The organism is Streptomyces sp. MP131-18 (assembly GCF_001984575.1).
GTDB classification, from domain to species: Bacteria; Actinomycetota; Actinomycetes; order Streptomycetales; family Streptomycetaceae; genus Streptomyces; species Streptomyces johnsoniae.
Genome location: NZ_LZNS01000001.1, coordinates 2,609,258 through 2,711,949 on the forward strand (window position 1 = coordinate 2,609,258; position 102,692 = coordinate 2,711,949).

Genomic DNA, 102,692 nt, shown 5'->3' on the forward strand with positions numbered 1-102,692 from the left:
CCGTGAAAGGCCGGTCCTTCGTGCGTCAGTACACGGGCTTGTCCGGCTCGATCTGGTTGACCCAGCCGATGACCCCGCCGCCGACGTGCACGGCGTCGGCGAACCCGGCGTTCTTCAGCACGGCCAGCACTTCCGCGGAGCGGACACCCGTCTTGCAATGCAGGACGATCCGCCGGTCCTGCGGCAGATCGCTCAGCGCGCTGCCCATCAGAAACTCGTTTTTCGGGATCAGCCGCGCGCCGGGGATCGAGACGATCTCGTACTCGTTCGGCTCCCTGACGTCGATGATGTCGATCTTCTCCTCGCCGTCGATCCACTCCTTCAGCTGCGCCGGAGTGATCGTCGCCTCCTTCGCCGCCGCCTGCGCCTCGTCCGAGACGACGCCGCAGAACGCCTCGTAGTCGATCAGCTCGGTGACGGTCGGGTTGTCCCCGCAGATCGCGCAGTCCGGGTCCTTGCGGACCTTGACCTGCCGGTAGGTCATCTCCAGGGCGTCATAGATCATCAGCCGGCCGACCAGCGGGTCGCCGGTGCCGGTCAGCACCTTGATCGCCTCGGTGACCTGGATCGACCCGATGGACGCGCACAGCACGCCGAGCACGCCGCCCTCGGCGCAGGACGGCACCATGCCGGGCGGCGGCGGCTCCGGGTACAGGCAGCGGTAGCACGGTCCGTGCTCTGACCAGAAGACCGAAGCCTGGCCGTCGAAGCGGTAGATGGAGCCCCACACGTACGGCTTGCCGAGCAGCACGCACGCGTCGTTGACCAGGTAGCGCGTCGCGAAGTTGTCCGTGCCGTCGACAATCAGGTCGTACTGCGCGAACATCTCCATCACGTTGCCGGAGTCGAGCCGCTCCTCGTGCAGGATCACCTCGACGTACGGGTTGATGCCCTGGACCGTCTCCTTGGCGGAGAGCGCCTTGGACTTCCCGATGTCGGCCTGGCTGTGGATGATCTGCCGCTGGAGGTTGGACTCGTCGACCTCGTCGAACTCCACGATGCCCAGGGTGCCCACCCCGGCCGCGGCGAGGTACATGAGCGCGGGCGACCCCAGGCCGCCCGCGCCCACGCACAGCACCTTGGCGTTCTTCAGCCGCTTCTGCCCGGCCATCCCGACGTCCGGGATGATCAGGTGACGCGAATACCTGCGGACCTCGTCGACGGTGAGCTCGGCGGCCGGCTCTACCAGGGGTGGCAGCGACACGGTGACTCCGTAGGGTCATAGGGACAGTCGTTCTCGCTTCAACACTGCCACGAACGGTCCCATTCCGAGACACCTGTTCCACACTCCGGGCATCCCCGGCCGACGCGCCTTCCGCGAGGTCACATCCGGCAGGCGGCCTCCATCCAGATATCGGCGAGCGACTCCTCAAGACCGATCCTGGCCCGCCAGCCGAGCCGGTCCCGCGCCGTGCGCACATCGGCCTGCTGCCAGGCGCCGCAGCCGTCCGGATAGGGCAGGACCGGCGGGCCCTCGGCGTGCTGCCGCGGAATGGGCGGGCCCTCCAGCTCGTGCAGCGTGCCGCTGTACCCGGAGATCCGCGCCAGCGCGGACGCCGCCTCGCGCAGCCGCACCGCGTGCCCGGTGCCGATGTTGACCACGCCCTGCGCCGCCGAGAGCGTCGCCGCGTGCACCGCCCTGGCCACGTCGCGCACGTCGACGAAGTCACGCTGCACGGCCAGGCCGCCGAGCTTCAGCTCGCTGTCGCCGTGCTGCATCGCCCGCCGCAGCGAATCGGCCAGCCGGCCGAGCGGCGAACCGGCCGGGGTGCCCGGCCCCGTCGGCGAGAAGACGCGCAGCACGATGGCGTCCAGGCCGGAGCCGAGCACCAGCTCGGTCGCCGCCAGCTTGCTCACGCCGTACGGGCCGCCGGGCCGGGCGATGGCGTCCTCGGCGATCGAGGAGCCGTTCTGCGAGGGGCCGTACTCGGCGGCGCAGCCGAGGTGCACCAGGCGCGCGCGGCAGCCGCTCCGCCGCAGCGACTCGCACAGGGTCGCCGTGGCGACGGTGTTGTGCCTGGTCAGCTCGCTGGCCGTGCCGCGGATCGCCCCGGCGCAGTTGACCACGACGCCCGGGTGCACGGCATCGAGGAAGCGCGTCAGCGCCCCCGGGCTGCCGGTGGAGAGATCGAAACGGACGTCCGCGTCGTCGCCGCGGCCAAGCGCGGTGAGCTGGACCGCGGGATCGGCGAGCAGCCGGTCCGCCACGAACCGGCCCAGGTACCCGCCGGCGCCGAGCAGCAGCACCCTCATCGGACGGCCTCCCCGGTGGATGCGGCGGCGTTGCCGTGCAACTGTCGGGTCATCGGTTGTTGCTCCTTGTTCTTGCGTGTTCTGCGTGTGATCGGTTTCTCGGGGGAGGGAAGGGCGGTGGGGCGGCCGGGGCCGCCTCAGCGGTGCGCGGCCGGGCCGGTCAGCGCGCGCGCCGCATGAACGAGCAGCCCGGTGGCCGCCGCGCCGCAGGCCAGCGCGGGAACGGCGGCCACCCCGTGCGCGTCGGCCAGCGCCGCGACGGGACGGGCGAGCGCGTCACAGCCGGGCAGCCACGACGCACTGACCAGGGCGAGTGCCAGCCCCTCCACCGCCCCCGCGACGGCGAGGCCCACCGCGGCGGCGCGCCGGAAGCCGTGCCCGACCAGCAGCACGACGGCTCCGAGCAGCAGCCCGAGCGCCGCGGCGGCGCCGAAGGGGAAGGGGCCGAGCAGCAGCCGTACCAGGCCGAGCGCGGCCAGCAGGCCGGCCAGGTAGAGGCCGAGCGCGGCGGCGAGGAGCGCCCTGGCCCCGGCCGCGAAGCCGCGGACGCCGCGGCTGACGGCGAGCCGCCGCCGGCAGCGCCCGGCGAACCAGGCGCGGCACCACAGCGCGGGCGCCGCGGCGAGCGCGAGGGTGAGGGTGGCCGCTGCCGCCGCGTTCTCCTGCGGCTGCTGCCCGCCGGGCAGCAGCTCGGCCAGCAGGCCGTCCCCGGCCAGGGCGTGCGCGAGCGGCGGCAGCGCGAACGGGCCCGCGATACCGAGCGGTGACCGCCGGAACAGCACGAGCCACAGGGCGGCCAGCGTCGCGACGGCGAGGGCCGTCCGGCCCGCGCCGGCCCGCAGCCCCGTCGCGCACAGCGCGGCGGGCAGCAGCGCGAGCAGCAGGTCGACGACGCGGCGCAGGCGGCCGGTGCAGGGCCCGGGCGACGGGGCGAGCGGGCGGCAGGGGCGGGGCGTCGCGCGCGCGTACAGCTCCTCGGCAAGCGAGAAGACGTCGCGGTGGCGGAAGCGCGCGGCGGTCCTGTCGGTGACGCCCCTGGCTTCGAGTCCGGCCGCGATCTCCAGCGGGTCCACGGCACGTTCGCACAGCGTGCGGTGGTCGCGCAGGAGGGCGGGGAGAGGATCGGCGGAGGCCATCACACCCGCTCCCCCGGCCGGCCCGCGGCGGGTATCGGCTCCCTCGCCAGGCCCGCCGCAGCGCTCCGCGCGGTGCGGCCGAGCTCGCGGTAGATGGCGTCGAACGCGGCGACATTCCGCTCGACGGTGAACAGGTCGAGGGCGCGGGCCCGCGCCGCCGCGCCGAGGCGCGCACGCCGCGCCGGGTCGCGCAGCAGCGCGAGACAGGCGTCCGCCAGCGCCCGCCGGTCGCCGGGCGGCACCACGAGGCCGGTACCGCCGACGACCTCGGCCACCGCGCCCGCGTCCGCGGCGACGGTGGCGCGGGCGCAGAACATGGCCTCGATCAGCGGCAGCGGGAACCCGCTGTCCGCGCCGGGGAACACCACCACGCCGCCCGCGGCGTAGGCATCGGCGAGCGTGGGCACGTCGGCGCCGCCCACCTCCGTGAACGTGACGGGCCCGGCGGGGCCGGGGAAGAGGCGCGCGGCGAGCGCGCGGCAGCGGGCGAGGTAACCGGCGTCCGGCCGGCCGCGGGCCGGAGTGCCGACGATGCGCAGCCGCGCGGCCGGCTCCGCGGCGCGCACCGCGTGGAACGCGTGCAGCAGACCGGCGAGGCCCTTACCGGGACCGGCCCTGCCGACCCACACCAGAGCGGGGGGCGCGGACCCGCGCGCGGACCCGGCCTCGGCCGCGGCGCGGAACGGGCGCGCGTCCAGCCCGGGGTACACCGTGCGCAGCCGCGCCGGCTCGGCCCCGCACCGCTCCTGCCACCGGCGCGCGGTGGTGTCGCCCGGCGTGATCAGCGCGGCCCTGCGGTACGCCTCGCGGGCGAGCCGCACCTGGAAGGCGGCCAGCAGGGCGCGAACGGGGGCACCCGCGGCGGAGCGCGGCACCGCGTGCGCCGCCGCACTCGCCAGGTAGTGCTCGCGCAGCCGCACGCCGTACTCGGTGATCAGCAGCGGGGTGCCGTACCGGTGCCGGGCGATCAGGCCGGCCAGCGCGGCGGGCCCGGCGCCGACCGCGTGGCACAGCTCGCCCGCGCCGGGCCCTTCCGCCTCGTACCAGCCGAGTGACAGCGGGCGCAGGGCCCGCTCCAGCCGCTCGGCGACGGCGAGCAGATCGGCCACCCGTGCGCCGTGCACGGCCCGCGGCGCGCCGGGGGCGCGGCAGGCCGCCTCCAGCGCGCGGACGGCGTGCTCCGAGTAGAGCCACGTGCTGAGCCCGCCGTGTCGGGCGGCGAGGTCGGCGAGCCCGTAAAGACCCTCGGCGAAGCGGTCCGCCTGCCGCGCGGGCTGGGCCTCGCCCAGCGGCTGGTACCCGGGGCAGAGCGCCGCGACCAGCTCGGCGAAGCACTCGGCGAACCGCCGGGCCGGCGCCCGCGCCACGCGCGCCCACGCGCGCGGGGTGCCGGGCCAGGCGGCGATGCCCTGCGGCGGCCCCCACAGCGGTGCGGTGTGCACGCCGCGCACGTTGGCCGGGAGCGGGCGCCGCGGGCCGAGCTCCTGCTGCCTGCCGCGACTCAGCGCCAGAACCTCGAAGTCATGCTCCGGCAGGCCGTGCAGCAGCCGGTCGCACCAGGCGACCGACTCGCCCTGTGCATACGGGTACCCACCCTCTGTGAGCAAAGCGACGCGCACCGGCGCACCCCCTGTCTGGCATCTCCGTGTCGGAAAGACGGTATGTCTACATGTGCCTGACGCGGCGGACGGTTGTCCGCCACACCATCAGAAGGGGTGAATATTCGTGACTTTGTACCGAGTGGCGTCGTTACGGCGTGCCGGGCCCGGTCAGTTGTCCGGGTGCGGCCACGGATTGGGCCGGCAGGTCACGCCGTTCATCTCCAGGAACTTGGTCTGCTGCATCATCACCGGCGCGAGCGCGCCCTCGGCCGGGCACGTCACGTGCCCGTAGCCGAGCCGGTGCCCCACCTCGTGGTTGATCAGCATCTGGCGGTACCCGGCGATGTCGTCGCCGTAGGTCTCGGAACCCTGCGCCCAGCGCCAGGCGTTGATCATCACGCGCTCGGTGTTCGAGGAGTTGCAGGAGACGTTGTCCTCGGTGACGTCGAGGCCGGAGCGGGCACACCAGTCCGCCGTCGTGCCCGGACTCGCCAGGGTCACGATGAAGTCGTAGTCGCCCGCGGAGACCCGCGAGAAGGACCGCTCGCCGTCGTTGGTCCAGCCGCGGTCGTCGTTCAGTGTGCGGTGGACCGCCTCGGCGAACAGCTCGGGGTCGAGGCCGAGCCGGTCCTCGACGTCGACGCGGTACCGCAGTTGCGTCGTCGCCTCCGGCTCCACCGCCTCGGTCGTGCCCTCGACGGGCACCAGCTCGCCCGAGCCGGTCATCTCCGGGTCCAGCTCGAACATGGTGCTCAGCAGCTCGTCGTACGTCGGCTCCGGCGGCGTGCTCGGCTCCGCCGGCGTCTGCTCCGCCGCCTCGGGCGGCGTCGGAGTCCCGCCGTCGCGCAGCTCCTCGTTCCCGCCGGGCGCGGGCTGCGCCGCGTCGGACGCGTCGCTCACGCCCGCCTCGGGGTCGACCATGCGCACGGCCACCACCACGCCGAGCGCCGTCACCACCGCGGCGGCGCCGATGCCCGCCAGCGTGCGCCCCCAGCCGCCCTTCGCGCGCCGGTGCCCCGGGCTATCCCCGCGCACGGGCCCGCGCCTCGCCGGCTTGCCGTGGCGCCGGTGCGGCGGCGCGCCCTCCGGCTCCGCGCTCCGCTGTTCGGGGATGCGGTGTTCGAGGGGGCCCTCGTCGAAGGCATCGAGATACTCCTGGCGCGGTCCGGCGTTCTGAGGTACTGCGGCGGGGTCGCGGTGGTCCATGCAGCTCCCTAGCCGACGGGGGGCGCGGCGGTCTCGGCGAAGAAGTCCCGGAAGGCCACGGCCACTTCATCCGGGTACTCCATCATGGCCATGTGTCCGGCCTCCGGGAGCACCACCAGCCGGGAAAAGCCGAACGCCCGCCCCGCCCGCCGGGCCATCCGGAAGGACACCAGCCGGTCCCGCACACCGTAGACCAGCAGCGTCGGCGCCAGCACGCGCTCGGCCTGCCGCCACAGCGAATGCTGGCCGCCCAGCGTGTAGGCGTTGACCAGGCCGCGCGCCGAGCGGGTCAGCGAGTCCCAGAAGTACGGCAGCGACTGCCGCCGTTCCAGCTCGGCCTCCGCGGCGGCGAAGTCCTCCGGCGTGATCCGCGCCGGGTTCCCGTAGCACAGCCGCAGCACCTGACGGGCGCGCTGGCCCGCCGTCATCTCCCGGGTCATGCGGGGCATCAGCCGCGGCATCCCCGGCAGTCCGAGCAGCCCCGTCGGCAGGGCTGTGCGCTGCGGCGTCAGCTCGGGCAGCGCGGGCGAGACGAGGGTGAGCGTGCGGACCAGGTCGGGGCGCAGCGCCGCGACGCGCGTGGCCACGGCACCGCCGAGCGAATTACCGAAGAGGTGCACCGGCCCCCGGCCCCCGCGATCGGCCGAGTCAAGCAGCCGGATCACGGCCCTGGCGTGCCCGTACACGGAGTAGTCGCCGCTGTCGGGGGGCGGGGAAGCGCCGAAGCCCGGCAGGTCGACGGCTTCGCACTCGACCTCGCCGGCCAGCAGCTCCATCAGCGAGGACCAGTTGCGGGACGAACCGCCGAGACCGTGCACCAGCAGCGCGGGCTCGAGGCCGTCGCGCGTGGCGGCCCGGCGGCGGACCGCGAGCGTCATCCCGGGCAGGGACACCGTTCGCAGCGTCTCCCCGTCCCTGACCCCTGGCCAGCCCTCCGTCGCGGCAAGTGCCGCCTGGGCGCGCAGCTCCTCGGTGGTTGGCATGGGCGCCATAGTAGGAGCCCGCCGCGCCGCGTGGCACACGCCCCTCCGGGGGCCCGCGCGATTCGTGGGTTCGCCCTCCCGCGAAGTCGCCCCTAGGCTGGAATGACCCGCAGGACCACCTTGCCGACCACGAGGAGGTGGCGACTTGTCCCAGGACCCCAGGGACCCGGAGACGTTCGACGAATTCCTCGACGAGGAGCAGGAGGAGGGGCTCTTCGAGGAGGACCTGGAGGACGAGGCACCCGAGGCCGACGCCGCCGAGCAGCGGCTCGAGCTGCTGCGGCTCCGTGACACCCCGCTGACCGGGCGCGCCGCGGAGGGAGTGGACCCGGCGGACGCCGCCGAGCAGGCCAGGGCCGTCGACCCCGGCGACGACGAGTACCGCTGAGCGGAAATGTCCGCCGAGCAGGAATGTCCGCAGAGTGAAATCCTGCCCTCACGATGCACGCTCCGCGACTACTCGAACGTACGATGACGACACGGCGCGCGGCCAGGAATGCGCATCGCAGGGAACGATCACCGGGAGGCGGCGTGAGCGCCACTGAGCAGACCGAGGCGCGTCCGCGAGGTACCCGCCTGCCGCGCCGGGCCCGGCGCAACCAGCTGCTGGGCGCGGCCCAGGAGGTGTTCGTCGCGCAGGGTTACCACGCGGCGGCCATGGACGACATCGCGGACCGCGCAGGCGTCAGCAAGCCGGTGCTCTACCAGCACTTCCCCGGCAAGCTGGAGCTGTACCTCGCGCTGCTCGACCAGCACTGCGAGGCGCTGGTGCAGTCCATCCGCAAGGCACTGGCCGCCACCAGCGACAACAAGCAGCGGATCGCCGCCACGATGGACGCCTACTTCTCCTACGTGGAGCACGAGGGCGGCGCGTTCCGGCTGGTCTTCGAGTCCGACCTGACGAACGAGCCGTCGGTGCGCGAGCGCGTCGACCAGGTGGCGCTCGACTGCGCCAAGCTCGTCTGCCCGCTCATCGTCGAGGACACCGACCTGTCCGAGGAGCAGGCGATGCTGCTGGCCGTCAGCCTGTGCGGCATGGCCCAGATCACCGCCCGGCACTGGCTCAGCTCCGGCCAGCAGATCCCCGGCGACGTCGCGCGGACGCTGACCGCCGGCCTTGCCTGGCGCGGGATCGCCGGCTTCCCCATCCAGCACTGAGACGGGCACTGACCCGGCCTGTTCGCTCTGGGCGTGGCCGCCCGGGACGGGCCCGGCGAACGGCGCGGATAACCTGTGGTCAGTACGGCGCGGACCGTCGCGCACGTTTGGGACCAGCGGAGGGACAAGCCGTGGAAATCAAGATCGGCGTTCAGCACACACCGCGGGAGATCATTCTCGAGAGCGGGCAGTCCGCCGAAGAGGTCGAGAGCGCGGTCAGCACGGCGCTGTCCGGTTCCGGCCAACTGCTCAGCCTGGTCGACGAGCACGGCCGCAAGGTTCTGGTCCCGGCCGACCGGGTGGCCTACGTGGAAATCGGCCAGCCCACGCCGCGCCGGGTGGGCTTCGGCACGCTCTGACGGCGCTCTGACGGCGCAGTTCCCGCAGCGTGTGTGAGCGGCGGCCGGTGTACACCGGCCGCCGCTCACACACGCTGTCCCGCGGTCGGTGCGGCGCACTAGGGTGGAACGGCCGCCGAGGAGGGAGGAGGGCAGCCGCCGTGCCCGTCACCGGCATTCCGCGCAGCGGCCGGGGCCGCGCGCGCCGCGCCGTTCCCCCGCTGCCCCGGCTGCCACCGCTCGCCGGGCTCCCCCAGCAGCGGCTCGACGCCCTGCTGCTCACTGTCGCCGTCACCGGCGTCTCGCTCTCCGGACCGCTCATCGCGGCGACCGCCGCCCCCGCCCTCGCCATCGCCTTCTGGCGCAACGCCCTGGCCGCGGCCGCGCTCACGCCCGTCGTGCTGCTGCGCGGGCGGCTGCGCGCCGAGCTGTCCCGCCTCGACCGCCGAACGCTGCTGCTGTCGCTGGCCGCGGGCGCCGCGCTCGCCGCGCACTTCGGGCTCTGGCTGCCCAGCCTCCACCTCACCTCCGTGGCCTCGTCCGTCGCCCTGGTCACCACCACCCCCATCTGGACCACCCTGCTGCTGCGCCTCACCGGCCGGCGGCCGCCGGCCGCGGTCTGGGCCGGCTCCGCCGTGGCCGTCGCCGGCGTCGTCGTCCTCACCGGCGTCGACCTGGCCGTGTCGCCCGAGGCCCTGGCCGGGGACGCGCTCGCGCTCGGCGGCGGCATGGCAGCCGCCGTGTACGTGCTGATCGGCGCCGAGGTGCGGCGCACCACCAGCACCACCGGCTACACGTTCCTGTGCTACTCCACCACCGCCCTGCTGCTGCTCCTGGTCTGTCTCCTCGCGGGCAGCCCGCTCGGCGGCTACTCCGGGGAGACGTGGCTGAAGCTGCTCGCCCTCACCCTCGCCTCCCAGTTGCTCGGCCACTCCCTGATCAACCGCGTGGTGCGCGGCCTGGGCCCGTCGGTCACCTCCATCGCGCTGCTGCTGGAGACGCCGGGCGCCGCCCTCATCGCGGCCGTGTGGCTCGGCCAGCTGCCGCCGGCCGCCGCATACCCGGCCCTCGGCCTGATCGTGCTCGGCCTCGCCCTCGTGATCCGCGCGGAGCGCACATGAGTGCGGACGAGGTGCGGGAGCGTGTCGAACGGCGGCTGCGCGAGGCGGTCGGCCCGCCGGACGCACGCGCCGCGGTCACGTTCATCGGCACCGGGCGCATCGAGGTGCTGCGCATCCCCGACCCCGGGCAGGGGCTGGTGCGGTACGCCACCTCCGGCATGTCGGCGCTGCCGATGACCGACCCCACCGCCGCCGTCGCCGATCCCGACCGCGGCCCCCGCGCGGAGCTGCTGCTGACCCTGCGCGCGGGGCGCGCGCGGACCGACGCCGTGCACCGGGCGCTCGCCGTATTCGCCGCCTCGCCGCAGGTGGAGGGCGTGGTGCTGGCCGCGGGCGGCTCGCTCGACCTCGGGGAGCCGCTGTGGCCCGGCGCACCGTTCACCTCCGTCCTGGCGGGCGAGCCGGGCGCGGTGGTGCCCGAGCTGCCGCTGCCCCCGCCGCGCGATCCGGTCCGTTTCTTCCCGCTCCTGCCGATGACCCCGAACGAGGCCGCCTGGAAACGCGTCCACGGCGCCGCTGCGCTGGAGGAACGGTGGCTGCACCACGGCACGGACCTACGCGATCCGGCCCGCGCGGCGGTGCCCTTGGGCGAGTGACGGCGCTTGACGGACGGGCGGCGCGGAGGGACTGTTGTTCCCCATGAGGGGCGAACCCAGTTGCCCGAAATGCGGTGGGCGGGTGCGAGCGCCCGGCCTCTTCGCCGACTCGTGGCGGTGCGCCGCACACGGCCCGGTGCACCCGTTGCAGCCCATCATCCCCCCCAGCGTGAACGCCCTCACCGTCGTCGTCGGCCGGGCCGAGGTCCCGGTGTGGATGCCCTGGCCGCTTCCGGTCGGCTGGCTGTTCACCGGCGTGGCCTCCGCCGGTGACGACAGCGGAGGGGGGCGGGCCACCGCCGTCGCCTGCTCGGGCCCGGGACCGCTGGGCGGCCCGGGCGAACTGCTGCTGATCGCCGAGGAGCTGGGCGTCGGGCTCGGCGCAAGGTACGCCGGCATACCGGGCCCCGACCCGGGGCCGCGGCTGCGCGTCGCGGGGCCGCCGCAGGCCAAGGTCCTCGCGGCCGGGCGGCCTACGCCGCTGTGGCTCGTCGACGGCGCCCCGGAGGACCGCGCCGTCTTCGCAGGGGAGGCGATGGGGCGGTGGCTGTGGGCCGTCACCTGGCCCCAGGAGTCGGGACTGCTGCTGTACGACGAGCTGGTGCTCACCGATCTGCGCGACGCGGGCTCCGAGGTGGACCTCGTCCCCTGCGGCGCACTCTCCCCCCGGCTGCTCGGCTGAGGCGCCCTTGAGGGCTTTCCGCCGTTCGTGGCTATCCTGGCGGGGTGCTCATCGACCTGCACACCCACTCCACGGCCTCCGACGGCACCGACTCCCCCGCCGAGCTGGTCACCGCGGCGCGCGCCGCGGGGCTCGACGTCGTCGCCCTCACCGACCACGACACGGTCGCGGGCCACGCCGCGGCGGCGGAGGCGCTGCCGCCCGGGCTGACCCTGGTCACCGGCGCGGAGATCTCCTGCCGCCTCGACGGGGTGAGCCTGCATATGCTGGCCTACCTGTTCGACCCCACCGAGCCCGAACTGGCCAGGGAGCGCGACCTGTTGCGCGACGACCGCGTCCCGCGGGCCCGCGCGATCGTCGCCCGGCTGAACGAGCTGGGGGCGCCCGTGGCCTGGGAGCGCGTCCGCGAGCTCGCCCAGGGCGCGATCGGCCGGCCGCACATCGCCGCGGCCATGGTCGAGGCCGGGATCATCGAGGACGTGTCCGCCGCGTTCACCGCCGAGTGGATCGGCGACGGCGGCCGGGCCCACGTCGCCAAGCACGAGCTGGACGCCACCACCGCGATCGGCCTCATCCACGACGCGGGCGGCGTCGCCGTCTTCGCGCACCCGCTGGCCTGGCGGCGCGGACGCGTCGTCCCGGACGCCGCCATCGCGCAGCTCGCCGCGGCGGGTCTCGACGGTGTGGAGGTCGACCACATCGACCACGACGCCGCCACCCGCGACCGGCTGCGCGGCATGGCCGCCGACCTGGGCCTGCTGACCACCGGGTCGAGCGACTACCACGGCACCCGCAAAAGCTGCCGCCTCGGCGAGCACACGACGTCGCCCGAGGTCTACGCGGAGATCACCGAACGGGCAAAGGGCGCCCGCCCCCTGACGGCCGCGGGCTGATCGCGCCCCGCCGACCCGGCGCCGCGGACCTCACCGGGCGGGCGAAGCACACCCGTCCGCCGACGGCCGCGGGGCGGCCGCGGGCCGCTCGGTCGCGGGCGGGGACGTGTCCTTCCAGAAGTCGAGCAGGGCCGCGGCGGTCTCGACGGGACGTTCCGCGTTCGGCGAGTGCTCCGCGCCGCGGATCACCGTGCGGCGCGCGCTCAGCCGGTGCGCCATCCGGTCGAGCAGCGGCACCGGCCACGCGCCGTCCCGCTCGCCCGAAAGCACGTGAACGGGCAGTCCGGCCGCGGCGAGCCGCGCCACGCGGTCCGGCTCGTACCGCAGCGTGCGGCCGGTGGCGAGCAGCTGGTCGGGCACGTTGGCCAGCCAGCGGCGGTGCAGGAACGCGCCGACGTCGCCCGGCTCCACCCCGCGGTAGCACACCTGCCACACGCGGCCCGCGCCCAGCACGGGAAGGCCCACGCGCAGCGCCCGCGCCCGCCACCGCTGGCGGCGGGCGACGCGGCCGGGGCCCGAGGCGATGAGGGTCAGGGAGGCGAACGGCGAGGGCCGCCCCGCGGCCAGGGCGCGCAGTACCGCACCGCGCGAGATCAGCCCGCCCAACGAGTGCCCCACCAGGTGCACGGGACCGGCGCCCAGCGCATCGGCCTGCGCGAGCACGTCCTCCGCGAGCGCCCCGAGCCCGTAGTCCTTGCGCCCCGGCGTGCCCGCCGTCTCGTACTGCCCGCGCCCGTCCACGGCGACCGAGCGGTACCCGGCGGCGGCCAGCGGCTCGAGCAGCGCGATGAAGTCTTCCTTGCTGCCGGTGTACCCGGGCACCAGCAGGACCGTTCCGGCCGGCTCCCCGGCGGGAACGGCATCGAGCACGGCGAACTCGCCGCGCCGGGTGGCGAGGCGGTGGGCCCGCACTCCGGTCGGGGGCACACAGAACGGGGGTCTGCTCACAGCTTCGACAGTAACCCGGACGGGCAAGCCGGTCACCGGGCGCCGCACGGCCCCGCGCAGCGCCCCGGGCCACCGTTGGTGCTCCGGCCCGGACGCGGTGCGCAGGGTCTGTCCCCTCAGGACTCCTCGGTGGGCCGGTCCGTCCGGCCCGCGCGGGTCCTGCGACGCCGGCGGCGCGGGGTGCGCGATGCGGCGGACGCCGCCTCGTCGTGCCCCTCGGCGGGCGCGGCCTGCGGCTCGGCCTGCCGCGGCGCCGCCTCCGCGACGCCCCCGCTCTCCCCGGTCTCCCCCGTCTCCCCGGGAGCCACCGGGGCCCCGCCGCGCGTGCGGCGCCGCTGCCGGGGTGCCCGCGTGCGGACGGCCGCCGGGCGGCTCTCGCGCCCGCGGCGCTTCGCGCCCGGGCCGCCGAGGTCCTCGACCTCTTCCGCGTCGAGCCCGGCCCTGGTCCGCTCCGCGCGCGGCAGCGTGCCCTTGGTGCCCTCGGGAATGCGCAGCGACTGGAAGAGGTGCGGGGAGGTCGAGTAGGTCTCCGGCGGGTCGGGGAACGCCAGCCCCAGCGCCTTGTTGATCAGCTGCCAGCGTGGGATGTCGTCCCAGTCGACCAGGGTGACGGCGATGCCGGTCGCGCCGGCGCGGCCGGTGCGGCCGACACGGTGCAGGTAGGTCTTCTCGTCCTCCGGCGTCTGGTAGTTGATCACGTGCGTGACGCCGTCCACGTCGATGCCGCGGGCGGCGACATCGGTGCAGACGAGCACGTCGACCTTGCCGTTGCGGAACGCGCGCAGCGCCTGCTCGCGGGCGCCCTGCCCGAGGTCGCCGTGCACGGCGGCGGCGGCGAAACCGCGCCTGCCGAGCTGCTCGGCGACGTCGGCCGCGGTGCGCTTGGTGCGGCAGAAGACCATCACCAGTCCACGGCCCTCGGCCTGGAGCATGCGCGCGACCATCTCCGGCTTGTCCAGCGAGTGCGCCCGGAAGACGTGCTGCGTGATGTTGGCCACAGTCGCGCCCTCGTCGTCGGGCTCGGTGGCGCGGATGTGCGTGGGCTGGCTCATGTAGCGGCGGGCGAGGCCGATGACCTGGCCCGGCATCGTCGCGGAGAACAGCATCGTCTGCCGCTTGGCGGGCAGCAGCTGGATGATCTTCTCCACGTCCGGGAGGAAGCCGAGGTCGAGCATCTCGTCCGCCTCGTCCAGGACGAGGCAGCGGACCCGCGACAGGTTCAGCTTGCGCTGGGCGGCGAGGTCGAGCAGCCGGCCCGGGGTGCCGACGACGACGTCGACGCCCTTGGCGAGGGCCTCGACCTGCGGCTCGTAGGCCCGGCCGCCATAGATCGACACGACCCGGACGTTCCGCACCTTGCCCGCGGTGAGCAGATCGTTGGTCACCTGCTGGCACAGCTCGCGCGTGGGGACGACGACGAGGGCCTGCGGCCCGTCGGTGAGCTGGGCGGGCGCGGCACGGCCGGACTCGACGTCCGCCTGGACGGTGACGCTCTCAAGCAGCGGCAGCCCGAAACCGAGCGTCTTGCCGGTGCCGGTCTTCGCCTGCCCGATCACGTCGGTGCCGGCGAGGGCGACGGGGAGGGTCATTTCCTGGATGGGGAACGGGGTGGTGATGCCGACGGCCTCCAGGGCCTCGGCTGTCTCGGCCAGAATTCCGAGATCTCGGAATGTGGTGGTGGTAGCGGACAGGGTCGTTGCCTCTTCTGTGTGACGCGGCACCCGGCGGCGAGGCGGGTCGATTGCACCGTGCCGTCGAGTGGCGGCCCCGGTGGGGGGCCGGTCGTCCGGCGCGGGACCCGGTCGTCTCGCTCAAGCGCACGCACCGCGCGAGCGGGGTCCCTCATGCCGCGGATGGTGCGGGGCTCCCCGGAACCGTCCGGGGGGACCCTCACCGCACCGCGCGGAGGGCTGGTCAGGTCGGAGCCGATCGGGCCACCGACCGGGCATCCTCGGGTTTCCTGGACAATCCGCGCTTTCCGGGCCCAGGTCGCCAGCATGGGGATGGGCCCACCGCATACGAGTGAGCCGCTATACCACTGTACCTCGGAACGGCGCACATGTGTCAGGCCGCGTTCCGGGGGAACGCGGCCGGGCCCGCCCACCCGGTTCCAGCGACTATTGTGCACTCGCGTGAACGTTGCCGGGCGCGACGCCGATCCGCCTGCGGAGGAGACCTGATGGAGACGCCGAAGACCCCGACTCCCGATGCGGCCGACCCGGCCGGGACCACGGAGGTCACCGGCGTCGCCGCGGCGGACTGGCCGGAGGCGTCCGCCGACCCGCGGTACCGGGCGGCCGTGGTCGATCTCCTGGGCGCGCTGGCCTACGGCGAGCTGGCGGCGTTCGAGCGCCTCGCCGAGGACGCGAAGCTGGCACCCACCCTGCCCGACAAGGCGGCCCTGGCCCGGATGGCGGCGGCCGAGTTCCACCACTTCGAGCAGCTCACGGGCCGCCTGCGGCACATCGACGAGGACCCGGCGCGGGCGATGGAGCCGTTCGCGTCCGCGCTGGACGAGTTCCACCGGCTCACGGCGCCGTCCGACTGGATCGAGGGCCTGGTCAAGGCGTATGTCGGGGACGCCATCGCCGCCGACTTCTACCGCGAGGTCGCCGTCCGCCTCGACACCGACACCAGGTCCCTGGTGCTGGCCGTGCTGGACGACACGGGGCACGCCTCGTTCGCCGTGGAGAAGGTCCGCTCCGCCATCGAGGCCGATCCGCGCGTCGGCGGCCGGCTCGCGCTGTGGGCCCGCCGCCTGATGGGCGAGGCCCTGTCGCAGGCCCAGCGCGTGGTCGCCGACCGGGACGCGCTGTCCACCATGCTCGTGGGCGGCGTCGCGGACGGCTTCGACCTGGCCGAGATCGGCCGGATGTTCTCCCGCATCACCGAGGCGCACACCAAGCGGATGGCCGCCCTCGGCCTGTCCGCCTGAGGCCCCGCGGGGCTACGCTCCGGGCATGACGACCGCCGCCGCGTTCGACCGGGCCCTGATCGAGGAAGCCGCCAAGAAGTCCGCCCTGGTGTGGGTACGGGGCCAGGAAGGTCCGGCACGCGCCCTGTGGCACGTCTGGCACGACGGCGCGGTGTGGCTCGTCGGCGGCCCCGGCGAGCAGCCGCTCGACGGGCTCGGCCTGACCGACGGAGGCACGGCCACGGTCAGCTGCCGCAGCAAGGACAAGGGCGGCCGGCTCGTGGTGTGGCCCGCGCACGTCGCGGAGCCGCCGCCGGACGGGCCCGAATGGACCGCCGCGGTCGCCGAGCTGAAGGGCAAGCGGCTGAACGCACCGGACGCCGAGACACTGCCCGGCCGCTGGGCCGCGACCTGCCGGGTGCTGTGCCTGGCACCGGCAGGGGAGCCGACCCAGCGCCCCGGCCGGCTGCCCGACGCCTCCCCGGCCGCCGCGCCCCTGCCGACGCCCGCGAGCACCCGCGTGCCCGTGCCGAGCGGCCTGCCGGCCCGCCGCGGCAGCGGCCGGCGGGGCGGCGCCGCTATTCCTCCTCGGTGATCATCTCGTCGCCGTAGTCGACGACGTCGTCCTCCGGCGGGGCGTTCAGCGAGAACTCCTCGCCCCAGTCGTCCATCGTCAGCTCCCCGGCCTCGCCGCCGCGCTCGATCCGCAGCGGGTAGGGGGTGCCGACGAGGGAGACCTCCATCGCGCCGCCCGCGCCGCCGTCGCCCTCGACGCGGACCGTCTCCACCCCGTCGATCTCGCCGTGCTCCTCGTCGACGGCCCGGTCGCCTTCCAGCGTCAGCAGCCCGTCGAGCAGCGTGTTCTTGTCGGTGAAGCCGCTCAGCTCCGCGTACGCGGGGTCCTCGGGCGCGACCCTGACGTACTGGCCGTCCAGCTTCTCCGCCGGATCGGACTCCAGCTCCTCCGGGATGCCCCCGCTCTCCCAGAACGCCGCGTCCGCCTTGATGTACAGGTCCTCGCCGACGCGCAGCACCTCGAACGTGGCGCCCCCGGCCGAGACCTCGCCCACCCCGCCGTCGTTGCCGAGCCGCACGTCGATCCGATAGGAGCTGTCGCCGGTGATGACCGTGCCGGACAGCCGGACGGTGGCCGCCTCGGCCGCGGCCTCTCTGGCGCGCCGCTCCATCTCCTCCGGCGCGAGCTCATCGACGCCGTTGGTCTCCACCTCGGGCTCCTCGGAGCCGCCGCACGCCGGCAACGTCACGGCCAGCGCGCCGGCGCACACCGCGCCCGCCACGGCCCTGCGCCACCTGAGCTGTTCTGTGGGGGCAGTTGGGGTCACGGGGCGCAGCGTACCGGCAAGCCCGCCACGGCCTGTAGGTCGTGTCCTGCCCCTGCGTCCCGGCGCCGTACCATCGGGGTCATGGCTACCGATACCCCCCAGGCCCGGGGCGCGACGGGCACGCTCCCCACGGAAGACGCGGTGCGGGCCGCCCTGACGCGGGTGAACGATCCGGAGATCCACCGGCCCATCACCGACCTCGGCATGGTCAAGTCCGTGGACATCGCCGCCGACGGCACGGTCACCGTCGGGGTGTATCTGACGATCGCGGGCTGCCCCATGCGGGACTCCATCACGGCCGACGTGACGGCGGCGGTCCGCGCGGTCGACGGCGTCTCCGGGGTGCGCGTCGATCTCGACGTGATGAGCGACGAGCAGCGCAAGGACCTCGCGGCCTCGCTGCGCGGCGGCAAGGCCGAGCGGGAGATCCCGTTCGCCCAGCCCGGCTCGCTGACCCGCGTCTACGCGGTCGCCTCGGGCAAGGGCGGCGTCGGCAAGTCCTCCGTCACCGTCAACCTGGCCGCGGCCCTGGCGGCCGACGGGCTGAAGGTCGGCGTGGTGGACGCCGACATCTACGGCCACTCGGTGCCGCGCATGCTGGGCACGGACGCCAGGCCGACCCAGGTGGAAGACATGATCATGCCGCCGTCGGCGCACGGCGTGAAGGTGATCTCCATCGGGATGTTCACGCCGGGCAACGCGCCCGTGGTGTGGCGGGGCCCGATGCTGCACCGTGCACTCCAGCAGTTTCTCGCGGACGTCTACTGGGGCGACCTCGACGTGCTGCTCCTCGACCTGCCGCCCGGCACGGGCGACATCGCGATCTCCGTCGCGCAGCTCGTTCCCGGTGCGGAGATTCTGGTGGTGACCACGCCGCAGCAGGCTGCCGCCGAGGTCGCGGAGCGGGCCGGCTCGATCGCCGTGCAGACGCACCAGAAGATCGTCGGCGTCGTGGAGAACATGGCGGGCCTGCCCTGCCCGCACTGCGGCGAGATGGTCGACGTGTTCGGCACGGGCGGCGGCCGGCGGGTCGCGGAGGGCCTGACGCGGACGACGGGGGCGGAGGTCCCGGTGCTCGGCTCCATCCCGATCGACGTGCGGCTGCGGGAGGGCGGCGACGAGGGCAAGCCCGTCGTGCTGTCCGACCCGGACTCACCGGCCGGCGCCGCGCTCCGCGAGGTGGCCGCCGCGCTCGGCGTGCGGCAGCGGGGACTCGCCGGGATGTCGCTCGGCATCACCCCGCGCAACAAGTTCTGACGGGTCCCGGTGGGCGGCCAGGCCGCCCACCGGGACCGCGGCCCCTAGGCGTAGCTCTCGATGTCCTTGACCACGGCGAAGCCGAGGCCGTACGCGCTCATCCCGCGCCCGTAGGCGCCGATGTGCACGTCGTGCTGCGCGGCCCCCGCCAGCACCCAGCCGTACTCCGACTCCCGGTAGTGGAAGTCGGTGGGGACGCCGTCCACCGGCAGGGACAGCACGGTCCAGGTACCGCCGTGCAGGTCGTCGGCCAGCTCCCAGGCGATGGCGGTCTGCTGTTCGAGCCAGTCCTGCCGCAGCGCCCGTTCCAGCTGCGAGGGCCAGGTGCACGACAGCAGGCCGGAACCGGCCAGCCACGCGGCGGAGGACACCGTCGTGGCCTCCAGGAGCCCCGTGCCGTCCGGGCTGCGCCGCACCGGGCGGCTGGCAACGGTCACCACGACCGCGAACCGCTGCTCCTCGTCCTCGAGCTCCCCCCGCAGCGACGGCTCGTCGCCGTGGCCCGTGGAGCCGTGCTCCACGGCCCCGTCCGCGGAGACCCCGACCTGCATCAGCCAGCGGGGGCCCGTGAACGCCTCGTCCAGTCCGTACCAGGGGAAGCCCGCCATCAGATAGCCTTCCACCGCGCGGCGCGCCCCCGGGACCCCCTGCGGCGCGCCCCCGCCCCCGGACGCGCCTGGGCCGCCTGCGGAGTCCTGCGGCTCTGCCCGACTCGTCGTCTCCATGTAACGCGACGCCTCCTCGTTGCCCTCGTCCTGGGCTCACCCCGGACATAGGGAGGATAGCCATACAGGTCCGGGGTGTCGGGCATGCCTGGAGATCAAGTGGTGTCATATGCCCCGAAGGGCGGCGCATCCACTCAGGTGGCGTCGGCGTCGAACGGCGGGGGGTCCTTGGGGGCCGCGGCCTGCGGGGCGGCGTCGTCCTTCTTGCTCAGCGACACGGAACCGGCCGCTGCCGCCGTGCCCGCGGCGGCGCCCGCCGCGGCGGCCGTGGCACCGGTGCCACCGGGGGACTTCTTCGCCAGGCGGCTCTCCGGGGTGCGGCCGTTGACCGCGTCGGTCACCTCGGTCAGCTCTTTGCGCATGTCGAGGCTGCTGGTGAGCTCTTTGAGACCGAGGTCGTCGTTGTCCAGCAGGTGCTTCTTCGCGAAGCGGCGGGGATTGAGATCCTCGAACTCGAAGTCCTTGAACTCGGGCCCCAGCTCGCTGCGGATGTCCTGCTTGGCGCTGTCGGAGAACTCGCGGATCTTCCTGATGAAATTGGCCGCGTCCTGGATCATCTTCGGCAGCTTCTCCGGGCCGAAAACCAGGATGGCGAGGATGATCAGCGTGATGAACTCCAGTGACCCTATATCGAAGAACACCTGACAGCTCCCTCACGCATACGGTAGATGGCCACGGTACCCGGCAACGGCTGCGGACGGGAGACGGCGTACCTCAACGATGCGGTGAACGACGGGCCAAGAGCACGCCGAGCGCCCCGTCTCAGTCACTGTAGGCCTCCCCCAGGGTGACGGGCAGTGAGATCTCGTCACCGTCCCGTTCGATGGTCAGCTCCAGCTCGTCACCTGGCCGGTGGCTGCGGATCTTGACGATCAGCTCGTCGCTGCCCCGCACCGGCTCGCCGTCGACCGCGGTGATGACGTCGCCCTCCTCCACGCCCGCCTCGTCGGCCGGGCTGCCGGGCTCGACCGCCCGGCCGCCCGAGGCACTGCCGATGCGGGCGCCGTCACCGGGGTAGCCGGTGTCCAGCGTGACGCCGATGACCGGGTGGCTGGCCCGCCCGGTGTTGATCAGCTGCTCGGCCACGTCCTTGGCCTGGTTGACCGGGATGGCGAAGCCGAGGCCCACGCTGCCCGACTGCCCCGGGTCCAAGCCGCCGCTGTCCGCGGTGCGGATCGCACTGTTGACGCCGATGACCCGGCCGCTGCCGTCGACCAGAGGGCCGCCGGAGTTCCCCGGGTTGATCGGGGCGTCGGTCTGGAGCGCGTTGACGTAGCTGATGTCCGAGCCGTCCGCCTCCGCACCGCCCGCCGTGATCGGCCGCTCGGTGGCGCTGATGATGCCGGAGGTGACGGTGCCCGCCAGATCGAACGGGGCGCCGATCGCCACCACCGGGTCGCCGACGCGCACCGCGTCGGAGTCGCCGAGCGGCAGCGGGCTCAGCCCCGAGACCCCGGTCACCTTGACCACGGCCAGGTCGTAGCCGCTGTCCTGGCCGATGACCTCGGCCTGCGCCCTGTCCCCGCTGCTGAACGTGACGTCTATCACGCCGCTTTCCGCGGCCGGGCGCACCACGTGCGCGTTCGTGAGGATGTGCCCCTCGTCGTCCAGCACGAAGCCGGTGCCGCCGCCCAGGGTGACGACGCCCGGTAGCACCTCCGCGGCGATGCCGGCGATGCTGCCCTCGGGGGGCGGCGACTCACCGGCCGTGGCCTGTGGCAGCCTCACCTCGCTGAACAGGCCCTCCCGCTCCAGGTACACCCCGATCCCGCCGCCGAGGACGCCGGCCACCAGGGCGATCACCGCCGCCCCCGCGACCAGCCGCCCGGCCCGCCCGCGGCCGGCCGGCGGCTGCTGCGGGGCGGGGTGGGCCTGCGGCACCGGCGTGCCGCCGTGCGGTGTGGCCCACGGGTCGTAACGCGGCCCCTCGGAACGCGCCTGCGGGGCGGGGCCCTGCGCGGGCGGGGGCAGTTGGGTGCCCGCGGGCGGGGTCGGGTCGGGCCGCTGCACGGGGGGCGCGGGCGCCCAGGGGCCCGGCTGCCCGTACGGCGGTGTGCCGTACGGGTCCTGGCCCGCCGACTCCGCGTCATCACCCGCGCCTGATCCCCAGGCGGGCTGCGAGGCGGCCTGGTGGCCGGGAAGGCTGTTGCCCTTGTCCATGGCGGCTTTCCCCATCGTCTCCGCGGCGTCCTGGTCCCGGCTGAGAATTGAACCAGGTCAGTCGCCCGAAATCAGCGAGGACTCAGCGCATTCAGAATGCTCGGTGCGGCCGAGGGATCGGCGTCCGCGCCGAGGCCCAGGCCCGTGCCGAGCAGCGGGAACAACTGCCCGCTGGTCCCGATCGGCCCGGCCGGGGCGCTGAGCAGCGCAAGTCCTGCGGCCTGGGCGGTCAGCACCGCGGGCAGCCGGTTTTCATCCTCCGAACGCGCGGCCGGTGGGCGGGCCACGTTCACCGTGCTGGCGCCGCTGCCGGCGGATACCGCGCTGGGCGGGGCGGAACCGGCCGTGGTCGTCGCGGTGCCGACACTGCTGACCGCCCCGCCGATGGCGAACGCCGCCAGCGAGACCGCGCCCGCGGCGGCGAAGGCGAGCCGGTGGCCGCGGTGCACCCGCGCGGCCCCCGGCTCATGTATCCGGAAGCCACGCTCGCCGCCGAGGGTGGGCGGGCCGAGCAGCGAGTCACGCTGGCGCCCGCCCGGCAGCAGGTCAAGGCGCAGGGCCGATGATCGCTTGGCCGGCGGCTCGTCGCGGTCGTCCGGCACGTCGTCGTCGGCGGGCGCGGTCGGACCCGCGTCGGCCGCGGGCAGTCCCTGGAGCCTGGCCAGCAGCCCGTCGGACGGGCCGGGCAGCGGGCTGCGCGCGAACACGCTCTTGACCTCGCGCTGCGCGTCCGCCTCCGCCTTGCAGTGCGCGCAGGTGGCGAGGTGGGCCAGCACGCGGTCCCTGCTGTCGTGGGACAGCTCACCGTCGACAAGGGCCGCCAGGCTCTCCCCGAGGTGGTGGTCGGACCGGCCGGTGCCCTCGGGACCGCTCACTCCGCCCCGCCTTCCTCCGCACGCGTCCCCGCGGGGACGGCGGCGAGGACGGAGTCCTCCCGCTCCACCCGCTCGGAACGGACGCGGGGCGAACGGTGGCGCAGCGCCTTGCGCAGGTGCGAACGTCCGCGGTGAATCCGGCTGCGCACCGTGCCGAGCTTCACGCCGAGCGTGGTGGCGATCTCCTCGTAGCTCAGGCCCTCGATGTCGCAGAGCACCACGGCGGCACGGAAGTCGGGCGCGAGGGTGTCCAGCGCCTGCTGCACGTCGGCGTCGAAGTGGGTGTCGTTGAAGTGCTGCTGGGGCGTGGGCTCGCGGCTGGGCAGCCGGTCGGCGGCGTCCTCGCCGAGGGCGTCGAACCGGATGCGCTGCTTGCGGCGCACGGAGTCCAGGAACAGGTTGGTCGTGATGCGGTGCAGCCAGCCCTCGAACGTGCCGGGGGTGTACGTGGACAGCGAACGGAAGACGCGGACGAAGACCTCCTGCGTGAGGTCCTCGGCATCGTGCTGGTTGCCCGTGAGACGGTACGCCAGCCGGTAGACGCGCGCGCTGTGGGTGCTGACGATCTCTTCCCAGCTCGGCGGCGCCCACGTGGCGCTGTCGGAGCCCTCGTTGAACGTGGCGACGGTCGTGGTGGTGCCGTCGGCCGCGTCGGCGGTGGCCTGCGCCCGGTCGGCGTCAGCGTTCTCTGTCACGGAATTCGGCCCGCCGGAAGACCGCAGGAAGCGTTTGAGCGCCCCCCGGCCGGTGGACGTGGCCGCACCTCCCCTGTCGGCTCTGGTGGTGTCCAGTGGAGTCCCTACCATAGCCACCTCGCCCGTTAGCTCCGGATAAGCATTTCTTGACGGCTTTCCGCCGGCGCCGCTGCGGGCGGCCCCGATCGATCCAACGTCCGGTCCGGGCGCCCTGTTCCCCCGCGGAGTCGATACAGTCAAAGCGCGTGAAAGACGGGGACAGGAGAGGGCCATTACCGGCAACCGGCTGACGAGCTGGGCGTTCGCCGAGGCGTATGGCGCACCGGACGCCGAGACCGCCGAGGGTGCGGCGCTCCGATGGGCCCGCGACCGGGCCGGGGAGGCCGGGGTGCGCCCGGTGTCGCCCGGCACCGGGGACGCCCTCCGGCTGCTCGCCGCCGCGACGGCGGCCAGGGCGGTGGTCGAGATCGGCACGGGCGCCGGGGTGTCCGGCATCCACCTGCTGGCGGGCATGCGGCCGGACGCGGTGCTGACGACGGTGGACGTCGAGCCGGAGCGGCAGCAGTTCGCCCGGCAGGCGTTCCGTATGGCGGGGCACGCGGCCAACCGCACGCGGGTCATCCCCGGCCACGCCCTCGACGTGCTGCCGCGGCTGACCGACGGCGGCTATGACCTGGTGTTCTGCGACGGCGACCGGCTCGAATGCCTGGAGTACCTCGCAGAATCGTTGCGGCTGTTGCGGCCGGGCGGGCTCGTCTGCTTCGCCGGGGTCTTCGCCGGCGGCCGCACGGTGGACTCGGCCGCGCAGCCCACCGAGGTGCGCAAGCTGCGCGAGCTGCTGCGCGCCGTCCGTGAGAGCAAGGAGCTGGTGCCTGCGCTGCTCCCGGTCGGCGATGGGCTGCTGTGCGCCGCGCGGGCCTGACGGCCGCGGGCGGCGCGGCGGACAAGACGGCGCTGCCCCGGACGACCTTCCGGGGCAGCGCCGACGAGTCAGCTCGGAGCGCGGCGGCTCAGCCGGTCACCTTCTTCAGCTCCTCATCGAGCGCGACTGCTTCGTCAGGAGTCAGCTCGACGACGAGTCGGCCACCGCCTTCGAGCGGAACGCGCATGATGATGCCCCGCCCCTCCTTGGTCACCTCAAGCGGACCATCGCCCGTCCGCGGCTTCATGGCCGCCATGCTCGTTCCCCTTCCTGAACCAGCTCGTCGAAGCCGACAACACGAGGGTCACCGGCGTCGAACACATTGCTTGCCGCCATTATCCCGCATGGAACGTGCCGATGACCAACATTGGGCGGTATAGCTTCGGCAACGCACACGCGCAAAACCACTCAATTCGCCGATTGTCCCGCGATAGCTCGGATGACTGCGCCATGCTGTGCGGCATGGCCGACACCGACACCGTGCTCTACGACGTAACCGACGGTCTCGCGACTGTCACGCTGAATCGCCCCGAGGCGATGAATGCCCTGAATGTGACGGCGAAGGAAGCGCTGCGCGACTCGTTGCGGCGGGCGGCGGGGGATTCCGAGGTGCGCGCCGTTCTCCTCACCGGCCGCGGACGGGCCTTCTGCGTCGGGCAGGACCTCAAGGAACACACCGCGGCATTGGCGGAAGAAGACGACGCGATGCGCACCGTCGCCCTGCACTACAACCCGGTCGTCAGCGCCATCGCGGGAATGCGGAAACCCGTGGTGGCCGCGGTGAACGGAGTGGCGGCGGGGGCCGGATTCGGCTTCGCGCTGGCGGCGGACTACCGCGTCGTGGCCCACGGCGCCTCATTCAGCACCGCGTTCGCGGGAATTGCGCTCACGGCCGACTCGGGACTGTCCTGGACCCTCCAGCGGTTCGTGGGCCCCGGTCGCGCGGCGGATCTGCTGCTCTTCCCGCGGAAGATCGACGCCGCGGAGGCCGAACGGCTCGGCATCGCCCAGCGGGTGGTGCCGGACGACGAACTGCCGGAAACCGCACGGGAGATCGCCCGCGCCCTGGCGGCGGGCCCCACGCGCGCCTACGCCGCGATCAAGGAGTCGCTCGCCTTCGCGGCCGGCCATCCGCTGACCGAGACCCTGGAAGTGGAGGCCGCGCTCCAGTCCGAGGCGGGGGCCACGGCCGACCACCGGGCGGCCGTGGCCGCGTTCGCCAAGAAGGAACGGCCGCGCTTCCGCGGCGCGTGAGCGCCGCGGCACCGGCTGCCCGCGGGTCTCAGGCCGGGTCCTTCGGCGGCGCGGTGTCCTTGGGCCCGGCCGGGGCCGAGGCGCCGGCCAGTGCCGTCTCCAGCTCCGTGATCCGCGCGTCGCGCTCGGCCAGCTCGGCCGCGAGCCGGTCGAGCACGTCGTCGACCTCGGCCATCCGGTAGCCGCGCGGCGCCACCGGCAGCCGCACCCGCACCACGTCCGCCGGGCCCACCGGCCGGTCCATCGGCAGCGGGTCGTCCAGCCGGTCCGGCTCCGCGTCGGCCAGCCCGCCGGCCGCAGGACCGCCGGACCCGTCGCCGCTGCCCAGCACCGCGAGCGTGACCGCGGCGATCACCACGACCATCGCCGCCATCAGAAACCAGAACACGAAAACTGCTCCCCCTTGCCTCGTCGTTGGCGCCTCGTCCGCGGCGCGTCCGGCCGCTGTGCCGATCGTCGCACGCCCCGCCGACAGCGGCGGGCGGGTAGGTTCGAAGCGTACGCCGCCGCCGCGGGTCGGGCGAGAACGAAAGAGCTGAGCTGATGCTGCGCCTGGGAACACGGGAGTTCGGGCCGGACGAGCAGGTGCTCATGGCCATCGTCAACCGGACACCCGATTCCTTCTACGACCAGGGCGCGACCTTCCGCGACGACGCCGCCCTGGAGCGCGTCGAACGGGCGGTGGCCGAGGGCGCGGCGATCATCGACATCGGCGGGGTCAAGGCCGGCCCCGGCGCCGAGGTGGACGCGGCCGAGGAGATCCGCCGCACCGCGGGGTTCGTCGCCGAGGTGCGGCGGCGTCACCCGGACGTGGTGATCAGCGTGGACACCTGGCGGCACGAGGTCGCCGAGGCGGTCTGCGCCGCGGGCGCCGACCTGCTGAACGACGCCTGGGGCGGCGTCGACCCGCGCCTGGCCGAGGTCGCGGCGGAGCACGGCGTGGGTCTGGTGTGCACCCACGCGGGCGGCGCACGGCCGCGGACGCGCCCGCACCGGGTGGCCTACGAGGACGTGATGGCGGACATCCTGAGGGTGACCGTGGGCCTGGCCGAGCGGGCGGTCGCGCTCGGCGTGCGCCGCGACGCGGTGCTCATCGACCCGGGGCACGACTTCGGGAAGTCCACCCGGCACTCCCTGGAGGCGACGCGGCGGCTCGACGAGATGACGGCCACCGGGTGGCCGGTGCTCGTGTCGCTGTCCAACAAGGACTTCGTCGGCGAGACGCTCGATCTGCCGGTGCGGGAACGGCTGCTGGGGACGCTGGCCACCACCGCGGTCTCGGCGTGGCTCGGCGCCCGGGTCTACCGGGTGCACGAGGTCGCCGAGACCCGGCAGGTGCTGGACATGGTCGCCGCCATCGCCGGGCGGCGGCCCCCCGCCGTGGCGCGCCGCGGCCTGGCCTGACGCGCACCCGGGTCAGGGCTTGGTGACCAGGGCGATCGCCTCGTCGACGTCGTCGGTGAGGTGGAAGAGGGACATGTCCTTCGGCGAGGCCTTGCCCTGCGCCACGACCGTGTCGCGCAGCCAGGCGGCCAGGCCGCTCCAGTACTCGGTGCCGACGAGCACGATGGGGAAACGCGTCACCTTCTGCGTCTGGACCAGCGTCAGCGCCTCGAACAGCTCGTCCAGCGTGCCGAGCCCGCCCGGCAGCACCAGGAAGCCCTGGGCGTACTTCACGAACATCGTCTTGCGGACGAAGAAGTACCGGAAGTTGACCCCGATGTCGACGTACTCGTTCAGCCCCTGCTCGAAGGGCAGCTCGATGCCCAGGCCGACCGAGACGCCGCCCGCCTCGCTCGCGCCGCGGTTCGCCGCCTCCATCGCGCCGGGGCCGCCGCCGGTGATCACGGCGATGCCCGCCTCGGCGAGGCCGCTCCCGATGCGCCGGCCCAGCTCGTACTCGGGGGAGCCGGGCGCGGTGCGGGCGGAGCCGAAGACGCTGACGGCCGGGCCGAGTTCGGCCAGGGCGCCGAAGCCCTCGACGAACTCCGACTGGATGCGCAGCACGCGCCACGGGTCGCCGTGGACCCAGTCGGAAGGGCCTCTGGTGTCCAGCAGCCGCTGGTCGGCGGTGCCCGCCGTGATCTGCCCCCGCCGGCGCACCACCGGGCCGAGGCGCTGCTCGCGCCGGCCGCCCCGCTCGTCCGGTCCCTGGCTGCCGCTCATGCCGTGCTCCTCATCCGCCGTCCTGTCCGCGTCCACGCCCTTGCCGAACGCGGCCGTTCACCGCGCGAACGCGGCCGTTCACCGCGCGGGCGCGGTCAGCCACGCCCGCAGGCGCTCCTCGCAGTGGAAGATCGCCGCCACCGCCACACGCTCGTCCCGCTTGTGCGCCACGTTCGGATCGCCGGGGCCGTAGTTGACCGCGGGGACGCCGAGCGCGCTGAACCGGGAGACGTCCGTCCAGCCGTACTTGGGCCGCGGCTCGCCGCCGACCGCCTCGATGAAGGCGCGGGCGGCCGGGTGCGACAGGCCGGGCAGGGCCCCGGGCGAGTGGTCCTCGACGGTGAACTCGGCGATGCCGCAGCCCTCGAAGACCTCCCGGACGTGGGCGACGGCCGCCGCCTCGTCACGGTCGGGCGCGTACCGGTAGTTCACCGTGACAACGCACGCGTCGGGGATGACGTTCCCCGCCACCCCGCCCTCGATCCCGACCGCGTTCAGCCCCTCGTGGTACTCGAGGCCGTCGATGACCGGGCGACGCGGCCGGTAGGCGGCCAGGCGGGCCAGCACGGGCGCGGCGGCGTGAATGGCGTTCTCACCGGTCCAGGAGCGCGCCGAGTGGGCGCGCTGCCCCGGCAGCCGCAGCCGCATCCGCAGCGTGCCCTGGCAGCCGCCCTCGACCTGGCCGCCGGACGGTTCGAGCAGGACGGCGAAGTCCCCGGCCAGCCAGTCGGGCCGGTCGGTGGCCAGGTGCCCGAGACCGTTCAGCTCGGCCGCGACCTCCTCGTTGTCGTAGAAGACGAACGTCAGGTCGCGGTTCGGCTCGGGCACGGTGGCCGCGATGCGCAGCTGAACGGCGACGCCCGACTTCATGTCCGAGGTGCCGCAGCCCCACAGCACGCCGTCGGCGTCGAGGCGGGCGGGCACGTTGTCCGCGATCGGCACGGTGTCGATGTGCCCGGCCAGCACGACCCGTTCGCCGTGGCCCGCGTCCGTGCGCGCCACCACGTTGTTGCCGTGGCGGTCGACCCGCAGCCACGGGAGGGTGCGCAGGGCCGCCTCGACGGCGTCGGCCAGCGGCTGCTCCGTGCCGCTGACGGACGGGATGTCCACCAGCTCGGCGGTCAGGGCGGCCGCGTCCCGGCCGAGGTCGAGGGCGGGCGGCGCGGATCGTTCCATGGGGCCACCGTACCCGGGCGGCCCGGTGGCCCCCGTGCGGAACCGATACCCTCGTCCGCGTGCCCGAACGGACGACCGGAAAGCGCAGCCACCGCGTGATCGGCGGCGCGTGCGCCGCGCTCGTTCTGCTGGGCGCCGCGGCGTACGCCGTCACGCAGTCCGGCGAGGACCGGGACCGGCGCGGGCCGCCGCGCTGCTCGGTGGCGGGACCCGACGGTGAACGCGCCTTCACGCTCCGGCCGGAGCAGGCCGCGAGTGCCGCCACGATCGGGGCCGTCGCCTCGGCCCGCGGGCTGCCCGAGCGGGCGGTCACCATAGCGATCGCCACCGCCATGCAGGAGTCGAGCCTGCGCAACATCGACTACGGCGACCGGGATTCGCTCGGCCTCTTCCAGCAGCGGCCCTCGATGGGCTGGGGCAGCGAGGCGGAGGTGATGGACCCGGTCTACGCGGCGGGGGCGTTCTACGACCGGCTGGTCGACGTGCCCGGCTACCTGACACTGCCGCTGACCGTGGCGGCGCAGGAGGTGCAGCGCAGCGCGTTCCCCGACGCGTACGCCCGGCACGAGGAGGAGGCGGCCCTGCTCGCGGGGGCGCTGACCGGGCGGGCCGAGGCCGCGCTGAGCTGCTCGTGGACGGTGGCGGAGCAGCCCGCGGGGCAGCCGCGGGAGGTCCACGAGCGGATGATGCGGGAGTTCGGCGAGGGGGTGCAGCCGACCGGCGACGGCACGCGGCTGACCGTTCCGCTGCAGGGCGGGGAGGAGACCAGGCGGGGCTGGGAACTCGCGCACTGGGCGGTGGCCCACTCGGCCGAGCTGGGAATCGAGCGGGTCTCCTACGGAAACCGCGTCTGGGAGGCGCGGCGTTCCTGGGACGGTTGGCAGGAGGCCGCGGAGGAAAGTCTGGCCGGCGCCCCGGAAGTTCAGCTGTCCGTATTCGGTCCGGCCGAGTCGATTCCTTAAATGGCCCGGGGAACGGTCCTGCTGACGTTCCCTCAGGCCTCGACGTCCAAGCCGATTGCCCGATTTAATCGGACGCAATAATGCGATGCATTGCGAATCCTTTACCCGGGGCTCCCGCAACCTCCCACCGCCCCCGAGCGATAGGCACGGCGTCCGCATCGCTTCCTGAAGGCAAAAGGAGCATCATGTCCCACCCCCTCACGCGCCGCCTGACGAAGGCCGCCCTCCTGCTCGCCGCCGGCACCGCGCCCGTCGTCGGGGCCGCCGGGCAGGCCGCCGCCGCGCCGCTGCCCGGGACGCCGGACCTGACGGGGCTGGTCGCGCCGGACGGCGCCCTGGTGAACGATACGCTGGACGCCACCACCGGCGAGGTCAGTGGCGCCGTCGAACGGATCGCGGGCCCCACCGTCCGTGAGGTCGTGCCGGTCGTCGTCCCCGTGGTCCACGACGCCGGGCGGCGGACCGCGCAGACCACGGCCGGGCTCGGGCAGAGCCTCGCGTACAAGGCCGCGCAGATCGGCCCCACCCCGAACGAACTCCAGCGGATGCTGCCCTCGATGGAGAACCCGAGCATGCACCTTCTCTACCTCTGACCCACCCCGCGCCCACGCCCCCCACGCCCCGCAGGAACGGCCCCGGACGCCCGGGGCCGTTCCTGCGGGCCGCTCAGACCGTCAGCCGCCGCACCGCAGCGGCGACCCGCTCGTCGGTGGCGGTGAACGCCACCCGCACGAACCGCGCGCCCGCCGGGCCGTAGAACTCCCCGGGCGCCACGAGGACGCCCTGCTTGCCGAGGTCGGCCACCGTGTCCCAGCACGGCTCGTCGCGCGTCGCCCACAGGTAGAGCGACGCCTCGCTGTGCTCGATGCGGAACCCGCGGCTCACCAGCGCGTCCCGCAGCCCCGCGCGCCGCGCGGCGTACCGTTCGCGCTGCTCGGCCACGTGGGCGTCGTCGCCGAGCGCCGCTGCCATGGCCGCCTGCACCGGCGCGGGCATCATCATCCCGGCGTGCTTGCGGACGGCGAGCAGCTCGCCCAGCACCGCCGCGTCCCCCGCGAGGAAGGCGGCCCGGTACCCGGCCAGGTTGGACCGCTTGGACAGCGAGTGCACGGCGACCAGGCCCTCGGTGCTGCCGCCGCACACGTCGGGGCGCAGCACGGAGACCGGCTCGGTCTCCCAGCCGAGCTCCAGGTAGCACTCGTCGCTGACGACGAGCACCCCGTGCGCCCTGGCCCACGCCACCACCTCCCGCAGCTCGGCGGCGCCGAGCACGCGACCGGTCGGGTTGGAGGGGGAGTTGAGCCACAGCAGCCGCAGACCCGTCGGGTCGAGAGCGGTCGGCGCGCCGTGGTAGGGCACCGGCTCGGCGCCCGCCAGGCGCGCGCCGACCTCGTACGTCGGGTAGGCCGGCTCGGGGAACGCGACCCGATCGCCCGCGCCCAGGCCCAGCTGTGCCGGGAGGGAGGCGACCAGCTCCTTGGAGCCGATCACGGGCAGCACGTTGCCGTGCCCGAGGCCCGCGGCCCCCGTCCGCCGCTCGCACCAGCCGACGAGGGCGTCCCGCAGCGCCGGGGTCCCCCACACCGTCGGGTAGCCGGGGCTGTCGGCCGCCGCCGCCAGGGCGCGCCTGACCGACTCGGGCACCGGATCGACGGGGGTGCCGACCGAGAGGTCCACGATCCCGTCCGCGTGGGCCGCGGCGATCGCCTTGTACGGTTCGAGCCGGTCCCAGGGGAAGACGGGCAGGCGGGCGGACACGGATGACACGGAACGGCTCCCTTCCTCGGCACTACGCACGCCAGATCCTGACCTGTCCTGACCGGTCCCGACCTCCGTGGACGGCACACGGCTCGGAACGTGTCGGTCCCGCGCGGCGGGTGCCGCACGGGACCGGGTGAGACGCCTGATCAGAACGCTGAAGGCGGCAGGTCACTCGTCGTGGCTCTGCGGGGGCAGCGCGGCGATCAGCGGGTGGTCCCGCTCGATCAGGCCCAGCTTGCTCGCACCGCCGGGTGAGCCCAGGTCGTCGAAGAACTCCACATTGGCCTTGTAGTAGTCCTTCCACTCCTCCGGGGTGTCGTCCTCGTAGAAGATGGCCTCCACCGGGCACACCGGCTCGCAAGCACCGCAGTCCACGCACTCGTCGGGGTGGATGTAGAGGGCGCGCTGCCCCTCGTAGATGCAGTCGACAGGGCACTCCTCGATGCATGCCTTGTCCTTCAGGTCGACACAAGGCTCCGCGATGACGTAGGTCACGCTGTCAGTCCTCCTTGTAGGGGCGGCGGGTCCGCCGTGATGCGCGCGGGAGCGCGGCGTCGTCGATGCTCAGCCCTAGTATCGCCGGTTGAGGCTGTAGGAAGAACAAGAGGGGGCTGGGAAGCCGGTGGAGTTCGCCATGAGGGGCGGTCTTACCGTTCGGGTAGGGCCTGCTGACGTGGGCAAACGCGTTTCGCTCCGCACGCTGACGGAGCCGGGCGACCCCGCGGGACGGTTCACCGACACCGTCGGCGTGCTCACCGCCTGGACGGACGGTTCACTGGAGGTCACCCGGCGTGACGGGAGCGCCGTGCGACTGCGGGAGTCCGCGCTGGTGGCGGGCAAGGTCGTGCCGGATACTCCGGCCAGGCGGCGGGGGCTGCCGGCCGCGGACGTGCCCGAGCTGACGGCGGTCGCGGCCAGGGCCTGGCCGGCGGCCGCGACCGAACGCATCGGCGACTGGCTGGTGCGGGCGGCCGGTGGGTGGACACGGCGCGCGAACTCGGCGTGCGCACTGGGCGACGCGCCCCCCGACCTTGCCCGCATATCCGCCTGGTACGCCGCCCGCGGGCTGCCGCCCGCGTTCCAGCTCGCCACGGGTCAGGAGCTGCTGGCGGCCGGTCTCGAACGGCGGGGCTGGGCCGCGTCGGGCCACGCGGTGGTGCAGATCGCGGCGCTCGCCCCGCTCGCGGACCGGGAGCCCGTCGAACGGGTCAGGGTCGAGGGGGAGTTGACGGCCGCGTGGCTGAGCGGCTGGCCCCGGGCCGCGGATGCGCCGGGCACGGCGGAACGCGTGCTCGCGGGCGGCCGGACCACCCTGTTCGCGCTGGCGCCCGGCTCGGGCCCGCGGCCCGCCGCGGTCGGCCGCTGCGTCGTGGACGGCCGGTGGGCGGGCTTCACGGCGGTGCGCGTGGACCCGGCCCACCGTGGCACCGGCCTGGCCAGGGAAGTCATGGCCGCCCTGGCCCGCGCGGCGCTGGACGCGGGCGCGAGCGCCGCCCACCTCCAGGTGGAGACGGACAACGCCGCGGCCCGCACCCTCTACCGGAGCCTCGGCTTCGCCGACCACCACCACTACCACTACCGTTCGCCGACCGAGGCGGACCGCCGCTGAAGGACCCGCGGCCGGGCACCTCAGCTCGGGTCGAGCTCGATGACGCCCACCCGCTGCGCGGGGTCGGTCGCCAGCAGCGCCTCGCGCAGCGCGCCCACGACGTCCTCCGGGGTGACCGGGGTCTGGCTCCCGTCGCCGCGGGTGACCAGGACGCCGTCGAACGTGGCGCCGTACAGGCCCTCGAGCACCTCCAGGTCGTAGGTGTCCACGAGCCGCCCGTCCACCGCCTCCATGGAGAGGAACTGCGGCAGGGTGCCCTGCGGGCTGAAGGAGATCTCCTCGGTCCCGGCCCGCACGGTCACCAGACCCGACATCGCCGGCTCGGCGAACTCCTCCATCGCGCGCTGCACTTCCGCCTCGTCCACCTCGGGCTCCTGGGTGGTCATCGGCAGTTCGACGGCGGGATTCCTGCCGGTGGCGGCCCGGTCGCGGAACGCGGACTCGACGGCGTCGGCCGCAGCCTGGAGGTCCACGGCGGTACCCGGCTCGCCGAGCCTGCCGATCGCCTCGCCGTTCTCGAAGTCGATGCCGCCCTCCACGGGCCCGCTGCCCTGGCCCTCGGCGAGGTCGTCGAGCGCGACCGTCAGCTTCTCGCGGTCGACGGAGAAGACGGCCTCCGCGGTGCGCTCGGCGCCCAGCAGCGAGCCGTAGACGGCGACCGGGCCGTAGTCCTGGCCCGACGAGGCGCGCACGGTGGCCTCCGTGTCCACGGAGAGCCCGGCGACGCTCGGCTTCAGCTCGGCCTCCTGCTCGCCGATCAGTACCGTCACCGGCTCGTTGTTGGCCGCCTCCAGCTGGGAGTCGAGACGGCTGGTGGCCTCCTGCGCGCTGAGGCCGCCGATGTCGATACCCAGGACGGTGGTGCCCTTCGGCACGTCCTCGGGGCTCAGGTACAGGCCGGCCCCGTAAGCGACGACGGCCGCGCCGACCACGGCGACCATGAGCAGCTTGAGCTTGGAGCGGCCCTTCGGCTTGGGCTTCGCGGCCTTCGGCGGCGGGGCGGCCTCGCCGCCCTCGCCGCCCGAGCCCGCGGGCTCGGGGACGGCGGCCGGGGACCGTGGGCCCGGCGGCGGCACCGCGGGGCCCGGCTCCGGCGCGGCCGGCCGCCCGGCACCGGTGCCGTCCAGCACGGGGAGGGGCCCGGTGCCGGTGAGGTCGGCCGGGGGCGGCGGCGGGAAGGGGCCGCCGAGGTCCATGGTGGTGCCGACCGGGTCCTCCTCCTCCGGCAGCGCGGGCGCCTGCGCGCGCGGCGGCGGCGCCTGGGCGGCGGGCGGGACGGGCGGCAGCGGCATGTCCCCGGTGGCCGGGCCCGTGGTGGGGCCGACCGGTCGCGGCGGCAGGCCGAGGGGCGTCCCGGCGGGCGGGGTGTCGGAGTGCTGCCTGAACCAGGACGCGGGGATGCCGTCGGCCGGCGTCTCGGTCACCGCCGGGTGGCCCCCGGGCGGGGTGTCGGCGGGCGGGGGGTCGGCGGGCGCCTGCGGAGCCGGGCCGCCCTGGGACGCCGGTGGCTTCTTCGGCTCGAACCAGGAGCTGGTCTTCTTGCCTGGGCCGCCGCCGGCCGTGTCCCCGGCCGCCGCGGCGGGCGGCGCGGGCGCGGGTGCGTCGCGCCCCGCCGGCTCGTCCACGGTCTCCCGCACCACGATGGGCGGAATGGGCCGCGAGCCCGGGATGTTGATGCGGGCGCGGGTGGTCAGCGTGGTTTCTGTTTTCTTCTCATCCGGCCGCGGGGCTCCCGGGCGGGCTTCGCCCTCTCCGTTGCCCCGCTGGGGTTCACCCCACCCCAGCGGGCCGGGGGGCGGATTGTCAGTTTCACGACTCAAGGCTGGGTCTCCCGGTTGGCGTCCGGCCCGGGACTGGGTCGGAACCGGACGGCTGGCCCCACGATACTGGGGACGGCGGTGTGGTACGGCGCCACCACAGGATTGGCACATACACCGCTACGAACGTGAGTGCGCTTCCGGCACGGCGAACAGCGGGCGTTCCGCGGGGGCGAGAGTGGCGGACACCACAGCCAGCGCCATGCCGCCCAGCAGGAACAGGTAACTGCCCGCACCCGCCGCGAAGATGAAATCGCCCTGCGGACGCGTGATGGTCAGCAGCAGCACGACGACGGACCATCCGCCCGCCGGAACGCCCGCGCCGATCCGCGAACGGGTCACCAGCGCCCCGCCCCAGAACAGGGCCGCCGCGCCGCCGAGCGCGAGCAGCAGCCCCAGCGGGAACCACGCGCCCTGCACCAGCGACCCGGCCAGGCCGGCGAGCGCGCCGAGCAGTCCGAGTCCCGCGTATGCGGCCCACTTCATGAGGAACCCTCCACGTGCCCCAGGCCGGCGAAGACGTCCCGCGCGCCCGCGGGCACCGGCTCCCCGGCGGCCAGCCGGTAGTACTCCGTCTCCCACAGCGGCTGCGCAAGACCGTTGGACAGCGCGAACACCCCGCCCGCCACCTCGATCTGCGTGGCGTGCGCCGCCATGGCGGCGGCCTTGGCGGCCACTTGCGCCGCGGTGCCGGTGACCGCCAGCGCCACGTTCCCGTCCTCGGTCACGCCCGGCACGTCGGCCGGGCCCGCCACCCCGGGGAACCGGCCGGGGCCCGCGGCGCGCAGCGCGGCGAACCGGTCCTCGGCCGCGGAGCGCGGCACGCAGGACCACAGGATGCGGGCGATCCGGTGCCGCCCGGCGGCGAGTTCGGCGCCGCGCATCGCGACGCGGTGCGCCTGGATGTGGTCGGGGTGACCGTAACCGCCGTCGGGGTCATAGGTGATGAGCACCTGCGGGCGCACCTCGGCGATGACGTCGGCGAGCGCCGCGCCGGCCTCGTCGAGGCCGGCCCGCCAGAAGGCGGCCGGGTGGTCGTTGGTGGCCAGGCCCATCATGCCGGAGTCGCGCCAGCGCCCCCGGCCGCCGAGGAAGCGGTGGTCGGTGACGCCGAGGACGCGCATGGCGGCGGCCAGTTCGTCCGCCCGGTGGGGGCCGAGCGCGTCGTCACGGTCCGCCGTGAGGTGGGCGAGCGGGGCGGGGATGACCTCGCCCTCCTCGCCCAGCGTGCAGGTCACGAGCGTGACCGCGGCACCGGCGGCGACGCAGGCGGCCATGGTCACGCCATTGCAGATCGACTCGTCGTCGGGATGGGCGTGCACCAGCAGCACGCGCGCCTGGCCGGAACTCATGGCAGCGAGCTTAGGCCCTGTCGTTTGGATCTTCGCGGGGCCGCGCTGCCGGCTACGGCACTCCCCCAGCCTGGCGGCTGGGAGGCGCCCCCACGCTGCGTTGTCGCATCGCGCGAGTACTCCCCCAGACTCCGTCCGGGAGGTGCCCCCACCCCGGACTCCTCCCCCAGACTTCGTCTGGGAGGTGCCCCCAGGGAGGTGCCCCCACCCCAGACTCCTCCCTCAGACTTCGTCTGGGAGGTGCCCCCAGGGAGATGCTCCCAGGGAGGTGCTTCCACGTACGAGCTGCGATCGTCCGCCTTGCGATCCACCGCATCCGACAACGCGACCTGATCCACGAAGATCCAAACGACAGGACCTGACGGCCGGGGCTCCGGCTCCGGGTCAGAAGCTGATGTCGCTGATCATGTCGGAGAGGCCGGTGGAGAAGTCGTCGATGGCCGGTGCCATGTTGGACCCGGCGAGGTAGAAGCCCAGGAGCACGCAGACGATGGCGTGCAGGACCTTCAGTCCCGACTTCCTGACCAGCAAAACGACAATGATCGTGAAGAGCAGTACCGCGGAGACGGACAGCCCCATCAAGATCACCTCCATGAAGTCGCACCCGGCTTCGGGCAGGCCAACGAGACCTTCCGTGCCTGGAAGTGTCCTTCCACCACGCGTTCTGGATCATAGCGATCAACGCCCCGCTCACGGTTCGGTGCACGGGTGCAGAAGAGGGGCGCACGCCCCCGGCTCACGGTGCTGCCGGGCCCGTCGCCCGCGGTCAGCGGGCGAGGGTGGTGCCCTCCTCGGGGAAGTGACAGGCGGTGAGGTGTCCCGCGCCGTTCCCCGACAGCCTGACCAGCGGCGGCTCCTCGGCGGCGCACTTGTCCTCGGCCTTCCAGCAGCGCGTGCGGAAACGGCACCCGGAGGGCGGGTCGGTGGGCGAGGGCACGTCCCCCTTGAGGCGAATCCGCTCCCGGGGCGGCGGGGCGTCGCCCGGGTCCGCCGCGGCTTCTTCCCCTGTGTCCGCGGCGACTTCGGGGACCGCGGAGAGCAGCGCGTGGGTGTAGGGGTGGCGCGGCCGCTCGTAGATGGACTGCCGGTCGCCCACCTCGACGATCTTGCCGAGGTACATCACGGCGATGCGCTGCGAGAAGTGCCGCACGATCGCGAGGTCGTGGGCGATGAAGAGGAACGCGATACCCAGTTCGCGCTGCACGCGCCGCAGCAGGTTGACGACCTGCGCCTGGATGGAGACGTCGAGGGCGGAGACCGGCTCGTCGGCGATGATCAGCTTCGGTTCGAGCGCCAGCGCGCGGGCCACCCCGATCCGCTGCCGCTGGCCGCCGGAGAACTCGTGCGGGAAGCGGTTGTAGTGCTCGGGGTTGAGGCCGACGGTGCCGAGCAGTTCGCGGACCCTGGCCTCCCGGCCGCCGGGCGGGTCGATGCCGTTGATCTCCATGGGGCCGCCGATGATCGTGCCGACGGTCTGCCGCGGGTTGAGCGAGGAGTACGGGTCCTGGAAGATCATCTGGATCTCCGAGCGGACCGGCGCGAGCCGGCGCCTGGAGGCGTGGGTGATGTCGAGGTCCCGGTAGGTGATGGTGCCCGCGCTGGGTTCGAGCAGCCGCGCGAGCAGCCGGCCCGTGGTCGACTTGCCGCACCCCGACTCGCCGACCAGCCCGAAGCTTTCGCCCTCGTGCACGGTCAGGTCGAGACCGTCCACGGCCTTGACGGCGCCGACGGTCCGCTTGATCGGGAAGCCGCCCTTGACCGGGAAGTGCTTGACCAGCCCCTCGACGGTCATCAGGGGCACCCGGTCGTCCTTGTCCCACGTGGTGCTGGTCATCGCTGTCCTCAATTCGGCCGGCCCTGGCTGAGCCGGGGCCGGATGCGCTCGACGAAGAAGGTCCGCTTCTGCTCCGCGCTCAGATGGCAGGCCGCGCCGCGCCCCTCGGGCAGCGCGGGCCGGTCGCCCGCGCAGGAGACCGGGTCCGCCACCTCCTCGGGGAAGGCGCACCTGGGGGTGAACGGGCAGCCGGCGGGCGGGTCGAGCAGGCTGGGAGGGCTGCCGGGGATCGGCACCAGCTCCTGGGAGACGTCGCCCGTCAGCCGCGGCATGGCGCCCAGCAGGCCCCAGGTGTAGGGGTGCTGGGGGCGGCGCAGCACGTCGTCGACGCCGCCGCGTTCGACGGCACGGCCCGCGTACATCACCAGCACGTCGTCGGACACCTGCGCGACCACGCCGAGGTCGTGGGTGATCATGATGATCGCCGAGCCGAACTCCTGCTGGAGGTCGAGCAGCAGGTCCAGGATCTGCGCCTGGACGGTCACGTCGAGCGCCGTGGTGGGCTCGTCGGCGATCAGCAGGTCCGGGTTGCAGATCAGCGCCATCGCGATCATGGCGCGCTGCCGCATGCCGCCCGAGAACTGGTGCGGGTAGTCGTCCACCCGCCGGTGCGGGTTGGGGATGCCGACCTTGCCCAGCATCTCGATGGCGCGCTCGCGCGCCTCGCGCCGCGTGGCGCCCCGGTGCTTGCGGAACGGCTCGGCGATCTGGCGGCCGATCGTGTAGTAGGGCGAGAGCGCGGTCAGCGGGTCCTGGAAGATCATCGCGACCTTGTTGCCGCGCAGCCGCTCCATGCGGCGTTCCGGCGCGGCCGTCAACTCCTCGCCGTCGAGGTGTATCTCGCCGGTGACGGTGGTGTTGTCGGGGTTGTGCAGGCCGAGAACGGTCTGGTTGGCGACCGACTTGCCCGACCCGGATTCGCCGACGATGCCGAGGGTCCGGCCGCGTTCGACGTCGAAGGACAGCCCGTCGACCGCCTTGACGACGCCGTCCTCCGTGGCGAAGCGCACCCGCAGGTCGCGCACGGACAGGAACGGGGCGGCCGGCTCCGAAGCGGCTTCTTCTGTGGTGGTCACGTCGGTCCGCTCCTAGCCGAGACGCACGCGCGGGTCGATCAGCGCATAGCAGGCGTCGATGATGATGTTGAACAGGACGATCATGAGCGCGGCGAACAGCATCACGCCCATCAGCATGGGCAGGTTGGACTGCGTGACGGAGTCGACCGCGAGTCTGCCGAGACCGTGCAGCGAGAACGTCACCTCGGTGATCATGGCGCCGCCGAAGAGGGCGCCGAGGTCGATGCCGAAGATGGTGACGATGGGGATGAGCGAGCCGCGCCAGGCGTAGCGGAAGAAGACCGTGGGCCGGGACATGCCCTTCGCCTTGGCGGTGCGGACGTGATCTTCCTGAAGCTGTTCGATCAGGGTGGCGCGCGACATACGGGTGTAGTTGGCGGTGAAGATCGTCGCCAGCACCAGCCAGGGCAGCAGCAGTCCCTTGAACCACTCCCACGGCTCCTCCGTGAAGGCCGAGGCGTCCGAGGGCTGCGGCAGCAGCCCCGTGTTGTACACGAGGACCGCCAGGGCCAGCGGGCCGAGGAAGTAGATCTGCATGGAGCTGAGGACCAGCGAGGTGGAGCTGACCGTCTTGTCCAGCAGCGTGCCGCGCCTGGCGGCGGCCAGCATGCCGAGGCCGAGGCCGAGGATCAGGAAGACGACGGCGCCGCCGATGGTCAGGGAGACGGTCGTCGGCAGCCGGTCCATGATGGTGTCCAGCACCGGCCGGTTGTCGCGGAAGGAGAAGCCGAGGCAGGGTGCCGGGCAGTGTCCGGCGGGGAAGTCGCGGCCGGCGAAGATGCCGACCATGTACTCCCAGTACTGCACGGGAATGGCCTTGTCGATGCCCAGATTGTGCTCGACGATGGCGAGCTGCTCCTCGGTGCAGACGCCCTTGCCGCAGGCGAGCAGCGCGGGATTGCGCGGGATCGCGTAGAAGAGGAAGAACGTGACGGCGCTGATGACCAGCAGGATGGCGACGGCGCCGAGCGTTCGCCTCATGAGGAATCGGAGCATCGTAGGTGGCTGCCTTCGGTAGGTGCCGTGCGCCGGCCGGCCCGGTCGTCCGGGCCGGCCGGCGGGTGGCTAACTCTCGTCCTGGATGACGTAGATGCGGCGCATGTCGACGGTGCCGAAGTCGTCGTTGAACACCGCGCCGCCGATCATCGAGCCGTGCATGATCGTCTGCCGGTAGGCGAATCCGGGCACGGCCGCCACCAGCTCCTCCTGGATGTACGCGTCCAGTTCGACCCAGGCCGCGGCGGCCTCGGCCGCGTCCTCGATGCCGCGGATGCGGTCGATCTCCGCGTTGACGTGCTCGTCGTTCAGGTGGCTGTAGTTGGACGCGCCGTCCTGGATCTGCCGGCCGTCGAACAGCGGCGGGATCACGGTGCCGGCGGACAGCCAGTCGTGGCCCCAGCTGCTGCGGTAGATGTCGTAGCCGCCGTCGACGACGCCGATGGTGTCGTAGTAGGTCTCCGGCGGGACCTCGCTGCGGTTGACCTCGAAGCCGGCCGTCTCCAGGGCGTCGGCGATGGCGACGGCGGCCTGCTGGTCCTCGGCGGCGGTGTGGTGCACGTAGGACAGCTCGAAGCCGACGGCGTCGGCCTCCTCCAGCAGTTCGCGGGCACGTTCCGCGTCACCCTGCGGGTTGGCGACCTTGCCGAACGGGTCGTAGTCCGGCTGGTAGCCGGGCAGCAGCGGGCTGATCATGCTGGCGGTGTACTGGCCGCCGATGGAGCCGCCGTACGCGTTGAGGATGCCGTTGAGCGGCAGCGCGTAGGCGATGGCCTGCCGGACGCGCTCGTCGGTGACGGTGTCCATGTTGATGGCGAGGCTCCACACGAAGGACTGGTAGCCCTCGACCAGCCGCTCACGGTACTGCGGGTCCTCCATCACGGTCGGACCGTTGCCCGGGTCGAGCCCGTTGCTGAAGCTGATGCCGTTCCGGTTCTCGCCGTTGTCGGCCATCAGCCGGGCGGTGGAGTCCTCCTGGCTGTGCCCGAAGCTGATCTCGAAGGCGTCCGGGTAGGCGTTCCGCGTCGGGTCGGTCTCGGGGACCCAGTGCTCGTTCCTGGTGAGCGTCATGGAACGGCCGGGGCGGTGCTCCTCGATGCGGTAGGGCCCGGAGGTCATCGGCTCCTGGTCGTACGCCTCCTGCGTGTCGTGCTCCTCGGAGACCACCGCGTAGCCGGCGATCGACAGGGCGTACGGCAGGTCGTTCTGCGGCCGGGAGAAGTGGAAGACGACCGTGCGCTCGTCCGGGGTCTCCAGCACGGAGTCGGGCAGGTGGTCGCCGTTGTAGGGGCCTTCGGGCAGCAGTTCGCGGTAGTCGGTGCCGTCCGCGTCGGCCAGCCACTGCTGGATGTAGGTGGGACCCTGGGTGATGAACGGCGCGAACTGCCGCTCGAACGTGTGCCGGATGTCGGCGGAGGTGATGGGCGTCCCGTCGGCGAAGAAGATGTCTTCCTTCAGGGTGTACGTCCACGTCAGGCCGTCCTCCGAGACCTGCCCGGAGTCCGTCGCCAGGTCGCCGACCACGGTGTAGTTGCCGTCGTTGTCCAGCTTCACGGCGGTGAGGCCGCGGTGGACGAGGCGGGCGATGTTCTGCTCGTGCTGGACATAGATCTGCGCCGGGTCCAGGTGGTCCGGCGGGACGTCCTCGAACACGTTCACCGTGCCGCCCGGCTGTGCGTCGGGCACTTCTTCCGCGGGTCCTGTGGAGGCCGCCTCGTCGCCGAAGGATATGGAGGTCAGTTCCTCGGGGGCGGACTGCTCCTCGCCGTTCTCGCCGTCTTCGGCCCCGCCGCCTCCGCCGCTGCTGCACGCGCCGAGGAGCAGCGCGCCCGCCAGGGCGATGGACACCCCGGCCGTGCGCCCTCTGCGCAAGGTGTGGATGCTCATGGGTTGCTGTGCACCTGCCCGTTCCTGTTGAGGGATGTCATCGGACGGTCTTGGGGTCGAAGGCGTCCCGGACCGAATCCCCCAGGAGGTTGAAGGCGACGATAAAGATCACCATCGAGACTCCGGGGAAGAACATGTACGTGATGTCGCTGCGGTACACCTCGGCCGCGGTGGCGAACATCCGGCCCCAGTCGGGGGTGGGCTCGGTGAGGCCCACGCCGAGGAAGGACAGCGCGGCGGCGGTGGTGACGAAGTTCGGCAGCATGTAGGTGGCCTGCACCAGCATCGGCGAGACCACGTTGGGCAGCAGCTCCTTGCGGATGATGCGCCACGGGGAGGCGCCGCTCACCTTGGCCGCCTCGACGAACTCGCGTTCACGCAGGGAGAGGGTGGCGCCGCGCAGGATGCGGCCCAGTGTCATCCACCCGAGCGCCCACAGCACGATGATGACGGAGATCACCTTGACGTGGGTCGGTGTCTCCTGCCGCGGGTCGACGAAAAGGGTGGCGATGATCGGCAGGAACGCGACGAAGAACAGCTGCTGCGGAAAGGCCATCAGCAGGTCGATGAGGCGGCTGATGGCGGCGTCCCACCGGCCGCCGAGGTAGCCGGCGGCGATGCCGAGCACGATCGCGGTGAGCGTGGCGAGAATCGTGACGACGAGGGCGATGAGGAGAGATGTGCGTATTCCGTAGACCAGCTCCATGAAAACGTCACGTCCGGTGCCGGGTTCGAGCCCGAACCAGAATTCACCGTCGATGCCGCCGTTGGGCTTGACGGGATAGCCGTACTCGTTGAGCAGACCGCTCTCCAACTGGCCGTATCTGGTGTACGGGTCCTTTCCGTACAGCCAGGAGATGACCGGCGCGAGCAGCCCGACGGCGAAGAAGAACAGCACGACACAGGCGGAAATGACACCGACCCGGTCACGCCGGAAGCGGCGCCACATCAGCCGGCCGGGCGAGCGGCCGACGGCGCCGGCCTCGACGACCGGAACGGCCTCGGCGGCCACGGTTTGGCTGGACATCAAGTCCCCCCGACGGGTGCGGTCCTGTGCATGCGATGCGTGTAGATCGCGACTGTGGCAAGGCACACAGACAGCCGTCAAGGAGTAGCAATGGTATAAACCTATGACGGTCATTTTGGTGAGCGAAGATTATGCAGATCGGCACGAAAACGTGCTTGACCGCACGATCGGCGATCGGGAATGTGGGGATAAGTGGTGACCCGGCCTGTTAACAAGGCGGCAACACCCCAGACCCTATACCGATATGCGAACGGCCCAGACTGTGGCGGTACGGCCGTGCGGGTGCCGTAGACCGGGGCGGCGCGGCCGGAAGGCAGGCGCCGCCCCGGTGCACATCCGCACTCAGCCGCTGACCAACTGCCCCTTGTCCTCGGCGAAGTGACAGGCGGAGGCGTGCCGCGCCGGCCCCGTGGCCGCGGTGAACTCGGCGGGCACGGCGAGCGGCGGGTCCACTTCCGCGCACAGCGCCTGCGCCTTCCAGCAGCGGGTACGGAAACGGCAGCCGGACGGCGGATCGGCAGGGGACGGCACGTCTCCCACGAGAATGATGTGTTCGCGGCTGCGACTGAGTTCGGGGTCCGGCACGGGAACGGCGGACAGCAGCGCCTGCGTGTACGGATGGGTGGCGTGCTCGTAAATCTCCTGATCGGTGCCCGTTTCGACGATCCGGCCGAGATACATGACCGCGACGCGGTCGGAGATATGCCGCACGATGGACAGATCGTGCGCAATGAACATGTACGCCAGGCCGAACTCCCGCTGAAGACGTTCCATCAGGTTGATCACCTGCGCCTGGACGGACACGTCGAGCGCCGAGACCGGCTCGTCGGCCACGATGATCTCCGGGTTGAGGGCGAGTCCGCGCGCGATCCCGATGCGCTGCCGCTGCCCGCCGGAAAACTGATGGGGATACCGGTTCACGTACTCCGGATTGAGCCCGACCACATCGAGCAGTTCCTGCACCTTGCGCCGCCTGTCCTTCTTCGGCGCGGCCTCGGGATGGATGTCGAACGGCTCCCCCACGATGTCCCCGACCGTCATCCGCGGATTCAGCGAGGTGTACGGGTCCTGGAACACCATCTGGATATTCCGCCGCACCGCCTTCAGCGCCCGCCCGGAAAGCCGTGAAATGTCCTCGCCCTTGTACCGGATGCTGCCCGCGGTCGGCCGCTCCAGATTCATCAGCAGCCTGGCCACGGTGGACTTCCCGCAGCCGGACTCGCCCACGATCCCCAGCGTCTCGCCCGGCCGCAGGTCGAACGACACCCCGTCGACCGCCTGCACCGCGCCGATCCCGCGCCGGATCAGGATGCCGCGCGTGAGCGGGAAGTGCTTGACCAGCCCGCGGACTTCGAGGATCGGCTCCGGCGACTCCTGCGGCACGTCACTCACCGATCGTCTCCTTCCAGAAGTGGCACGCGCTCGACCGGCCCTCGCCGACCTCGTACAGCGGCGGGCGCGGATCGTGCCGGCAGACCTCGCGCACCTGGGGGCAGCGCGGGTGGAACGGGCAGCCGGCGGGGACGTGCAGCAGGTTCGGCGGCAGGCCCTTGATGGCCAGCAGTTCCCCGCCCTTGTGGTCGAGCCGCGGAATCGACTCCAGCAGTCCCTTGGTGTAGGGGTGCGCGGGCCGCTTGTACACGTCGTGCACCGGGGCGTGCTCCACGATGCGCCCCGCGTACATGACCGCGATCTTGTCGGCCACGTCGGCGACGACCCCGAGGTCGTGCGTGATGAGGATGAGGCCCATCCGGTACTCGCGCTGCAACTCCGCCAGCAGGTCCATCACCTGTGCCTGCACGGTCACGTCCAGCGCCGTCGTCGGCTCGTCCGCGATCACCAGCTCGGGTTCGAGGGCGAGCGCCATCGCGATCATGATGCGCTGCCGCATGCCGCCGGAGAACTGGTGCGGGTAGTCGTTCACCCGCTCCCTGGCCGCCGGAATCCGCACCCGGTCCATCAGCTCGACGGCCCTGGCCTTCGCCTCCTTGCGGGAGGCGTCCCGGTGCACCCGGAACATCTCCCCCAGCTGGTAGCCCACCGACAGCACCGGGTTCAGCGAGGACAGCGCGTCCTGGAAGATCATCGCCATCCGCTCGCCGCGAATGCGCCGCCGTTCCTCGCGGCCGAGGGTGAGCAGGTCACGGCCGCGGAACAGGACGCGGCCGTGGGTGATGCGGCCCGGCGGCGTGTCGAGGATGCCCATGACGGCCTGCGCGGTCACCGATTTGCCGGAGCCGGACTCGCCCAGCACGGCCAGCGTCTCGCCCTCGTCCACGGAGAAGCCGGCCCCGTTGACCGCGTTGACCACTCCGTCGCGCGTGCGGAAGTCCACGTGCAGATCCTGGACGTCGAGCAGCATCGCAACTCCTGTCGGTTCGGCTTCACATCAGCGGAGCTTGGGGTCCAGGGCGTCGCGAACGGCGTCGCCGAGCATGATGAAGGCCAGCACGGTGAGGCTCAGCGCGGCGGCCGGGTACAGCAGGATGTGCGGGGCGTTGCGGAACTGCATGCCGTCGGAGGCGGCGGAGATGTCGACGCCCCAGGAGACGGTCGGCGGGCGCAGCCCCACCCCCAGGTAGCTGAGCGTCGCCTCCAGGGCGATGAACGTGCCGAGCATGATGGTCGCCATCACGATCACCGGCGCGACCGCGTTGGGCAGGATGTGCCGCAGCAGCATCCGGGAATTGCTCGCGCCCAGCGCCCGCGCGGCCTGCACGTAGTCGTTCTGCTTGGCGGTGATGACCGAACCGCGGGAGATGCGTGCGATCTGCGGCCAGCTCAGCGCGGCGATCACCAGCACCACCGGCCAGATGCCGGTGAGGGTGATCATGCTGAGGAAGACGATGGCGCCGAGCACCAGCGGGATGCCGAAGAAGACGTCGGTCAGGCGGGAGAGCAGCGTGTCCCAGAAGCCGCCGATGAATCCGGCGAGGCCGCCGACGACCGCGCCGAGCACGGCGACGCCGAGGGTCGCGCACAGGCCGACGGTGATGGAGGCGCGCGCCCCGTACACGGTGCGCGTGTAGACGTCGCAGCCCTGGGTGTCGAAGCCGAACCAGTGCCCGGCGGACGGGCCTTCGAGGGAACGGCCGAGCTGGCAGCGCTGCGGGTCGCGGGAGGCGATGAGCCCCGGCCACAGCGAGATCACCACGAGGAAGAGGATCAGCAGCGCGGACACGATGAACACCGGGTTGCGGCGCAGGTCGTGCCAGGCGTCGGTCCACAGGCTGCGGGCGGCCGTGGTCTCGGGCGCGGTGGCGGTGCCGGCGGTCAGCCCCTTGGCGGCGGCCACCTCCTGGGCGCCGAACGGGGTCTTGTCGGACTGCTGGTCAGGCATAGCGAATCCTCGGGTCGAGCACGGCGTAGAGGAGGTCGACGAGCAGGTTCGCCAGCAGGAAGATCAGCACCAGGACGACCACGAAGCCGACGACGGTCGGCGAGTTCTGCCGCAGAATGCCCTGGTAGAGCTGGTAGCCGACGCCCTGGATGTTGAAGATGCGCTCGGTCACGATGGCGCCGGCCATCAGGGTGCCGATGTCCGCGCCGAGGTAGGTGACCACGGGGATCAGCGAGTTGCGCAGCAGGTGGCGGACCGTCACCCGGCGGCGCGGCAGCCCCTTGGCGATGGCGGTGCGGATGTAGTCGGCGCGGGTGTTCTCGGCGACGGAGGTCCTGGTGAGCCTGGTGACGTAGGCGAGCGAGACCAGCGCGAGGATGAGGCCGGGCACGATCAGCTCGTCCAGCCGGGCGTCCGGGCTGACCGCCGGGTCGATCCAGCCGGCCTCGACGCCCAGGAAGAACTGCCCCGTGGTGCCCAGCACGAAGGTGGGGACCGCGATGACGACCAGGGTCAGGATCAGCACCGTGGTGTCGAGGGAACGGCCGCGGCGCAGCCCCGTGACGACGCCGAGCACGATGCCGAGGACGATCTCGAAGGTGAGGGCGACCAGCGCGAGCCGGAAGCTGATCGGGAACGCCCGTTCCATCAGCTCGGTGACCGGCTGCCCGTTGAACGCGGTGCCGAAGTCGCCGGAGAAGATCTTGCCCATGTACAGCAGGTACTGCTGCCACAGCGGGTGGTCCAGGTTGAACTCCTCGCGCAGCGCCTTGGCGGTGGCCGGATCGGGGCCGCGGTCGCCGAACAGCGCGGACACCGGGTCGCCGAGGGCGTAGACCATGACGAAGATGAGGAAGGTCGCCCCGATGAAGACCGGGATCATCTGGAGCAGGCGTCGGATGACGTAGCGCCCCATGGGGATTAGCTCACCTTGATCTCGGTGAAGACCGGGACGGAGAACGGGTTGAGTTTGACGTTCTCAAGGCGTTCCGAATGCCCCGCGGTCCCGTTCTGGTACCACAGCGGGATCGCCGGCAGGTCCTCCACCAGCACCCGTTCCGCCTCCCGGAAGGTGTTGACCGCCTCGGCCTCGTCGGCTTCCGAGTTGGCCTCGTCGACCAGGCGGTCGAACTCCTCGCTGCGGTAGACGGAGTCGTTGGACGAGGCGTCCGTGTAGTAGAGCGGCTGGAGGAAGTTCTGGATCAGCGGGTAGTCCATCTGCCAGCCCGTGCGGAACATGCCGGTCATCTCCCGGCCGGTGACCTGGTTGCGGAAGTCGGCGAAGGTCGGGACGGGGTTGACCGTGCAGGCGCCGGTGTCGTCCAGCGCGTTGTTGATGCTGTTGCAGACCGCGTCCATCCACTGCCGGTGAGAGCCGGTGTCCACGTTGGAGGTGAGGGTGATCCGCCCGTCCGGCAGCCCGCCCGCCTCCTCGATCAGCTGCTTGGCGCGGTCCGGGTCGTAGGTGCAGGCCTCCCCGCACAGCCCCTCCTCGTAGCCGCCGGCGTCGCCGAGCACGGGGGAGGTGAAGTCGCTCGCCGGGGTGCGGGTGTCGTGGAAGATGCGCGAGGTGATCTCCTCGCGGTTGATCGCCATGGAGAGCCCGCGGCGCAGCGCAGCGCCGTCCTCGCCCTCCCAGGCGTCCTCGTAGAGCGGGAAGGAGACGGTCTGGATGATGCCGGCCGGCTGGTTGATGTAGCGGTCGCCGAGATCGTTCTGCGCGTTCTGGAGCTGGGAGGCGGGCACGTCGTCGATCAGGTCGAGGTTGCCGGCCTGGAGGTCGGTGTAGGCGGTGTTGTTGTCGGTGTAGACGCGCAGTTCCACGCCGTCGTTCTGGGCCGCGTCCTTGCCCTTGAAGCCCTCGTACCGCACCAGGGTCATGCTCTGGCTGCGCTGGTAGGACTCGATCTCGTAGGGGCCGTTGCCGATGGGCTTGGCCAGCCACGCGTCGTGGTCGTCGAAGAACGCCCGCGGCAGCGGCGCGTAGGCGGCGTAGCCGAGCGTTTCCGGCCACAGGGAGAACGGTTCGCTGAGGCGGACGGTGAAGGTGTGGTCGTCGAGGACGCGCAGGCCGCTGAGGGTGTCCGCGGTGGCCTCGGCGTCCTCCTCGGCCGGATGCACCTCGTCGTAGCCGTCGATGAACTGGAAGAAGTAGCTGGCGACCTGCGCGTTCTCGATGTGGGCGCCGTAGTTCCAGGCGTCCACGTAGGAGGCGGCGGTCACGGGCGTGCCGTCGCTGAACGTCCAGCCGTCCTCGATGGTGACGGTGAAGTTCTGCTGGTCGTCGGTCTCGATCGACTCCGCCATCTCGTCCTTCGCCTCGCCCGTCTCCGGGTCGTAGCGCTTCAGGCCGCGGAAGATCATGTCGAGGACCTTGCCGCCCTGCACCTCGTTGGTGTTCGCGGGCTCCAGCGGATGCTGCGGATCGCCCCAGGAGGCACGGATCATCCCCCCGCCGCCCCCGCCCCCCGAGTCGTCCCCGCCGCCGCACGCCGTGGCCGCCGCGACGATGACCGTCAGGCCGGCGACGGCGCTGGTCAGGCGGATGCTTCGGCGCATGGGTGCCTCCTCGGGCCGGTGAAGCCATATGCAGACCAACAGAGACCAATAAAACCGCTTATATCCCCCAGGGCTGGCGAACGACCTCCGGGGCCGCCCGGAGTGTTGCCCGAAACCCCCCATATGCCTCAGGGCGGTCCTCCGCTATCGTCCGAAGCATGCGGTCAGCACTCCCCCCGGTCGTCCTGCTCGCCGCCACCCTCCTGGCCTGCACCGCCGAGCAGCAGGACCGGTCAGGGCCCACCGAGGCGCCGAGCCCGTCCGCGTCCCTCCTCCCCACCCCCTCGGCCGAGCCGCCCCGCATCCCCTCGGCCACCGAACTGCCAGGACAGGACGTCCTGCTCAGGTTCGCCGATGCCGCACACGCCTTCGCGCTGCTGACGGACTGCCGCGACGACGGGGTCTGCGCCGTGCGCGCCGCCGTGCTGGCGGACGGCGGCTGGCAGCTGCGGGACACCCCGGCGGGCGCCACGGAGGGCGACGGCAGCGACCACACCCTCCAGGTGGCAGGGCCAGGCAGCGCGCGGTTGTCCCAGCGGGACGCCGAGGGGCACGAGGAGAGCTGGCTGACCACCGACGGCGGTGCCACGTGGCAGCCCGCCCCGGCCGAGCCGGCGGGCACCGCGCCGGAGATCCCCAGCGGCGCGCTGCTGGTGGCGGACGAGCAGGTCAACGTGCTCATGCCGGACACCGCCGAGTACAAGGTGCTCGCCGAACAGCCGCCGCTGACCGCCGTCGACCGGCTCGACCTGCTGGCCGACGGTACCTACTGGACGCGCGGCAAGGACCGCGCCACCGGCGAGCCGGCCGCCGCCGTCACCCGGGACCTGGGCCGCACCTGGGAGCTGCTGCCCCCGCTGCCGACCCCGCCGGGCCACGGGCACCACGCCGAGCTGCGCGCCCTGGTCGCCGCCGAGGACGCCCTGTACGCGTTCGAAACGGGGGTGCTGCTGAGCGACGTGTACCGCGGCACCACGGCCGGATCGCTGATCGCGGTACACCGCAGCGCGGACGACGGGCGGACCTGGGAACGGGTGTGGACCGGCGGGGGCGGCGCCTCACCCAGGTCGCTGCTCGGCACGCCCATCGCCGCCGCGGACGGCAGCCTCGTCGTCTACGCGGACGACGGCATCTACACCAGCAGGGACGGCGGCAGCACGTTCGAAACCACCCGCCCGGGGCCGCCGCCCGAGGAGCCGGCGCTGACGCCCGGCGGCTACCTGCTGACGGACATCGGGAACCCGGGCCACTACCGCATTTCCGCCGACGGGTTCACCTGGCACACGCTCATCCTCGGCGGCAACCGCGGCTGAGCCGCCCGGCCGGAGCCGGGCGGCCGGGCCGTTCACGCGTGGACGATGTCCTTGTCCTCCGCGAAGTGGCACGCCGAGTCGTGCCGCGCGCCGGTGTCGCTGTCCTTGAACCGCTCGGGCACGGCGAGCAGCGGCACCTCCTCGGCGCACTTGTCCTGCGCTTTCCAGCAGCGGGTGCGGAAGCGGCAGCCGGAGGGCGGGTTCGCCGGGGAAGGAACGTCGCCGGTGAGGATGATCCGCTCCCTGGTGTCGCGGCCCTCGGGGTCCGGCTGCGGGACCGCGGAGAGCAGCGCCTGCGTGTAGGGGTGCGTCGGGTGGTCGTAGATCTCGGTGTCCGTGCCGATCTCGGCCAGCTTCCCGAGATACATCACCCCGACCCGGTCGGAGATGTGCCGGACGATCGACAGGTCGTGCGCGATGAAGAGGTACGCCAGGTCGTACTCGTTCTGGAGGCGCTCCATCAGGTTGATCACCTGCGCCTGCACCGACACGTCGAGCGCGGAGACCGGCTCGTCACAGATGATGACCTCCGGGTTCAGCGCCAGGCCGCGCGCGATGCCGATGCGCTGCCGCTGGCCGCCGGAGAACTGGTGCGGGTACCGGTTGATGTACTCGGGGTTGAGCCCGACGACGTCAAGCAGCTCCTGCACCTTGCGGCGCCGGTCGCCCTTCGGGGCCGCCTCCGGGTGGATCTCGAACGGCTCCCCGATGATGTCGCCGACCGTCATGCGCGGGTTCAGCGAGGTGTACGGGTCCTGGAACACCATCTGGATGTTCCGCCGCACCGCCTTCAGCGCGCGCCCGGACAGCTTGGAGATGTCCTCGCCCTTGTACAGGATCTCCCCGGCGGTCGGCTGCTCCAGGTTCATCAGGAGCTTGGCCACCGTCGACTTCCCGCAGCCGGACTCCCCCACGATCCCCAGGGTCTCGCCCCGGTGCAGCGTGAAGGAGATGTCGTCCACGGCCTTGACCGCGCCGACCTGCCGCTTGAAGAGGATGCCCTGGGTGAGCGGGAAGTGCTTGACCAGTGCGCGGACTTCGAGGATCGGCTCGCGCGGACCGGCTGCTTCGTCAGCCATGGATCGTCTCCTTCCAGAAGTGGCAGGCGCTGGTCCGGCCGCCCAGCGGGCTGCCGTCGCGCTCGGTCACCTCGGCCAGCGGCGGCACCTCGGTCCGGCAGACGTCCCGCGCCATGGCGCAGCGCGGGTTGAACGCGCAGCCGCTCGGGACCGCCGTGAGGCTGGGCGGCAGGCCCTTGATCGCGTACAGCTCCTTGCCCTTGTGGTCCAGGCGCGGGATCGAGTCCAGCAGGCCCTTGGTGTAGGGGTGCGCGGGCCGCTTGTACAGCTCGTGCACCGGCGCGTGCTCCACGATGCGCCCCGCGTACATGACCGCGATCTTGTCGGCCACGTCGGCGACGACGCCCAGGTCGTGGGTGATGAGGATGAGCCCCATGTTGAAGTCGCGCTGCAACTCCGACAGCAGGTCCATCACCTGCGCCTGGACGGTCACGTCCAGCGCCGTCGTAGGCTCGTCCGCGATGATCACGTCCGGCTCCAGGGCCAACGCCATCGCGATCATGATGCGCTGCCGCATACCGCCGGAGAACTGGTGCGGGTAGTCGTTCACCCGCTCCTTCGCCGCGGGTATGCGCACCCGGTCCATCAGCTCGACGGACTTGGCCTTGGCCTCCTTGCGGGACATGCCCCGGTGCACCCGGAACATCTCCCCCAGCTGGTAGCCCACCGACAGCACCGGGTTCAGCGAGGACAGCGCGTCCTGGAAGATCATCGCGATCTTGTCGCCGCGCACCCGACGCCGCTGGTCCTCGGGCATCTTGAGCATGTCCTCGCCGCGGAACAGGATCTCCCCGCCGGTGATGCGCCCTGGCGGCATGTCCAGGATGCCCATGATGGTCTGGGCGGTCACGGACTTGCCGGAGCCCGACTCGCCGAGCACCGCCAGCGTCTCGCCGGCGTCCACGGTGTAACTGACGCCGTTGACGGCCTTGGCCTGGCCCTCCCGCGTGCGGAACTCCACATGCAGGTCCCGGACTTCGAGCAGCGGTACCCCGGGGACGTCCGCCTTGGTCATTTCGATCGACACGAGCGTGCTCCCTCAGCGCAGCTTGGGGTCGAGGGCGTCACGCACGGCGTCACCCAGCATCAGGAAGGACAGGATGGTGATGCTCAGCAGGATCGACGGGTACAGCAGGATGTGTTCGGCGATCCGGATCTGGCCCTGTGCCCGGTTGATGTCGCCACCCCAGGAGATGGACGGCTCGCTCAGGCCGATGCCCAGGAACGACAGCACGGCCTCCGCGGTGATGTACCCGCCGAGCGCGATCATGGCGACCACGATGACCGGGGCCATGGCGTTGGGCAGGACGTGCCGCAGCAGGATGCGGGACGTGCCGGCGCCGAGCGAACGGGCCGCGGCCACGTAGTCGGACTGCTTGATCGAGATGACCGAACCGCGCATCACCCTGGCCACGGTCGTCCAGCCGAGGAAGGCGAGCGCGAAGGTCACCGTCCACTCGGTCCTGGTGTCGAAGGAGACCAGGATGACCATGGCGCCCAGCAGGAACGGGATGCCCAGGAAGATGTCGATGACCCGGGAGAGCAGCGCGTCGACCCAGCCGCCGAAGTAGCCGGCGAGCATGCCGACGAGGCTGCCGAGCACCGTCACCAGGACGGTCACCGCGACGCCGATCACGATGGACGCGCGGGTGCCGTACAGCATCCGCGCCCAGATGCTCTGCCCCTGCTGGTTGTAGCCCAGCCACTCCGGTGAGAAGAAGTGGGTCAGCTCCGGCTCGCGCAGGTAGTTGTTCGTGAGGTCGGCCGCCCGCGGGCTCACCGAGGTGAACCAGCCGGGGAACGCCGCCACCACGAGCAGCAGCAGGATGATCAGCGCGGGGATCACGAAGCTGGGCTTGCGCCGCAGATCGTGCCACGCGTCGGACCACAGGCTCCGCGGCTTGCCGGGCGCGGGCCCGGCGTCGACCGCGACCGCGGCGGGGACCGCCCCGCCGCCGGACGGAACGGCTTCCTTCTTGCCGATGGTGGCCCTTGCCTCAGGCATAGCGAATCCTTGGGTCGAGCACCGCGTAGAGCAGATCGACGAGCAGCGCGATCACCAGGTAGACGATGATGATGAAACTGACGACGCCGACGACGGTCGCGCCCTCCCGCGCGTTCAACGCTTCGTACACCGTCCGTCCGATCCCGTTGATGTTGAAGATGCCCTCGGTGACGATGGCGCCCGCCATCAGGTTGCCGAGGTCGACGCCGAGGAAGGTGACCACCGGGATCAGCGAGTTGCGGAGCAGGTGGTTGCCGACCACACGGCGCTGGGGCAGCCCCTTGGCGCGCGCCGTGCGCATGTAGTCGGCGCGCCGGTTCTCCACGATCGTCGAGCGGGTCAGCCGCATGACGTAGGCCAGGGAGAGCGAGGCCAGCGCGAGGGCGGGGAGCAGCAGCTCGCCCCAGTTCTCCGAGTCGCGGACCGTGGGGGTGATCCACCCCCACTTGACGCCGGGGTAGGTCTGGTAGAGGTAGCCGATGACGAACACCGGCACCGAGATCAGCAGCAGGCTGAGGAAGAGGATGCCGCGGTCCGTCTTCTTGCCGGCCCGCAGCCCGGCCAGCAGGCCGAGCCCGATGCCGACGACGGCGGTGATGAGGAACGCCAGCGCGGTCAGCCGCAGGGTGGCGGGCAGCGCGTCCGAAATGACGTCGATGACCTCGCGTCTGCTCTGGATCTGGGTACCGAAGTCTCCCTGCACCAGGCCGACAAGATAATTCCAGTACTGGAGCAGAATCGGGTCGTCGAGGCCGAGATCCGCTTTGATCGCGGCCATCTGGGCCTCGTCCGGGGCCCGTTCGCCCCACAGAGCCCGCACGGGGTCCCCGGGCAGGGCGTACATCATCATGAAGATGATGAAGGTCGACCCGATGAACACCGGGATCATCTGGAGCAGTCGCCGTACGACGTAGCGCCCCATCATTCCTCCATGTCAGTCGGCGTGGCCCGCGGGCCGTCCCGGTCGGGGACGGCCCGCAGGCACGCTTACGCTGCTGTCCGGCCCGCGGTCACTCGTTGACGGTGACTTCGTTCAGCACCGGCACGCCGGCGGTGTCGAAGCGGACGTTCTCCACGTTCGGGCCCCAGCCGGCGTTGACGTTCTGGTACCAGAGCGGGATGGACGGCATCTCCTGCCACAGCAGCTGCTCGGCCTCCTGGTAGAGGGCCACCGCCTCGTCCAGCGTGGCGGCCCGGTCGCCCTCGGCGAACAGCTCGTCGACCTCGGCGTTGTCGAAGCGGCCGTAGTTGCTGTGCGCGTAGGACGCGTACAGCTCCTTCAGGAAGTTGACGTTCAGCGGGTAGTCCGCCAGCCAGCCGCCGCGGTACATGCTCTCGACCTCATTGGCCTCGCGGGCCTCCAGGTCGGTGTCGAAGTCGACCTTGGAGTCGCCGACGCACTCCACGTCCAGCGTTTCGATGATGCTGTTGCAGACGGCCTCGACCCACTCCCGGTGGCCACCGTCCGCGTTGTACTGGATGGTGATCCGGTCCCCGGGGATGCCGCCGTTCTCCTCGACCAGCTGGCGCGCGCGCTCCGGGTCGAAGGTGGTGATGTCGCCGGAGGCGCCTGCCTCGTAGCCGTACACGCCCGGGGGCACGAAGCTGTCGGCCGGGGTACGGGAGCCGTTCAGCACGGTCTGGGTGATGGTCTCCCGGTCGATCGCCATGGAGACGCCCTGGAGCACCTCCGGCGGGGTGTCCTCCCAGTTGTACCAGGCCGGCGTGATGGTCTGGGTGCCGTTGTAGGGCTGGGCGACGGTGCGGTCCTCGCCGAGGTCCTGCTGGTAGAGCGGCAGGTCGCGCGGTCCCACCTGGCGGATGATGTCCAGGTTGCCCGACTGGAGGTCGGTGTACGCGGCCTCCAGGCCGTCGTACGCCTGGATGTGGATGCCGCCGTTCTGCGCGGCGTCCTCGCCGGCGTACTCCTCGTAGCGGGTGAGCTCGATGGACTCGCCGTGGTTCCACTCGACGAAGGAGTAGGGGCCGTTGCCCACCGGGCTCTCGCCGAACGCCTCGGGGTCCTCGTAGAAGCTCTCCGGCAGCGGGGTGAAAGTCGAGTAACCCAGCTTGTAGTCGTAGTAGGGGACCGGGTCGGTCAGCTCGATGGTGAACGTGGTCTCGTCGACGGCCTGGAGGCCGGACATCGCGTCGGCGGTGGGCTCGCCCTCCTCCGGGTGCACGTCCTCGTAGCCGACGATGTCCTGGAACCAGAAGCTGCCGTTCTGGTTGTTGGTGACGTTCGCCGCCCAGTTCCAGGCGTTGACGTAGCTCTCCGCGGTGACGGGCGTGCCGTCGTGGAACGTCCAGCCCTCCTTGAGGGTCACCGTCCAGACCGAGTTGTCCTCGTTGGGCTCGACGGACTCGGCCGCGACCATGAAGATCTGGCCCTCGTCGTCGAAGTCGAGGAGCTTGGAGAAGAGGTTGTCGATCACGAGGCCGCCGAGCGCCTCGTTGGTGTTCATCGGGATGAGCGGGTTCTGCGGCTCACCACCGTCGATCCGGACGATGCCATCCGGGTTCCCCGCGGCCCCGTCCGAACCGCCGTCGCCGCCGTCATCATCGCCGCCGCCGCAAGCCGTCGCGGCGAGGGCCACGACTATCGCACTGGCGACCCACTTGGCGCTGCGCGCACCACGCATGGGCTCTGCCTCCTTGGGAATCCGCTTTCATGCACAGGGAACCCCGGAGCGCGGAGGTCTACCCGCGTCCGGTTCGCAATGCCCACAACTATTGGGCATAAACCTGCGGCGAAACCACCGATCGGCTATCTCATTTTGATGAAGATGAGGAGACGACAACCCGCATATCCGGACAAAGCACAGATGAACTCTCTCCGGTATCCGGACTGATGTGACGTAAGTCAAGTCCCTCGGTCCGGATACCGGACGGTAGATCTCACATCCGGTACGAAACCTGCTTGACACATACGGGGGGAATGTGTCGCACGGTGCAACACGCCTGAATCATTGGCGCTTGGCGCGCGCCGTGGCCCGCGCCCGCTCGCGCTGGTCGAGGACCACCTTGCGAATACGCAGATCGGCGGGGGTCACCTCGACGCATTCGTCCTCGCGGCAGAACTCCAGCGACTGCTCCAGGGAGAGCTTGCGGGGCGGCACCAGGCTCTCCGTCGTATCGGCCGCCGCGGCCCGCATGTTGGTGAGCTTCTTCTCCTTGGTGATGTTGACGTCCATGTCGTCCGATCGGGAGTTCTCCCCGACGATCATGCCCTCGTAGACCTCGGTGCCCGGCTCGACGAAGATCGTTCCGCGCTCCTGGAGGTTGAGCATGGCGTACGGGGTGGCCACGCCCGGCCTGTCGGCGACGAGCGAACCGCTCTTGCGGGTCCGCAGCTCGCCGGCCCACGGCTCGTGCCGCTCGAAGATGCTGTGCGCGATGCCGGTCCCCCGGGTCTCGGTCAGGAACTCGGTGCGGAACCCGATCAGCCCGCGGGAGGGCACCAGGAACTCCATGCGGACCCAGCCGGAGCCGTGGTTGGTCATGGTCTCCATGCGGCCCTTGCGGCCGGCCATCAGCTGGGTGATCGCGCCGAGGTGCTCCTCCGGGGCGTCGATCGTCATGCGCTCCACCGGCTCGTGCACCGAGCCGTCGATCTCGCGCGTCACCACCTCGGGCTTGCCCACCGTCAGCTCGAAGCCCTCCCTGCGCATCGTCTCCACCAGGATCGCCAGCGCCAGTTCGCCACGGCCCTGCACCTCCCAGGCGTCCGGGCGCTCGGTCGGCAGCACGCGGAGCGAGACGTTGCCGACCAGCTCGCGGTCGAGGCGGTCCTTCACCAGCCGGGCCGTGACCTTGTGGCCCTTGCCGCCGCGGCCGACGAGCGGGGAGGTGTTGGTCCCGATGGTCATGGCGATCGCCGGCTCGTCGACGGTGATCAGCGGCAGCGCCGCCGGGCGCTCGGGGTCGGCCAGGGTCTCGCCGATCATGATGTCCGGGATGCCGGCGACCGCGCAGATGTCCCCCGGGCCCGCCACCTCCGCGGGCTTGCGGGTGAGGGCCTGGGTCATCAGCAGCTCGGTGATCCGCACGTTCTGCGCCGAACCGTCGCGCCTGAGCCACACCACGCTCTGGCCCTTGCGCAGGCTGCCCTGGCGGATGCGGCACAGCGCGATGCGGCCGAGGAAGTTGTCGGCGTCGAGGTTGGTGACGTGCGCCTGGAGCGGGGCGTCCTCCTCGTACACGGGCGCGGGGACCGTGTCGAGCAGTGCGGAGAAGAACGGTTCGAGGCTGTCGCTGTCGCCCGGCACCGTGCCGTCCGCGGGCTGGGTCAGCGAGGCGATGCCGTCCCGGGCGCAGGCGTAGACGATGGGGAACTCGATCTGCTCCTCGTCGGCGTCCAGGTCGAGGAACAGCTCGTAGGTCTCGTTCACCACCGCGGAGATGCGGGCGTCCGAGCGGTCCGTCTTGTTGATGCAGAGGATGACGGGCAGCCGCGCCTGGAGGGCCTTGCGGAGCACGAACCGGGTCTGCGGCAGCGGGCCCTCCGAGGCGTCGACGAGGAGGACGACCGCGTCCACCATCGACAGACCGCGCTCCACCTCGCCGCCGAAGTCGGCGTGGCCGGGGGTGTCGATGATGTTGATGACGACCGGGGTGCCGCCGCCCTTGGGGTGGTAACGGACCGCGGTGTTCTTCGCGAGGATGGTGATGCCCTTCTCGCGTTCGAGATCACCGGTGTCCATGACCCGCTCGTCGACGTGCTGGTGGGCGGCGAAGGCACCGGCCTGCTTGAGCATGGCATCGACCAGCGTGGTCTTGCCGTGGTCGACATGGGCGACGATGGCGACATTGCGGATGTCATGGCGCGTAGGCATGGCTGGGGCGCTTCTCCCGGAATCGTGACTGAGACGGCTCGGCGGGAAGCGCCCAACCGGCGGCAGCGGCGGCCACCGGGAAGGGCGGCAGCACCGGCCTCACCCGTCATCGTACGGGTTCCCCGCCGGGCGCTACTTGCGGTAGCCGATGTCCTCCCAGCGCGGGGTCGCGAGGCCGAAGGCCCCGGCACCCGCCAGATCGTTGCGGACGGCGACCAGCTGCGGGCGCTGATAGAGGGGAACGGAGCCGGCCGCGGCCCAGATGCGGGCGTCGGCCCGGTTGAGGATCTCGTCGTGCTCCTCCTCGTCCAGCTCGCCCGCCGCCTGGTCGAGGAGCTGGTCGATGTGGTCGGTCCCGACCCGCGTGTAGTTCTGCTCGATCAGCGCCTCCCCGCCCGGGATCGGCCGCGGCTTGGTGAACAGCGGCTTGGCGTCGGTGGCCGGGTAGGCCGTCGCGGGCCAGGAGAACAGCGCGAGGTCGAAGTCGCCGCGGGCGATGTGGTCGGTGAAGAACGTCTCCCGGTCGACCTTGACGATCTCCGCGGAGACGCCGATCGGGGCCAGCATCTCCACGATGCTCCGGCCGGTCCTGCGCAGCTCCGCCGCCTCGGGCCCCTCCGGCAGCACGAAGCGCAGCTCCAGCGACGTGCCGCCCTTGGCGCGGACGGGGGTGGACCCGGCGGCCGGCGCCCGGCCGTCGTCCGCATCGCCGTCCTCCTTCTTGCCCGCGGCCTTCACGTCCTCCCGCAGCCACCCGGCCTCTTCGAGCAGCGCCGCCGCGGAGTCCGTCCCCGAGGAGCCGAGCGCGTCGCTGTTGTCGCGGTAGCCGGTCTGGCCGAGCACCCGCACGTGGCTGCCGAGCGCGCGGGTCGGCAGCCCCGCCGGGTCGTGCACCTGCTCGGCCAGTTCCTTGCGGTCGAGGGCGCGGGCGACGGCCCAGCGCACGCGCTCGTCGGCGAGCGCGGGTGACTGGCCGTTCAGGGCGAGGTGGGTGTAGGCCGCGTCGTAGGCGCGGTGCACGGTGAAGCCCGCGAGCCGCTGCCTGACCGCCTCCTCGCGGGTGGCGAAGGCGCGTTCCCTGGCGCGCTGCGCCTCGGCGTGGGCGTGGGCGAACCGTTCGGTCGCGCCCGCCGCGTCGGCCCCGGCGAGCCGCGCCGTTGCCAGCTCGTGCAGGGCGTCCGTCGTCGCCGGACCGCCGCCGGGGCCGTCCGCGGGGGCGGCGCCCTTCGCGTCGTCCTTCGCGTCGTCCTCCGGCCGCTCCTGCTGCCCGCCCTTCTCGCCGCGGGCCGCGCCCGCGGCGGTGATGCCGTCGGCGTCGTCCGGGCCGACCTCGGCGATGTCGAGGTCGCCCGCGAGCAGGCCCGCGCGGCGTTCGTCGCGCGGCACGGCGGACAGGACCAGCCGGTCGAGGAGGGCGGGCTCGCCCCACCAGGCGTCGTTGCGCACCAGGGTGACGGTGCCCGCCTCCCTGTCGATGCCCTCGACCCGGAACGGGCCTGCCGCCGCGGGCAGTTCGTCGCGGGCTCCGTCGTTGAACCGGTCGGGTTCCGAGGTGACGGAGCGCGGGTAGAGCGGGCTGAAGAGGGACTTCCAGTCGGCGTACGGCTTGGTGAACGTGACCTCGACCTGGCCGGGCTCTGGGCCCCTCGTCACGTTCTCGATGCGGTCGTAGCCGGCGTTGCGGGCGGACCAGTACGCCTTGTCCTCGCCGGCCAGCGCCTTCCACTGGGCGACGAAGTCCGCCGCGGTGACCGGCTCCCCGTCGCTCCAGGCCGCGTCCGGGTGCAGCGTGAAGAGGACCGTCTGCCGCGGCTCGCGCGCCGTGATCTCGGCCGACCGCAGATAGTCGGTGTTCAGCTGGGGCCTGCCGTGCGCGTCGATGGTGAACAGCATGGGCAGCACGGCGCTCGCGACCCGGTCGGTGACCCGGTCGGCGTCGAACTGGTAGGCGTTCAGCGTCTCGGGCAGCCGGTCGACGGCCCAGGTCGCGGTGCCGCCGCTGGTCAGCTGCGCGCGCCTGGCGGTGGCCACCGACTGGGCGGCGCCGGCCGCCTTGCGGTCACGGTCCTCGGAGCCGGTGCAGCCGGCGACGGCGAACAGCGGCACGAGGAGGGCCGTGCCCACCGCGAGTGCCGCGAAACGGCGGGGGCCACGGGCCGGGCCCGGGATCGCTGACGCGCCTGACATGCTGGTACCTCCGGCTCCACCGGTGCGTTGATCACACGTATGCGCCCCACTGAAGGGGAGGCCGGGGGCCGGAACGCGGCGACACGGCGGCCGTGGCGGCGAGGCCACCCGACCGGACCAGCCCGGACGGCGCCCGGCGCGCACGGCCGGGTGCGTTCCCCGGCTTCCGCGCCGCACCGCGCTGCCGCACCCCCGCCGGAGCCGTCGCGGTGGGTGATCTCTTCCCACGGCCCTCTTCCCAACAGGCTGTGTCACGCGTCACACTCGCATCGTCCGGTACTGCACCACCAATGGAGGTGGCAGGGGTGTCAGGGGTGTCACTGCACGAGGAGCTGCGAGCCGCCCGGCGGTGCGTGGATGACCTGGCGCGGTGTGTCTCGCGGCTGGAGCGGGAGCTCGGCCCGGGTCTTGAGACGCGGCGTCTGCGCAGCGACGCGGAGCACCTGCGGGAGAGCCTGGCGCTGCTCACCGCCACCGTTCCCGGCGAATCCGGGGACGCGCAGGCGGAGTTCATCGGTGTGCCGGACGCGCCCTACGACGACCGGCTGTGGACGGACGCCGACGACGAGGGCGTGGGCGCGCGGCGGGGCCCCGAGGGCCCGGGCGGCCCGCCCTGACGCCGCGCAGCCGAGCCGTCCCCCCGTACGCCGATCACCTTCGGAGAGTCTTGTGGCAACCGAAGCAGAACCGAGGACCCCGCGAGCCGGCCGGGCCGCCATCGGCCGGCCGCACCTGCGCGTCGACCGGTGGTGGCTGGGCCCGGCCGTCACCGCGGCCGGGCTGCTGGCCTTCGTCGTCTACTCGACGTGGCGGGCGTTCGCGAACGCCGACTACTACGCGGCGCCCTACGTCTCCCCGTTCTACTCGCCGTGCCTCGCGGAAAACTGCGTGGACATGCAGAACGGCCCGAACGTGGCGCTGTTCGGCGACTGGTGGGGCCTGTCCCCCGCCCTGATCTTCCTGGCGCTGCCGCTCGGCTTCCGCCTGACCTGTTACTACTACCGCAAGGCGTACTACCGCAGCTTCTGGGCCTCGCCGCCCGCCTGCGCGGTCGCCGAGCCGCACCGGTCGTACTCGGGCGAGACGCGGTTCCCGCTGATCCTCAACAACAGCCACCGCTACTTCTTCTACGCGGCGTCCGTGATCGCCGTCATCCTCACCTACGACACGCTGCTGACGTTCCGTGACTCCGACTACGAGTGGGGGCACATGGGGCTCGGCACGCTGCTGTTCCTGCTCAACATCGTGCTGGTCTGGGCGTACACACTCTCCTGCCACTCCTGCCGGCACATCATGGGCGGACGGCTGAAGAGCTTTTCCAGAAATCCGGTCCGCTACCGGCTGTGGACGTGGGTGAGCCGGCTCAACAGCCGCCATATGGCGCTGGCCTGGGCGTCCCTGCTCTCGCTCGCGGCGTCGGACCTGTACGTGTACCTGCTGGCCACCGATGTGTTCAGCGACCCGCGACTGTTCTGATGCGGGCCGCCGGACGCGAGGAGGAAATGTGAGCACCGTCGAACGGCAGTCGTGGGACGTGGTGATCGTCGGGGCCGGCGGAGCCGGCCTGCGGGCGGCCATCGAGGCCAGGGAGCTGGGTCTGCGCACCGCCGTCGTCTGCAAGTCCCTGTTCGGCAAGGCCCACACGGTGATGGCGGAGGGCGGCATCGCCGCCGCCATGGGCAACGTCAACTCCGGGGACGGCTGGCAGGTGCACTTCAGGGACACGCTGCGCGGCGGGAAGTTCCTGAACCACTGGCGGATGGCCGAGCTGCACGCGCAGGAGGCCCCGGACCGGGTGTGGGAGCTGGAGACGTGGGGGGCGCTGTTCGACCGCACCGCGGACGGCAGGATCTCCCAGCGCAACTTCGGCGGGCACGAGTACCCGCGGCTCGCCCACGTCGGCGACCGCACCGGACTCGAACTGATCCGCACCCTCCAGCAGCGCATCGTGGCCCTCCAGCAGGAGGACAAGCGGGAGACGGGCGACTACGAGTCCCGGCTGAAGGTCTTCCAGGAGTGCACCGTCACCCGCGTGCTGAAGGCGGACGGCGCGGGCTCCGCCGATCCGGTGGCCGGGGTGTTCTGCTACCGGCGCGAGTCCGGCACGTTCTTCGTCATCGACGCCCCCGCGGTGGTGCTGGCCACCGGCGGCATCGGCAAATCGTTCAAGGTGACGTCCAACTCCTGGGAGTACACCGGCGACGGGCACGCGCTCGCGCTGCTGGCCGGGGCGCCGCTGGTCAACATGGAGTTCGTGCAGTTCCACCCGACGGGCATGGTCTGGCCGCCCTCCGTGAAGGGCATCCTGGTCACCGAGTCGGTCCGCGGCGACGGCGGCGTGCTGCGCAACAGCGAAGGCCGCCGCTTCATGTTCGACTACATCCCCGACGTCTTCCGCGCCCAGTACGCGAGCGACGAGGCCGAGGCCGACGGCTGGTACGACGACCCGGACAACAACCGGCGGCCCCCGGAGCTGCTGCCCCGCGACGAGGTAGCGCGGGCGATCAACGCCGAGGTGAAGGCGGGGCGCGGCAGCCCGCACGGCGGGGTGTTCCTCGACATCTCCTCGCGGCTGCCCGCCGCGGAGATCGTCAGGCGGCTGCCGTCCATGCACCACCAGTTCAAGCAGCTCGCGGACGTGGACATCACCGCGGAGCCGATGGAGGTCGGCCCCACCTGCCACTACGTGATGGGCGGCGTCGACGTCGACCCGGACACCGCGGCGGCCACCGGCGTGCCGGGCCTGTTCGCGGCGGGCGAGGTCGCGGGCGGCATGCACGGCTCCAACCGGCTCGGCGGCAACTCCCTGTCCGACCTGCTGGTGTTCGGCCGCCGCGCCGGACTGCACGCCGCGCGGTACGCGGCGGCGCTGGCCGGCCCCGACCGGCCGGCGGCCGGGCCCGCGCAGATCGACACGGCGGCGGACGAGGCGGTGCGCCCGTTCCAGCCGCCCCGGACGGAGGCCGGCGGCGAGGCCGCGGAGGAGCCGGAGAAGCCGGAGAACCCGTACGCGGTGCACCAGGATCTCCAGCAGGTGATGAACGACCTGGTCGGCATCATCCGGCGCGAGCCGGAGATGTCCCGGGCCCTGACGCACCTCGCCGAGCTGCGGCGCCGCGCGGCGCGCGCGGGCGTCGAGGGACACAGGCAGTACAACCCCGGCTGGCACCTCGCCCTCGACCTGCGGAACATGCTGCTGGTCAGCGAGTGCGTCGCACTTGCCGCCAGGGAGCGGACCGAGTCCAGGGGCGGCCACACGAGGGACGACCACCCGGGCATGGACCGCACCTGGCGGCGGGTCAACCTGCTGTGCAGGCTGCGGGAGCCCGGCACGGACGAGGACGCGGAGGACGCGGAGCAGACGGAGCACGCGGGGCAGGTGCGTCTGGAGCGCCGCGCCCTGCCGGCGATCCGCGCCGACCTGCTGGCGCTGTTCGACGACGAAGAACTGGCCAAGTACCTGACGGACGAGGAGGTGAAGGACCGGTGAGCCAGACGGCGAGCACCGGCTACGACGCGCACCTGAGGGTGTGGCGCGGCGACGCCGAATCCGGTGACCTGACGGACTTCACGGTGGAGGTCAACGAGGGGGAGGTCGTTCTCGACGTCATCCACAGGCTCCAGGCGACGCAGGCCCCCGACCTGGCCGTCCGCTGGAACTGCAAGGCGGGCAAGTGCGGTTCGTGCAGCGCGGAGATCAACGGCAGGCCGCGGCTGCTGTGCATGACCCGCATGTCGGTGTTCGCGCCGGAGGACACCCTGACGATCACGCCGCTGCGCACGTTCCCCGTGGTGCGGGACCTGGTGACCGACGTGGAGTTCAACTACACGAAGGCGCGCGAGATCCCCTCGTTCGTGCCGCCGGAGGGCGTGGAGCCGGGCGAGTACCGGATGCGGCAGGAGGACGTCGAGCGCTCGCAGGAGTTCCGCAAGTGCATCGAGTGCTTCCTGTGCCAGGACGTGTGCCACGTGGTGCGCGACCACGAGGAGAACAAGCAGGCGTTCGCCGGGCCGCGCTTCCTGATGCGGATGGCCGAGCTGGACATGCACCCGCTGGACGAGGCGGACCGGCAGGGGCTCGACCGCGGGCGGGCCGTCCAGGAGGAACACGGCCTGGGCCTCTGCAACATCACCAAGTGCTGCACCGAGGTGTGCCCCGAGTCCATCCGGATCACCGACAATGCGCTGATCCCCATGAAGGAACGCGCCGCGGACCGCCGTTACGACCCGCTGGTGTGGCTCGGCAGCAAGATCAGGCGCCGCGGCAGGAACGACTGACCGCGCTCGCACGGCACCGCGGCCCGGCTCCCCGGGTCGCGGTCCTGGCCCGACCGGCCTAACGTCGATCCGGAGGCGTTCCCCCGGCGTCGGCGAAGGGTGAGCTGATGGACACGGCACGCGTCGCCGCACGGGCCGCGGACAGCCCGGACGCAGTGGTGCTGGTGCTGCCACTGGCGCTGATCGCGGCCGCCGTGCTGGTGCTGGTGTACCTCAGGCGGCGCGGCGCGCACCCGTCGTACCGCACGGTGCCCGACCGCTGGGACGGCCGCCCCACCGCCCCGCCCGCCGAGGCGCAGGCCCAGGCGGCGGGGCCGCCCGCGGACGAGCTCGACTCGCGCGCGCGTGACCTGCTGGTCCGGCTGGACGACGCGGTCTTCCGGCGGCGCGAGCAACTGGACTTCGCCGACGCCCTGTCCGGCGAGGAGGCGGTCGGCCCGCACCGCGCGGCCGTCGCGGACGCCGCGGCCGAGGCCGGGGAGGCGCTGCGGCTGCGCCTGCGGCTGGACGACCCGGCGGCGCGGCGCAACGAGACGGAGCGGCGCAGGCTGCTGAACGACATCATCGACCGCTGCACGGCGGCCCTGCGGCGGCTGGAGTCCGTGGCCGGTTCGCTGGCCGCCGCGCGGGGGCTGCCCGCGGACGCCGGGGAGGCGCTGCGCGCCGCCCGCGCCCGCGCGGCGGAGCTGCCGGCGCGGCTCGACCGCGTGGCGGAGCGCTTGCGGAGCCTGGCCGAGGCGTACGCGGAGCCGGCCCTTGCGCCGGTGCGCGACCACCCGGCCGTGGCGCGGGAGCGGTGGCGCGCGGCCGGCGGCCGGCTGGACGCGGCGGAACGCGCCCTCGCCGCGGGCGACCTGACGGCGGCGGCGGACGCGGTGCTGGACGCGGAGGCCGCGCTCGGCGAGGCCGCCATCCTGGCGGACGGGGCGGAACGCTGGGCGCGGTCGCTTCAGCGGGCGGATCTCGCGCTCGCCGAGGCGATCCGGGTCACCGAGGGGGACGTCGCCGCGGCACCGCACCTGCCCGCGCTGCGCGAGGATCTGGCCCGCGCCGTGCAGGCCCTGGCCGACGCGCGCCTGGACACGGGCGCCGGGCGCCGGGACCCGTTCGCCGGGCTGCGCCGCCTGGCCGACGGCGGCACCCGGCTGGCGCAGGCGCTCGAGTCGGGCCGGGACCGCGAGAGCCGGAACCGGCGGGCCAGGACGCTGCTGGACGAGGCGCTGCTGACGGCGGGCAGCGAGCTGAGCGCGGTCAGGGACTACGTGACGACGCACCGTTCCGAGGTCGGCAGCCCGGCGCGCACGAGGCTCGCGGAGGCCGCGCACCGGCTGGAGCGTGCGCTGTCGGTGGCGCCGCACGATGCCGCGGCGGCGCTCCCGTTCGCCTGGCACGCCGACGCGCTGGCCAGGGAGGCGCACGTGCTGGCACTGCGTGATGCCGGGGCCGCGGCCTGAGACCTGTTCGGTGGGTGAGGCGCTGGCGTATGGTCTGGCATATGCAGATGGGGGGTGAGGAATGAACGGCAGCACCCTGCAACCCTGGCAAGTCATCCGCGAGGACGAGAACGGCAGCCGCTACCGCATAGGGCACTGCGCGACGCGCGCCGAGGCGCAGCGGCTCATCCAGCGCCTGCGCCTGGGCGGCGGTCCCGGCTCTGCGGCCGGCGCGGCCAACTATCTCGTGGAGCGCGTCGAGGCCGGAGGCGGCGCGCACCGCTGACCCCGGGCACAATTGGGTGTATGGGGCATTTGCTCCACTTCGCCGGTTCTCCCCGGTGAAGCCACCCGACGAGGGCTTGGACAGCGTGCGGAAAGATCCTCCAGAAGCGCAGGGGCCCCAGGACCCCGCCGCCGGCCAGCCGGCCGGCCCTTCGCGTCTCGACGTGATCCGCGTCGCCACGCTGGTACTGGACGACGCGGGCCGGATCGTCTTCTGGAGCCCGATGGCCGAAACGCTGCTCGGCCGGCCCGCGGCGGAGACCCTGGGCCGGCCGGTCGGCGACTTCACGGACGGGCCGCGGCCCGTCACGGTGCCCGCCGGCGCGCGCGACTGGCGCGACACCGTCTCCCTGCGCCACCGGGACGGCCACCCGGTGAGCTTCGAGCTGCGCGGCGCGCCGCTGCGCAGCACCGACGGCGCGCCGTTCCTGCTGATCTCCCTCGCCGAGTCAGGCCCCGTGCGCGCGGTCGAGCAGGATCTCGCCGCCCTCGAAGGACTCCTCACCGCCTCGCCGCTCGGCATCGCCCTCTTCGACACCGAGCTGCGCTACGTCCGCGTGAACGAGGCCCTGACCCACCTCCACCACCTCCCCGCCGAGGACCTGATCGGCCGCACCGTGCTGGACGTGCTGCCGGGTGCCCGGGCCCGGGAGGTATACCGGCTCCAGCAGGAGATACTGCGTTCCGGGCGCACCGTGCGCGACCTCGTCACCCAGCCGCCCGACGCCTCGGGCGCGGTCTCGGTCTCCTTCGGCCGCCTCACCGACGCCGCGGGAAACACCGTCGGCGTCAGCGGCACCGTCATGGACATCAGCGAGCGCAGGGAAGCGCTCGCCAAGGTCGAACGCGCCCGGCAGCGGCTGGCGCTGCTCAACGACGTGGGCACGGCGCTCGGCGACCTGCTGGACGTGCACCGCATCTGCCAGGCGCTGGTCGACGCCCTGGTGCCCCGCTTCGGCGACTACGCGGGCGTCGCCCTGATCGCCTCGGTCGCCCACAGCGGTGAGCCGCCGCGCGCGGAGGATCTGGCCGACGTGGTCCTCACCCCCGTCACCATGGCCGTGGGGCGGCAGCCGCCGGGCGAGAGCAACCTGCCGCCGCCCGACGAGGACTTCCGCTTCGAGGCCGGCACGATCTTCGGCACCGTGCTCACCTCGGGCGCCCCGCACCTCGCCAGGACCAGGGAGGAACTGCTCGCCGACACCGACCCGGACGACCCGAGGTGGCGCACCGCCGCCGCGCTCGACATCCACTCGATGCTGACGCTGCCGCTGCGCGCCCGCGGCCGGGTGCTCGGCGTGCTGGTCATCAGCCAGGGTCCTGGCCGGCGGGCGTTCGACCAGGAGGACCTGGCCCTGGCCATGGAGCTGGCCGCCCGCGCCGGGTTCTCCCTGGACAACGCGCGCCTGTACGCGCGCGAGCGCGAGGGCGCCCTGATGCTCCAGCGCAGCCTGCTGCCCCAGTCGCTGCCCACGCTGCCCGGCATCGACGTCAGCCATCGCTACGTGCCCAGCCGCAGCGGGGCGGAGATCGGCGGCGACTGGTTCGACGTCATCCCACTGGCCGGCGGCCGGATCGCGTTCGTCATCGGCGACGTCACCGGGCACGGCCTGCGCGCCGCGGCCACCATGGGGCAGTTGCGCACCGCGGTGCGCACCCTCGCCTGGCTCGACCTCACCCCCTCCGAACTGCTGCACCACCTCAACGACCTCGGCCGGGACATCGCCCAGAGCCCCGGCTCACCCGTGCTGGCCACCTGCGTCTACGCCGTCTACGACCCGGCCACCGGCGTGTGCACCCTGGCCAAGGCGGGGCACCTGCCGCCCGTGCTGGTCTGCGAGGACCCCGCCGTCGGCACCTGGGCCGCCCGGCCGGTCGACCTGCCCTCGGGCGCGCCGCTCGGCGTGGACGGCGTCCCCTTCGAGGAACGGCGGTTCGACATCGCCGACGGCTCGCTGCTCGTCCTCTACACCGACGGCCTCGTGGAGTCCCGCGACGAGGACCTGTCCACCGGGATCGACCGGCTCGTCGAGGTGCTCGGCCCGGCCACCGGGCGCGGCGCGCGGCTGGACGGAATCTGCGAGGACGTCATCGGCGCCATGCGACCGGACGCTTCGGAACGCGAGTCCGACGACCTGGCGCTGCTCGTCGCGCGGCTGTCCCGCCTGCCGGGCGACCGGGTGCTGCGCCGCAGCTTCCCCGCCGAGCGCCAAGTGGTGCGGCGCGCCCGCCACGCGGTGCGCGACACCCTGCGCGCCTGGGGCCTTTCCGCCGTGTCGGACGCGGCGGAACTGCTGGTCAGCGAGCTGGTCACCAATGCCGTGCGGCACGCGCACGGCCCCGTCGAGGTGCGGATGGTGCACGGCACCTCACTGCTGATCGAGGTCACCGACCCGGTGCCCGACCCGCCGCGGGAACGCGCCCCGGGGCTTGAGGACGAGGGGGGCCGCGGCCTGCCGCTGGTCGCGCGGGAGTCGCGGCGCTGGGGGACCAGGACCGAGCCGGTCGGCAAGACGGTGTGGTTCGAACTGAGTTTGCCCGGCCTGCCGGGCTGACTGCCCGGCAGCCCACGAGCCGGCCGTCGGCCAGGAACACCACCGGGTCGTGGGTGGCCATCACCACCGTCCCGCCGTACGCGGCCACCGGCGCGCGCGGCTGCGCCGCCCCGCGCGTCGAGCGCCCCGGTCGGCTCGTCGGCGAGGATCACGCTCGGCTCCGTCACCAGCGCCCGCACGATCGCGCCACCCGCCGCCGCTGCCCCCCGGAGAGGCGGTCCGGCAGGTGTGCCCGGCGCGCGCGGCGAGCGTCAGCGGCAGCAACGTGGCCTCCTGGAAACGAAGCCGATCCGCCCCCTGCGGAACCGCGTCACCGCGGCTTCGTCGACCCCGGCCCCGGGCGCGGGGCGCGGGGCGTGCAGCGCGGCGGCGTCCACCACGACCAGGCCGCCGTCCGGCCGTCCAAGACCGGCCGCGCACCGCGGCAGGGTGCTCTTGCCCCAGCCCGAGGGGCCCGTCACGGCCGTGCAGCCGCCCGCCGTCAGCGACAGCGGCTGCCCGCGCCCCGGCGGGTGCCGTCAGCGCACGGGCAGGTGGTAGGAGACCGCGTACCGGTCGGCGGGCACGATCACGTCCGCCGTCTCCACCGGCAGGCTCCCGGCGCGGTAGGTGCGGGAGATGACGAGCACGGCGTGCCCCGCGAGGCCGCCGAGCACCCGCGCCTCCGAGGCCAGCGCGGGGCGCGCGCCGATCTCCTCCGCCACGTTGTCCACGACGATGTCGATGGCCGCCATCCGCTCCACGACCCCCCGCCCGGCCAGCGGCCCCTGCTCCGGCAGCATCACCGGCGTGCGCCCCGTCAGAGACAGCGGCTCCCAGGAGGTCGACAGCATGACCGGCTCGCCGCCCATGCGGAAGACGTAGCTCGTACACATCACGGGCTCCTGCGGCTCGATCCGCAGCCGCTCCGCGATCCCCGCGGGCGCCGCCACCCGCTCGCTGCTGCCCTCCCACGTGCCGCGCACGCGCTCGTCGGCCTGCTCCTGCCTGAACGTCGAACACTCGCCCAGCGTCCGGTACCCGCTGCGCGAGACGGTGCGCCGCGGCGGCTGCTCGCGGACGTACGTCCCCGAGCCGGACCTGCCCTCGACGAGGCCCTCCGCCATCAGCACTTTGCGTGCCTCCAGCGCCACGGTGTCGGACACCCCGTAGGCGGCGCGGATGCTCGCCTGCGAGGGAAGCCGGGTATGCGGCGGCAGGGTGCCGTCCGCGATTTGCTGTCGAAGGTCTTCTGCGACGCGGAGATACGCGGGCTGCTCACCGAACGGCACAGGCCCCTCCTGCCTTTGCTGACAATCGGCAACAGCTTGACAACAGAGGGTGTCTGCCCGCAATAGACGGCCAAAGTTTCACTCGAAGTGATGACCCCTTCCGGGACGGGCCCCGGGGACCACAATGGCCTCATGCATCTGAGGGATACCCGCGCCGCGGACCTGCCGTTGCTCCAGGACATCGAACGGGCCGCAGGGGAGCCGTTCCGCGGCATCGGCATGGCCGATGTCGCCGACGACCCGCCGCCTTCCGTCGCCGAGCTCGAACGTCACCTGCGGGCCGGCCTCTCCTGGGTCGCGGCCGACAGCGCCGACCACCCCGTGGCCTACCTCGTCGCGGAACGGGTCGACGGCGCCCTCCACATCGAGCAGGTCTCCGTCCACCCCGCGAACGCCCGTCGCGGCCTGGGCCGTTCACTGATCGAGCACGCGGCCGGGCACGCCGTGACGACGGGGCTGCCGGCGCTGACCCTGACCACCTTCGCGGACGTGCCGTGGAACGCGCCCTACTACCTGCGCTGCGGCTTCGCCGTCCTGCCCGAGGACGCCGTCACCCCCGGGCTGCGGGAGATCCGGCGCCGGGAGGCCGCGCACGGCCTCGACCGCTGGCCGCGGGTGTGCATGCGCCGTGCGCTGTGATCCGGCTCCCGCCGTTCCCCTGAGAGCAGGGACCACTGCCTGAGACAATGTGCGGCCTCAGGGCCCCGTGCGGCCTCGCTGACGGAAGGACGACAGCAACCATGAGCGCCTCAGGCGGAACCAAGGCGATCGTCGCCGCACTGTGCGCGAACGCGGCCATCGCGGTGGCCAAGTTCACCGCGGCCGTGTTCAGCGGCTCGTCCTCCATGATGGCCGAGGGCGTGCACTCGGTCGCCGACGCCGGCAACCAGGCCCTGCTGCTGCTCGGCGGGAAGCGGGCCAGACGGGCCGCGAGCGAGGAGCATCCCTTCGGATACGGACGCGAACGCTACATCTACGCGTTCATCGTCTCCATCGTGCTGTTCTCCGTGGGCGGCCTGTTCGCGCTCTACGAGGGCGTGGAGAAGATCAGGCATCCGCACGAGATCGACCACTGGTACTGGCCGGTGGGCGTGCTGGTCTTCGCGATCATCGCGGAGATCATCTCGTTCCGCACCGCCATCAAGGAGTCGAACGAGGTGCGCGGCTCCCAGTCCTGGACGCAGTTCGTCCGCACGGCCAAGGCGCCGGAACTGCCCGTGGTGCTGCTGGAGGACCTCGGTGCGCTGGTCGGCCTGGTCCTCGCGCTCGGCGGTGTCGGCCTGGCGCTGGCCACCGGTGACGGCGTGTGGGACGGGATCGGGACGCTCTGCATCGGCGTGCTGCTCGTGGTCATCGCCGTCGTCCTCGCGCTGGAGACGAAGTCGCTGCTGCTGGGCGAGTCGGGCAGCAAGGATTCGGTGGCCAGGATTCGCGCCGCGCTCGTGGACGGCGAGACCGTCACCCGCGTCATCCACATGAAGACGCTGCATCTCGGCCCGGACGAGCTGCTGGTGGCCGCCAAGATCGCGGTGGACCACGACGACGACGCGGCGACCGTCGCGGCCGCCATCGACGCGGCCGAGGCGCGCATCAGGGAAGCCGAGCCGATCGCCCGCGTCATCTACCTGGAGCCCGACATCTACCGGGCGGCCGGGCGGGAGGCCGGCTCCTGACGCCGCGATACCCGGGATACCCGGGATACCCGGGATACCGCGACGTCGGAGTGCCGGCCGGTCAGAACTGGAGCGACCAGGCGACGAGGGTGCCCTCGTCGGCCCGCGCGTTGTCGGTCACCCGCAGGGTCCAGGTGCCGTCGGCTTCGAGTCCTGAGCCGTTGAGCGTGTAGACCGTGTCCAGGTCGTTCGTGCTGCCGCCCGACCGGTCGTGCAGGCGCCGTTCGGTGCCGTCGGGGGCGACCACGTCGACGGTGAGGTCGCCGATGTAGGTGTGCTCGATGGTGACCTCGACCTGGTAGGCGCCGTCCAGCACGCCCGCGCCCGTCACGTCGATCGTCGACTCCGTGGTGGTCAGGTCGGAGATCGCCGCCGCGGTCTCGTTGCCGAAGCGCGGACCGTCCGGCGGCTCGGGCTGCCCGCCCTGGCCGCCGGTGTGCAGCAGCGCGTTGGGCGTGTCGGCCGGAACGCCGCTCAGGCGGTTCCACACCGCGGAGTCCACCAGTTCCGCGGACACCTCCGCCGGGGTCGCGGCCGGGTTGCCGGCCAGGTACAGGGCCGCCACGCCCGCCACGTGGGGCGTCGCCATCGACGTACCGGAGATCGTGTTCTCCGCGTCGTCGCCGGTGTTCCAGGTGGAGGTGATGGCGGTGCCGGGGCCGAAGATGTCGACGACCGACCCGAGGTTGGAGAACTCGGAGACCGCGTCGGACTGCGCGCTCGACGCGACGGTGATCGCCTCTTCGACGCGCGCCGGGGAGTAGCCGCCGGCGTCGGCCCCGTAGTCGTTGCCGGCCGCGACCGCGAACGTGACGCCGGCGTCGATGGCGTTGCGCACCGCCTGGTCGAGCGCGCTGTTCGCGCCGCCGCCCAGGCTCAGGTTGGCGACGGCGGGGCCCGAGGCGTCGCCGGTCACGAAGTCCACGCCGCCGATGACCGTTTCCGCGGTGCCGCTGCCGGTGTCGTCGAGAACGCGCACGGCGACGATGTCGGCGGCCTTGGCCACGCCGTAGGAGGAGCCGGCGACGGTGCCCGCGACGTGGGTGCCGTGCCCGTTGCCGTCCTGGCCGTCGCCGCCGAAGGCGTCGAAGCCGAAGGTGGCCCGGTCGCCGAAGTCCTCGTGCGTGTAGCGCACTCCGGTGTCGACGATGTACGCGGTGACGCCCTCGCCCGCGGTGTCCGGGTAGGTGTAGCTGTCGTCGAGCGGCAGGTCGGCCTGGTCGATCCGGTCCTGCCCCCAGGACGGTGGGTCGTCCTGGGTCGCGTCCAGCCGGATGGTCTGGTTCTGCACGACCTCCGCGACCGCCGGGTCGGCGGCGAGGTCCAGGGCGTCCGCCTCGGTCAGCTCGGCGGCGAAGCCGTTGAGCGCGTGCCGGAAGGTACTGGTCACCTCCGCGTCGTGGCGGTCCGCGAGGGACTGGGCCGAGGCGGAGGTGGCGGAGAAGGTGCCCTCTTCGAGAATGACGATGTAGCTGCCGGGGATGGTGCCCTCGGCTCCCGCGTTGGCGATGACTCCCTGCGCGTCGTCGGCGCTTGCCGCGCCGGGCAACGTCAGGCCGGCCCCGAGGCCAAGCACCGCGGCGGTGGCCACGGTGGCGCCGGCCCGCAGGCGGCGTGAGGATCGCATCGCTGCCATCCGGGTTCCTCCTCATTGGTGGCGAGCACACTGAGTCAGGCCATGCGCATGTCAATTCGATGTGCACATGGCTCCCTTGTGAATAATCAGATGCCGCACAGGAATCCACAAGGTCGCCTCCCCGGGGGCGGCGGCTCACCCACCCGCCCCGGGCGCCTGACCGGCGGCTTCGCGCCCCTCCCGCGGCCGGAATCGCCACGGGAGGCAACACGGCCGCAACTCCGGCACCCCCCGGTACCCCCGCGGCGCCTCAGCCGCCGAGGGTGCCGACGGTGCCGAGGGCGCCGATGAGCGCGTCGGTCACCTCGTCGGTGCCGGCCGTGCCGCCCACGTCCCGCGTCAGCACCCCGGCCGCGGTGGTGGCCGCGATGGCGCGGTGCAGGCGGGCGGCCTCCGCCGGCAGCCCGAGGTGGTCCAGCATCAGCGCCGCGCTGCCCACCGCCCCGATCGGGTTGGCGCGGCCCAGGCCCGCGATGTCGGGCGCGGAGCCGTGCACGGGCTCGAACATGCTGGGGAAGCGCCGTTCCGGATTCAGGTTGGCGCTCGCCGCCAGGCCGAGGCTGCCCGCCAGCGCGCTGCCGAGGTCGGAGAGGATGTCGGCGTGCAGGTTGGAGGCGACCACCACCGACAGGTCCTCCGGGCGCAGCACAAACTTCGCGGACATCGCGTCCACCAGCACGCTCTCGGTCTCCACGTCCGGGTACTCGGCCGCCACGCGCCGGAAGACCTCGTCCCACAGCACCATGCCGTACTGCTGCGCGTTGCTCTTGGTCACGCTCGACAGCTTGCGGCGGCTGCGGGTGCGGGCCAGTTCGAAGGCGAAGCGGATGATGCGTTCGCAGCCCACCTCGGTGAACAGCGAGGACTGCACGGCGACTTCGCCGCCCGGGCCGCGCGCCGCCAGATTGCGCCCGCCGAGACCGGCGTACTCGCCCTCGCTGTTCTCCCGCACCACCACCCAGTCCAGCTCATGGTCGTCCGCGCTGCGCAGCGGGCTGCGGACGCCGGGCAGGAAGTGCACCGGGCGGATGTTGGCCCACTGGTCGAAGCCCTGGCAGATGGCCAGGCGCAGCCCCCAGAGACTGACGTGGTCGGGCACGGTGGGCCAGCCGACCGCGCCGAAGTAGATCGCGTCGAACGGCCGCAGCCGTTCGAGACCGTCCTCGTCCATCATGCGGCCGGTCTCCGCGTAGTGGCGCGCGCCCCAGGGGAACTCCTCCCAGGCGAAGCCGAACGCGCCGCCCGAGCCCTCGGCCAGGGCGTCGAGCACGGCACGGCCCGCGGCGACCACCTCCTCGCCGACTCCGTCTGCGGGTATGGCGGCGATGCGGAAGGTCCTGGTCGTCATGCCGCCGAGTCAACCGGCCGCGGCGCGCGGCGTCCAACACGTGCTGCCGATGCCACTCATAGGCGTGGCCGATGAGTGGCACCGGCGGCCCGCCGCGCCGGGCGCGGGAACGGGAACGGGAACGGGAACTCAGCGGAACAGCCGGGCCGGAACCGCGTCCGCCAGCAGGCCGTAGCCGTGCGGGTTGAGGTGCAGGTGGTCGCCGACGTCGGCCGCGGGCAGCAGGCGCCCGGGGTCGGCCGGGTCCCGCACCGCCGCGTCGAAGTCGATCACCGCGTCGAAGCGGCCGGCCTCGCGTATCCACGTGTTCACGGCCTGCCGCGTCTCGGCCCGCAGCCCCGCGGGGTCGTCGTACATCTCGTTGCCGCCGAACGGCGGCAGCGTCGCCCCGTACACGCGGATGCCCTGGGCGTGGGCGCGGGTGACGATCTGGTCGTAGGCGGCGAGCAGTTGGGCGGTGACGTCCGCCTGGGCGGCCGGCGTCGCCGCCGCCGTGCCGATGTCGTTGACGCCGTGGAAGACGACGAGCCACTCGGCGCCGCTGGCCGCGAGCACGTCGCGGTCGAGGCGGGCGAGCAGGTTCGGGCCGAGGCCGTCGTTCAGCACGCGGTTGCCGCCCGCGGCCTGGTTGAGAACGGCGGTACCGGCCGTGGCGGGACGGGAGTCGAGGCGGTCGAACAGCTGGTCGGGCCAGCGGTCGTTCATATTGGTGGTCGAACCCCTGCCGTCCGTCAGCGAATCGCCGACGACGACGGCCGCGCCGGTGCCGCCCGGCGCGCGGACCTCAAGGCCGCTCAGGAAGTACCAGTGGTCCGTCGGGGTCGCCCCGGGCAGCTCCGCGGCGTCGACGTGGTTGCCCGCAAGCAGGTGGGACGTCGTCCGAGAGCCCGGGTGGGAGGTGATGTCGAGCGACGCCTGCCCCTCGGCCAGGTACACCGTCACCGTCAGGTCGGTGCCGGGAAGGACCCGGAACGGCAGCGGGTCCGAGACCACGTGGGCGCCGGGCGGCACGGTCGTGGCGGACCGTTCGTGGAAAGTGACCGTGCGGGCCGAGCCCGGCTCGATCGCGGCCGAGCCCGCCCGGCCGTCCCGCGGCAGCGCCACCGACACCTCGGTGAGGGGCAGCGGCGCGCCGCCGAACGCGTTGGAGAAGCGCAGCCGCAGATCGTCGCCGCCGATCGTGGCCCTGACGGTCTGGCGCAGCGTGGCGTCGGCGAGCACCACCTCCTCGCCGGTGAACGGCTCGGGCGGCATGTTCGCCGGCTCGGTCAGCTGCGGCATGGCCGTCCAGGTGTGGACCCAGTGCCGCCCCCCGTCCCCCGCGCCGCCGCGCGCGTCCCCGCCGTCGGCCGCCCCGGCCCCGACGGCGGAGGAGGCGGCCAGCAGGCCGATCGCGAGCAGTCCTGACGCGGCGAGGTGGAGCACCCCGGACATTCTCTTCACGGCGGCGGGCCCTTTCCTGGTGTCGGTGGCAGGCGCACTGCGGCACGGGAGCCGCGGGGCCGCTCTGCGCACCGGCGGCCCGGCGCGGAACGTCCGCGGCGAGGCGCCAGGCCCCGTGCCGGATCACCGGAGCACGGTGCCACGCGCGGCGGGCCGCGCACATCCGACGCGCGTCGGGCATCGCGCGGGGCGCGCCCGACGCCCGCGGCGCGCGGGCGCGCGCCCGGCGCGACTGTCGGACGGCCCGGGCGCCCCCGCCGACGCCTGTCCGGTACCGGGCGCGCTCTGCGGGTGCCACGGTGGGCGCATGCGCTACCCCTTCGACCCCGAACTGGCCGCCGCGCTGGCGATGATGCCCGAGGTGAACATCTCCGACCTGGCCGCCGCGCGGGCCGCGCAGGCGGCCGAGCTGGCCCGCCAGGTCGCCGCGGCGGACACCGAGGGCGTGGTGGTGACGGACGTCCGCGAGGCGGGCACGGCCCTGCGCCTCTACCGGCCCGCCGCCGCGCGCGACCCGCTGCCCGTCGTGCTCCGCATCCACGGCGGCGGGTTCCTCCTGGGCGGCCCCGACGTGGACCACGAGGCCAACCTGCACCTGTGCCGCACGCTGCCGGGCATCGTCGTGTCCCCCGACTACCGGCTCGCGCCGGAACACCCCTACCCGGCCGCGCCGGAGGACTGCTACGCCGCGCTGTGCTGGACGGCCGCGAACGCCGCCCGCCTCGGTGCCGATCCGGAACGGGTGGTGGTGGCCGGGGACAGCGCGGGCGCCTGCCTGGCGACGGCGGTGGCCATGCTGGCGCGGGAGCGCGGCGGGCCCGGCATCTGCTTCCAGTACCTCGACAGCCCCGCCCTGGACGACCGGCTGGACACGCCCAGCGCGCGGCAGTTCACGGACACGCCGGTGTGGAACCGGCGCAACGCGGAGCTGAGCTGGGCCGCCTACCTGGGCGCGGGCATGCCCGGCTCGGCCGGGGTGCCGGCGACGGCCGCCCCGGCGCGGGCGACGCCGGGCGACCTGGCGGGCCTGCCCCCGGCGCACGTGGCGGTGATGGCGTTCGACCCGCTGCGGGACGAGGGCATCGACTACGCGCGCTCGCTGCTGACCGCGGGCGTCTCCGCGGAACTGCACCTGTTCCCCGGCACGTTCCACGGCGCGTCGCTCGTACGGCACGCGGCCGTCGCGCGGCGGATGGCGGCGGAGGAGATCACGGTGCTGCGCCGGGCGGCGCGGTGACGGGCGGCGGGGTGACGGACGGCGCGGCAGCGGGCCCGCGTTCGCCGGTAGCGGCCAGCCGCCAGGCGTGCAGCGCGAGTTGGGCGCGGAACCGGTCACCGGGCTCCCGCAGCCGCCAGCCGGTGGCCGCCTCGACGCGGCCGAGGCGGGCCGCAACCGAGCTGTGGTGCAGGTGCAGTTCGGCCGCCGCCGCACGCAGCGAGCCGGTGCGGCAGAACGCGGAGAGCGCCGCGACGTGCCGCCCGCCGCCCTCGCGTTCCACGATCCCGGCGAGCCGCCGCACGTCGGGCAGCGCCGCGAGCCGGGCCGCGGGCACGTCGGCCAGCAGGACCACCGCGCCCAGCTCGTCGTGGTCGGCCACCGCGTCGGCGGGAGGGCCGGGCTGCGCGAAGCGCAGCGCGGCCAGCGCCTGTTCCCAGGAGGCCGCGGCGCCCAGCGCGTCGGCCGGACCGCCGATGCCGGCCCGGACGGCGCCGCGCACCGCCGCGCGCAGCTCGGCGGCGGGCGACCCGGCCGCGGCCCGCTGCACCAGGGCCACCCCGTACGCGCCGACGTGCGCGACGCGGACGGTGCCGGGTACGCCGCCGCGGCCGAGCAGCGCAAGCGCGGTTACCTCGGGGTCGCCCGGGCCCGTCACGGCGACGACCCGCAGGGGCTGTTCGGACGCGAGGCCGAGCAGGCGCAGCGCCCTGGCCCGGTCGGCGAAGGCTTCGCGCGCCGAAAGCACCACCTCGACCAGGGCTGGGTCGGCCACCCGGAAGGGCTGCTGGGCGGTATGCGCCGCGATGGCCAGCCACTCAAGCACCAGATCGTCGAACGGACCGGCGGGGCCCGGCCGTTCGAGCCAGACCCGGCCCGCCGGGCGCAGCGCCGCCTCGCCGGAGACCCGCTCGGGCGGGCCGGTCACGACGGCGCCGTCCGGCCCGGCGCGGAAGGCACGGCCGTCGGCCAGCTCAAGGCCCGCGGGACATTCGGCCAGACCGGCGACGGAACGCAGCAGAGCCGCCGGATCGAGCCGGCCGGCGCCGAGCAGCGCCTGGAAGTGCGCGATCACCCGCACCGCGGCGGCCGCGTCGGCGTCGAGGGAGGACAGGCGCAGCAGCAAGCCCTTCACGACCGCAAGTGTAGAAAAGGACCCCGGAAGGACAAGGCCGCGAACACGTCCGCGCACGCGGGGCCCGTTCCCGGGTGGCTACGCTTCCGCTGACCACAACAGCACGGCCGACGGAGGCAGCAGATGGAGATCGACAACTCGAAGGCGCATTCGGCCCGGGTGTGGAACTTCTGGCTGGGCGGCAAAGACTGGTACGCCACGGACAAGGACGCGGGCGAGCAGATCACGCGCGTCTACCCCGGCATCGTGCGCACCGCGCAGTACCAGCGGATGTTCCTGTCCAGAGCGGTCCGCTTCCTCGCGGGGGAGGCGGGCATACGCCAGTTCCTCGACCTGGGCACGGGTCTGCCGACCGTGGACAACACCCACGAGGTCGCGCAGCGCGTGGCCCCCGAGTCCAAGATCGTGTATGTCGACAACGATCCGCTGGTCCTCGCACACGCCCGCGCGCTGCTCACCAGCACCCCGGCGGGCGAGACCGCGTACATCGACGCGGACGTGCGCGATCCCGACGCGATCCTGGAACAGGCGGCCGAGCTGCTCGACTTCTCCCGGCCCATCGCCGTGACCATGCTCGGCATCCTCGGGCACATCACCGACGAGGACCGGCCCGCCGACATCGTGCGGCGGCTGATCGCCCCGCTGCCCCCGGGCAGCTACCTGGCCATCAGCGACGGCACCAACACCAACGCCACGCTCAACGCGGCCACCAGCAACTACAACGCGCGCCTGGCCGGCGACTACACGCTGCGCAGCCCCGAGGAGGTCACGGCCTTCTTCGACGGGCTGACGCTGCTGGACCCCGGCGTGGTCACCATCGAACGCTGGCGCCCCGAACACCCCGTCTTCGAGGACGAACAGCCCGTGGACGCCATGTGCGGACTGGCCGTCAAGCACTGACCCCGCCGGGCGCGGTAGGCACGCTGCCGGCAGGCCGCCGAGCCCACCCCACCCTCGAATTCGCCTTCCCCTACGCCATCCAGGGCGAAGACCACGCCGTCACCGAATCCCTCACCCGACTCCGCCACCTCACCCGCAACGGCGACTACGCCTACTACACCGACATCGCCCACTAGATGGCCAACCGCCCCCCTGCACACCCCACTCGACAGCGAGACCACCACCCGCGGACGGTGGCACAAGCCTCGTCACCCGTCGCCGCGACCACCCGGCACCTGCGCTGATACCGAGGGGCCGGTTTTGAAGCTGTGTCCGAACTCTCCCTTCGGCGTGTCAACCGTCGTAGCGGTGGAAAGGAGCAATGAGTGCGGGTCTGCGGGGGCGGCTGTTGCTGTTATTGAGGTGCTGCCGCACTGTCCGTTTTGCGATTATGGTGCTCATGAGCACGGCATCTGAACCGGACCCGGTCGCCGCTGTGCGGGACTACTACGAGCAGTCGGCGCAGCGCGAGGTGGAGCGGCTGGGCAGGCCCGCTGACGGCGCCATCGAGCGGGAGTTGCACGCGCGGGCGTTTGAGGAGCACCTGCCCTCCGCTCCCGCGCGGGTCCTGGATAACGGCGGGGGCCCTGGGTCGTGGACTCTATGGCTGGCGCGGCGCGGGTACCGGGTCACTCTCACCGATCTGTCTCCCGCGCTGCTGGACATCGCCCGCACCCGCGTTGCGCATGCTTCTCAGCAGCAGGCCTCGAACGTGGAATCCATCGCGAAGGCCGACGCGCGGGACCTAAGCGCGTTCCCGGACGAGTCCTTCGACGTCGTCCTGTGCCTGGGGCCCTTCTACCACTTGACCACCGAGACCGACCGCCGTCGGGCCGTACAGGAGGCCCACCGGGTCCTGAGACCGGGCGGGCTGCTGATCGTGACAATGATGCCGCCTTACATGCGCCTGGTCTCCACCGTGCTGGAACATGGGTCCGCCAGCTTCACGACCGGTGCGGCCGACCGCATCCTGAACGAAGGCCGCTATGACAACCCGCGGCCCGGGCGCTTCACCGGCGGTTACCTCACCCGCCCCGACCAGGTCACACCGTTCTTCGAGCTTCACGGCTTCCGTGTGCGGCGCCTGATCGCGTCGCAGGGCGTCCTGGCCTGGGCTCAAACCGAGGTTGCCGCCTTGGCCCAAAGAGACCCCGACGCCTACCGGCGACTGCTCGATCTCGCTTATACAACCGCCGGCGACCCATCCATCCACGGCATGGCCGGCCACCTGCTCATCATCGCCGAACAGTCGGCAGTTCAAGCGTCAAGTTGAGCCACCTGGTCAGACCGCTCGCGCAAGCCCGGAATTCCCGCACACAGCTGCATACGAAGCTCCGGTTCAGTAGGGCTGGACGCGAGTGAGGGCGGGCCCCTGCCGCGGAGTCCTGCCGAACGGAAGCCGCACGCTTCTTGTCCTGAGCATGATCACGGTGGTACGTTCCAGCCGCTCTGGGAGCGCTCCCAATGTACGCCTCGCCCGAGCGGCACACGCCCCGGACATGAATCGATTCACCACGGCGTGGCCTCCGGGCGATCCCGCACTGAAACGTTCCAGTCCTAAGGAGCCGCCATGTTTCTCCGAAGTGTGAGCAGCCTGCGAGGGCTGCTCGCCGCCCTGCTGGTCGCGATGATGGCCGGGGCGTCCCTCGTCGCCCTGCCCGCGCCGCGCGCGCACGCGGCCGAGATCGACACCGGCACGTGGTACGTCCTGGTCAACCGGCACAGCGGCAAGGCGCTCGACGTGTACAACCTCGCCACCGAGGACGGCGCCGGCATCGTGCAGTGGCCGCGGAACGACGGCGCCTGGCAGCAGTGGCAGTTCGTCGACTCCGGCTCGGGCCAGTACCGGCTGAGATCACGCCACAGCGGCAAGGTGCTCGACATCTCCGAATGGTCGACCGCGGACGGCGCGAACGTCCAGCAGTGGACCGACGGCAACACCGCGAACCAGCAGTTCTCCGTCACCGACGCGGGCGACGGCTACATCCAGCTCATCAACCGGAACAGCGGCAAGGCGCTTGAGGTGTGGGAGTGGTCCACCGAGGACGGCGCGCGGGTATCGCAGTTCACCGACCTGGACGGCGCCAACCAGCAGTGGGCGCTGGTCCCGGTCGGCGGCAGCAGCGCCGACTGCGGCTCCGGGACCTACCACGCGGAGGCGACGCTCAGCGGCAGCACCTGGACGGCCCGCAGGAACGGCGGCACCGTCTACACCGGCAGCAGTATGCGGGACGCCATGCAGGCGGCGATCAACAGCCTGACGCCGAACCGTTCGTCCAAGGAACGCGTGGTCGTGCGGGGTTCCGGCTCGATCAGCGCCGGGACCCGGGTGTCGCTGCCCAGCCACACGGCGATCGATGTGTGCGGCACCATCAACGTCACCGGCTCCGGCTCGGGTGACCAGGCGCCGATCTACTCCCGCGGCACCACCAACGTCGAGGTCGGGCACCTGAACGTGACCGGCTCCCCGCTGTACGGGATCTTCATGCGCAACGTCACCGACGTGGTGCTCGGCCAGATCGATCTCCGGGTGTCCAGCGGGCTCGGCATCCGCATCGACAACCACGGTGACCGCTCCGTGCGTTCGCGCAACATCCGCATCGACAACGTTTACGTTTCCGGCACCTCCAACCACGGCGTGGAGACCTACGGCGTGGACGGTCTGACCGTCGGCACCGTCACGGCGCGCAACGTCGGCTACTCGGGACTGCTGCTCAACGACACGATCAACGCCAATATCACGCGGGTCGACGCGGACAACACCGGCACCGGCACCGGGTACGCGGCCTTCCGCATGGCCAACAGGAACGGCCGCGTCGGCGACAGCTACCCGACCAACATCCGCGTCGGCGAGGTCATCGCCCGCGGCGGCGGGCGCGGAGTGTTCTGCGTCTCCGAGAGCGGCGGAGCCGTCATCGACCGGGTCACGCTGACGAACACCGGCAACAACAGCATCCTGATCGAGAACTGCTACAACGTGACCATCGCGGGCCAGAGCGGCACGGTCAGCGGCGGCGGTGAGGTGCGGCTGGCGGCCCGTTCCGAGTTCCCCGGCAACCGTGACATCACCCTCCAGAACATGACGCTGAACAACACGTCGCTCAGGGAGAGTCCCTGCGGCACGAACATCACGTACCGCAACCTGACCCTCAACAACACCAGCCGTTCGACCTGCTGAGGCAGGACGGCGAGGGCGGCCCCGCCCCGCGCGGGGCGGGGCCGCCGTACGACGGCGGCGCGCGCGTTCGGACCATGACCGTCGAATTCCATTCGACGGCCGTGAACAGCGAATACCGCGCCGCCCGGCCATCAGGAAACGCCATCGAATAAGCGGCCCCTGATAAGGGGCCAATCGAATTCTGTCGCCGCTCTTGATTCGGTGACGAGACGCTGCCACCATCACGGCGGGGCAGTGCCGGGACGCGCCGCCCCGCCCGGCCGGCGAATGCGTCCGGCTATTCCCCCACCCCTTTCACGTAATGACGAGGTGCGTCATGGCCGGCCGTCGCGGCAGTCCTGGAACGATTCGCCGGTTCACCGGCCTGATCGCGGGCGGCCTCGCCGCGCTGCTCGCGGTCCTCGGCCTCGCCACCGCGGGCACGGCCGGGGCGACCGCCCCCACGGCCCCGGCCGCCCCGCGGGACGCGGTGGACGCGGTCGCGGCGATGCAGCCCGGCTGGAACCTCGGCAACTCGCTGGACGCCACCGGCGAGGACGAGACCTCGTGGGGCAACCCGCGCATCACCGAGGAGCTGCTGGACAACGTCAGGGCGCAGGGGTTCAACAGCATCCGCATCCCCGTGACCTGGGGGCAGCACCAGGGCCCCGCACCTGACCACGCCATCGACGCGGCGTACCTGGAGCGCGTGCAGGAAGTGGTCGGCTGGGCCCTGGAGGACGGCTTCTACGTCATGCTCAACGTCCACCACGACTCCTGGGAGTGGATCGCAGACATGCCGGCCGACCGCGCCGGCGTGCTCGCCCGCTACGACGCCCTCTGGACGCAGCTCGCCGCCGCGTTCCGCGACGCCTCGCCCAAGCTGATGTTCGAGAGCGTGAACGAGCCCCAGTTCACCGGCAGTTCGGGCGACGCCGAGAACGCGGAGCTGCTCCACGAGCTGAACACCTCGTTCCACGGGATCGTGCGCGACTCCGGCGGCGGCAACGCCGCCCGCCTGCTCGTCCTGCCGACCCTGCACACCTCGGCCGACCAGGCGCGGCTCGACGAGCTGGTCACCACGTTCGACGCCCTCGACGACCCGAACCTCATCGCGACGGTGCACTACTACGGCTACTGGCCGTTCAGCGTGAACGTGGCGGGCGGTACCCACTTCGACGAGACCGCGCGGGCGGACCTCACCGAGGCGTTCGACCGCGTCCACACCACCCTGGTCGCGCGCGGCATCCCGGTCGTCCTCGGCGAGTACGGCCTGCTCGGATTCGACCGGCACACCGGCACCATTCAGCAGGGCGAAAAGCTGAAGTTCTTCGAATTCCTCGGGCATTATGCCCGCACCAAGAACATCACCACCATGCTGTGGGACAACGGCCAGCACTTCCAGCGGACCGGATTCGAGTGGAACGACCCGGAATTGTTCGGGCAGATCGAATCCAGCTGGACGACCAGGTCGGGCACGGCGTCGTCCGACCTGGTGTTCAGCGCACGTTCCGAGGCCGTCACCGACAAGACGCTCACGCTGAACACCAACGGCACCACGTTCACCGGTCTGCGCCACGGGGACACCGAGCTGACGCCGGGGACGGACTACGTGGTGGAGGGCGACCGGCTCACGCTCACCGCGGACCTGCTCACCCGGCTCTCCGGCTCGCGCGAGTACGGCACGAACGCGGTGCTGTCCGCGCACTTCTCGCAGGGCGTGCCGTGGCGGATCAACCTGGTCACCTACGACCCGCCGGCCCTGGACGCCGCCACCGGCACGACGAGTTCCTTCGCGATCCCCACCGACTTCCGCGGCGACCAGCTGGCCACCATGGAGGCGACGTACGACGACGGGACCAACGCGGGCCCGCACGACTGGACGTCCTTCAAGGAATTCGACCAGGCGTTCGCCCCGGACTACGCGGCGGGCGCCACCACCCTGACGCCCGAGTTCTTCGCCGAGGTCGACGACGGGTCCCGCGTGACGCTGACGTTCCATTACTGGAGCGGAACGACCGCGACTTACCACGTCACCCGCACCGGCACCACGGTGACCGGCACCCCGGCCTGACGACCCGCCCGCCGCGGAACCCCGGGCGCGGTCAGTCGTGCGGGACGACGGCGACCGGGGCGGGCGAGTGGTGCAGCAGGGCGTTCGCGACGCCGCCCAGGCGCGGGCCGCGGGTGCTGCGGCGCCCGACCACGATCAGCTCGGCCCCGGCGGCCGGGCCCAGGAGAGCCTCGGCCGCGTTCCCCGGCTCCAGGGTCTCGCGCACGGTGACGTCCGGGTGGCGGGTGCACCACGGGGCGAGCGCCGCGGCGAGGTCGCGCACCAGGGCGTCGTCCGGGCCGGCGTGGTCGCGCGGCACGGCCCGGTGGCGGGACACCAGCGGTGTCGGGGCGGGCCAGGCGTGCACGACGTGCAGGGGGAGCCGCCGGCGCGCGGCGACGCCGAACGCGAAGTCGACGAGTGCGCCCGCGGGTTCCCCGGTGCGCTTCAGTCCGAGCACGATCTCGGTGGCCTCCGCGGGCGGGGCGGCGCGGACGGCGACGACGGGGCAGGGCGCGTGGGCCACCACGTGCGAGCTGATCGAGCCGAGCAGGAAGCCGCCGATGACGCCGAGGCCGCGGGAGCCGACGGCCAGCAGACCGGCCCCGGCCGCCGCGTCGACCAGCGCGGTGACCGGCCGTTCGGCGACGGCGCGGGCCTCGATGCGCAGCCCCGGGTGGCGGGTGGCGAGATCCTCGCGGGTGCGGCCGACCAGATCCTCCGCGGCGTCCCGCCTGGACGTCTCGGGGAGGACGCCGACGGGGTACGCGGCGGCCGGGACGGCCCAGGCGTTGAGCAGGCTCAGGGGCGACTGACGGCGTTCCGCCTCGTCGGCGGCCCACGCGGCGGCGGCCAGGCTCTCCGGTGATCCGTCGATCCCCACTACAACCGGGCTTGGCATGGCGTCCTCTCTCCGGGCTCCCCCGGCGGCTCGCGGGCGGGCCGGCCGCACGCGGGCTGCTCAGAGGTCCCTGGGCGGCCGGTCGGTGCGGCGAGCGTAACGACCGCGGGCCCGATCGCGGCGGAGGCACGGCGGTCCCGCGGGGCGGCGGCGGGCGGCCGCCGCCGACTGTCAGTGCCGACTGGCAGTCTTGCGCCATGGAGTCCTACGAGATCGTGCAGGAATTGTGGGCGCGCATGCAGGCGCGGGACTGGGCCGGAGTCGGGGAGCTGCTGGCCGAGGACGTGGTGGTCGAGTGGCCGGTCAGCGGCGAGCGGATCGTGGGCCGCGACAATGTCGTGGCGGTCAACGCGGAGTATCCGGAAGGGTGGTCGATCCGGGTCCTGCGCATCGTCGCGGACGGTGCGGAGGTCGTCTCCGAGGTGGAGGTCCCGCACGAGGCGGCGGGGTTGTTCCGAGCGGCGTCGTTCTGGACGGTCGCGGACGGGAAGGTGGTCAGGGGCCGGGAGTACTGGACCAGTCCCGGTGCCGACCCCGCGCCGGAGTGGCGCGCCGCCTACGTGCAGCGGATATGACCGGGGGCCCGGCCGCAGGGGGACCGTGAGCGAATCCGAAGCGGACCGGAAGCGGCGGGCCGCACGCTGGGGGCACCTACGCGGGGCCCGTCGGCGGGCCCCTGACCCGGCAGATCGGATGCACCACCATGACCGACATCGCTTCCCACCCGCAGCCGGTGACGGTGCTCGGCACCGGCCAGATGGGCGCGGCCCTGGCCGAGGCCCTGCTGAAGGCGGGCCACCCCGTCACCGTCTGGAACCGCACGTCCGCCAAGGCCGAGGCCCTGACCGCCCTCGGTGCCGTCCACGCCGGGGACGTCGCCGAGGCGGCGGCGGCCTCCCGGCTGCTGATTCTGTGCGTGCGGGACGCCCCGGCCGCGCGGACCGTGCTCGACGCGATCGACCCCGCGTCCGGCCGGGTGGTCGTCAATCTGACGACCAGCAGCCCGGAGGAGGCGCGGGACGCCGCGGCGCGGGCGGCGGCGCGGGGCCTGGACTACCTCGACGGTGCCATCCAGGCCGGCGCGCACATCATCGGCCGGCCCGAGGCGCTGCTGATGTACGCGGGCCGCGAGCCGCTGTTCCGCGCCCACGAGGAGACCCTGCGGGTCTTCGGCCCCGACACCCGTTTCCTGGGCGCCGACCACGCCCTGCCCGCCCTGTTCGACCTGGCGCTGCTCGGTCTGGTCTACGAGCTGTGGATCGGCTACCTCCACACCCTGGCCATGATCGGTGCCGAGGGCCTGCCCGTCGGGTCGTTCGCCTCGGCCGCGGGAAAGATCGTCGACGATCTGGTGCAGCACTTCGGCGCCCTGGCCACGGAGGTGGAGACCGGCCGCTACGACCCCGAGACGTTCGGCCGGCTCGTGGATCACGAGGTCATCTCCGGGCGCCTGGTGGAGGCGCGCGCGTCGCGGGGCGTGGACGCCGAGCGGCTGCGCCACGTCAAGCGGCTCATCGACCGGCGGATCGGGCAGGGCCTGGGCGAGCAGGGCTTCTCCAGCATCTTCGAGTCCTTCCGGCCCGCCGCGATGCCTTAGGGTCCGGCCCGCCCGGCCCTGCTTTGCCCCGCCTGGCCCGCCCGGCCCCGCCGGTGGCGGGGTCAGGCGGGGCGGACGCCGAGCCGCTCGGCCATGACATCCGGCCAGTCCCGGTGTTCGAGACCGGCGGCGACCAGGAGGTCGCGCCAGTCGGTCCCGGCCAGCCGCACGATGGCGTCGATCTCCATGCCTCCCAGATAGAGGAGGACGATGGCCGCCGTCATGCGATCGGGATTCTGCGTGCCGAAGACGGCCCCGTCGAGGGCCGAGATCGCGGACAGCAGGTCGGGCCGCCGCCCCTTGCCGACCGCACGGCCGACGGCTGCGGCCATGGCGGGTGACAGGTCCACGGTCGTCTCCTGTGCGGGTCGGTGTTCGAAGGGGCGGCGGCAACGGGGCAGGCCCGGACGGCGGTTACAGGGTGCGTTCCAGGCGTTCGGCCAGGAGCTGGGTGAAGCGGGCCGGATCGTTGATCTGGCTGCCTTCCGCCAGCAGGGCCATGCCGTAGAGCAGTTCGGCCGTGCCGGGCAGAGCCGGGTCGGACGGCCGTTCGGCGTGGGCGCGGCGGAGGCCCTCGACGAGGGAGTGTCCCGCGTTCAGCTCCAGGATGCGCTTGCCCGCGGGCACGTCCTGTCCCATGGCGCGGTACAGGTTCTGGAGGGCGGGCGTCACATCGCCCGTGTCCGAGACGACGCAGGCCGGGGAGACGGTGAGGCGCGAGGAGAGCCGCACGTCCTTCACGTCCTCGCCGAGCCGTTCCGTCATCCACTTCAGCAGCGCGGCGTACTCCTCCCGCTGCTGCTCCCGGTCGGCCTTGGCCTCCTCCGTGTCCTCCTCGGTGCCGAGCTCGGGCTCGCCCTTGGCGATGGAGCGCAGCTCCCTGCCCTGGTACTCGGGCACCGACCCGACCCACACCTCGTCGACCGGGTCGGTGAGGAGCAGCACTTCCAGGCCCTTGTCCCGGAAGACCTCCATGTGCGGCGAGCGCTCGATGGCGGAGCGGGATTCGCCGGTCATGTAGAAGATGTGCTGCTGCCCCTCCTTCATGCGCTCGATGTACTCCTGGAGGCCGGTCGGCCGCTCCGCGTCGTGCGTCGTGGCGAACGAGGAGATCCCGAGGATGGTGTCCCGGTTGTCGAAGTCGCTGAGCAGCCCCTCCTTGACGACGCGCCCGAACTCCCGCCAGAACGACGCGTAGTTCTCGGGCCGGTTCGCCTTCATCTCCCTGATGGTGGACAGCACCTTCTTGGCCAGCCTGCGGTGCATGAGCTGGATCTGGCGGTCCTGCTGGAGGATTTCGCGGGAGACGTTGAGCGAGAGGTCGGCCGCGTCGACGACGCCCTTGACGAAGCGCAGGTACTCGGGGACCAGCGCCTCGCAGTCCTCCATGATGAGGACGCGCTTCACGTAGAGCTGCACGCCCCGCTTGTTGTCCTGCGAGAAGATGTCGCGCGGCGGGTGCGAGGGGAGGAACAGCAGCGCCTGGTACTCGAACGTGCCCTCCGCCCGCATCTGGATGATCTCCAGCGGATCGGCCCAGTCGTGGCTGATGTGCTTGTACAGCTCGTGGTACTCCTCGTCGGAGACCTCGTCCCTGGATCGCGCCCACAGGGCCTTGCGCGAGTTCAGCGTCTCGGGCTCGGGCCGGTCCCCGGCCTCGTCGTTCTCCTGCTCCGGCGGCTCCGCTGCCGCGGGCGCCCGCGTGGCCAGCCTGATGGGCCACGTGATGAAGTCGGAGTACCGCTTGACGATCTCCCTGATCTTGGCCGGGTCCGTGTAGTCGAAGACCTTGTCCTCGGTGTCCTCCGGTTTGAGCCGCAGGAGGACCGACGTGCCCTGGGGCGCCTCGTCGACCGTTTCGAGGGTGTAGGTGCCCTCGCCGGTGGACGCCCAGCGGGTGCCGGTGGTCTCCCCCGCGCGGCGGGTCAGCAGCGTCACCTCGTCGGCGACCATGAAGCTGGAGTAGAAGCCGACGCCGAACTGCCCGATGAGCCCTTCCGCCGCGGCGGTGTTCTCGGCCTGCTTCATCTGCTGGAGGAACTCGGCGGTGCCGGACTTCGCGATGGTGCCGATCAGCTGCACCACCTCGTCGTGCGACATCCCGACACCGTTGTCACGGATGGTCAGCGTCCTGGCGTCCGTATCGGCCTCGATGGCGATGTGCAGGTCGGACACGTCGGCGTTCAGCGTGTCGTCGCGGAGTGCCTCGATGCGGAGCTTGTCCAGCGCGTCGGACGCGTTGGAGATCAGCTCGCGCAGGAACACGTCTTTGTTCGAGTAGATCGAGTGGATCATCATGTGGAGGAGCTGTCGCGCCTCTACCTGGAACTCGAACGTCTCGGTCGGCATGGTCGTGAATTCCCTCACCCGTGTGGCTTGTTGGCGGGGGCCGAGCGCTCCATGCGCGTCGCGGGCCCCCGGGCTGCCTGCCCCCGTGATGGTATGCCGAGTGGCGCGGCGGCGGGGCACACGGACCCGGCCGGGCCCGTGACCTGGGGTGTTCAACCGGGGGTGGCGAAGGGTTATTGGCGTGTTCTTGTCATGGTGGTGAAGTGGCGGGGCATGGGCAGACATACGCATCCACACCACGGCCCCGGTCTCGCCGCCCCGGGTCGCCGCGCCATGCTCGGTGCCGCGGGCGGGCTGCTGATCGCCGCCGCGGCCGCCGGTGGCACGCGGGCGGCCGCCGCCGGAGGCGCGGCCGCCACCAGGACCACCGCCGCCACGGCCGGCGCCGCGCGAGCCTCCCGGCTGCACCATCCGCCGGCCACCACCCTGGTCCACGCCGACATGCACAACCACACCGTGATGTCCGACGGGGACGGCGATCCCGAGCTGGCGTTCGCGTCGATGCGGGACGCGGGCCTCGACGTCGCCGCGCTGACCGACCACAGCACGCTGTTCTCGGTGGAGGGACTCAGCTCCGCCGAGTGGTCGCGCACCGGCGCACTGGCCGACGCGGCCGACGACCCCGGCCACTACACCGCCATCCGCGGCTTCGAGTGGTCGCACCCGCTGCTCGGGCACGCGAACGTCTGGTTCACCGAGGACTGGGTGGACCTGCTCGGGGCGGGTTCGATGGGCGGCTTCTTCGACTGGCTCGGCAGCCGTTCGGCCGTCGCGAGCTTCAACCATCCCGGCCGCGAGCTCCTGCGCTTCGACGACTTCGCCCACGAGGCCGCGGCGCAGGAGCAGATGGTCGGCCTGGAGATGTTCAACCGCACCGACGACTACCTCTTCGAGGGCTGGTCCGACGGCCGCCCCTCCCCGCTGGTCGCCTGCCTGAACGCGGGCTGGCGCACCGGGCTCACCGGCGTGACCGACGAGCACGGCACGGACTGGGGCTTCCCCGAGGGCAAGGGCCGCAGCGGCCTGTGGGTCACCGAGAACACCCGCGCGGGCGTGTTCGAGGCGATGCGCGCCCGCCGTTTCTTCGCCACCCGCCTCTCCGGGCTGCGCCTGGACGCGACGGCGGGCGGCGTGCGCATGGGCGGAACGCTGCCGGTGGCCGCCGGGGACATCACGTTCGTGGTGGACCTGGACCGCGGTCCCGACTGGGCCGGCAAGCCGCTGAACATCCAGGTACTGCGGCCGGGCAGCGACGCGCCGGCGGTGGTGGACGTGATCGAGACGCAGTCGGGGCGCCTGACGGAGTTCACCGTTCCGCTGACCGCGGACGACGGCACCTGGGTCGTGCTGCGCGTCTCCGACCCGGCGCAGGCCAACGGCACCCCGGGCCCCGACGGGCACCCGTGCAACGACTGGGGCGTCGCCTACACGAGCCCCTGGTGGCTCACGGCCTGAGGGAACGGCCCCGGCCCTGACCGCCGCGCCCGGGCGGCGCGCCGGCCGGGGCCCACCGCTCGGCCCAGCGGCCGATGGCCTCGACGACGGGCTCCAGGTCCCGCCCCATCGGCGTCAGTTCGTAGGTCACCAGCACCGGCATGCGGGCGGTCACGACGCGGGCGACGAGCCGTTCGGAGGCAAGCTCCCGCAGCCGGTTGGCGAGCATCCGGTCGCTCACCCCTGGCACGGCGGCGGCGATCTCCCCGAACCTCCGCGGCCCGCCGAGCAGCACCCACAGGATCGCCCCGTTCCAGCGCCGCCCGATCAGCTCCACCGCATAGTGGTAGGCGGCGCGCCGGCTCTCGTCGCGGTGAGGTGGACACGGCATGTGATCAGCTCCGGTCCCGGCGCTCCTGCCCGCCCCCGGCCGGCGGAATGTTCTGATTCGTCCGGAAGAGGTTGCCGGGATCGTAGGCGGCCTTGATCCGGCGCAGCCGCGCGAAGCGCTCGGCGCCGTAGGCATCCCGTATCTGTTCGGCAGTGGCATCGCGCGGCAGGTAGTTGACGTAGGCGCCGCCCGCGCCGAACGGCTCCAGCGCCCGGATCAGGCGCCGGGCCCAGTCCCTGTTCACCGCGTCGTCCGCGGGCGCGTCCCACTTCGCCTCGACGAACACGTTGTACGGGGCGTGCCGGAAGCCGACGGCGGTCTCCGCCGCGTCCCGGCGCGACACCGCGCCGTGCAGGTGCTCGACGATGACCGCGCTGCGGTGGGAGGGCGCCTCGGCCGCGAACTCCGCGAGCACCGCCACGACGTCCTCGCCGAGGTGGCGGAGGGTGGTGGTGTGCCAGTAGTGCCGACTGCCCCAGCCCGCCATCGCGTCCATGAAGCACTGGCCCGCCACGTAGCTCCGCGCCGTCACGGAATCCTCCGGGCTGCCGACGGCGCGCATCGTCGACAGCAGCGGCTCCGCGGACGCGGGGCCGCCGGCCGCGCGCGGTGTCAGCATCACCACCGGATCGCCCGCCCGGGAGTGCCCGAAGACGAACTCCGCGACGACGTCGTCGGGCAGCTCACCGGCGCGCGAGCGGTAGGCGGCGACCGCCTCCTGCGCCCGGTCGAGCGGCCAGGCGAGCAGGCCCGTGACCAGCTGCGTCACGGGGTGGAGGTCGAAGTGGAAGGCCACCACCACGCCGAAGTTGCCGCCGCCGCCGCGCAGCGCCCAGAACAGGTCGGGCTCGGTGGTGGCGTCCGCGCGCACCAGGGAGCCGTCGGCGAGCACCACGTCGGCGGCCCTGAGGTTGTCGACGGCCAGGCCGTGCAGGCCGCGCAGCGCCCCGATGCCGCCGCCGAGCGTCAGCCCGGCCACGCCGGTGGTCGAGACGATGCCGCCGGTGCTCGCCAGGCCGTGCTGCTGCGTGGCCGTGTCGTAGTCGCCCCACGTCGCGCCCGGCTCCGCCCGCGCCGTCGCGCGTTCCGTCGCGCGTTCCGCGGTGACGCGGACGCCCCGGAGCGAGCCGAGGTCGAGCATCAGCCCGCCGGGCGCCACCGCGAAACCCGCGCCGCTGTGCCCACCGCCGCGCACCGAAAGCGGCACCCCGGCCGCCGCCGCGGTGGTGACGGCCGCTGCCACGTCGGCCGCGGACCTGGCCCGCAGCACGGCGGCGGGCCGGCCGGGCAGCGAGGCGGTGTAGAGCCGCAGCGCGTCCTCGAACCCGGCGGCGCCGGGCGGCAGCAGCCGCCCGCGCGTGCGGCGGTCCAGCTCGTCGAACCAGGCGGCGGTCACGCGGGCTCTCCCGCGAGCGCGCCGGCCGGGCCGGCGGGGGCGGGCAGCGGGCGGCCGAGGAGCAGCGCCTTCTGCGTGACGCGGCGGCCCAGGTGCCCGGCCGCGGCGACCGTGGCCGCGGCCGGGCCCCGGCCGGCCCGGTCGTCGCCGCTGACGCCGTAGGGGTTGCCGCCCGCCTCCTCGACCACGGGATCGCTGTAGCCGGGGGGCACGAGGATCGCGCCCCAGTGCATGAACACGTGGTACATGCTGGTCAGCGTCGTCTCCTGGCCGCCGTGGACCGATCCGGCGCTGGTGAATCCGCTGACCACCTTGTCCACCAGCGCATTCCGCGCCCACAGCCCGCCGGTGGTGTCGAGGAACTGCTTCAGCTGGGCCGCCATGTTGCCGTAGCGGCTCGGTGAGCCGAAGACCAGTGCGTCGGCCCAGGTCAGGTCGTCGAGGACCGCCTCGGGAACGTCGCGGGTGGCTTCCGCGTGCCGCCGCCAGTCGGGGTTTGCGGCCACCGCCTCGGGCGGGGCCAGCTCGGCGACCCGCCGCAGCCGCACCTCGGCCCCCGCGCCCGCGGCGCCGCGGGCGACGGCTTCGGCCAGCCCGTGGACGTTGCCCGTGGAGCTGTAGTAGATGACGGCGACTCTCGCGCGCTGCCGCATGGGGCATACCTCTTTCGTGCCGGTCTTTCCTGCGGTCTTTCCTGCTGAACGGGCACCCCGCCGCCCGCCGGATGCCCGGCACACCGGCCAGGCGGACACCGGCAAGAAGCGGAGAACTCTCCGGTCAAGATAAACGGAGAGCCCTCCGTTTATCAAGGCGGCCGGTCGCCCGCCGGTACACTCGCCACTGTCCTGAGCCGAGACACGGGGAGCACCATGCCGCGCGCCGAAGGAAGCAGACGGGGCCAACTCCCCGTTGTGGGCGCCGAGTTGCCCGAGCGAGCGGACGCCGCCCGCAACCGCAGGAAGATCCTCGCCGCCGTCAGGACGCTGGCCGCCTCGCGCGGGCTCGACTCGATCTCGTTCGACGAGGTCGCCGCCGCCGCGGGCGTGGGCGTGGGCACGGTCTACCGCCGCTTCGGCGACAAGTCCGGGCTCGCCTACGCCCTCCTCGACGACAGCGAACGCGCCCTCCAGACCGCCTTCCTCCAGGGCCCGCCCCCGCTCGGCCCCGGCGCGCCCCCGCGGGAGCGGATCACCGCGTTCCTCCACGCCTACCTCGACCGGCTGCTCGCCGAGACGGACCTGCTGCTCGCCGCCGAGACCGGCGCCCCGACCGGCCGGCACACCGGCGCATACGCCGCCCACCGCGCGCACCTGGCCGGCCTGGCCGCCCAGGCGCGCCCGGACGCGGACGCGGGCTACCTCGCCGACGCGCTGCTCGCCCCGCTCGCCGCGCCGCTGATCGTGCACCAGACACGCGACCTCGGCATGGACCGGGACCGGATCAGGTCGGGCCTCGACACCCTGGCGCGCGCGCTCATCCCCGGCTGACGCCGGGCCGCCTCACCTGCGGGCGGCCAGCCCGTCCCACGCACCCATCGCCGCGTCGACCACGCCGAGCAGCTCCGCGCGCGGGGCACCGTCGCGGGCCTGGATCGACAGCCCGTGGAAGACCGTGGTGTAGAACGACGCCAGCGCGGCCGTGTCGGCGCCCGCGGGCACGTCCCCTTCTGCGACGCCGCGTTCGATGCGGTCGCGCAGCAGCCCCTGCGTCCGTCGGCGATCCTCGGCGAGGAACCGGCGGACGGTCTCGTTCTCCGGCGCGCAGTTCGTCGCGGCCAGCACGATCATGCAGCCGCGCGGGTTCCCCGGCTCGGTGTACGCCACGGCGTTGCCGCGCAGCACACCGTCGACCGCGGCGCGCGCCGTGGCCGACCCGGTCAGCGCGCGTTCGGTGATGCCGCCCTCGGTCCTTTCGTACAGGGCGACGGCCTCGCGGAAGAGCGCCTCCTTGGAGCCGAACGCCGCATACAGGCTGGGCGACTTGATGCCCATGGCCGCGGTGAGGTCGGTCAGCGAGGTGGCCTCGTAGCCCCGCTCCCAGAACAGCCGCATCGCGGAGAGCAGCGCGGCCTCGCGGTCGAAGCTGCGCGGGCGGCCACGTCCTGCCACGCCGGCCCTCCCACTTCTGTGTCGATCACCAAAGAAAACCCTTGACCTCCGAGAATACTCCGTGCCCTAATTAATGTATCGATCGACAAAGAAATGGGGCTGTCATGCTCGCAGACAAGGTCGCGCTGGTCACCGGGGGCAGCAGGGGCATCGGCGCCGCCACGGCGCTGCGCCTGGCCCGGGAGGGCGCCGACGTGGCGCTGACCTACGCCACCGCGAAGGACCACGCCGAGGACGTGGTGGCCGGGATCAGGCGCAGCGGGCGGCGCGGGCTCGCCATACCGGCCGACAGCGCCGCGCCGGACGCCGTCGGCGCCGCGGTGGACAGGACCGCCGCCACGTTCGGCCGCCTCGACATCCTGGTCAACAACGCGGGCATCTACCCCTTCGGACCGCTGGACGCGCTCACGGTCGAGGAGATCGACCGCACGCTCGCCATCCACGTACGGGCCGTGCTGCTCGCCGCGCAGGCGGCGGCCCGGCACATGACGGCGGGCGGCCGGATCATCACCATCGGCAGCAACCTGGCCGAACGCGTTCCGCACGCCGGCATCACCCTCTACGCGGCGAGCAAGTCCGCGCTGACCGGGCTCACCCAGGGGCTGGCCAGAGACCTGGGCGAACGCGGCATCACCGCCAACCTGGTGCAGCCCGGCTCCACGGACACCGACATGAACCCGGCGAACGGCGAGGAAGCCGACCAGCAGCGCGCCCTCACCGCACTCGGCCGCTTCAACTCCCCCGAGGACATCGCCGCCATCGTCGCCCACCTCGCGGGCGAGGGAGGCCGGACGACCAGCGGCAGTTCGTTCACCGTCGACGCGGGCGCCAACGCGTGAGCCCGGCCCACCGCACCACCACCGAGGTCCACCGCACCACCGCAGAAAGGAGCCGGCCGTCCATGGCATGGGGCATTCTCCTGGCAGCCGCCCTGCTCGAACTCGTCTGGGCGCTCGCGCTGAAGCAGGCCGACGGCTTCTCCAGACTGTGGCCCAGCATCATCGGAGTCACCGTGGCCGCCGCGAGCTTCGCGCTGCTGACCATCGCGCTCGGCAGCCTGCCGATGGGGACGGCGTACGCCGTCTGGGTCGGCATCGGCACGGTGGGCGTCGCGCTCACCGGGATCGTTGCGCTCGGCGAGAGCGCCGCACTCCCCCGGCTGGGCTTCCTCGCGCTCATCGTGATCGGCGTGATCGGGCTCAAGGCCCTGGAGAGCTGACCCCCGGAACGGCGGGCCGGGCCCGGGGCGCGCGGCCCCCGGCCCGGCCCGGTGGGAGGGATGGCGGGGCCGGATCAGGTGCCGATGCCGGCCTGCGGCCCGGCACCCGCCTGGAGCAGGGCGGGCACGTCGCCCGCGGGGTCGAGGGTGTAGGAATAGTGCGCACCCGGGTCGAACGCGGTGCCGCCGGTCTCCTGGCGGCCGTCGCTGTCGACCACGATGCTGCCGCTCTCGACGAGCGAGGCGTCCGCGTCCTTGTAGTAGGGGTCCTCGACGTTCTCGAAGTAGCTGTTCTCGATCACGGTGTTCGACGAGCCCCTGGACCAGTTGCCGCTTCCGGTGTCCTGGAGGTGGTTGTTGTACAGGTGCGCCATGCCGACGTTGTCGATGCTGGGGTTGCGCGAGTTGGTGTCCCGCACCCAGTTGTGGTGGATGGTGATGCGGGCGGTGACGTTGTCGGTCCAGCCGATGCCGAAGGACTTGTTGCCCTCGCTGAGGATGTTCCAGGACACGGTGAGGTTGGTGGTGTCCTCGCGGCTGTCGATGAGGCCGTCGTTCATCCGCTCGATGCGGTTGTGGTCGATCCAGACGTGGTCGGCGCCGTCCATCTGGATGCCGTCGTAGTCGTACCCGTCGTCGCCCGGGTCGTCGTCGGACATGCGCGTGTCACGGATGGTGAGGTTGCGGATGATGACGTTGGAGACCTCGTTGAGGAAGAAGCCGCCGCCGACGATCTCGCCCTCGGTGCCGACGCCGACGATGGTCTTGTCCGACGCGACCCGGATCTCGTGGCCGAACGGATCGGCCTCGATCGCCGCGGCGACCCTGATGACGTAGGGCTCCGAGGCGGTGGCGTAACGGTCCAGCTCCTCGAAGGTCGTCACGGTCACGGTCTCGCCCGCCGCGCCGCCGGTCGTGCCGCCTTCGGTGGACGCGAAGCCCTCCGGCGCGTCCGCCGCGGCGGGGGCGGCGGCGTGGGCGCCTTCCTGGCCTGGGGTGACGCCGAGCAGCGAGCCGCACACGGCGGCCGCCAGCGCGGCGGGCAGCCACCACCTGCGGGTCGGGATGGTCCTGCTCATGGATGCTCTCCAAGGGTGGGGGTGTGGGGGTTGGTGCGGGCCGGTCGTCCGCCGCCTTTTGGGAGCGCTCCCAAAAGGCGGCGGACGACGGCACGGTGCGCGGGGCCCATCGCGGCTCGGCCGGTCAGGCGGGCGTCCGCCCGGCCGGGGGTGAAGGACCGCCGGCCCGGCGCGTCCGGCCCTGCCCGCTCCACGGGGTGGAGAAGCTCGTCATCACTGGCACGTCCCTGCCGTCGATAATTTCGCGAGCCGATCCGAACAATGAGGTGCCGGAACCGTAGAGGCTGCCCTCCCGGCCGTCAAGAGGCCGGGAACGACGGGGATTTCGGCCATCGAAACGTTCGACGCACCTAGACTCTCGACATGTCCACAGCAGACCGGAGCGGCGCCCCCGGGGCCGGGCCGCTGACCACCGCCCAGATCGCCGCGGCCGTCGGCGTGTCCGTCTCCACGGTGTCCAAGGTGCTCAACGGCAGAACGGACGTCGCCGCCGAGACGCGCGCCCGCGTCGAGGGCGTCATCCGCCGGCACGGCCACCGGTGGCAGAAGCAGCGGGGCACCGCACCGGCCCCCCTGCTGGAGCTGGTCTTCCGCCAGATGCGGGACGCGTACGCCATCGAGATCATCAACGGCGTCCAGCCGGTCGCGCGGGAACACCGGCTCGCGGTGGTGCTGTCCGAGTTGCAGGGCCGTCACACGCCGGGCCGCGGCTGGGTCGAGGACGTGGTGGCCCGGCGGCCGGCCGGCGTGATCTCGGTGTTCTCCGGCCTCACCGACGCGCAGGGCGGTCAACTGCGCAGCCGTGGCATCCCGTTCGTGCTCGTCGACCCCGGCGGGGAACCGGCGCATGCCTCCCCGTCCGTCGGCGCGAGCAACTGGAACGGCGGCCTGGCGGCCACCCGGCACCTGCTGGGGCTCGGGCACCGGCGCATCGGCGTCCTCACCGGCCCGAAGGGCTCCCTGGCCGCCCGGGCCCGGCTGGACGGCCACCGCGCCGCGATGGACACCGCCGGGCTCCCCGTCGATCCGGCCCTCGTGCGCACCGGGGACTTCCGAGCCGAGGACGGCCTCGCGCACACGCGCGAGCTGCTGCGCCTGCCGGAGCCGCCCACCGCGGTGTTCGCCTGCAACGACGCGCAGGCACTCGGCGCCTACCGGGCCGCCGCCCGGGCCGGGCTGCGCATCCCCGACGACCTGAGCGTCGTCGGCTTCGACGACCTGCCCCAGGCGCAGTGGACCACCCCGCCGCTGACCACCGTCCGCCAGCCGCTCACCGAAATGGCCGCCACCGCCGCGACCATGGTCGTCACCCTCGCCGGGGGCGACGCCCTGCCGCAGACGCGCGTGGAACTCGCCACCGAACTTGTCGTCCGTGAAAGCACCGCACCCCCGCGCCACTGAGCCGCCGCCCGGCCCCTTCGAGCGCCGCACCCGCCGGGCCCCGGCACACAGAGCCCACGGCGCACCGGAACACGTGCCGCCCGCGGCATGGGCCCCTCGCCTCAGGCCGCCCTGCCGCCTTCCCGTCGCTCCTGCACCCGCACCTGATGCCGCAGCTCCGCCGGTGTGGCCGACGGCCGGTCCGCGTTCCAGAAGGGATGGAACGCGAGCCGGGCGGACAGCCGGATCAGCCGGCGCCGCAGGGACGTCTGCCCCACCGGCCCGGCCTGGGCGAGCGCCGCGTACGTGCGGTTCCAGTCTCGCTGATCACGGACCAGGTCCCGCGGAAAGTCCGACAGTGTCACGCCTCGGATTCAATCATACGTTCGATTAAAGACACCGACCGACCCGCCGCCCCGGCGGCCCGGCGCGCCGGAGCGGCATGAGCGGCATGAGCGAGACCCCACGCCTTGTCGGGAAGGGAACGCCGGGGCCGGACTCGCACCTCATGAGCGGCGTGGATGAGGCACTGCCGGCCGAAGACGGAGCCCGGCTCTGGGCGACCCGGGCCGGCGCGGGCACTCCCGTGGTCTGCCGCCACGGCGGCCCCGGCCTGTGCGACTTCCTGGGCGACGTGGCCGGGCTGTTGGCGGACCTGGCCGCCGTGTACCGCTGGGACCAGCGGGGATGCGGGCGGTCGCAAACGGTGCGGACCGTACTCGGTCGCCCGGTCCGTGGCCGATCTGGACGCCGTTCGCCGCCACTTCGGGCTGCACCGGATGGCGCTGCTCGGCCACTCGTACGGAGCCGGGTTGGCACTGCGATACGCGCTGGAGCATCCCGAGCACGTGAGCAAGCCGGTCCACGTCTCCGGCAACGGAATCGACAGCCGTGACACCTGGCGGACGGCCTACCGGCAGAATCTGCGTGCCAGCCTCGGGACACACCTGGCGCGCTGGGAAACGCTGGACAGCAGTTCTCCGCGGACTACAGCGACCGGGAGCGGGCGCTGGAACAGGCAGAGGCCGCGGCCACGCCCTGGTTCGGCGTGAACCACGAGTGCGACGCGACCATCAGCGCCGAGGTCGACCGCGCCTCGGGAACACCGGAACTGCGGGCCGCCTGCGAGCGGTTGGACGTGCCGGTGCTGATCGTGCACGGCGCTGAGGACATCCGGCCCGACTGGGCGCTCGACTCACTGGAACAGGCCCTCCCGCGGGTCTCGCGGACGGTGCTCAACGGTGCGGGGCACCTCCCCCGGGTGGAGGGGCCGAACGGTTTCCGCTCCGCGGTCGGCGACTTCCTGGCCGGCCTCTCCGTCTGATCTGCTCGGTTTCCGCGAGGTTCCTCTCTCACCGAAAAGTGCGTTCTTCCACGTCAGGCCACACTCACCTACGGTTCCCCACGTAACGAAAAGCCCACTCGCGGCCCGGCCTTCCCCACCGCGGCCGGACCGGTACGGAGCACGCCCATGAGCATCCTGAGGACCTACGCCCGCCTGTGGACCGACGACCTCGACCGCGCGCTGCCGCTCCTGCGCAAGCTCACCGGCACGGCACCGGACCTGCGGCTGGCGTTCGGCACGGTCGAACTGGCCGCCATCGGCGACTTCCTGGTCATCGCGGGCCCGGCCGCCGAGCGTGCGAAGTACGCGCACGCGTCCGCCACCGTGGTCGTCGAGGACCTCGACGAGGTCGCGGCGACCCTGACGTCCGATGGGGCCGACCTCACCACCCCCGTCACGAAGGGCCCGACGGGGCGGTTCCTCTATGCCCGCCATGCCGACGGGGCCGAGATCGAGTACGTCGAGTGGACGCCCGAACTGGTCCGGCGCCTCGTCCGCCGGTGAGCCGCGGCGAAGGCACCCGGACTTTCAACGACAAGGAGACAGCATGGCCATCAGCCTGGTGAACCCCACCGGATTGCCGGAGATCGACGCGTACCGGCAGGTGTCGATCGCGACCGGCTCGAAGCTGGTCTTCATCGCCGGCCAGGTCGCCTGGGACGCCGAGGGGCGCACGGTCGGCGAAGGCGACCTCGCCACTCAGGTCGAGCAGTGCTACCTCAATATCGGCACCGCCCTGGCCGGGATCGGCAGCTCCTTCGACGACGTGGCGAAACTGACCGTCTACGTCGTCGACTGGACGCCAGACAAGATGCCCCTGTTCGTGGAGGGGGTCGCCAGGGCGTCCGCGAAGCTGGGGGTCACCCCGGTGCCGCCCGGCACGCTGCTGGGCGTCGCGGCCCTGGACGTGCCCGACCACCTGGTCGAGGTCGAAGCCACCGCGGTCATCGACTGACGGCGAGGCCGCGGCCATTGCGGATCTTGCTCCGCGGGGCGGGGAACGCACGCCGGGCCCGGCGCATCGGCATCGTCCCGTCCCTCGCAGCCGCAGACCCGGGCCGGTGATGCGCACGGCGGAGGCGTTCAGGCGGAGGCGTTCAGGCGGAGGCGGCGGCCACGAAGAACGGCATGGCGATGAGAAAGCGGTCGGCCTCGGCGCGTCGGCGCTGCTCCGCGAGCCACTCGTCGGCCTGATCACGGCCGACGGCGCCGCTCGTGCAGGCCGGTTCGGCGAGCCTGGTGAGCACCGGCAGCATCGCGGGGTCGGTGAACACGCTGGTGTGCACCTCGACGGTGACGTCGTCGAAGCCGCCGTCCAGGAGCAGGTTGCGATACTGGCGGCCGGCGCGGGGCGTGCCCAGGAGGTCGACGCGGGCTTGCACGATCGTGCGGGTGAGCGCCGCGTCGTCCGAGTCGATCATGATGGCGTCCCAGTCCTGCCCGACCAGGACGATCCTGCCGCCCGGGCAGAGGACGCGCCGCGCCTCCGCCACCGCGCGCCCTGGTTCCTGAAGTACGTGGAAGACCTTGTCGGCACGGTAGCCGCGCACGCTTCCGTCGGCGAACGGCAGATCCTCCGCCCCCGCCTCCCGGAACTCGGCGGCCGACCACCGTTCCCTGGCCGCGGTCAGCATCCACGGGTCGGGGTCGACGCCCACCGCGTGGACGCCGCGTTCGGCCAGCTCGGCGACGGCGCGTCCGGCGCCGCAGCCGACGTCCACGACGGTCGAGCCCGGGACGGGAGACAGCAGTTCGTAGGAACGGGCCCGCAGCCGGGTGGTGCCCGGCATCTGATCCGCCGCGTCGAGGACGGCCAGCAGGGCCTGGGTGTCGCGGTGTTCTTCCACGGCTTCCTGGTTTTTGTCCATGGACACCAGGCTGCGACTTAATGTCGGCATGAAGTCAAGCGAAGACAGCGGTGCCGAGGTCATGAGCATCGGCGCCCTTGCGGCACGGTTCGGCCTGGCCACGCACGTCCTGCGGCATTGGGAGGCGAAGGGCCTGCTGCACCCCGGACGGGACGCGGGCGGGCGCCGCCGCTACGGTGCGGACGACCTGACCCGCGTGGCGATCATCCTCCTTTCCAAGGAGGCCGGCCTCGGTCTGGACACCATCAGGAGCCTGTCCGCCACCGTCGACCGCGCCACCCGGCACAAGATCCTGCGTCCCGAGGCCGAGGAGCTCCGATCGAGAATCGCGGCGGCCCGTGCCTCACTGGAGCTCATCGAGGGTGGCCTGAACTGCGGGTACGAGGACGTCACCCGGTGCCCGAACTACCGGCGGCTCGTCGCCGAGCGGGTCGGCCCCCGCGTGCCGGCGCACGGGCGGGCGTGAGCATCACGGCCGCGGCGCGTGAGCTTTCAAGTCGCGAATATCAGCCATAGGTCCCAGCCGTCGTTCTTCGCCTCGCACACGTAGTCGTCGGCGCCGGTCGGGTTGTTGGGCCAGAGGTACTCCTCTCCCACGGCCACGCACTCCTCATGGGTCGGGTAGTGGTCGTGGAACTGCCAGTAGTCCAGCGCGTGGAAGTCCGTGCTCCCGGCGTCCTGTACCACCGGGGCCGCCACCGCCACCCCGGTCCCCGTCCCGGTCCCGGTCAGTGCGAGCCCGGCTGCCGCGGCAGCCCCAACCATCAGTGTCCGCAGGCGCGTTCGCATGGGAAGCCCTTTCCGTAGGAGGCAACTCCCTTCAGTGAAAGGGCAATTCATCTGCTCGGCAAGGGCTTGCTCTCCCGCGCGGGCCGCGGCGGCCCTGCTCGCGTGCCCGTGCTGTGCCCCCGTTGCGCCAATTTCGGTTGCCGTCCGTCCACCCATTGACACGCCCAGCAAGGCTCGTTAACGTCACGCCAGTCCGAACAGGGTCCAACATTTTCCAACGACGATGCAGATGTCGGCCCAGCAACGCGTCGCCGCGCCGGGCCGCTTCTTCAGCACTACCTGCACCACTGGTTCCGCTGGTTCCGCTGGTTCTGTCGGCGTTGCCGGCTTTGATGAGGTTCCGCCTGCTGAGAGGTCGTGATTGCTCGTGTTT

101 protein-coding genes and 2 pseudogenes are annotated in these 102,692 nt (G+C 72.6%); 44 read left to right on the forward strand and 59 right to left on the reverse strand.

The features are described 5' to 3' along the window. Positions 1-25: 25 nt before the first annotated feature. The 6 genes from moeZ to STBA_RS11420 all read right to left on the reverse strand — a co-directional run bounded on the left by moeZ (position 26) and on the right by STBA_RS11420 (position 7,074). Positions 26-1,204 (reverse strand): adenylyltransferase/sulfurtransferase MoeZ, encoded by a 1,179-nt coding sequence (moeZ, locus tag STBA_RS11395; RefSeq protein ID WP_077059143.1) that lies wholly within the window; start codon positions 1,202-1,204, stop codon positions 26-28. A gap of 119 nt (positions 1,205-1,323) precedes the next feature. Beyond that, positions 1,324-2,253 (reverse strand): NAD-dependent epimerase/dehydratase family protein, encoded by a 930-nt coding sequence (locus STBA_RS11400; RefSeq protein WP_077059144.1) that lies wholly within the window; start codon positions 2,251-2,253, stop codon positions 1,324-1,326. Between the two features lie 137 nt (positions 2,254-2,390). Then, complete coding sequence (locus STBA_RS11405; protein ID WP_077059145.1) at positions 2,391-3,389, reverse strand: hypothetical protein; 999 nt, start codon at positions 3,387-3,389, stop codon at positions 2,391-2,393. After that, the gene (locus tag STBA_RS11410) at positions 3,389-5,008 is read right to left on the reverse strand and encodes a DUF3492 domain-containing protein (RefSeq protein WP_079251855.1); all 1,620 of its coding nucleotides are present in this window, start codon (positions 5,006-5,008) and stop codon (positions 3,389-3,391) included. The genes STBA_RS11405 and STBA_RS11410 overlap by 1 nt, the downstream gene beginning before the upstream one ends. Before the next feature lie 150 nt (positions 5,009-5,158). Next, positions 5,159-6,196 (reverse strand): DUF3152 domain-containing protein, encoded by a 1,038-nt coding sequence (locus tag STBA_RS11415; RefSeq protein ID WP_077059147.1) that lies wholly within the window; start codon positions 6,194-6,196, stop codon positions 5,159-5,161. Positions 6,197-6,204: 8 nt separating this feature from the next. Further along, a complete protein-coding gene (locus STBA_RS11420) occupies positions 6,205-7,074 on the reverse strand; it encodes an alpha/beta hydrolase (RefSeq protein WP_077063256.1) in 870 nt (289 codons plus the stop codon). A 250-nt stretch (positions 7,075-7,324) separates the two neighbouring features. Here STBA_RS11420 and STBA_RS11425 point away from each other — a divergent pair, with 250 nt between their 5' ends. From STBA_RS11425 to STBA_RS11455, 7 genes are all read left to right on the forward strand, one after another. Next, positions 7,325-7,567 (forward strand): hypothetical protein, encoded by a 243-nt coding sequence (locus tag STBA_RS11425; RefSeq protein WP_077059148.1) that lies wholly within the window; start codon positions 7,325-7,327, stop codon positions 7,565-7,567. 143 nt (positions 7,568-7,710) lie between these two features. Beyond that, positions 7,711-8,337, forward strand: coding sequence for a TetR/AcrR family transcriptional regulator (locus tag STBA_RS11430; RefSeq protein ID WP_077059149.1), 627 nt, complete (start codon positions 7,711-7,713; stop codon positions 8,335-8,337). A gap of 131 nt (positions 8,338-8,468) precedes the next feature. Further along, on the forward strand, positions 8,469-8,696 hold the full coding sequence (locus STBA_RS11435) for a DUF3107 domain-containing protein (RefSeq protein ID WP_077059150.1): 228 nt from the start codon (positions 8,469-8,471) through the stop codon (positions 8,694-8,696). A 200-nt stretch (positions 8,697-8,896) separates the two neighbouring features. Further along, positions 8,897-9,796 (forward strand): DMT family transporter, encoded by a 900-nt coding sequence (locus tag STBA_RS11440; RefSeq protein WP_077063257.1) that lies wholly within the window; start codon positions 8,897-8,899, stop codon positions 9,794-9,796. Continuing rightward, positions 9,793-10,392 (forward strand): suppressor of fused domain protein, encoded by a 600-nt coding sequence (locus STBA_RS11445; RefSeq protein WP_077059151.1) that lies wholly within the window; start codon positions 9,793-9,795, stop codon positions 10,390-10,392. Before STBA_RS11440 ends, STBA_RS11445 begins: the two co-directional genes overlap by 4 nt. A gap of 43 nt (positions 10,393-10,435) precedes the next feature. Then, positions 10,436-11,074 carry a DUF6758 family protein gene (locus STBA_RS11450; RefSeq protein ID WP_077059152.1) on the forward strand — a complete coding sequence of 213 codons (639 nt, stop codon included), beginning with the start codon at positions 10,436-10,438 and terminating at the stop codon, positions 11,072-11,074. Between the two features lie 44 nt (positions 11,075-11,118). Then, positions 11,119-11,967 carry a PHP domain-containing protein gene (locus STBA_RS11455; RefSeq protein ID WP_077059153.1) on the forward strand — a complete coding sequence of 283 codons (849 nt, stop codon included), beginning with the start codon at positions 11,119-11,121 and terminating at the stop codon, positions 11,965-11,967. A 30-nt stretch (positions 11,968-11,997) separates the two neighbouring features. On the opposite strand, the gene STBA_RS11460 is transcribed toward STBA_RS11455, so the two are convergent. Together STBA_RS11460 and STBA_RS11465 are read right to left on the reverse strand one after the other, a co-directional pair. Next, complete coding sequence (locus STBA_RS11460) at positions 11,998-12,915, reverse strand: alpha/beta hydrolase (RefSeq protein WP_077059154.1); 918 nt, start codon at positions 12,913-12,915, stop codon at positions 11,998-12,000. Between the two features lie 146 nt (positions 12,916-13,061). Beyond that, positions 13,062-14,636, reverse strand: a pseudogene (locus STBA_RS11465) (DEAD/DEAH box helicase); the annotation flags it as partial. A gap of 458 nt (positions 14,637-15,094) precedes the next feature. On the opposite strand from STBA_RS11465, the gene STBA_RS11470 reads away from it, so the two are divergent. Then, positions 15,095-15,850 carry a ferritin-like fold-containing protein gene (locus STBA_RS11470; RefSeq protein WP_077059155.1) on the forward strand — a complete coding sequence of 252 codons (756 nt, stop codon included), beginning with the start codon at positions 15,095-15,097 and terminating at the stop codon, positions 15,848-15,850. A gap of 25 nt (positions 15,851-15,875) precedes the next feature. Beyond that, positions 15,876-16,424 (forward strand): hypothetical protein, encoded by a 549-nt coding sequence (locus tag STBA_RS11475; protein ID WP_077059156.1) that lies wholly within the window; start codon positions 15,876-15,878, stop codon positions 16,422-16,424. On the opposite strand, the gene STBA_RS11480 is transcribed toward STBA_RS11475, so the two are convergent. Continuing rightward, the gene (locus tag STBA_RS11480) at positions 16,408-17,172 is read right to left on the reverse strand and encodes a hypothetical protein (protein ID WP_253194658.1); all 765 of its coding nucleotides are present in this window, start codon (positions 17,170-17,172) and stop codon (positions 16,408-16,410) included. The genes STBA_RS11475 and STBA_RS11480 overlap by 17 nt on opposite strands. Positions 17,173-17,253: 81 nt before the next feature. Here STBA_RS11480 and STBA_RS11485 point away from each other — a divergent pair, with 81 nt between their 5' ends. After that, positions 17,254-18,429, forward strand: coding sequence for an Mrp/NBP35 family ATP-binding protein (locus tag STBA_RS11485; protein WP_077059157.1), 1,176 nt, complete (start codon positions 17,254-17,256; stop codon positions 18,427-18,429). A gap of 44 nt (positions 18,430-18,473) precedes the next feature. On the opposite strand, the gene STBA_RS11490 is transcribed toward STBA_RS11485, so the two are convergent. From STBA_RS11490 to sigE, 5 genes are all read right to left on the reverse strand, one after another. Further along, on the reverse strand, positions 18,474-19,154 hold the full coding sequence (locus tag STBA_RS11490) for a hypothetical protein (RefSeq protein WP_077059158.1): 681 nt from the start codon (positions 19,152-19,154) through the stop codon (positions 18,474-18,476). Between the two features lie 134 nt (positions 19,155-19,288). Then, on the reverse strand, positions 19,289-19,795 hold the full coding sequence (locus tag STBA_RS11495; protein WP_077059159.1) for a sec-independent translocase: 507 nt from the start codon (positions 19,793-19,795) through the stop codon (positions 19,289-19,291). Between the two features lie 121 nt (positions 19,796-19,916). Beyond that, positions 19,917-21,314 (reverse strand): trypsin-like peptidase domain-containing protein, encoded by a 1,398-nt coding sequence (locus STBA_RS11500; protein ID WP_253194660.1) that lies wholly within the window; start codon positions 21,312-21,314, stop codon positions 19,917-19,919. Positions 21,315-21,385: 71 nt separating this feature from the next. After that, positions 21,386-22,189 carry a zf-HC2 domain-containing protein gene (locus STBA_RS11505; protein ID WP_077059160.1) on the reverse strand — a complete coding sequence of 268 codons (804 nt, stop codon included), beginning with the start codon at positions 22,187-22,189 and terminating at the stop codon, positions 21,386-21,388. After that, positions 22,186-22,995 (reverse strand): RNA polymerase sigma factor SigE, encoded by an 810-nt coding sequence (gene sigE / locus STBA_RS11510; protein WP_077059161.1) that lies wholly within the window; start codon positions 22,993-22,995, stop codon positions 22,186-22,188. The genes STBA_RS11505 and sigE overlap by 4 nt, the downstream gene beginning before the upstream one ends. A gap of 100 nt (positions 22,996-23,095) precedes the next feature. On the opposite strand from sigE, the gene STBA_RS11515 reads away from it, so the two are divergent. Then, entirely contained in the window at positions 23,096-23,806 is a 711-nt protein-coding gene (locus STBA_RS11515) for an O-methyltransferase (RefSeq protein ID WP_077059162.1), read from the forward strand. A gap of 88 nt (positions 23,807-23,894) precedes the next feature. On the opposite strand, the gene STBA_RS11520 is transcribed toward STBA_RS11515, so the two are convergent. Further along, positions 23,895-24,062, reverse strand: coding sequence for a DUF3117 domain-containing protein (locus STBA_RS11520; protein WP_019434894.1), 168 nt, complete (start codon positions 24,060-24,062; stop codon positions 23,895-23,897). A gap of 206 nt (positions 24,063-24,268) precedes the next feature. Between STBA_RS11520 and STBA_RS11525 the strand changes: the two genes are divergently transcribed. Further along, positions 24,269-25,060 carry an enoyl-CoA hydratase-related protein gene (locus STBA_RS11525; protein ID WP_077063259.1) on the forward strand — a complete coding sequence of 264 codons (792 nt, stop codon included), beginning with the start codon at positions 24,269-24,271 and terminating at the stop codon, positions 25,058-25,060. Between the two features lie 28 nt (positions 25,061-25,088). Here STBA_RS11525 and STBA_RS11530 read toward each other — a convergent pair whose 3' ends face one another. Further along, positions 25,089-25,448, reverse strand: a complete 360-nt coding sequence (locus tag STBA_RS11530) for a DivIVA domain-containing protein (protein ID WP_171987685.1) — start codon at positions 25,446-25,448, stop codon at positions 25,089-25,091. Positions 25,449-25,603: 155 nt separating this feature from the next. On the opposite strand from STBA_RS11530, the gene folP reads away from it, so the two are divergent. Beyond that, positions 25,604-26,464, forward strand: coding sequence for a dihydropteroate synthase (gene folP, locus STBA_RS11535; RefSeq protein WP_077059163.1), 861 nt, complete (start codon positions 25,604-25,606; stop codon positions 26,462-26,464). A gap of 12 nt (positions 26,465-26,476) precedes the next feature. Here folP and STBA_RS11540 read toward each other — a convergent pair whose 3' ends face one another. Together STBA_RS11540 and dapE are read right to left on the reverse strand one after the other, a co-directional pair. Further along, on the reverse strand, positions 26,477-27,226 hold the full coding sequence (locus STBA_RS11540; RefSeq protein ID WP_077059164.1) for a TIGR00730 family Rossman fold protein: 750 nt from the start codon (positions 27,224-27,226) through the stop codon (positions 26,477-26,479). 78 nt (positions 27,227-27,304) lie between these two features. Next, a complete protein-coding gene (dapE, locus tag STBA_RS11545) occupies positions 27,305-28,402 on the reverse strand; it encodes a succinyl-diaminopimelate desuccinylase (protein ID WP_077059165.1) in 1,098 nt (365 codons plus the stop codon). Positions 28,403-28,461: 59 nt separating this feature from the next. On the opposite strand from dapE, the gene STBA_RS11550 reads away from it, so the two are divergent. Then, entirely contained in the window at positions 28,462-29,364 is a 903-nt protein-coding gene (locus tag STBA_RS11550; RefSeq protein ID WP_077059166.1) for a hypothetical protein, read from the forward strand. Positions 29,365-29,549: 185 nt separating this feature from the next. Further along, complete coding sequence (locus tag STBA_RS36380; protein ID WP_077059167.1) at positions 29,550-29,957, forward strand: hypothetical protein; 408 nt, start codon at positions 29,550-29,552, stop codon at positions 29,955-29,957. Between the two features lie 73 nt (positions 29,958-30,030). Here the strand turns inward: STBA_RS36380 and dapC are convergent, their stop codons facing one another. Next, positions 30,031-31,131, reverse strand: coding sequence for a succinyldiaminopimelate transaminase (gene dapC / locus STBA_RS11560; protein ID WP_079251860.1), 1,101 nt, complete (start codon positions 31,129-31,131; stop codon positions 30,031-30,033). Between the two features lie 162 nt (positions 31,132-31,293). After that, the gene (fdxA, locus tag STBA_RS11565; protein ID WP_077059169.1) at positions 31,294-31,620 is read right to left on the reverse strand and encodes a ferredoxin; all 327 of its coding nucleotides are present in this window, start codon (positions 31,618-31,620) and stop codon (positions 31,294-31,296) included. Between the two features lie 178 nt (positions 31,621-31,798). On the opposite strand from fdxA, the gene STBA_RS11570 reads away from it, so the two are divergent. Then, positions 31,799-32,734, forward strand: a complete 936-nt coding sequence (locus STBA_RS11570; protein WP_366510772.1) for a GNAT family N-acetyltransferase — start codon at positions 31,799-31,801, stop codon at positions 32,732-32,734. 20 nt (positions 32,735-32,754) lie between these two features. Here STBA_RS11570 and STBA_RS11575 read toward each other — a convergent pair whose 3' ends face one another. The 14 genes from STBA_RS11575 to STBA_RS11640 form a co-directional block, all read right to left on the reverse strand. Next, entirely contained in the window at positions 32,755-34,554 is a 1,800-nt protein-coding gene (locus tag STBA_RS11575; RefSeq protein WP_171987686.1) for a hypothetical protein, read from the reverse strand. Between the two features lie 117 nt (positions 34,555-34,671). Further along, positions 34,672-35,037: a DUF6113 family protein gene (locus STBA_RS11580; RefSeq protein ID WP_077059170.1), complete on the reverse strand. Its 366-nt coding sequence runs from the start codon at positions 35,035-35,037 to the stop codon at positions 34,672-34,674. Then, entirely contained in the window at positions 35,034-35,903 is an 870-nt protein-coding gene (gene mshB / locus STBA_RS11585) for an N-acetyl-1-D-myo-inositol-2-amino-2-deoxy-alpha-D-glucopyranoside deacetylase (RefSeq protein ID WP_077059171.1), read from the reverse strand. The genes STBA_RS11580 and mshB overlap by 4 nt, the downstream gene beginning before the upstream one ends. A gap of 384 nt (positions 35,904-36,287) precedes the next feature. Further along, entirely contained in the window at positions 36,288-36,482 is a 195-nt protein-coding gene (locus tag STBA_RS11590) for a hypothetical protein (protein ID WP_077063263.1), read from the reverse strand. Between the two features lie 187 nt (positions 36,483-36,669). Continuing rightward, positions 36,670-37,737, reverse strand: a complete 1,068-nt coding sequence (locus tag STBA_RS11595) for an oligopeptide/dipeptide ABC transporter ATP-binding protein (protein ID WP_077059172.1) — start codon at positions 37,735-37,737, stop codon at positions 36,670-36,672. Between the two features lie 8 nt (positions 37,738-37,745). Beyond that, the gene (locus STBA_RS11600; protein ID WP_077059173.1) at positions 37,746-38,813 is read right to left on the reverse strand and encodes an ABC transporter ATP-binding protein; all 1,068 of its coding nucleotides are present in this window, start codon (positions 38,811-38,813) and stop codon (positions 37,746-37,748) included. 12 nt (positions 38,814-38,825) lie between these two features. After that, on the reverse strand, positions 38,826-39,809 hold the full coding sequence (locus STBA_RS11605) for an ABC transporter permease (RefSeq protein WP_077059174.1): 984 nt from the start codon (positions 39,807-39,809) through the stop codon (positions 38,826-38,828). A gap of 69 nt (positions 39,810-39,878) precedes the next feature. Beyond that, complete coding sequence (locus STBA_RS11610; RefSeq protein WP_077059175.1) at positions 39,879-41,696, reverse strand: ABC transporter substrate-binding protein; 1,818 nt, start codon at positions 41,694-41,696, stop codon at positions 39,879-39,881. 37 nt (positions 41,697-41,733) lie between these two features. Beyond that, positions 41,734-42,723, reverse strand: a complete 990-nt coding sequence (locus tag STBA_RS11615) for an ABC transporter permease (protein WP_077059176.1) — start codon at positions 42,721-42,723, stop codon at positions 41,734-41,736. A 342-nt stretch (positions 42,724-43,065) separates the two neighbouring features. Further along, positions 43,066-44,106 (reverse strand): dipeptide ABC transporter ATP-binding protein, encoded by a 1,041-nt coding sequence (locus STBA_RS11620; RefSeq protein ID WP_077059177.1) that lies wholly within the window; start codon positions 44,104-44,106, stop codon positions 43,066-43,068. Between the two features lies 1 nt (position 44,107). Next, positions 44,108-45,085: an ABC transporter ATP-binding protein gene (locus tag STBA_RS11625; RefSeq protein WP_077059178.1), complete on the reverse strand. Its 978-nt coding sequence runs from the start codon at positions 45,083-45,085 to the stop codon at positions 44,108-44,110. Positions 45,086-45,112: 27 nt separating this feature from the next. Beyond that, positions 45,113-46,063 (reverse strand): ABC transporter permease, encoded by a 951-nt coding sequence (locus STBA_RS11630; protein WP_107485028.1) that lies wholly within the window; start codon positions 46,061-46,063, stop codon positions 45,113-45,115. Continuing rightward, entirely contained in the window at positions 46,056-46,979 is a 924-nt protein-coding gene (locus tag STBA_RS11635; RefSeq protein WP_077059179.1) for an ABC transporter permease, read from the reverse strand. The genes STBA_RS11630 and STBA_RS11635 overlap by 8 nt, the downstream gene beginning before the upstream one ends. A 5-nt stretch (positions 46,980-46,984) precedes the next feature. Beyond that, on the reverse strand, positions 46,985-48,622 hold the full coding sequence (locus tag STBA_RS11640; protein WP_077059180.1) for an ABC transporter substrate-binding protein: 1,638 nt from the start codon (positions 48,620-48,622) through the stop codon (positions 46,985-46,987). A gap of 158 nt (positions 48,623-48,780) precedes the next feature. On the opposite strand from STBA_RS11640, the gene STBA_RS11645 reads away from it, so the two are divergent. After that, a complete protein-coding gene (locus tag STBA_RS11645; RefSeq protein WP_077059181.1) occupies positions 48,781-49,935 on the forward strand; it encodes a hypothetical protein in 1,155 nt (384 codons plus the stop codon). A gap of 32 nt (positions 49,936-49,967) precedes the next feature. On the opposite strand, the gene STBA_RS11650 is transcribed toward STBA_RS11645, so the two are convergent. The 7 genes from STBA_RS11650 to STBA_RS11680 all read right to left on the reverse strand — a co-directional run bounded on the left by STBA_RS11650 (position 49,968) and on the right by STBA_RS11680 (position 60,041). After that, a complete protein-coding gene (locus tag STBA_RS11650; protein WP_077059182.1) occupies positions 49,968-51,014 on the reverse strand; it encodes a dipeptide ABC transporter ATP-binding protein in 1,047 nt (348 codons plus the stop codon). Further along, positions 51,007-52,029, reverse strand: coding sequence for an ABC transporter ATP-binding protein (locus tag STBA_RS11655; RefSeq protein WP_077063264.1), 1,023 nt, complete (start codon positions 52,027-52,029; stop codon positions 51,007-51,009). The genes STBA_RS11650 and STBA_RS11655 overlap by 8 nt, the downstream gene beginning before the upstream one ends. A 24-nt stretch (positions 52,030-52,053) precedes the next feature. Then, on the reverse strand, positions 52,054-53,019 hold the full coding sequence (locus STBA_RS11660) for an ABC transporter permease (RefSeq protein WP_077059183.1): 966 nt from the start codon (positions 53,017-53,019) through the stop codon (positions 52,054-52,056). Next, positions 53,012-53,941 carry an ABC transporter permease gene (locus STBA_RS11665; RefSeq protein WP_077059184.1) on the reverse strand — a complete coding sequence of 310 codons (930 nt, stop codon included), beginning with the start codon at positions 53,939-53,941 and terminating at the stop codon, positions 53,012-53,014. Before STBA_RS11665 ends, STBA_RS11660 begins: the two co-directional genes overlap by 8 nt. A gap of 88 nt (positions 53,942-54,029) precedes the next feature. Then, positions 54,030-55,661, reverse strand: coding sequence for an ABC transporter substrate-binding protein (locus STBA_RS11670; RefSeq protein ID WP_077059185.1), 1,632 nt, complete (start codon positions 55,659-55,661; stop codon positions 54,030-54,032). A 324-nt stretch (positions 55,662-55,985) separates the two neighbouring features. After that, positions 55,986-57,854 (reverse strand): translational GTPase TypA, encoded by a 1,869-nt coding sequence (gene typA, locus STBA_RS11675; RefSeq protein WP_077059186.1) that lies wholly within the window; start codon positions 57,852-57,854, stop codon positions 55,986-55,988. A gap of 132 nt (positions 57,855-57,986) precedes the next feature. Beyond that, positions 57,987-60,041, reverse strand: coding sequence for an ABC transporter family substrate-binding protein (locus STBA_RS11680; protein ID WP_077059187.1), 2,055 nt, complete (start codon positions 60,039-60,041; stop codon positions 57,987-57,989). 314 nt (positions 60,042-60,355) lie between these two features. Between STBA_RS11680 and STBA_RS11685 the strand changes: the two genes are divergently transcribed. From STBA_RS11685 to STBA_RS11715, 7 genes are all read left to right on the forward strand, one after another. After that, positions 60,356-60,658, forward strand: coding sequence for a hypothetical protein (locus STBA_RS11685; RefSeq protein WP_077059188.1), 303 nt, complete (start codon positions 60,356-60,358; stop codon positions 60,656-60,658). Positions 60,659-60,710: 52 nt separating this feature from the next. Then, on the forward strand, positions 60,711-61,517 hold the full coding sequence (locus STBA_RS11690; RefSeq protein WP_077059189.1) for a hypothetical protein: 807 nt from the start codon (positions 60,711-60,713) through the stop codon (positions 61,515-61,517). 28 nt (positions 61,518-61,545) lie between these two features. After that, complete coding sequence (locus STBA_RS11695; protein ID WP_077059190.1) at positions 61,546-63,531, forward strand: fumarate reductase/succinate dehydrogenase flavoprotein subunit; 1,986 nt, start codon at positions 61,546-61,548, stop codon at positions 63,529-63,531. Continuing rightward, positions 63,528-64,319 (forward strand): succinate dehydrogenase/fumarate reductase iron-sulfur subunit, encoded by a 792-nt coding sequence (locus STBA_RS11700; RefSeq protein WP_077059191.1) that lies wholly within the window; start codon positions 63,528-63,530, stop codon positions 64,317-64,319. The genes STBA_RS11695 and STBA_RS11700 overlap by 4 nt, the downstream gene beginning before the upstream one ends. A 107-nt stretch (positions 64,320-64,426) precedes the next feature. Further along, on the forward strand, positions 64,427-65,773 hold the full coding sequence (locus STBA_RS11705; protein WP_077059192.1) for a hypothetical protein: 1,347 nt from the start codon (positions 64,427-64,429) through the stop codon (positions 65,771-65,773). A 61-nt stretch (positions 65,774-65,834) separates the two neighbouring features. Next, positions 65,835-66,038, forward strand: coding sequence for an SPOR domain-containing protein (locus tag STBA_RS11710; protein ID WP_077059193.1), 204 nt, complete (start codon positions 65,835-65,837; stop codon positions 66,036-66,038). A 163-nt stretch (positions 66,039-66,201) separates the two neighbouring features. Next, a complete protein-coding gene (locus STBA_RS11715) occupies positions 66,202-68,592 on the forward strand; it encodes a SpoIIE family protein phosphatase (protein ID WP_253194662.1) in 2,391 nt (796 codons plus the stop codon). 10 nt (positions 68,593-68,602) lie between these two features. Here the strand turns inward: STBA_RS11715 and STBA_RS37120 are convergent. Continuing rightward, a pseudogene (locus STBA_RS37120) lies at positions 68,603-69,083 on the reverse strand (ATP-binding cassette domain-containing protein); the annotation flags it as partial. A 27-nt stretch (positions 69,084-69,110) separates the two neighbouring features. Further along, entirely contained in the window at positions 69,111-69,863 is a 753-nt protein-coding gene (locus tag STBA_RS11725) for a GntR family transcriptional regulator (RefSeq protein WP_077059195.1), read from the reverse strand. 132 nt (positions 69,864-69,995) lie between these two features. Between STBA_RS11725 and STBA_RS11730 the strand changes: the two genes are divergently transcribed. Together STBA_RS11730 and STBA_RS11735 are read left to right on the forward strand one after the other, a co-directional pair. Continuing rightward, positions 69,996-70,502, forward strand: a complete 507-nt coding sequence (locus tag STBA_RS11730) for a GNAT family N-acetyltransferase (RefSeq protein ID WP_077059196.1) — start codon at positions 69,996-69,998, stop codon at positions 70,500-70,502. Positions 70,503-70,603: 101 nt separating this feature from the next. Beyond that, positions 70,604-71,536, forward strand: coding sequence for a cation diffusion facilitator family transporter (locus tag STBA_RS11735; protein WP_077059197.1), 933 nt, complete (start codon positions 70,604-70,606; stop codon positions 71,534-71,536). Between the two features lie 61 nt (positions 71,537-71,597). Here the strand turns inward: STBA_RS11735 and STBA_RS11740 are convergent, their stop codons facing one another. The 3 genes from STBA_RS11740 to STBA_RS11750 form a co-directional block, all read right to left on the reverse strand. Then, positions 71,598-73,172, reverse strand: coding sequence for a S8 family peptidase (locus STBA_RS11740; protein ID WP_077059198.1), 1,575 nt, complete (start codon positions 73,170-73,172; stop codon positions 71,598-71,600). A 250-nt stretch (positions 73,173-73,422) separates the two neighbouring features. Beyond that, on the reverse strand, positions 73,423-74,520 hold the full coding sequence (locus STBA_RS11745) for a tartrate dehydrogenase (RefSeq protein ID WP_077059199.1): 1,098 nt from the start codon (positions 74,518-74,520) through the stop codon (positions 73,423-73,425). A 129-nt stretch (positions 74,521-74,649) separates the two neighbouring features. Further along, entirely contained in the window at positions 74,650-75,954 is a 1,305-nt protein-coding gene (locus STBA_RS11750; protein WP_077059200.1) for an SGNH/GDSL hydrolase family protein, read from the reverse strand. 316 nt (positions 75,955-76,270) lie between these two features. Between STBA_RS11750 and STBA_RS11755 the strand changes: the two genes are divergently transcribed. Then, positions 76,271-77,200, forward strand: a complete 930-nt coding sequence (locus STBA_RS11755) for an alpha/beta hydrolase (protein ID WP_077059201.1) — start codon at positions 76,271-76,273, stop codon at positions 77,198-77,200. Here the strand turns inward: STBA_RS11755 and STBA_RS11760 are convergent. Next, positions 77,172-78,314 carry a helix-turn-helix domain-containing protein gene (locus tag STBA_RS11760; RefSeq protein WP_079251862.1) on the reverse strand — a complete coding sequence of 381 codons (1,143 nt, stop codon included), beginning with the start codon at positions 78,312-78,314 and terminating at the stop codon, positions 77,172-77,174. The two genes, STBA_RS11755 and STBA_RS11760, sit on opposite strands and share 29 nt — an antisense overlap. A 123-nt stretch (positions 78,315-78,437) precedes the next feature. On the opposite strand from STBA_RS11760, the gene STBA_RS11765 reads away from it, so the two are divergent. The 5 genes from STBA_RS11765 (at position 78,438) to STBA_RS11785 (ending at position 84,484) form a co-directional block, all read left to right on the forward strand. Further along, on the forward strand, positions 78,438-79,214 hold the full coding sequence (locus STBA_RS11765; protein WP_077059203.1) for an SAM-dependent methyltransferase: 777 nt from the start codon (positions 78,438-78,440) through the stop codon (positions 79,212-79,214). Next, the gene (locus STBA_RS11770) at positions 79,190-79,390 is read left to right on the forward strand and encodes a hypothetical protein (protein ID WP_077059204.1); all 201 of its coding nucleotides are present in this window, start codon (positions 79,190-79,192) and stop codon (positions 79,388-79,390) included. The genes STBA_RS11765 and STBA_RS11770 overlap by 25 nt, the downstream gene beginning before the upstream one ends. 263 nt (positions 79,391-79,653) lie before the next feature. Beyond that, on the forward strand, positions 79,654-80,526 hold the full coding sequence (locus tag STBA_RS11775; protein WP_171987687.1) for a class I SAM-dependent methyltransferase: 873 nt from the start codon (positions 79,654-79,656) through the stop codon (positions 80,524-80,526). A gap of 297 nt (positions 80,527-80,823) precedes the next feature. Continuing rightward, positions 80,824-82,431: an RICIN domain-containing protein gene (locus STBA_RS11780; RefSeq protein WP_077059206.1), complete on the forward strand. Its 1,608-nt coding sequence runs from the start codon at positions 80,824-80,826 to the stop codon at positions 82,429-82,431. Between the two features lie 316 nt (positions 82,432-82,747). After that, entirely contained in the window at positions 82,748-84,484 is a 1,737-nt protein-coding gene (locus STBA_RS11785; protein ID WP_171987688.1) for a cellulase family glycosylhydrolase, read from the forward strand. A 31-nt stretch (positions 84,485-84,515) separates the two neighbouring features. On the opposite strand, the gene STBA_RS11790 is transcribed toward STBA_RS11785, so the two are convergent. Continuing rightward, the gene (locus tag STBA_RS11790) at positions 84,516-85,364 is read right to left on the reverse strand and encodes a universal stress protein (protein WP_077059207.1); all 849 of its coding nucleotides are present in this window, start codon (positions 85,362-85,364) and stop codon (positions 84,516-84,518) included. Between the two features lie 197 nt (positions 85,365-85,561). Between STBA_RS11790 and STBA_RS11795 the strand changes: the two genes are divergently transcribed. Both STBA_RS11795 and STBA_RS11800 read left to right on the forward strand, forming a co-directional pair. Further along, positions 85,562-85,939 carry a nuclear transport factor 2 family protein gene (locus tag STBA_RS11795; RefSeq protein WP_077059208.1) on the forward strand — a complete coding sequence of 126 codons (378 nt, stop codon included), beginning with the start codon at positions 85,562-85,564 and terminating at the stop codon, positions 85,937-85,939. A 128-nt stretch (positions 85,940-86,067) separates the two neighbouring features. Continuing rightward, on the forward strand, positions 86,068-86,961 hold the full coding sequence (locus STBA_RS11800) for an NAD(P)-binding domain-containing protein (protein ID WP_077059209.1): 894 nt from the start codon (positions 86,068-86,070) through the stop codon (positions 86,959-86,961). A gap of 62 nt (positions 86,962-87,023) precedes the next feature. Here the strand turns inward: STBA_RS11800 and STBA_RS11805 are convergent, their stop codons facing one another. Further along, positions 87,024-87,311, reverse strand: coding sequence for a hypothetical protein (locus tag STBA_RS11805; RefSeq protein ID WP_077059210.1), 288 nt, complete (start codon positions 87,309-87,311; stop codon positions 87,024-87,026). Positions 87,312-87,375: 64 nt separating this feature from the next. Next, complete coding sequence (gene htpG, locus STBA_RS11810) at positions 87,376-89,310, reverse strand: molecular chaperone HtpG (RefSeq protein WP_077059211.1); 1,935 nt, start codon at positions 89,308-89,310, stop codon at positions 87,376-87,378. Positions 89,311-89,523: 213 nt separating this feature from the next. Here htpG and STBA_RS11815 point away from each other — a divergent pair, with 213 nt between their 5' ends. After that, the gene (locus STBA_RS11815; RefSeq protein WP_077059212.1) at positions 89,524-90,765 is read left to right on the forward strand and encodes a CehA/McbA family metallohydrolase; all 1,242 of its coding nucleotides are present in this window, start codon (positions 89,524-89,526) and stop codon (positions 90,763-90,765) included. Here STBA_RS11815 and STBA_RS11820 read toward each other — a convergent pair. Genes STBA_RS11820 through wrbA form a run of 3 tightly spaced genes read right to left on the reverse strand, consistent with a single transcriptional unit; the run spans position 90,755 to position 93,184 of the window. Then, entirely contained in the window at positions 90,755-91,135 is a 381-nt protein-coding gene (locus STBA_RS11820; protein WP_077059213.1) for a helix-turn-helix domain-containing protein, read from the reverse strand. The two genes, STBA_RS11815 and STBA_RS11820, sit on opposite strands and share 11 nt — an antisense overlap. A 4-nt stretch (positions 91,136-91,139) precedes the next feature. Continuing rightward, complete coding sequence (locus STBA_RS11825) at positions 91,140-92,531, reverse strand: FAD-binding oxidoreductase (protein WP_077059214.1); 1,392 nt, start codon at positions 92,529-92,531, stop codon at positions 91,140-91,142. Next, a complete protein-coding gene (wrbA, locus tag STBA_RS11830) occupies positions 92,528-93,184 on the reverse strand; it encodes an NAD(P)H:quinone oxidoreductase (RefSeq protein WP_077059215.1) in 657 nt (218 codons plus the stop codon). Before wrbA ends, STBA_RS11825 begins: the two co-directional genes overlap by 4 nt. A 258-nt stretch (positions 93,185-93,442) precedes the next feature. Between wrbA and STBA_RS11835 the strand changes: the two genes are divergently transcribed. Beyond that, a complete protein-coding gene (locus tag STBA_RS11835; protein WP_253194665.1) occupies positions 93,443-94,018 on the forward strand; it encodes a TetR family transcriptional regulator in 576 nt (191 codons plus the stop codon). A gap of 12 nt (positions 94,019-94,030) precedes the next feature. On the opposite strand, the gene STBA_RS11840 is transcribed toward STBA_RS11835, so the two are convergent. Continuing rightward, entirely contained in the window at positions 94,031-94,639 is a 609-nt protein-coding gene (locus tag STBA_RS11840) for a TetR/AcrR family transcriptional regulator (RefSeq protein ID WP_077059217.1), read from the reverse strand. Between the two features lie 104 nt (positions 94,640-94,743). Between STBA_RS11840 and STBA_RS11845 the strand changes: the two genes are divergently transcribed. Further along, positions 94,744-95,478: an SDR family oxidoreductase gene (locus STBA_RS11845; protein ID WP_077059218.1), complete on the forward strand. Its 735-nt coding sequence runs from the start codon at positions 94,744-94,746 to the stop codon at positions 95,476-95,478. Between the two features lie 62 nt (positions 95,479-95,540). Continuing rightward, entirely contained in the window at positions 95,541-95,858 is a 318-nt protein-coding gene (locus tag STBA_RS11850; protein WP_077059219.1) for a multidrug efflux SMR transporter, read from the forward strand. A 74-nt stretch (positions 95,859-95,932) separates the two neighbouring features. On the opposite strand, the gene STBA_RS11855 is transcribed toward STBA_RS11850, so the two are convergent. Next, positions 95,933-96,937, reverse strand: coding sequence for a right-handed parallel beta-helix repeat-containing protein (locus STBA_RS11855; RefSeq protein ID WP_077059220.1), 1,005 nt, complete (start codon positions 96,935-96,937; stop codon positions 95,933-95,935). Between the two features lie 363 nt (positions 96,938-97,300). Between STBA_RS11855 and STBA_RS11860 the strand changes: the two genes are divergently transcribed. Further along, positions 97,301-98,338, forward strand: coding sequence for a LacI family DNA-binding transcriptional regulator (locus STBA_RS11860; RefSeq protein WP_077059221.1), 1,038 nt, complete (start codon positions 97,301-97,303; stop codon positions 98,336-98,338). A 101-nt stretch (positions 98,339-98,439) separates the two neighbouring features. Here STBA_RS11860 and STBA_RS11865 read toward each other — a convergent pair whose 3' ends face one another. Then, entirely contained in the window at positions 98,440-98,682 is a 243-nt protein-coding gene (locus tag STBA_RS11865) for a hypothetical protein (protein ID WP_077059222.1), read from the reverse strand. Positions 98,683-98,838: 156 nt separating this feature from the next. Between STBA_RS11865 and STBA_RS38750 the strand changes: the two genes are divergently transcribed. The 4 genes from STBA_RS38750 to STBA_RS11880 all read left to right on the forward strand — a co-directional run bounded on the left by STBA_RS38750 (position 98,839) and on the right by STBA_RS11880 (position 100,617). Beyond that, positions 98,839-99,369: an alpha/beta fold hydrolase gene (locus tag STBA_RS38750; RefSeq protein ID WP_253194667.1), complete on the forward strand. Its 531-nt coding sequence runs from the start codon at positions 98,839-98,841 to the stop codon at positions 99,367-99,369. Then, on the forward strand, positions 99,366-99,641 hold the full coding sequence (locus STBA_RS38755) for an alpha/beta hydrolase (protein ID WP_253194669.1): 276 nt from the start codon (positions 99,366-99,368) through the stop codon (positions 99,639-99,641). The genes STBA_RS38750 and STBA_RS38755 overlap by 4 nt, the downstream gene beginning before the upstream one ends. Before the next feature lie 147 nt (positions 99,642-99,788). Beyond that, a complete protein-coding gene (locus STBA_RS11875; RefSeq protein WP_077059223.1) occupies positions 99,789-100,166 on the forward strand; it encodes a VOC family protein in 378 nt (125 codons plus the stop codon). Positions 100,167-100,209: 43 nt separating this feature from the next. Continuing rightward, positions 100,210-100,617 (forward strand): RidA family protein, encoded by a 408-nt coding sequence (locus tag STBA_RS11880; protein ID WP_077059224.1) that lies wholly within the window; start codon positions 100,210-100,212, stop codon positions 100,615-100,617. A gap of 142 nt (positions 100,618-100,759) precedes the next feature. Here the strand turns inward: STBA_RS11880 and STBA_RS11885 are convergent, their stop codons facing one another. Further along, on the reverse strand, positions 100,760-101,530 hold the full coding sequence (locus tag STBA_RS11885; protein WP_077059225.1) for a methyltransferase domain-containing protein: 771 nt from the start codon (positions 101,528-101,530) through the stop codon (positions 100,760-100,762). 28 nt (positions 101,531-101,558) lie between these two features. On the opposite strand from STBA_RS11885, the gene STBA_RS11890 reads away from it, so the two are divergent. Then, complete coding sequence (locus STBA_RS11890) at positions 101,559-101,996, forward strand: MerR family transcriptional regulator (RefSeq protein WP_079251863.1); 438 nt, start codon at positions 101,559-101,561, stop codon at positions 101,994-101,996. Between the two features lie 26 nt (positions 101,997-102,022). Here the strand turns inward: STBA_RS11890 and STBA_RS37730 are convergent, their stop codons facing one another. Together STBA_RS37730 and STBA_RS38275 are read right to left on the reverse strand one after the other, a co-directional pair. Then, positions 102,023-102,319: a hypothetical protein gene (locus STBA_RS37730; RefSeq protein WP_077059227.1), complete on the reverse strand. Its 297-nt coding sequence runs from the start codon at positions 102,317-102,319 to the stop codon at positions 102,023-102,025. Positions 102,320-102,502: 183 nt separating this feature from the next. Further along, positions 102,503-102,692 (reverse strand): hypothetical protein (locus STBA_RS38275; RefSeq protein ID WP_216355916.1); only part of this gene is annotated, 190 nt, incomplete at its 5' end.

Excerpts from the sequence above, each read along its gene's own strand:
- STBA_RS11400 (WP_077059144.1), bottom strand. The coding sequence starts at position 2,253 with ATGAGGGTGCTGCTGCTCGGCGCCGGCGGGTACCTGGGCCGGTTCGTG.
- STBA_RS11405 (WP_077059145.1), bottom strand. The coding sequence starts at position 3,389 with ATGGCCTCCGCCGATCCTCTCCCCGCCCTCCTGCGCGACCACCGCACG.
- STBA_RS11415 (WP_077059147.1), bottom strand. The coding sequence starts at position 6,196 with ATGGACCACCGCGACCCCGCCGCAGTACCTCAGAACGCCGGACCGCGC.
- STBA_RS11420 (WP_077063256.1), bottom strand. The coding sequence starts at position 7,074 with ATGACGCTCGCGGTCCGCCGCCGGGCCGCCACGCGCGACGGCCTCGAG.
- STBA_RS11445 (WP_077059151.1), top strand. The coding sequence starts at position 9,793 with ATGAGTGCGGACGAGGTGCGGGAGCGTGTCGAACGGCGGCTGCGCGAG.
- STBA_RS11450 (WP_077059152.1), top strand. The coding sequence starts at position 10,436 with ATGAGGGGCGAACCCAGTTGCCCGAAATGCGGTGGGCGGGTGCGAGCG.
- STBA_RS11470 (WP_077059155.1), top strand. The coding sequence starts at position 15,095 with ATGGAGACGCCGAAGACCCCGACTCCCGATGCGGCCGACCCGGCCGGG.
- STBA_RS11475 (WP_077059156.1), top strand. The coding sequence starts at position 15,876 with ATGACGACCGCCGCCGCGTTCGACCGGGCCCTGATCGAGGAAGCCGCC.
- STBA_RS11485 (WP_077059157.1), top strand. The coding sequence starts at position 17,254 with ATGGCTACCGATACCCCCCAGGCCCGGGGCGCGACGGGCACGCTCCCC.
- STBA_RS11490 (WP_077059158.1), bottom strand. The coding sequence starts at position 19,154 with ATGGAGACGACGAGTCGGGCAGAGCCGCAGGACTCCGCAGGCGGCCCA.
- STBA_RS11500 (WP_253194660.1), bottom strand. The coding sequence starts at position 21,314 with ATGGACAAGGGCAACAGCCTTCCCGGCCACCAGGCCGCCTCGCAGCCC.
- sigE (WP_077059161.1), bottom strand. The coding sequence starts at position 22,995 with ATGGTAGGGACTCCACTGGACACCACCAGAGCCGACAGGGGAGGTGCG.
- STBA_RS11520 (WP_019434894.1), bottom strand. The coding sequence starts at position 24,062 with ATGGCGGCCATGAAGCCGCGGACGGGCGATGGTCCGCTTGAGGTGACC.
- STBA_RS11525 (WP_077063259.1), top strand. The coding sequence starts at position 24,269 with ATGGCCGACACCGACACCGTGCTCTACGACGTAACCGACGGTCTCGCG.
- folP (WP_077059163.1), top strand. The coding sequence starts at position 25,604 with ATGCTGCGCCTGGGAACACGGGAGTTCGGGCCGGACGAGCAGGTGCTC.
- STBA_RS11540 (WP_077059164.1), bottom strand. The coding sequence starts at position 27,226 with ATGAGCGGCAGCCAGGGACCGGACGAGCGGGGCGGCCGGCGCGAGCAG.
- dapE (WP_077059165.1), bottom strand. The coding sequence starts at position 28,402 with ATGGAACGATCCGCGCCGCCCGCCCTCGACCTCGGCCGGGACGCGGCC.
- STBA_RS36380 (WP_077059167.1), top strand. The coding sequence starts at position 29,550 with ATGTCCCACCCCCTCACGCGCCGCCTGACGAAGGCCGCCCTCCTGCTC.
- STBA_RS11580 (WP_077059170.1), bottom strand. The coding sequence starts at position 35,037 with ATGAAGTGGGCCGCATACGCGGGACTCGGACTGCTCGGCGCGCTCGCC.
- mshB (WP_077059171.1), bottom strand. The coding sequence starts at position 35,903 with ATGAGTTCCGGCCAGGCGCGCGTGCTGCTGGTGCACGCCCATCCCGAC.
- STBA_RS11590 (WP_077063263.1), bottom strand. The coding sequence starts at position 36,482 with ATGGGGCTGTCCGTCTCCGCGGTACTGCTCTTCACGATCATTGTCGTT.
- STBA_RS11595 (WP_077059172.1), bottom strand. The coding sequence starts at position 37,737 with ATGACCAGCACCACGTGGGACAAGGACGACCGGGTGCCCCTGATGACC.
- STBA_RS11605 (WP_077059174.1), bottom strand. The coding sequence starts at position 39,809 with ATGCTCCGATTCCTCATGAGGCGAACGCTCGGCGCCGTCGCCATCCTG.
- STBA_RS11610 (WP_077059175.1), bottom strand. The coding sequence starts at position 41,696 with ATGAGCATCCACACCTTGCGCAGAGGGCGCACGGCCGGGGTGTCCATC.
- STBA_RS11615 (WP_077059176.1), bottom strand. The coding sequence starts at position 42,723 with ATGTCCAGCCAAACCGTGGCCGCCGAGGCCGTTCCGGTCGTCGAGGCC.
- STBA_RS11625 (WP_077059178.1), bottom strand. The coding sequence starts at position 45,085 with ATGCTGCTCGACGTCCAGGATCTGCACGTGGACTTCCGCACGCGCGAC.
- STBA_RS11630 (WP_107485028.1), bottom strand. The coding sequence starts at position 46,063 with ATGCCTGACCAGCAGTCCGACAAGACCCCGTTCGGCGCCCAGGAGGTG.
- STBA_RS11635 (WP_077059179.1), bottom strand. The coding sequence starts at position 46,979 with ATGGGGCGCTACGTCATCCGACGCCTGCTCCAGATGATCCCGGTCTTC.
- STBA_RS11640 (WP_077059180.1), bottom strand. The coding sequence starts at position 48,622 with ATGCGCCGAAGCATCCGCCTGACCAGCGCCGTCGCCGGCCTGACGGTC.
- STBA_RS11645 (WP_077059181.1), top strand. The coding sequence starts at position 48,781 with ATGCGGTCAGCACTCCCCCCGGTCGTCCTGCTCGCCGCCACCCTCCTG.
- STBA_RS11650 (WP_077059182.1), bottom strand. The coding sequence starts at position 51,014 with ATGGCTGACGAAGCAGCCGGTCCGCGCGAGCCGATCCTCGAAGTCCGC.
- STBA_RS11655 (WP_077063264.1), bottom strand. The coding sequence starts at position 52,029 with ATGACCAAGGCGGACGTCCCCGGGGTACCGCTGCTCGAAGTCCGGGAC.
- STBA_RS11660 (WP_077059183.1), bottom strand. The coding sequence starts at position 53,019 with ATGCCTGAGGCAAGGGCCACCATCGGCAAGAAGGAAGCCGTTCCGTCC.
- STBA_RS11665 (WP_077059184.1), bottom strand. The coding sequence starts at position 53,941 with ATGGGGCGCTACGTCGTACGGCGACTGCTCCAGATGATCCCGGTGTTC.
- STBA_RS11670 (WP_077059185.1), bottom strand. The coding sequence starts at position 55,661 with ATGCGTGGTGCGCGCAGCGCCAAGTGGGTCGCCAGTGCGATAGTCGTG.
- typA (WP_077059186.1), bottom strand. The coding sequence starts at position 57,854 with ATGCCTACGCGCCATGACATCCGCAATGTCGCCATCGTCGCCCATGTC.
- STBA_RS11680 (WP_077059187.1), bottom strand. The coding sequence starts at position 60,041 with ATGTCAGGCGCGTCAGCGATCCCGGGCCCGGCCCGTGGCCCCCGCCGT.
- STBA_RS11705 (WP_077059192.1), top strand. The coding sequence starts at position 64,427 with ATGGACACGGCACGCGTCGCCGCACGGGCCGCGGACAGCCCGGACGCA.
- STBA_RS11710 (WP_077059193.1), top strand. The coding sequence starts at position 65,835 with ATGAACGGCAGCACCCTGCAACCCTGGCAAGTCATCCGCGAGGACGAG.
- STBA_RS11730 (WP_077059196.1), top strand. The coding sequence starts at position 69,996 with ATGCATCTGAGGGATACCCGCGCCGCGGACCTGCCGTTGCTCCAGGAC.
- STBA_RS11735 (WP_077059197.1), top strand. The coding sequence starts at position 70,604 with ATGAGCGCCTCAGGCGGAACCAAGGCGATCGTCGCCGCACTGTGCGCG.
- STBA_RS11740 (WP_077059198.1), bottom strand. The coding sequence starts at position 73,172 with ATGGCAGCGATGCGATCCTCACGCCGCCTGCGGGCCGGCGCCACCGTG.
- STBA_RS11745 (WP_077059199.1), bottom strand. The coding sequence starts at position 74,520 with ATGACGACCAGGACCTTCCGCATCGCCGCCATACCCGCAGACGGAGTC.
- STBA_RS11750 (WP_077059200.1), bottom strand. The coding sequence starts at position 75,954 with ATGTCCGGGGTGCTCCACCTCGCCGCGTCAGGACTGCTCGCGATCGGC.
- STBA_RS11755 (WP_077059201.1), top strand. The coding sequence starts at position 76,271 with ATGCGCTACCCCTTCGACCCCGAACTGGCCGCCGCGCTGGCGATGATG.
- STBA_RS11765 (WP_077059203.1), top strand. The coding sequence starts at position 78,438 with ATGGAGATCGACAACTCGAAGGCGCATTCGGCCCGGGTGTGGAACTTC.
- STBA_RS11775 (WP_171987687.1), top strand. The coding sequence starts at position 79,654 with ATGAGCACGGCATCTGAACCGGACCCGGTCGCCGCTGTGCGGGACTAC.
- STBA_RS11780 (WP_077059206.1), top strand. The coding sequence starts at position 80,824 with ATGTTTCTCCGAAGTGTGAGCAGCCTGCGAGGGCTGCTCGCCGCCCTG.
- STBA_RS11785 (WP_171987688.1), top strand. The coding sequence starts at position 82,748 with ATGGCCGGCCGTCGCGGCAGTCCTGGAACGATTCGCCGGTTCACCGGC.
- STBA_RS11790 (WP_077059207.1), bottom strand. The coding sequence starts at position 85,364 with ATGCCAAGCCCGGTTGTAGTGGGGATCGACGGATCACCGGAGAGCCTG.
- STBA_RS11795 (WP_077059208.1), top strand. The coding sequence starts at position 85,562 with ATGGAGTCCTACGAGATCGTGCAGGAATTGTGGGCGCGCATGCAGGCG.
- STBA_RS11800 (WP_077059209.1), top strand. The coding sequence starts at position 86,068 with ATGACCGACATCGCTTCCCACCCGCAGCCGGTGACGGTGCTCGGCACC.
- htpG (WP_077059211.1), bottom strand. The coding sequence starts at position 89,310 with ATGCCGACCGAGACGTTCGAGTTCCAGGTAGAGGCGCGACAGCTCCTC.
- STBA_RS11815 (WP_077059212.1), top strand. The coding sequence starts at position 89,524 with ATGGGCAGACATACGCATCCACACCACGGCCCCGGTCTCGCCGCCCCG.
- STBA_RS11820 (WP_077059213.1), bottom strand. The coding sequence starts at position 91,135 with ATGCCGTGTCCACCTCACCGCGACGAGAGCCGGCGCGCCGCCTACCAC.
- wrbA (WP_077059215.1), bottom strand. The coding sequence starts at position 93,184 with ATGCGGCAGCGCGCGAGAGTCGCCGTCATCTACTACAGCTCCACGGGC.
- STBA_RS11845 (WP_077059218.1), top strand. The coding sequence starts at position 94,744 with ATGCTCGCAGACAAGGTCGCGCTGGTCACCGGGGGCAGCAGGGGCATC.
- STBA_RS11850 (WP_077059219.1), top strand. The coding sequence starts at position 95,541 with ATGGCATGGGGCATTCTCCTGGCAGCCGCCCTGCTCGAACTCGTCTGG.
- STBA_RS11855 (WP_077059220.1), bottom strand. The coding sequence starts at position 96,937 with ATGAGCAGGACCATCCCGACCCGCAGGTGGTGGCTGCCCGCCGCGCTG.
- STBA_RS11860 (WP_077059221.1), top strand. The coding sequence starts at position 97,301 with ATGTCCACAGCAGACCGGAGCGGCGCCCCCGGGGCCGGGCCGCTGACC.
- STBA_RS38750 (WP_253194667.1), top strand. The coding sequence starts at position 98,839 with ATGAGGCACTGCCGGCCGAAGACGGAGCCCGGCTCTGGGCGACCCGGG.
- STBA_RS11875 (WP_077059223.1), top strand. The coding sequence starts at position 99,789 with ATGAGCATCCTGAGGACCTACGCCCGCCTGTGGACCGACGACCTCGAC.
- STBA_RS11880 (WP_077059224.1), top strand. The coding sequence starts at position 100,210 with ATGGCCATCAGCCTGGTGAACCCCACCGGATTGCCGGAGATCGACGCG.
- STBA_RS11885 (WP_077059225.1), bottom strand. The coding sequence starts at position 101,530 with ATGGACAAAAACCAGGAAGCCGTGGAAGAACACCGCGACACCCAGGCC.
- STBA_RS11890 (WP_079251863.1), top strand. The coding sequence starts at position 101,559 with ATGAAGTCAAGCGAAGACAGCGGTGCCGAGGTCATGAGCATCGGCGCC.
- STBA_RS37730 (WP_077059227.1), bottom strand. The coding sequence starts at position 102,319 with ATGCGAACGCGCCTGCGGACACTGATGGTTGGGGCTGCCGCGGCAGCC.